This window comes from Phocaeicola faecalis (assembly GCF_021730445.1).
In the GTDB taxonomy this organism is placed as follows: Bacteria; Bacteroidota; Bacteroidia; order Bacteroidales; family Bacteroidaceae; genus Phocaeicola; species Phocaeicola faecalis.
Map to the genome: position 1 here is coordinate 57672 of NZ_JADNRM010000005.1, position 115343 is coordinate 173014.

Annotated in this window: 73 protein-coding genes and 1 pseudogene (2 of these 74 cut by a window edge); 28 read left to right on the forward strand and 46 right to left on the reverse strand. The window is 44.1% G+C overall.

The features are described from left to right. The 5 genes from IR173_RS07630 to IR173_RS07650 all read right to left on the reverse strand — a co-directional run. Positions 1–1437: the 5' portion of an alpha-L-fucosidase gene (locus IR173_RS07630; protein WP_237039061.1), read on the reverse strand. 429 nt of this gene lie to the left of the window's left edge; only the first 1437 of its 1866 coding nucleotides appear in the window; its start codon is at positions 1435–1437; its stop codon lies off the left edge, out of view. 11 nt (positions 1438–1448) lie between these two features. Then, positions 1449–4523, reverse strand: coding sequence for a glycoside hydrolase family 2 TIM barrel-domain containing protein (locus tag IR173_RS07635; protein ID WP_237039062.1), 3075 nt, complete (start codon positions 4521–4523; stop codon positions 1449–1451). Between the two features lie 18 nt (positions 4524–4541). Further along, positions 4542–6851, reverse strand: a complete 2310-nt coding sequence (locus IR173_RS07640) for a beta-N-acetylhexosaminidase (RefSeq protein ID WP_237039137.1) — start codon at positions 6849–6851, stop codon at positions 4542–4544. 9 nt (positions 6852–6860) lie between these two features. Then, the gene (locus tag IR173_RS07645) at positions 6861–8444 is read right to left on the reverse strand and encodes a sulfatase family protein (protein WP_237039063.1); all 1584 of its coding nucleotides are present in this window, start codon (positions 8442–8444) and stop codon (positions 6861–6863) included. 159 nt (positions 8445–8603) lie between these two features. Then, positions 8604–9953 carry a threonine/serine exporter family protein gene (locus IR173_RS07650; RefSeq protein WP_237039064.1) on the reverse strand — a complete coding sequence of 450 codons (1350 nt, stop codon included), beginning with the start codon at positions 9951–9953 and terminating at the stop codon, positions 8604–8606. Positions 9954–10184: 231 nt separating this feature from the next. On the opposite strand from IR173_RS07650, the gene IR173_RS07655 reads away from it, so the two are divergent. From IR173_RS07655 to IR173_RS07680, 6 genes are all read left to right on the forward strand, one after another. Beyond that, the gene (locus IR173_RS07655; protein ID WP_237039065.1) at positions 10185–10826 is read left to right on the forward strand and encodes a PASTA domain-containing protein; all 642 of its coding nucleotides are present in this window, start codon (positions 10185–10187) and stop codon (positions 10824–10826) included. 20 nt (positions 10827–10846) lie between these two features. Continuing rightward, positions 10847–11920 (forward strand): RluA family pseudouridine synthase, encoded by a 1074-nt coding sequence (locus tag IR173_RS07660; RefSeq protein ID WP_237039138.1) that lies wholly within the window; start codon positions 10847–10849, stop codon positions 11918–11920. Beyond that, positions 11917–12891 carry a D-alanine--D-alanine ligase gene (locus tag IR173_RS07665; RefSeq protein ID WP_237039066.1) on the forward strand — a complete coding sequence of 325 codons (975 nt, stop codon included), beginning with the start codon at positions 11917–11919 and terminating at the stop codon, positions 12889–12891. Before IR173_RS07660 ends, IR173_RS07665 begins: the two co-directional genes overlap by 4 nt. A gap of 17 nt (positions 12892–12908) precedes the next feature. Then, entirely contained in the window at positions 12909–14066 is a 1158-nt protein-coding gene (locus IR173_RS07670) for an acyltransferase (RefSeq protein WP_237039067.1), read from the forward strand. Positions 14067–14129: 63 nt separating this feature from the next. Continuing rightward, on the forward strand, positions 14130–14783 hold the full coding sequence (locus tag IR173_RS07675) for a NigD1/NigD2 family lipoprotein (protein WP_237039068.1): 654 nt from the start codon (positions 14130–14132) through the stop codon (positions 14781–14783). A 12-nt stretch (positions 14784–14795) separates the two neighbouring features. After that, positions 14796–15194: a rhodanese-like domain-containing protein gene (locus tag IR173_RS07680; RefSeq protein ID WP_237039069.1), complete on the forward strand. Its 399-nt coding sequence runs from the start codon at positions 14796–14798 to the stop codon at positions 15192–15194. A 243-nt stretch (positions 15195–15437) separates the two neighbouring features. Here IR173_RS07680 and IR173_RS07685 read toward each other — a convergent pair whose 3' ends face one another. The 3 genes and pseudogenes from IR173_RS07685 to proB all read right to left on the reverse strand — a co-directional run. Further along, positions 15438–16406 (reverse strand): Rossmann-fold NAD(P)-binding domain-containing protein, encoded by a 969-nt coding sequence (locus IR173_RS07685; RefSeq protein WP_237039070.1) that lies wholly within the window; start codon positions 16404–16406, stop codon positions 15438–15440. A 40-nt stretch (positions 16407–16446) separates the two neighbouring features. After that, a complete protein-coding gene (locus tag IR173_RS07690) occupies positions 16447–17697 on the reverse strand; it encodes a glutamate-5-semialdehyde dehydrogenase (protein ID WP_237039139.1) in 1251 nt (416 codons plus the stop codon). Positions 17698–17715: 18 nt separating this feature from the next. Then, positions 17716–18795: pseudogene (gene proB / locus IR173_RS07695) on the reverse strand (glutamate 5-kinase); the annotation flags it as partial. 482 nt (positions 18796–19277) lie between these two features. Here proB and IR173_RS07700 point away from each other — a divergent pair. Next, positions 19278–20990 carry a PNGase F N-terminal domain-containing protein gene (locus tag IR173_RS07700; RefSeq protein WP_237039071.1) on the forward strand — a complete coding sequence of 571 codons (1713 nt, stop codon included), beginning with the start codon at positions 19278–19280 and terminating at the stop codon, positions 20988–20990. A gap of 26 nt (positions 20991–21016) precedes the next feature. Next, entirely contained in the window at positions 21017–23209 is a 2193-nt protein-coding gene (locus IR173_RS07705; protein ID WP_237039072.1) for a GH92 family glycosyl hydrolase, read from the forward strand. Between the two features lie 315 nt (positions 23210–23524). Here IR173_RS07705 and IR173_RS07710 read toward each other — a convergent pair whose 3' ends face one another. Continuing rightward, positions 23525–25537, reverse strand: a complete 2013-nt coding sequence (locus tag IR173_RS07710; RefSeq protein WP_237039073.1) for a RagB/SusD family nutrient uptake outer membrane protein — start codon at positions 25535–25537, stop codon at positions 23525–23527. A 15-nt stretch (positions 25538–25552) separates the two neighbouring features. Further along, positions 25553–28777 (reverse strand): SusC/RagA family TonB-linked outer membrane protein, encoded by a 3225-nt coding sequence (locus tag IR173_RS07715; protein ID WP_237039074.1) that lies wholly within the window; start codon positions 28775–28777, stop codon positions 25553–25555. Positions 28778–29355: 578 nt separating this feature from the next. Between IR173_RS07715 and IR173_RS07720 the strand changes: the two genes are divergently transcribed. The 3 genes from IR173_RS07720 (at position 29356) to IR173_RS07730 (ending at position 35923) form a co-directional block, all read left to right on the forward strand. After that, positions 29356–32562 carry a SusC/RagA family TonB-linked outer membrane protein gene (locus tag IR173_RS07720; protein ID WP_237039075.1) on the forward strand — a complete coding sequence of 1069 codons (3207 nt, stop codon included), beginning with the start codon at positions 29356–29358 and terminating at the stop codon, positions 32560–32562. A gap of 14 nt (positions 32563–32576) precedes the next feature. Further along, positions 32577–34337, forward strand: a complete 1761-nt coding sequence (locus IR173_RS07725) for a RagB/SusD family nutrient uptake outer membrane protein (RefSeq protein ID WP_237039076.1) — start codon at positions 32577–32579, stop codon at positions 34335–34337. 194 nt (positions 34338–34531) lie between these two features. Continuing rightward, positions 34532–35923 (forward strand): alpha-L-fucosidase, encoded by a 1392-nt coding sequence (locus IR173_RS07730; RefSeq protein ID WP_237039077.1) that lies wholly within the window; start codon positions 34532–34534, stop codon positions 35921–35923. A gap of 164 nt (positions 35924–36087) precedes the next feature. On the opposite strand, the gene IR173_RS07735 is transcribed toward IR173_RS07730, so the two are convergent. The 8 genes from IR173_RS07735 to nrfH form a co-directional block, all read right to left on the reverse strand. After that, entirely contained in the window at positions 36088–36555 is a 468-nt protein-coding gene (locus IR173_RS07735) for an amidohydrolase family protein (RefSeq protein ID WP_237039078.1), read from the reverse strand. 45 nt (positions 36556–36600) lie between these two features. Then, the gene (locus IR173_RS07740) at positions 36601–38253 is read right to left on the reverse strand and encodes an AMP-binding protein (RefSeq protein ID WP_237039079.1); all 1653 of its coding nucleotides are present in this window, start codon (positions 38251–38253) and stop codon (positions 36601–36603) included. 11 nt (positions 38254–38264) lie between these two features. Further along, positions 38265–38819, reverse strand: a complete 555-nt coding sequence (locus tag IR173_RS07745; protein WP_237039080.1) for a helix-turn-helix domain-containing protein — start codon at positions 38817–38819, stop codon at positions 38265–38267. 834 nt (positions 38820–39653) lie between these two features. Further along, entirely contained in the window at positions 39654–40952 is a 1299-nt protein-coding gene (locus tag IR173_RS07755; RefSeq protein WP_237039081.1) for an alginate export family protein, read from the reverse strand. A 17-nt stretch (positions 40953–40969) separates the two neighbouring features. Beyond that, positions 40970–41761 (reverse strand): cytochrome c biogenesis protein CcsA, encoded by a 792-nt coding sequence (gene ccsA, locus IR173_RS07760; RefSeq protein ID WP_237039082.1) that lies wholly within the window; start codon positions 41759–41761, stop codon positions 40970–40972. Beyond that, positions 41758–43026 (reverse strand): cytochrome c biogenesis protein ResB, encoded by a 1269-nt coding sequence (locus IR173_RS07765; protein WP_237039083.1) that lies wholly within the window; start codon positions 43024–43026, stop codon positions 41758–41760. The genes ccsA and IR173_RS07765 overlap by 4 nt, the downstream gene beginning before the upstream one ends. Before the next feature lie 60 nt (positions 43027–43086). Further along, positions 43087–44568 carry an ammonia-forming cytochrome c nitrite reductase gene (nrfA, locus tag IR173_RS07770; RefSeq protein WP_237039084.1) on the reverse strand — a complete coding sequence of 494 codons (1482 nt, stop codon included), beginning with the start codon at positions 44566–44568 and terminating at the stop codon, positions 43087–43089. Between the two features lie 21 nt (positions 44569–44589). Continuing rightward, positions 44590–45180, reverse strand: a complete 591-nt coding sequence (nrfH, locus tag IR173_RS07775) for a cytochrome c nitrite reductase small subunit (RefSeq protein WP_237039085.1) — start codon at positions 45178–45180, stop codon at positions 44590–44592. Between the two features lie 150 nt (positions 45181–45330). Between nrfH and IR173_RS07780 the strand changes: the two genes are divergently transcribed. Beyond that, positions 45331–46026: a Crp/Fnr family transcriptional regulator gene (locus IR173_RS07780; protein WP_237039086.1), complete on the forward strand. Its 696-nt coding sequence runs from the start codon at positions 45331–45333 to the stop codon at positions 46024–46026. 105 nt (positions 46027–46131) lie between these two features. Further along, positions 46132–48267 (forward strand): tetratricopeptide repeat-containing sensor histidine kinase, encoded by a 2136-nt coding sequence (locus IR173_RS07785; RefSeq protein WP_237039087.1) that lies wholly within the window; start codon positions 46132–46134, stop codon positions 48265–48267. A 36-nt stretch (positions 48268–48303) separates the two neighbouring features. Here IR173_RS07785 and IR173_RS07790 read toward each other — a convergent pair whose 3' ends face one another. After that, positions 48304–49809, reverse strand: coding sequence for a 4Fe-4S binding protein (locus IR173_RS07790; RefSeq protein WP_237039088.1), 1506 nt, complete (start codon positions 49807–49809; stop codon positions 48304–48306). A 16-nt stretch (positions 49810–49825) separates the two neighbouring features. Continuing rightward, positions 49826–51208, reverse strand: coding sequence for an aldo/keto reductase (locus tag IR173_RS07795; protein WP_237039089.1), 1383 nt, complete (start codon positions 51206–51208; stop codon positions 49826–49828). A gap of 153 nt (positions 51209–51361) precedes the next feature. Between IR173_RS07795 and IR173_RS07800 the strand changes: the two genes are divergently transcribed. After that, a complete protein-coding gene (locus tag IR173_RS07800) occupies positions 51362–53218 on the forward strand; it encodes a tetratricopeptide repeat-containing sensor histidine kinase (RefSeq protein ID WP_237039090.1) in 1857 nt (618 codons plus the stop codon). Next, positions 53215–55173 carry an ATP-binding protein gene (locus IR173_RS07805; protein WP_237039091.1) on the forward strand — a complete coding sequence of 653 codons (1959 nt, stop codon included), beginning with the start codon at positions 53215–53217 and terminating at the stop codon, positions 55171–55173. The genes IR173_RS07800 and IR173_RS07805 overlap by 4 nt, the downstream gene beginning before the upstream one ends. A 116-nt stretch (positions 55174–55289) precedes the next feature. Here the strand turns inward: IR173_RS07805 and proC are convergent, their stop codons facing one another. The 9 genes from proC to IR173_RS07850 all read right to left on the reverse strand — a co-directional run bounded on the left by proC (position 55290) and on the right by IR173_RS07850 (position 66814). Next, entirely contained in the window at positions 55290–56069 is a 780-nt protein-coding gene (gene proC / locus IR173_RS07810) for a pyrroline-5-carboxylate reductase (protein ID WP_237039092.1), read from the reverse strand. Positions 56070–56178: 109 nt separating this feature from the next. Beyond that, complete coding sequence (locus IR173_RS07815; protein ID WP_237039093.1) at positions 56179–57300, reverse strand: aspartate aminotransferase family protein; 1122 nt, start codon at positions 57298–57300, stop codon at positions 56179–56181. A gap of 13 nt (positions 57301–57313) precedes the next feature. Then, positions 57314–58282, reverse strand: a complete 969-nt coding sequence (gene argC / locus IR173_RS07820; protein WP_237039094.1) for an N-acetyl-gamma-glutamyl-phosphate reductase — start codon at positions 58280–58282, stop codon at positions 57314–57316. A 2-nt stretch (positions 58283–58284) separates the two neighbouring features. Then, positions 58285–59493, reverse strand: coding sequence for an argininosuccinate synthase (locus IR173_RS07825; protein ID WP_237039095.1), 1209 nt, complete (start codon positions 59491–59493; stop codon positions 58285–58287). A 29-nt stretch (positions 59494–59522) separates the two neighbouring features. Further along, a complete protein-coding gene (locus IR173_RS07830) occupies positions 59523–60080 on the reverse strand; it encodes a GNAT family N-acetyltransferase (protein WP_237039096.1) in 558 nt (185 codons plus the stop codon). A 20-nt stretch (positions 60081–60100) separates the two neighbouring features. Next, positions 60101–60577, reverse strand: coding sequence for an arginine repressor (gene argR, locus IR173_RS07835; protein WP_237039097.1), 477 nt, complete (start codon positions 60575–60577; stop codon positions 60101–60103). Between the two features lie 128 nt (positions 60578–60705). After that, positions 60706–62931 (reverse strand): sensor histidine kinase, encoded by a 2226-nt coding sequence (locus IR173_RS07840; protein ID WP_237039098.1) that lies wholly within the window; start codon positions 62929–62931, stop codon positions 60706–60708. Between the two features lie 13 nt (positions 62932–62944). Continuing rightward, positions 62945–64930 (reverse strand): sensor histidine kinase, encoded by a 1986-nt coding sequence (locus IR173_RS07845; protein ID WP_237039099.1) that lies wholly within the window; start codon positions 64928–64930, stop codon positions 62945–62947. 15 nt (positions 64931–64945) lie between these two features. Continuing rightward, positions 64946–66814: a tetratricopeptide repeat-containing sensor histidine kinase gene (locus IR173_RS07850; RefSeq protein WP_237039100.1), complete on the reverse strand. Its 1869-nt coding sequence runs from the start codon at positions 66812–66814 to the stop codon at positions 64946–64948. A 212-nt stretch (positions 66815–67026) separates the two neighbouring features. Between IR173_RS07850 and rhaB the strand changes: the two genes are divergently transcribed. Beyond that, on the forward strand, positions 67027–68508 hold the full coding sequence (rhaB, locus tag IR173_RS07855; RefSeq protein WP_237039101.1) for a rhamnulokinase: 1482 nt from the start codon (positions 67027–67029) through the stop codon (positions 68506–68508). 49 nt (positions 68509–68557) lie between these two features. Beyond that, positions 68558–69367, forward strand: a complete 810-nt coding sequence (rhaD, locus tag IR173_RS07860; protein WP_237039102.1) for a rhamnulose-1-phosphate aldolase — start codon at positions 68558–68560, stop codon at positions 69365–69367. A gap of 148 nt (positions 69368–69515) precedes the next feature. Here rhaD and IR173_RS07865 read toward each other — a convergent pair whose 3' ends face one another. Beyond that, positions 69516–70190, reverse strand: a complete 675-nt coding sequence (locus IR173_RS07865; RefSeq protein WP_237039103.1) for a hypothetical protein — start codon at positions 70188–70190, stop codon at positions 69516–69518. A gap of 793 nt (positions 70191–70983) precedes the next feature. Here IR173_RS07865 and IR173_RS07870 point away from each other — a divergent pair. Then, the gene (locus IR173_RS07870) at positions 70984–71988 is read left to right on the forward strand and encodes a lytic transglycosylase domain-containing protein (RefSeq protein WP_237039104.1); all 1005 of its coding nucleotides are present in this window, start codon (positions 70984–70986) and stop codon (positions 71986–71988) included. A gap of 8 nt (positions 71989–71996) precedes the next feature. Here the strand turns inward: IR173_RS07870 and IR173_RS07875 are convergent, their stop codons facing one another. Continuing rightward, complete coding sequence (locus tag IR173_RS07875) at positions 71997–72851, reverse strand: ion transporter (protein ID WP_237039105.1); 855 nt, start codon at positions 72849–72851, stop codon at positions 71997–71999. A gap of 117 nt (positions 72852–72968) precedes the next feature. On the opposite strand from IR173_RS07875, the gene IR173_RS07880 reads away from it, so the two are divergent. The 3 genes from IR173_RS07880 to IR173_RS07890 all read left to right on the forward strand — a co-directional run bounded on the left by IR173_RS07880 (position 72969) and on the right by IR173_RS07890 (position 77979). Then, entirely contained in the window at positions 72969–76061 is a 3093-nt protein-coding gene (locus tag IR173_RS07880; protein WP_237039106.1) for a glycoside hydrolase family 2 TIM barrel-domain containing protein, read from the forward strand. Positions 76062–76348: 287 nt separating this feature from the next. Next, positions 76349–76957 (forward strand): hypothetical protein, encoded by a 609-nt coding sequence (locus IR173_RS07885; RefSeq protein WP_237039107.1) that lies wholly within the window; start codon positions 76349–76351, stop codon positions 76955–76957. Then, positions 76954–77979, forward strand: coding sequence for a BF3164 family lipoprotein (locus IR173_RS07890; RefSeq protein WP_237039108.1), 1026 nt, complete (start codon positions 76954–76956; stop codon positions 77977–77979). The genes IR173_RS07885 and IR173_RS07890 overlap by 4 nt, the downstream gene beginning before the upstream one ends. A 22-nt stretch (positions 77980–78001) precedes the next feature. On the opposite strand, the gene IR173_RS07895 is transcribed toward IR173_RS07890, so the two are convergent. The 10 genes from IR173_RS07895 to IR173_RS07940 all read right to left on the reverse strand — a co-directional run bounded on the left by IR173_RS07895 (position 78002) and on the right by IR173_RS07940 (position 94432). Next, complete coding sequence (locus tag IR173_RS07895; protein ID WP_237039109.1) at positions 78002–79246, reverse strand: Gfo/Idh/MocA family protein; 1245 nt, start codon at positions 79244–79246, stop codon at positions 78002–78004. A 48-nt stretch (positions 79247–79294) separates the two neighbouring features. Next, on the reverse strand, positions 79295–80275 hold the full coding sequence (locus tag IR173_RS07900) for a glycoside hydrolase family 130 protein (protein ID WP_237039110.1): 981 nt from the start codon (positions 80273–80275) through the stop codon (positions 79295–79297). Between the two features lie 90 nt (positions 80276–80365). Next, the gene (locus IR173_RS07905; RefSeq protein WP_237039111.1) at positions 80366–81067 is read right to left on the reverse strand and encodes a hypothetical protein; all 702 of its coding nucleotides are present in this window, start codon (positions 81065–81067) and stop codon (positions 80366–80368) included. A gap of 17 nt (positions 81068–81084) precedes the next feature. Next, a complete protein-coding gene (locus IR173_RS07910; protein WP_237039112.1) occupies positions 81085–82818 on the reverse strand; it encodes an ATP-binding protein in 1734 nt (577 codons plus the stop codon). 118 nt (positions 82819–82936) lie between these two features. After that, a complete protein-coding gene (locus IR173_RS07915) occupies positions 82937–83782 on the reverse strand; it encodes an endonuclease/exonuclease/phosphatase family protein (protein WP_237039113.1) in 846 nt (281 codons plus the stop codon). Between the two features lie 187 nt (positions 83783–83969). Further along, on the reverse strand, positions 83970–86507 hold the full coding sequence (locus IR173_RS07920; RefSeq protein ID WP_237039114.1) for a hypothetical protein: 2538 nt from the start codon (positions 86505–86507) through the stop codon (positions 83970–83972). A gap of 44 nt (positions 86508–86551) precedes the next feature. Next, positions 86552–87049 (reverse strand): helix-turn-helix domain-containing protein, encoded by a 498-nt coding sequence (locus IR173_RS07925; RefSeq protein ID WP_237039115.1) that lies wholly within the window; start codon positions 87047–87049, stop codon positions 86552–86554. A 523-nt stretch (positions 87050–87572) separates the two neighbouring features. Further along, positions 87573–89885 carry a GH92 family glycosyl hydrolase gene (locus IR173_RS07930; protein ID WP_237039116.1) on the reverse strand — a complete coding sequence of 771 codons (2313 nt, stop codon included), beginning with the start codon at positions 89883–89885 and terminating at the stop codon, positions 87573–87575. A 16-nt stretch (positions 89886–89901) separates the two neighbouring features. Then, positions 89902–92166: a GH92 family glycosyl hydrolase gene (locus tag IR173_RS07935; protein ID WP_237039117.1), complete on the reverse strand. Its 2265-nt coding sequence runs from the start codon at positions 92164–92166 to the stop codon at positions 89902–89904. Positions 92167–92206: 40 nt separating this feature from the next. After that, positions 92207–94432 carry a GH92 family glycosyl hydrolase gene (locus IR173_RS07940; RefSeq protein ID WP_237039118.1) on the reverse strand — a complete coding sequence of 742 codons (2226 nt, stop codon included), beginning with the start codon at positions 94430–94432 and terminating at the stop codon, positions 92207–92209. Between the two features lie 211 nt (positions 94433–94643). Between IR173_RS07940 and IR173_RS07945 the strand changes: the two genes are divergently transcribed. Next, positions 94644–95330, forward strand: a complete 687-nt coding sequence (locus IR173_RS07945; RefSeq protein WP_237039119.1) for a hypothetical protein — start codon at positions 94644–94646, stop codon at positions 95328–95330. Positions 95331–95582: 252 nt separating this feature from the next. On the opposite strand, the gene IR173_RS07950 is transcribed toward IR173_RS07945, so the two are convergent. From IR173_RS07950 to IR173_RS07970, 5 genes are all read right to left on the reverse strand, one after another. Further along, complete coding sequence (locus IR173_RS07950; protein ID WP_237039140.1) at positions 95583–95708, reverse strand: hypothetical protein; 126 nt, start codon at positions 95706–95708, stop codon at positions 95583–95585. Then, a complete protein-coding gene (locus IR173_RS07955) occupies positions 95650–96894 on the reverse strand; it encodes a DUF2264 domain-containing protein (protein ID WP_449580081.1) in 1245 nt (414 codons plus the stop codon). Before IR173_RS07955 ends, IR173_RS07950 begins: the two co-directional genes overlap by 59 nt. 6 nt (positions 96895–96900) lie before the next feature. Continuing rightward, complete coding sequence (locus tag IR173_RS07960; protein ID WP_237039121.1) at positions 96901–98175, reverse strand: glycoside hydrolase family 88 protein; 1275 nt, start codon at positions 98173–98175, stop codon at positions 96901–96903. A gap of 468 nt (positions 98176–98643) precedes the next feature. Beyond that, positions 98644–100359, reverse strand: a complete 1716-nt coding sequence (locus tag IR173_RS07965; protein ID WP_237039122.1) for a RagB/SusD family nutrient uptake outer membrane protein — start codon at positions 100357–100359, stop codon at positions 98644–98646. Positions 100360–100380: 21 nt separating this feature from the next. After that, positions 100381–103566: a SusC/RagA family TonB-linked outer membrane protein gene (locus IR173_RS07970; RefSeq protein WP_237039123.1), complete on the reverse strand. Its 3186-nt coding sequence runs from the start codon at positions 103564–103566 to the stop codon at positions 100381–100383. Positions 103567–104473: 907 nt separating this feature from the next. Between IR173_RS07970 and IR173_RS07975 the strand changes: the two genes are divergently transcribed. The 6 genes in view from IR173_RS07975 to IR173_RS08005 are tightly spaced (at most 49 nt apart) and all read left to right on the forward strand, a layout consistent with a single transcriptional unit that may run on beyond the window. Further along, positions 104474–106684 (forward strand): glycoside hydrolase family 3 C-terminal domain-containing protein, encoded by a 2211-nt coding sequence (locus IR173_RS07975; RefSeq protein WP_237039124.1) that lies wholly within the window; start codon positions 104474–104476, stop codon positions 106682–106684. Positions 106685–106733: 49 nt separating this feature from the next. Next, positions 106734–108569 carry a heparinase II/III domain-containing protein gene (locus IR173_RS07980; protein ID WP_237039125.1) on the forward strand — a complete coding sequence of 612 codons (1836 nt, stop codon included), beginning with the start codon at positions 106734–106736 and terminating at the stop codon, positions 108567–108569. Between the two features lie 7 nt (positions 108570–108576). Next, on the forward strand, positions 108577–112812 hold the full coding sequence (locus tag IR173_RS18130; protein WP_317207932.1) for a polysaccharide lyase family 8 super-sandwich domain-containing protein: 4236 nt from the start codon (positions 108577–108579) through the stop codon (positions 112810–112812). Between the two features lie 3 nt (positions 112813–112815). Continuing rightward, positions 112816–112971: a hypothetical protein gene (locus IR173_RS07995; RefSeq protein ID WP_237039126.1), complete on the forward strand. Its 156-nt coding sequence runs from the start codon at positions 112816–112818 to the stop codon at positions 112969–112971. 48 nt (positions 112972–113019) lie between these two features. Continuing rightward, the gene (locus tag IR173_RS08000) at positions 113020–115029 is read left to right on the forward strand and encodes a glucosidase family protein (protein ID WP_237039127.1); all 2010 of its coding nucleotides are present in this window, start codon (positions 113020–113022) and stop codon (positions 115027–115029) included. A gap of 38 nt (positions 115030–115067) precedes the next feature. Continuing rightward, positions 115068–115343 carry the beginning of a heparinase II/III domain-containing protein gene (locus tag IR173_RS08005; RefSeq protein WP_237039128.1) on the forward strand. 1632 nt of this gene lie beyond the right edge of the window, so 276 of the gene's 1908 nt are visible here — the first part of the coding sequence; it begins with the start codon at positions 115068–115070; the stop codon falls past the right edge of the window.

The following is a 115343-nucleotide window of genomic DNA, read 5'->3' on the forward strand; positions in this document are numbered from 1 at the left end:
TGTCAAAGGCTGTGCATAATAAAGACCGATGTTGGAAATATTGGCTGTCCCGCGAGCAGCATTTACGGTCACTCTCAACTTTTCCGCTTTGCTGTCGGAGAAGCGTACAAGACGTTTATAGCCAACCGTCGTTCCTTCTGCCACATGACGCCACGCACCATTGGTAAACACCTCAATCGTAAAATCTTCTATACGCTGTCCCTTGGAGATATCTTCCTGAATGAGGAATGTATTGACCAAAGCATCTTTTTTCAGTTTATACACTTTAGACTCACCGGCTTTGGCTGTCCATGCGGCATTACCCTTTTCCACCTGATTGTCGGCAAATATTTTTTTGACATAAGCAGCCAGTTCCTTGATGCGGTTGGCATCATTCTCGTGAATCAAGCCGCGTCTGTCGGGAGGGATATTCAGCAACAGTACAGAGTTATAGCCCACCGACTTGAAATAAATATCAGTCAGATGCGCCAATGATTTTACCTGATTATCCTGCTCGGCATGGTAGAACCATCCCGGACGGATAGACACATCCACTTCCGACGGATACCAATACAAAGTCGGAGCCTTCTCTAATAAAGCACGGCTTCCCAAGTCTTTTCCGGTTCCTTTAATGCCCAACTTGGCATAACTTTCGTCGGCGCCCGCATAAGAATGGGGCATAAGAGCTGTAGCGCTCCACTCGGTTTCACGCCCGATACCGCGTTCGTTGCCCACCCAACGGACGTCATCACCCATAATGGCTGTCACAGCTTTCGGTTGCAGACGGCGGATGGTTTTCAAGATGGCATCCCAATCATAAATCTGCTTCTTGCCGTTAGGACCTTCTCCGTTCGCACCGTCAAACCAAACCTCGTGCACTTCTCCGTAATTGGTCAGAAGCTCGGTGAGCTGTTCGATAAAGAATTTATTGTATGCGGGAGAATCGCCATAACATTCGGCATTACGATCCCACGGAGAGAGGTAAACACCAAACTTAATGCCGTACTTGTCGCAGGCATTGCGCAACTCACGGACGACGTCTCCTTTTCCATTCTTCCACGGAGAATTGGCTACGGAATGTTTAGTTGTCTTGGTAGGCCAAAGACAGAAACCATCATGATGCTTGGCCGTAATAATCGCCATTTTGAAGCCGCCTTCTTTCAGTGAGCGCACCCATTGCTCACAGTCCAGTTCGGTGGGATTGAAGATAGCCGGGTCTTCTTTTCCGCTTCCCCATTCATTGCCGGTAAACGTATTGATACCAAAATGGAGGAAAGCGGTAAACTCCATTTGTTGCCACGCCAACTGTTGCGGAGTGGGCACCAGGCGAGAAGCCATATCTACTTTCTGTTCCAAGGTCGCCCCGGCAGGGAAGGTCACTTGCTTCTCATAATACTCCTGAGCTTGTGCACCTAAAAAGGCACAAACCAAAGCTGCGGTCAGAATTGTTTTTCTCATGTGTCTTGTTTTTATTTTGTTAAAGGGCGAATCATAAATTCAAATGTATGTTTTTGCACCGGGACAAGGTATTGAGGCAGCACACCCGGCCCGCAAGTAGCGGTACCCACTCCCGACTGTTCTGCATCGAGATGAACGGTTACGACACCTGTCCGTTGCAGTTCATTGATGTGGGTTGCTTTGTCCACATTCATGTCCGTGAAAGGAATGACGCTGAACTGAAAATGCTTGTCCGAACGGAAAGCCAATCCGTTACCCGCTTCATCCGTCAGGTTCATCCAACGTACATCCGTGCGATTTCCTGTTGCCTGCGGTTTTACATAATAATGGAACATACGCTCTGCATCTGTATGATAAATACCAATACGTCCCGACTGGTTACGGTCTGCATAAGTTTCGTGCTCACCGCGTCCCAAATATGAAACCTGGTTATAAGTATCCGACATTTCAAAAGCCAGACCGACTCTCGCCAACGAGGTAACAACGGCTGTATCAGGAACAAACGTTGTCTTCACTTCCAGCGTACCGTCCTTTTTCAGCGCATACAGGAAGTCGGCAGTACCCACTTTACGGCCTTCGGCATTCAACAGCTCCACTTTGGCTTTGCCGCCTTTTGCAGACGATTCGACAAAGGTTGCCTTTTGAACCAGATTGTCCAAGCCCGCTTTTTTCCAGGCCCGTGCGCCACCTGTTCTCTCACGGTTGTCATTATCTGTGACAGGACGATAAAGACTCAGCACAACGGGAGATGCCAGCATTTCCTTACCATTATAAATATAAGAGCGCAATGCGCCTGTTTGCCGGTCAATATCCCACTTCACTTCTCCTTCCGGTTTGGGAGCTTGCGCATGGAAACTCTTGTTGGCAGGCAAGACAAACTGGTCATAAGCCACTTCAAAATCTGTACCGATAAATGGTTGGGGCGTATCAGGCGTCCAACTCAGATTAAGATAAGCTTCACGGATATCCGACGGCAGCTCTATACGTCCCAAAGCAAAATCAGCGGTTGCGTGGGGAGCACAGTCTATTTTGTGAGTACCTTCTTTGATAACGGTTCCATTATCACCTACCACCTGCCAATGCAGCGTATATGCATTCAGATTGGTGAAGTCATACCAATTCTTTACCTTCAATGCAAGGTTGCGCCGGTCTGTCAGTGCCGACTTGATATACTGATAGTCTTTCTTCACCTCAATCAGATGAGGATGCGGTTCGCGAACGGCATTCACCAGTCCGTTACAACAGAAATTGCCGAAACTGGGTACCCCTTCGGGACCATAATCGCCTCCATAGCTCCAATACCATTTACCGTTTTCATCTATCTCGCGGAACGACTGGTCTACCCAATCCCAAATACAGCCGCCCTGTACAATAGGTTCAGACTCAAATACATCCATATATTCTTTCAGTCCGCCACCGCTGTTACCCATTGCATGCAGATACTCGGTCATTATAAAGGGACGGTAAACTTTCGGTTCTGTCTGGCGTGCATACGCTCTGAGTACGTCCACACCGCGATACATACGGCAGTAAATGTCCGTATTGTAATTCTGCTCCGCGCGTTCATACTGTATCGGACGAGATTGCTCTATAGACTTCATCCAATCATAAGTACGTTCAAAGTTGATACCGTTTCCGGCTTCATTACCCAATGACCAAATCACAATGGCAGGATGGTTCTTTGAGCGTTCATACATACGCTGTATACGATCCATGTGAGCCGGCAGCCAGGTAGAGTCTTTTGCCAAAGATGCCGCACCGTACCCCATACCGTGAGATTCGATATTCGCCTCATCAATCATATACAGTCCGTAACGGTCGCACAACTGATACCAATAGGGATGAGTGGGATAGTGAGAATTACGGACAGTATTGATATTATGCTGTTTCATCAGTTTGATATCTTCTTCCATCAGTTCTTTGCTCACAGTACGCCCCAATTGGGAATGCTCATGGCGATTGGTTCCCTTTACCAGCACAGGCACACCGTTGATGCAGAACCGTCCGTCCTTTATCTCGGACGTACGGAAACCGACCGCACATCCGGTCAGCTCGGAAATTTTTCCATCGGTGTCCTTCAGCTCCAAAACCAACGTATAAAGATGGGGGTGCTCTGCACTCCAAGGTTTTACATCAGGTATCCGTTGTTCTTCAAAAGCAATGAAGTTGCTAAGGCCTCTCGACTTAATCGGTTGCTCACCCTTCAGTACGGTTTTTCCCGCAGCATCCTCCAAGCGGTAAGACAAGGAAGAGACTGAAGCAGACGGCCCCTCAACAGTCGCTTCCACCCCGAATATACCTTCTTTATAATCTTTCTTATCCAAAGAAGAAATCACTTTATAGTCCGAAATATATTGTTTGGGAGTGCTGTAAAGATATACATCCCGCTCAATGCCGCTCAGCCGCCACATATCCTGACACTCCAGATAAGAACCTGCACTCCAACGGTATACTTCCAACGCAACCGTATTCTCGCCCTCCTGCAACTTGTCCGTAATATCCCATTCTGCAGGAGTCTTCGAACCCTGGTTATAGCCAAGCAGATGACCGTTCACCCAAATATAATAAAAAGAGATTACCCCTTCGCAGCAAATTACCACCCGGCGGTCTTTCCAGTCTGCCGGTATGCTGAATGTGCGACGGTAAGAGCCGACTTCATTTTCCTCATAAGGCACCAATGGAGGATTCTTTTTGAAATGGAACATTTTGTCATCGAACTCATAAGTCTCGTTGACATAAATGGCTGTTCCATAGCCTTGTCGTTCCCAGTTGCCCGGCACACTGATTTCCGCCCAGCCTCCGTCATAGAAAGAAGGCTTATAAAAATCTTTCGGACGGTTGTCGGGGTTCTTCACCCAATGAAATTTCCATTTTCCATTCAGACTCATATAATAAGGAGAATCCTCATAATTTCCGTTCCGCACATCGGCTGCATTTTTATAAGGCCATACATACGAATGTGGAGCCAGTTTATTCAGCCCGACAGCATACTGACTCTGCCATTCGGGTTGTTGCTGTGCCATCATGGGAAGACACCATACGAAAGCCCAAAGGCCCAGTAGGGTTTCTGTTATTCGCTTCTTCATCGTTCTAAGTATTTTTGTTTATTCTATTATCAACTCGTCCACACATACCCGCGCTTCCTGCTCCGGACGCACGTGGGTAAGCGGACAGCCACCTGCACCAAAGAGGATGACACGCACATAGCGACCGGCATCATCCAAGTTGAACGGCAAGTTTTCTATAAATGTACCTTCGCGGAATATCTCCTCCGGCTCAAACTCTTTGGAAGCCACTTTCCAATATTCAATATCTTCATTGGAAAGCCACACCTCAACACGTTTGGGCTTATGCACTCCCATACCATAATTATTGATGCAGCCCAATACCAACTTATTCAGATGCTCTCTTTTTCTCAAATCCAGCGTAAAGGCAATGGAATCATTCCGTGTCCACGACGCCCATTCCGAATCGGTATATTTCAGGCTGCCGCGAACACCATTCACCATCACACGCTCCACCGGGTTACTGCGCAACATCCGTTTAGCCGTCGCCTTGTTCCATTGAATGGGTAAAGTCAAGGTCTGTCCCATCTGTTTACCGTTTTTAAAGGTAGCGCTTTTGATGGTTTGAGGAGTAGTTACTTGCCATTTGCGTTCATAAAGAGAAGACTTGGCTGTGGGCTGACTTCCGTTTGTGGTATAACGTATCTCCACATCGGGGCGGATACATTCCAACTCTACTTGCAGACTGCCGTCCATCGGAGTCACTTTATGCTGGATATTGTACATGGAACGGGCATAAGTAATTCCTTTTACATCAAGATGTCCGGTAAAGTTATCCAGAGCCACCAAGAATCTGTCCCAGTCCTTGTGCACCGGGAAAGTCCACGCGCCTTCGGCTACTGCTGCCAGACGAGGGAAAATCAGGTATTCCACTTCTTCAGGCTTGTTGCAGAATTCAGTCCACATAGACCCCTGTATACCCATCAGTAATGAGCGCATCCCGGCTGTCCAACTTCGTTCCACCGGTTCATAATCATATACATCCTTCAATGTATTATTGCCGAAATAAGTGACCGGCTCAAACCATTGCGGACCTTGATAACGAATGAGGTACAACACGCGTGCCGGAGTCATCACGAAACGATGTCCCTGTTTGGCTGCCTTCAATGCAGCCTGTCCGTATCCTTGCCAGCCAAAGATAACAGCACCATCGGGAATCTTGGTATTTGTCAGTTCATCCCACCCCATGACTTCGCGCCCTTTGCTCTTCACATAACTGCTCATACGTGCCATGAAGTAACCTTGCAAGTCTTCTTCATCCTTCAGTCCTTCTTTTTTCATCCGCGCCTGACACAGCGGACACACCTTCCAATGGGTTTTACGGGCTTCGTCACCACCCAAATGAATGTATTTGGAAGGAAACAATGCAACCACCTCGTCAATTATATTTTGCAGGAAAGTAAAGACACTGTCGTTGCCGGCACAATAAATGATATCCGCATGATTTCCGCCCAACCCGGGAAGCACACCGATAAATTTATCCACCACCGGACAAGCCAACAAAGGATAAGCTGCCAACGCCGCATTGCTGTGTGCCGGCATCTCTATTTCGGGAATCACCTCTATCCGGCGTGCAGCCGCATAAGCAACAATCTCACGAATATCATCTTGAGTATAGAAGCCTTTTTCCACTGTCGGTTCACCTTGACGCTGATTCCGCCGTTCGGGGAAAAGTTTGCCCGGACGCTCCACCCGGCTAGCCCCTATTTCCGTCAGCAACGGATATTTCTTTATCTCGATACGCCAGCCGTTATCATCCACCAGATGCAAATGCAACGTATTCAGTTTCAACATTCCCATACAGTCAATGATACGAAGCAAATTCTCCTTCGGAGTGAAAAAGCGGGCGACATCCACCATCAGTCCGCGATAGCCGAACCGAGGCTCGTCGGTGATAGTCATTGCCGGCACCACCCATTCCACATCATTCACTTTAACCGCACTTTCTATTGCCGCCGGCAATAGCTGGCGGATGCTCTGCAAAGCATAAAAGAAGCCTTTGGCATCAGCCGCCTTGACGGTTATTTTCTTGGGAGTAATCTCCAGACAATAAGCTTCGCTTTTTATGTTCTTGTCTGTCTGGTACACTAAATCTCCCTTTTTACTGTCAACTTTCAGTTTCGGGGTAAAGCCGGCGGCACAGGCAAACTGCTCGGAAAGCAAACGGATAACGGCAGCCTGTTCCTCCGTTTCGACCGCAAAAACTGTTTTGGGAGTAAATTGAAAGTTTCCCGTTCCAAGCACAACACTGGTCGGACGAGGCACTAAAGGTATGGAAGCGGAATTATCCGCCTCCATATCGACTATGGAAAAAAATAAGCCTAAAATTATCAGATAAATGTATCTCATCATCGTATTTTACTCTTTATCCCTGTCGGGAGAAAAACGGACAGGGTCATTATACTGTTCCTGCAACTTCAGTAATTCTTCTTTCAGTTCCTTCACCACAGGCTCATATTCAGCCTGTCCGTAGAGGTTATGCATTTCTGTCGGATCTGCCTGCAAGTCATACAGTTCCCACACATCGATGTCATTATAGAAATGAATCAATTTATAACGGTCGGTACGCACACCATAATGGCGTTTCACCATGTGCTCTGCTGGATACTCATAAAAATGATAATACAATGCATTACGCCAGTTCTGCGGATGCTCGCCTTTCAGTAACGGAAGCAGTGATACCCCATGTATGTCTTCGGGAACAGGAGCACCTGCCAGTTCAAGGAACGTAGGCGCATAGTCTATGTTCTGAACCATTTCGGTGATATCTCCTTTTCTGTCGAATCCTTTCGGCAGACGCATAATCAATGGTGTGCGCATGGACTCTTCATACATAAAACGTTTGTCAAACCAACCATGCTCACCCATATAAAATCCTTGGTCGGAAGTATAGACCACCAATGTATTATCCAACAGATTCTTTTCTTTCAGATAATCAAGCACGCGGCCTACATTGTCATCCAATGTCTTCACCACCTTGGCATAATCACGCATATAACGTTGGAATTTCCAATCGGCGAGCTCTTTTCCTTGTGGATTCTTCTGATAGAACTCCTTGATGATAGGCGCATAGAAATCATCATATTGTTTGCGCTCTTCCGGTGTCAGACGCCCGATAAAGTTCAAATAAGCCGATTTCAAGCGTGAATCCTTATTCATATCCAGCATCTTGGTATCATACATGATATCCATATCTTTAAAGATACTCATCTCCTGCGCAGCGGCAGCCGGACGTCCCTCATAATCATCATAAAAATTATCAGGCATGGTGAAGGTTTTGTCTTCGTATTCGTTCAGATATTTCAACTCGGGCAACCAGTTGCGGTGAATGGCCTTGTGATGAATCAAAAGACAAAATGGCTTATCTTTATCGCGTTGGTTCTCCATCCAGTCTATACTCATATCGGTAATGAGGTTCGTCAGATATCCCTGCTTCTCTATCGTATCGTTTTGCATCGTAATGAAACGGGGATTGTAGTAATCTCCCTGTCCGGGCACAATCTCCCAATAGTTAAAGCCGGTCGGCAAGCTTTCCAAATGCCATTTGCCCACCAAAGCAGTTTGGTAACCTGCTTTTTGCAACAACTTAGGAAAAGTCTGCTGTGAAGAGTCAAATACACACGTCGTATTATCATAAAACTTATTGGCACAACTGTGCTTGCCGGTTATCATACAGGCACGACTGGGGCCACTCAAAGAGTTTGCCACAAAACTGTTGGTAAAGCGTACCCCATCATTAGCAATTCTGTCAAGGTTAGGTGTTTCCATATAACGTTTGTCATAGCAGCTCATCATCTGGGCAGTATGGTCATCCGTCATGATATAGACAATATTAAAAGGTTTCTGCTCCTCTGTTTTCTTCTGAGAAGCACATGAAGACATAGATGCCAAAGCCGTGACACCCGTCAAAGAATAAAGTAGGCCGGAATGTAGGTTATTCATAATATAATATTTTAATAATGCATAGATTTAATGCAAATATACAGATTATGAATCACTATCGGGAACAATAATTACTTTTTTAGCATCAAAAAACTCCGCATGGAGCAAGTTTTTCTAACTTACCGACCATGCGGAGTTCCTTATAGATTAATCAACAGACTACCACTCAATAAATTTACCTCGTGCTTTGCGTTCTTCCAATTCTTTCTGAAGAAACTCCCGACGGTCTTTGGCAATATAACGGCGCGCAAAGATGTTGGGCACAGCAACACCCAATGATATACACAAAATAATAAGTGCAGAATTAATGCCGTTTGAGAAGGCGTTTGTCACCTCACCTATCACACCGTGCATATTAATAAATGCCAACAAGGAACGATACATCAATACACCCGGAACCATCGGAATGACCGAAGGAATTGTCAATACGTGATTCGGCACGTGAAACCAGTGTACGGCCTTCACCGCCAACAGGCTGACAACGAAACTTCCCATAAACGAACCGATGACCGGACCGTATCCCAGTTCAAAGTTCACAAAGTTACGGGTACACACGGCAATTATTCCACCTATAGCCACCACCCACAAAAGGCGGCGTTGAATATTAAAGATAGTGGCAAAGCCCATCGCTGCAATAGCCGCTGCAATAGCATACACCCAATATCCGTCATGCGGAACCATACTCAGTTCACTGAATTTCTGGTCAATCGTCACATCATTCATCACTAAAAGCCTCATCGCAAAGGCAATACCGAATGCCATGCCCCCTACCATCATGACCGTATTGGCGGCACGAGTGATACCCACCAGCAAATGATTATCAATCATGTCATCCACAAAGTTGATTAGCGGGACTCCCGGAACGATATAGAGCGTACATGCCAATAAGGGATGATAAGGTGTTACAGACCATCCTGTAAACGAAAAGGCATACGCCAGACACGTGCAGACAAATGCCGAAATAGCAATACTCATGTACACATTTATCCCGAACTCTATGCAACGGGCACGGGTACGGAATCCGACAAAAGTACAGAGTGCGGTTATCAAGAAAGCAATCCAGTCACCACCAAACAATTTACAGAATCCGCCACAGGCAAATCCGGTACAGATGGCAACAACGTAAGGAGTATAATTACGTTTCTGATGGGCAATCTTCTCCAGTTCCTCCTCATACTTATCCAACGAATAATCCTGTTCGATGGCACGCCATGACAATTTACTGATTTTTGAAATGGCTTCCATGTTAATGCCATGTTTCTCACATTTTTGGAACTTGGAAAAAGAATGTTTCTCGTCACTTACATTAACCATCAACATAGTCCACCGGATATCGATGTGCAACTTATCTTCGGGGATGCCGAGATAGGCAGCGACACGCTTCATATTCCGCTCAATGCGATTAGTATCCGCAGCGCTCTCCATGAGCATTTTTCCTGTACGCAGCAACAGGTCCAGTTTGCGGCGTAATAATAGGACCTCCTGCTCGTTTGTTGTCTCGTTTGTCATCTTTTTAGCTTAAAATGTTAATCCTGAATTTAGAATAGGTTCGTTTTCGGGCCGCAAAGGTACAAAAATATCCATTATAATTATACGAAACAGGAGAAACGCTTTAATATAAATACGCTCTTCAGAAGAAAGAAGAAAAGATATTCGGCTATTTACAGATGATATTCGACTATAAATATAGGAACAATTATGAATTTGTCGTATCTTTGACGCGGAATAATCTAACTAGTTATGGTAACATTCAAAGAATTCTTTTCGTTCAAGAACAACCGCTTCTTTTGGCTCAACCTGGTGGCCATGATTATTGTTGTGATAGCAATAGCTTTAGGAACGCTGCAATGGCTGGACAATTACACCCGCCATGGTGAAGCAGTGGTCGTTCCCAATGTAAAAGGATTGCCTATACGTCAGGCCGAAAACGAAATCTATAAACAAAATCTCAAGGCGGTCGCCATCGACTCCAGTTATGTCAAAGGGATGCCTCCCGGTGCCATACTGGAACAGAATCCTGCCGGAGGTTCAAAAGTAAAAGAAGGAAGAACGGTTTACCTCACCGTCAACATGGACAGTGCGCCCAAAGTGAGTGTTCCCGATATCATGGACAACAGTTCACTGCGCCAAGCCGAAGCCAAGCTGCGCGCTTTAGGCTTCAAGGTGGCCGAACCGGTATACATCAGCGGTGAGAAAGACTGGGTATACAGCGTCACTTACAAAGGCCGCACCCTGAATGCCGGCGACAAAGTTCCTCACGAGGCTTTATTAACCTTGCATGTGGGTAACGGCAATGACGAGTTGACCAATGACTCGACCTTGATAGACTCCACAACCACCGGTGACGATGATACTCCCGTGATAGACAAATCTTGGTTCTAACTATTCCAAATAAAGTGATGATGACAGAAGACTATGCGGATGAAATAGACGATACGCTGGATGATATAGAACGAGTGGTGGAAGACCCTTCGGAGCTATACGAACACTTCCGGGTAGTGGTGGACAAAGGCCAGTCGCAAGTGCGGATAGATAAATACTTGTTCGAACGGTTGGTCAACTCTTCGCGCAACCGAATCCAAAAAGCCGCCGATGCCGGTTTTGTCATGGCAAACGGCAAACCGGTGAAAAGCAGCTATAAAGTGAAGCCCTGTGACGTGCTGACAGTCATGATGGACCGTCCGCGTTACGACAATGATATTATCCCCGAAGACATACCACTGGACATTGTGTATGAGGACAATGACCTGATGGTGATTAACAAACCTGCCGGACTGGTCGTACATCCGGGATGCGGCAATTATCACGGCACATTGGTCAACGCCATCGCCTGGCATTTAAAAGACAATCCCAAATATGATCCGAATGATCCGCAGGTGGGACTTGTCCATCGTATTGACAAAGACACTTCCGGCCTGCTGGTAGTGGCCAAGACTCCCGATGCCAAAACACACCTCGGGCTTCAATTTTACAACAAGACCACCAAACGTAAATATAATGCGTTGGTTTGGGGAATAGTAGAAAATGACGAAGGCACTGTAGAGGGCAATATCGGCAGGAATCCGAAAGACCGTATGCAAATGGCGGTATTAAGCGACCCCACACAAGGAAAGCATGCCGTCACCCATTACCGGGTTCTGGACCGGTTAGGCTATGTCACGCTGGTGGAATGTGTACTCGAAACCGGACGCACCCACCAGATACGTGTACACATGAAACATATCGGACACACCTTGTTCAACGATGAACGCTACGGTGGAAACGAAATTCTAAAAGGAACACATTTCAGTAAATACAAACAATTCGTAAACAACTGTTTCGAGACCTGCCCCCGTCAGGCACTTCACGCCATGACGCTGGGCTTTGTCCATCCCCGCACCGGCGAAGAGATGTTTTTCACCTCTCCGTTACCCGAGGATATGACAAACCTGATAGACAAGTGGAGAAACTATATCAGCAACAGAGAAGAACTATGAAACGTACCATTGCGATAGTAGCCGGAGGAGATTCCAGTGAACTCCCCGTTTCCCTGCGCAGCGCACAGGGAATTTACTCTTTCATTGACAAAGAGCGTTATAACTTATATATAGTAGAAATGGAAGGCCACCGTTGGGAAGTCATCTTGCCCGATGGCACTAAAACTCCTATTGACCGTAACGACTTCGGATTCATGGAGAATGGCGAAAAGAAACTTTTCGATTTCGCTTATATCACCATCCACGGCACCCCGGGTGAGAACGGTATCCTGCAAGGCTACTTTGACTTGCTGGGGATTCCTTATTCCAGTTGCAACGTATTGGTTTCGGCAATAACATTCAATAAGTTCACCTGCAACCAATACCTGAAAGGATTTGGAATACGGGTATCCGAGTCCCTGATTCTCCGCAAAGGTTTTGAAATCACCAACCAAGAAGTAATCAGCAAAATCGGTCTGCCTTGTTTCATCAAACCGAATGCCGGCGGTTCCAGCTTCGGCGTGACGAAAGTCAAAACAGAAGAAGAGATTCAGCCAGCCATCGAAAAAGCCTTCCATGAAAGCGATGAAGTGATGATTGAAGCCTACATGAAAGGCACGGAAGTGACTTGCGGATGTTACAAGACAAAAGATAAAGAAGTGGTGTTCCCCATTACCGAGGTAGTAACCGACAATGAGTTCTTTGATTACGATGCCAAATACAACGGACAGGTACAGGAAATCACTCCCGCACGTCTTCCCGAAGACACGGCAGAACGCGTACGTCTGCTCACTTCCGCCATCTATGATATATTAGGTTGTTCGGGCATTATCCGCATCGATTATATCATTACCGAAGGCGACAAAGTCAACCTGTTGGAAATCAACACCACTCCGGGCATGACCGCTACCAGCTTTATCCCACAGCAAGTGCGTGCCGCCGGACTGGACATCAAAGATGTAATGACCGATATTATCGAAAATAAGTTTTAACTTAAATTAGAAGAGCCATGAACATACCAGCTGAATTTGATAAGATTCGCCCCTACACTCCCGAAGAGTTGCCGAAAATCTATGAAGAGCTAATCGCCGACCCAAGCTTCCGAGCAGTGGTAGAGTCTGTTATGCCGGGCATACCTTTTGAGGCCCTTGCCGAGAAGATGCGCCTATGCCGGACAAACCTGGAGTTCCAAAAAGCATTTTTCTACGGATTATTATGGGATTTGGTAAAGAAATGCGCCAATGGGCTGACATTCGACTGTTCTGCCCTGACGGACAAAACAATGAATTACACCTTCATTTCCAATCACCGTGATATTATCCTCGACTCCGCTTTTCTATGCATTCTGTTGATAGACCAAAAGATGAATACCGTGGAAATCGCCATCGGCGACAATCTGCTGATTTATCCCTGGATAAAGAAACTGGTACGTATCAATAAATCATTCATCGTGCAACGCGGTCTCAGCATGCGTCAGAAACTGGAAGCATCTGCACTGATGTCGCGCTATATGCACTTTGCCATCACCCATAAGCATGAGAACCTGTGGATTGCCCAACGTCAGGGACGCGCAAAAGACTCCAACGACCGCACTCAGGACAGTGTACTCAAAATGATGGCCATGGCGGGAGAAGGAGATGCCATCGCACGATTGAAAGAACTGAATATCGTTCCTCTCTCCATCTCTTACGAATACGACCCATGCGACTTTCTGAAAGCAAAAGAGCTGCAACAGAAACGTGACGATGCCAACTTCCAGAAATCTCCGGAAGATGACCTTATCAATATGCAAACCGGACTTTATGGGTATAAAGGCCGTATCCATTTCCAGACTTCAGCCTGCCTGAACAAAGAACTGGATGAGATAAAGGAACGCAACTTATCCAAAACGGAAGTGTTTACCGCCATCTCCACACTGATAGACAAGCATATTCATCAAAACTATCATCTGTATGCCGGCAATTATGTGGCGTGCGATCTCTTAATGGGAGATAACCGCTTCGCCGAAGAATATACCGAAGAAGAGAAGAACAAGTTTGAAAAGTATCTGGAAGGACAGATAGCCAAGATTGATTTGCCCGACAAGGATATTCCTTTCTTGCGCAACAAGATTTTGACGATGTATGCCAATCCGTTAATCAACTATCTGGAGGCAGCCAAAAGCTAATCTCTCCGAATGACAACCCAACAAAGGTAACAGTACAGTTAATGATAAACAGATGATTTACCAATGAAGAAATTTATTCTTTTATGCCTTCTTGCCCCTTCATTGCTCACCGCTTGTAGCGATGACGATTATGTCTATCCCAATGTCTTGACCGAAATGACAGACTTGGTGACAGACCATACGGGAACGGCGGCTTATCTGAAAAACGACGAGGGGATAATGTGGAGCATACAGCCCCGCGCCGGTCTGGACGGCTTGACACCCGACAGCGTTTACCGTACTGTTACCATGTACGCCCCTGTCAATGATTCTGAATCATCGTCACTGAAAGCTATCCTGTATAACACACAGTCGGCCATCTCTCCCATTCCCAAAGCAAAAGATACATTCAAGGAAATACATACAGATCCGGTTGCCATCCAAAGCATCTGGAGAAGTGGCAGTTACCTGAACCTGATAGCACTGGCAATGGTGAAAGACCGCACACACGAGTATCATTTCATCGACAACGGAATTACCCACAACGAGGACGGCACAAAGACACTGCATCTCACTCTCTACCACGACCGCCACAACGATGTGGAAGGTTTCAGCCGCAAAGTCTACCTTTCTGTTCCTCTTTGGGCTTACGCCGACGTATTGCAAGAGGGAGACGAGATTGTCTTTACACTGAATACCTACAAAGAAGGTATGACCAGCCGTTCATTTACTTATTAATAAAAAAGCGATATGATTAAAACCATTTATTTTGTGTTCTTTATCTGCGCCTTTGCACTCGGATTATGGGCATGCACAGGAAAAGAACAAGAGAAGTTCAAAAGCTTATCAACAGCCCAATTCGAAGAGTTGATAAAAGACAATAAAATCCAGTTGGTGGATGTGCGCACCGTCGCCGAATACTCGGAAGGGCATATCCCCGGCAGCCTGAACATCAATGTAATGGACGAGAACTTTGCCGCCGCCGTTGATGAACTGTTGCAGAAAGACCAACCGGTAGCTGTATACTGTAAAAGCGGAAGAAGAAGCCGCAATGCAGCAAAACTCTTGGTAAAGAAGGGATTTAAAGTCTACAATCTGGATAAAGGTATCCTAAACTGGATAGACGAAGGCATGGACATCGAGAAGTGATAACCGACTTCAATAATGAGGGAATCATGGGGTTGTGCAAAACATGGATAATGCTGTCGTTTAGTTCGTAGGGGCGAGGTTCGCTCGCCCGAAAACAGTTTACTTTGTGTCTTCGGGCAGGCAAACCCTGCCCCTACAGCTGACGATTGGATAGCCCGGTTTAGTTTTGACACACTCCCCTACAGCTGACGATTGGATAGGCTGGTTTAGTTTTGACACCCCCAACCATATTTGACTTGACAACTATGACTCCAACCCTTGCAACAAGCGTTTCAGCACCACTGTTGCAGAAATCTCACGATTGGCAGCTTCGGGAATCACCAACGAAGTAGGCGCTTCAATCACATCATCCGTCACAATCATATTTCTACGGACAGGCAGACAGTGCATAAAGAAAGCATTGTCGGTAACTGCCATGTGAGCTGTGTCTACCGTCCAACCCATATCTTTACTCAGCACCTTACCATAATCCTCCGGACGAGTCACACCCGGACAAGCCCAGTTCTTGGCATAAATAAAATCAGCTCCCTCAAACGCCTTCATCTGATTATACTCCACTTTGGCATTGCGGACAAACTTAGAATCAAGTTCATAACCTTCGGGATGAGTAATAACAAAATCCACATCAGCCTCATTCATCCAGTCGGCAAAAGAATTGGGAACAGCCTGCGGAAGCGCACGCGGATGCGGTGCCCAAGTCAACACTACCTTAGGACGTTCTTTCTTCTTATATTCCTCAATAGTAATCAGGTCGGCAAAAGCCTGCAACGGATGGCCCGTAGCAGCTTCCATCGAAAACACCGGTTTACCCGAATACTTAATAAACTGATTCAGAATCTTTTCCGTATAATCATCTTCACGGTTCTCAAAATGAGCAAAAGAGCGCACACCGATGATATCGCAATAAGAAGCCATCACCGGAATGGCTTCCAGCAAGTGTTCACTCTTATCACCATCCATAATCACACCGCGTTCTGTCTCCAACTTCCATGCACCTTGGTTCACATCGAGCACAATAACGTCCATGCCCAGGTTGCGTGCAGCCTTCTGAGTACTCAAGCGGGTGCGCAGGCTGTTGTTGAAGAATATCAACAGGCAAGTCTTATGCTTTCCCAGGTTTTCATACTTGTAGCGGTCTTTCTTGATTTCAAACGCCTCAGCCAAAGCTGTCTTCAAATCACCCAAATCGTGTACATTTGTAAAGTATCTCATAATTCGTTCTATATATAATGTGTAATTTCTATTTCACCGGTCAGTCTCTTACCTGTCCTTCTCCACGGATTATCCATTTATACGTATTAAGCTCCTCCAATCCCATCGGCCCGCGGGCATGAAGTTTCTGCGTACTGATACCTATCTCCGCGCCAAGCCCGAACTCGCCGCCGTCTGTAAAAGAAGTCGGAACATTGACATAAACACACGCCGCATCCACCGCTTTCATAAAATAGTCGGCAGAACGGCTGTCCTCCGTCACAATACATTCACTATGGCCGGAACCGTATCGGGTAATATGGGCCACCGCTTCTTCAGGGCCGGAAAGCACCTTGACAGCCATTTTATAGTCTAGGAATTCGGTACCATAACTCTCACTTGTGGAAGGGCGGAGCAATTCCGCAGGATAACTTTCCCGCAAAGCCGCAAAAGCTTCCCCATCGGCATATATAGTCACATTGGAGTATTGCAGACCACTGCACAACGCCGGAAGGTCAGTCACACGCTCCCTATGCACCAACACGCAGTCCAAGGCATTGCATACACTGACCCGGCGAGTTTTTGCATTCTTGATAATAGCGGCCCCCTTCGTCACATCACCGCTCCTGTCAAAATAAGCGTGACACACGCCGGCTCCCGTCTCTATCACCGGAACAGTGGCATTCTGACGGACAAAATCAATCAGTCCTTTCCCGCCGCGGGGAATCAGCAAATCTACATAACCTCTCGCATTCAACAGTTCGGCAGCAGATTCATGATTGGGCGGAAGCAGAACAACAAGCTCAGGACTCAATCCCTGCTGTATCAAGACCGAATGAATGACCGATACGATAGCCCGGTTGGAACAATCGGCATCACCTCCCCCTTTCAGCAGGCAAGCGTTTCCCGACTTAAAGCAAAGTGAAAAGACATCCAGCGTAACATTGGGACGCGCTTCGTACACAATACCGATAACGCCGAAAGGCACACTGACCTTCGTCAACGTCATGCCGTTGGGACGAACCGTTTCGCTCAATACCCTCCCTGCGGGAGACGGAAGCCGCGTCACACTGCGAATGCCTTCGGCAATGCCGTGAATACGTTCGGCCGTCAGCTTCAGCCTGTCATACTTCGGATTAGACTCATCCATCCTTGCCAAGTCTTTGGCATTCTCCGACAAAATCTGTCCGGCTTGCGCTTCCGTGGCATCCGCCACGGCACACAAGACCTCATTTATCTTTGCCTCCTCGCAAAAAGCCAGACTCTTGCCGGCTTCCCGCACCTTCTGAAAAGTATCTGTCAGTCTTCCCATTACTGTCAAGTTTGATAAATCCAAATACAGATAATCATAATGTACCACCGGCTTTTGGCCATGTCTGCCCATCAGCTGACGCGCTTCTTCCGAATCGTAACCGGCACGCCCCACTCCTATTTGCTTTCCCCTGTGGTCTATGATTTTCACAATATCATCTTTCTCGAAATCCCCTTCTATGGCAACGATGCCGACCGGCAGCAAACTCACTGCCTTCTTTCCTTTCAACACTTTCACCGCCGGTTCGTTCAAATGTAATTCCCCTTTTGCAAAGCCTTCGCTGTGAGCAATCCATTTCTTTACGCTCGACACCCCATCCGTAGCCGGAATAAAACGAGTGCACACCGTTTCTTCGGGATGCAGCAACACATCGACCAATATATTCTCCCTCTTCCCGTTTGCAATAATGACGGTAATGCCTTCATCCGCCACTTTGCGGGCAATGGTCGTCTTTGTCAGCATCCCTCCCCTCCCGAAGCCGGATTTCTCTGTCCTGATATAGTCTGAAAGGTCTTTTCCCTGCTCCACCTCTCTGATGACCCGAACGCCGGGAGCAGAAGGCGAACCGTTATAGATACCGTCGATATTGCTCAGGATGACCAGTGCCTGCATATCCATCATCGAGGCAACCATGCCCGAAAGCTCGTCATTGTCGGTAAACATCAGTTCCGTCACCGATATGGTATCGTTTTCATTTACAATCGGAATCACTCCGTTCTCCAGCATCACCATCATGCAGTTGCGCTGATTGAGATAATGGCGACGCGTGGCAAAACTTTCTTTTGTAGTGAGCACCTGCCCTACGGCAATGCCATGCTCGCGAAATAATTCATAATAGCGGTTTATCAGTTTGGCTTGCCCCACAGCGGAGAAAAGTTGTCGCTGGTCAACACTGTCCAACTTTTTAGAGGGCTTGATTTCACTTCTTCCCGAAGCAACAGCTCCCGATGAAATCAAAATCACCTCCACTCCCGCCTTGTGCAGTTCCGCTATCTGGTCTACGAGTGCCGACATCCGTGTCACGTCCAGCGTACCATCTTTGCGCGCCAGCACATTACTTCCAATCTTTACTGCTATCCTTGTAAACTGATATGCCATTTCTTTCATTAATTTAGAAACACAAATATAGGTATTTAAATCAATCTGTAAGGTGAAATAAGCTAAAAATTAACCCATAGTTCATTTGTACGCCTTTATTTCCATTCCCGTCATTTGCAGCCACAGTCTCTTTCTTCAGCCTGACTAAGCATTTTCGTCCTTTAGGTTAAGCCCTTTCATACGGTAGACTACTACGGTCTATTGCCGCAGACCGTACAGTCCACTACAACGGACCGTACAGTCCACTGCCTGAGTTCGTACAGTCCACTGCCGCAGTCTGTAGTAATCTGCCGCTTACAGAGGCTTGGATGTCCATAAGAAAAGGCTTGGATGTCCATAAGAAAAAGCTTAAGCATACGAATAAAGACTCTAATCTATAAAATTATTGCTCAAGACACGCTCTAAGATGCAATCTTTTACGGATTTATGATTAACTTTGCCTATTATACAATCATTCCAATTACCAACTATTATCACTTAATATGAGAAGAACCGGAATAAAAACTGTATGGTTACTGATGCTCTGCCTGCTGACCGTTTCGGCAGCCTCTGCACAAAACCTTCAAAGGAAAGTAAAGAATGCCAAAGGGATTGAAGTCATTTACCAATCCAGCTACAAAGGTAAAATCCGCCCCGGAGAGCTAATGATGACCGTATCGGGCAACCAGGTTGCACTGGAAAGTGTATGGCCCGAAAAGGAAAAAGAAACGACGGCCGGAAACGCCCTCGAGGACAAACAACCCGTCATTAAAAGCTATATCGATTACGATAGCCGCGAAGCCTATAAGTGGGCAGAGTTGCCTGACGGAAAAATTATCTCCGCAGCAACCCCTTTTGAGTTCGGCAAAGGATTTACTCCTGTCGGCGAAGGCAAGCATCTGGGACTGAACTGCAAGATAGTGCGCACCTCCATCAATTCAAACACCATAGAAGTATGGTACACCAATGATATTCCTTTCCGCGGAACACCGCAAGCCAATGTCGGTGTGCCCGACGGACTGGTGCTGAAGGTGGTGCGCAACGGCGACATGATACAAGAAGCTTCCACCGTCACCCCTCTCAAGAAGACACAAGAACTATTGCCGGCTTCGTGGGGAGAAAAGATGGATGCGGCCGATTATCAATATACCATCAACCAAAGTGGTGTCATCACCGTTCCTGTATTCGACCAGGAAGCCATTTGTTTCAACAATGCCAAACTGCCGGATACGCTGGAAGACGGAATGACTTACAGCGCAGGAGGCGGAACCATTATCCTGAAAAAAGTGAAACTGCCGGAGTCGGCGAAGAACCGCAGCGTCTTTGTAGAAGTCGCCCAATACTCGGACGGCGACGCATACGACCGTACCGGCTCTGTCTTTGTAATCCCGACCGACAAGAAACAATCTTTTCTGGATGCCATACGGAACCTGAAAGACGTACCGGCTTTCCAAGCCAAAGACGGCAACTATCCGGCCCTCATTTCGACAGAAGATTATGAGGCTCCTGTAGAACTGATGCGTTTCTTTACCGGTTTCGGTGTACGTAAGTTCAACCACAACAAAGTGAAAGGGCAACATTGGGTAGACTCGGTCATCTACAAATCAGAGGTGACTCCTCTCGCCTCACAACTGCAAGGCGAAGTATGGATAGGAGCCTACATCGGCAACTGGGATGCCAAAGGCCATCGCCTCTCCCTGAAACTGAAGTATTATCCCGACGACGAACGCCGCGTAAACAAAGCCATGCCTTTGTTCAACACCGTGAATTATCTGGAACAGGCCGGACAAGCCTACCCCATCTTCTTCCTGAATGACTCTCTGCGTGTGAGCTTCACCCTAGAAGAACCGGTCAAAAACGCACGCCTGTTCTATCTCACCACCGGACATGGCGGTTGGGGAAACGGAGATGAATTCAATCAAAAGCCCAATACCGTTTATCTGGATGGCAAGAAAGTGATTTCGTTCATCCCCTGGCGCGATGACTGCGGAACGTATCGTAACTCCAATCCTTGTTCGGGCAACTTCTCAAACGGTCTGAGTTCTTCGGATTTGAGCCGCTCCAATTGGTGTCCCGGTACGGTAACTATGCCCGAATATATCTACTTGGGCGATTTGGAAGCAGGAGAACACACCCTCTCCGTCCGGATACCGCAAGGAGCTCCCGAAGGAGGAAGCAACAGTTACTGGTGCATCTCAGGCACACTACTTTATTAATCCGTTCATTATTAAATTAAATACCAATGAAGAAAAGTTTCTATTTTCTATGTACATTAGCCCTGACCGGGACATTGTTCAGCTGCAACCCCACTGAGAACGAACCGGCGGAAACAGACTACACAAAGTACGTGAACACCTTTATCGGGGCTGCCGACAACGGGCATACTTTTCCCGGTGCCTGCCGTCCTTTCGGCATGATTCAAACCAGTCCGGTCACCGGTGCGGTGGGCTGGAGGTATTGTTCCGAATATGTCAATAATGACTCCATCATCTGGGGATTCACTCAAACACATCTCAACGGAACCGGATGTATGGATTTGGGCGATGTGCTCGTCATGCCTGTCACCGGAACACGCACCCGCGCCTGGGATGCCTACCGCAGCCGTTTTTCCAAAGAACAGGAAGCCGCCACACCGGGATATTATACGGTAGAGCTAGCCGAACCGAATGTAAAGGCAGAACTGACTGCCACCCCTCATGTAGCCTTGCACCGCTACACCTATCATAATGCCGACTCCGCTTCCGTCCTCATCGACCTGCAACATGGGCCGGTGTGGAATGAAAACCAATATCACTCTCAGGTAAAAGAGTGTGAAGTGAACTGGGAAGATGCCCAAACCCTGACCGGACATGTACGCAACAGCGTTTGGGTCAATCAGGATTATTTCTTCGTGATGAAATTCAACCGCCCCATCACCGATACCATCTACCTGCCTATGAGCGAGACAGAAAAAGGGAAACGCATCGTTGCCTCTTTTGATATGCAGCCCGATGAAGAACTGCTGATGAAAGTCGCTCTTTCCACTACCGGCATAGAGGGTGCCAAGAAGAATATGGAAGCCGAAGTGCCCGCATGGGACTTTGAAGGAGTGAAAAAGACGGCACATGACGATTGGAACAGCTATCTGAGCCGTATTGACGTGACCGGAACAGAAGATGAAAAGACCAACTTCTACACTTGTTTTTATCATGCACTGATTCAGCCTAACCAAATTTCGGATGTAGACGGCCTTTACCGCAACGCTGCCGATTCCATTGTAAAAGCAGGGACAGGAACATTCTATTCCACTTTCTCATTATGGGATACTTATCGTGCCGCGCACCCGTTCTATACACTGATGGTTCCCGAAAAAGTGGACGGCTTTGTCAACTCACTGATAGAACAGAGCGAGGTGCAAGGCTTCCTGCCCATCTGGGGATTGTGGGGCAAGGAAACTTATACCATGGTAGGCAACCACGGCGTATCTGTCGTTGCCGAAGCCTACCGCAAAGGATTCCGCGGATTTGATGCCGAACGCGCTTTCAACGCAATCAAGCAAACCCAGACCGTATCGCACAAACAAAAATCCGATTGGGAAACGTACATGAAATACGGTTACTTCCCCACTGATTTGATTAAGACCGAATCTGTCTCTTCTTCCCTCGAATCGGTATACGACGATTATGCAGCCGCAGACATGGCTAAACGTATGGGTAAGACAGAAGATGCAGCTTACTTCTCCAAACGTGCGGATTTCTACAAGAACCTGTTCGATACGGAAACCCAGTTTATGCGTCCGCGTAATTCGGACGGAACTTGGAAGAGTCCGTTCAACCCCAGTCAGGTGGCGCACGCCGAAAGCACCGGTGGCGACTACACCGAAGGAAATGCGTGGCAATACACTTGGCATGTGCAACATGATGTTCCGGGGCTAATCAGTCTCTTTGGCGGTGAAGAATCTTTCTTGAACAAGCTTGATTCGCTGTTCACACTCAAATTGGAAACGACGCAGGCAGATGTCACCGGCCTCATCGGACAATACGCTCACGGCAATGAGCCTAGCCATCACATTACTTATCTATATGCTTTGGCAGGACGTCCCGAACGTACGCAGGAATTGATTCGCGAGATTTTTGATACCCAGTATCGTCCCGAGCCCGACGGCCTTTGCGGTAACGACGATTGTGGACAAATGTCTGCATGGTACATGTTCTCTGCCATGGGATTCTATCCGGTCGATCCGGTAAGCGGAAACTATGTGTTCGGTGCTCCGCAAATGCCGAAGATTGTGCTTCATCTGGCAGACGGAAAGACATTCACCGTTATTGCAGAGGGTATTTCCAAAGAACATAAATACATCGACAGCATTACACTGAACGGCGAACCCTATACCAAAAACTATATCTCACACGAAGATATATTGAAGGGAGGAACATTGGTGTATAAGATGAAATAATTGTATTTCAAACCTATCTATAAAAAAGAGGGTGTGTCGAAACTCTCATAAACTAAAAATCACCCTCGCCACAGATAGTTGTAGCGAGGGTGATTTCGATAAAAGAGGATGTGTCAAAACTAAACCAGCCTATCCAATCGTCAGCTGTAGGGGCAGGGTTTGCCTGCCCGAAGACACAAAGTAAACTGTTTTCGGGCGAGCGAACCTCGCCCCTACGAACGAAACGACAGCATTATCCACGTTTTGACACAACCCTTTCTTTTTGAGAATCAGAGTGGAATACTCCACTCGGTCAGTTAAATTACTATTCTTTATTTATTCAATAGCAGTACCGTTGATAGTTGTCGGCCAATACGGATTCTGATAGAGAACAGAAGTTTCTACATTTTCATCCGGTGACAACAGTTCTATTTCGCGGATAGGCAACGGTGACAAATAGTTAGCTTTAGCCCAAGTATATCCGTCGTATACCGGGTTGTTATCCTTCATAATAGAATAAGGACGCAAGTATTTGAAAGAAGGATCAGAAATATTAGAGCCCTCAGAACCTGTATACTTATATTCTATTTTAGCACCGTTTTCATCTTTGTCAGCTACTTTGTAAAGTTCGTCCCAGAAATTACATCCTTCCGGAATGAATTTCTGCGCCAACATATTGTCCATAGCACGCCAGCGTATCAAGTCATCGTAGCGCATATCTTCACCAATAAACTCGCAACGGCGTTCGCGTCGGATATTCAACAGTGTAGCATCCACTGTTTCATCGCCTGATTTTTTCGCCCAGTCTGTCTCCTTATTCATATCTGTTGCAGCAATGGTTTTGTTGAAGTCAGGATTCACTCCCGCACGTTCGCGAACTGCTCTCCAATAGCTGGCAGCTTTACCTTCCACTCTTCCGTATTTCAGATAATAAGCCTCCATATAGTTCAGATAAGCTTCTACCCCGCGGAAAATGATACAACCTGTAGTTGACTCTGCTTTACCCCATACATTCTGTGTAAGGTCGAAGCTGGCATATTTACGAAGACGATAACCGGTACGGTCTTGCATTTCTTGACGGTTTGATACAGGGTGCGGCATGAAATATTGCACCGTACCTGCTGTTTGCTGTGAATGAACAGGCAAGAAGTTGCTTTCACTGAACATGAACAATTGCAAACGGTCGTCGCGGTTATCTTTTACATCATCCAACGTCTTATCACCCATATAAGGAGCTGTAGTTGTAGCCGCATACCAGGGCATACCATCTTTCATAAGGAAGCTTTCCACATAAGTTTTCAGCAAACCGTTGTTGCTTCCTGATTGTACCCATGCAGGTGTTCCGTGAGTGATGGAGTAACTTCCTGTTTTAGCATACGATCTCCACATCAATACTTCCGAGTTTTTGCTCAAATCTACTGAAGCAAACATCTCGAAGTAAGGGTTCCATCCTGAAGTAGTGCTGATAGTTTCCGGATCAGCCACTCCTGTATTTTGGGTCAAGGTAACTTTGTCGGCAACCTGTTCGGCTGCTTCCAATGCTTGAGTCAGGAAGAAATCCACTTCTTTATCCACATCCAAAGTGAAATTAGGATGTACTTTCTTTCCCGGCCAATTTGCGTCACCCGGTACACGACCTGTACCCTTATGGTATTTTTCAAAAGTTGCTTCGTACAAGGCAACACGTGATTTTACCAATAAAGCTGTCTCCTTATTAATACGGTTGTTGGCAGCGAATCCCCAACCTTTCAACATACTAATCGCTTTATCCAAGTCTTCCAAAATAAAACGAGCCACCAAATTACGCGGTTGACGTACCGATTTTTCTATCAGTACCGCCTTGTCATCAGGAAGTACTTCGGTAATGATAGGATAATCACCGAATTTACGCAAATAGCTATAGTATATCCATGCACGCATAAAGTGCATTTCACCAATATAATGTTCTATGTCGGCAGCACTACCCGAAACCTGTCCGGCTTCGTATTTAGGGACTGCGTTTTCAAAGAAATAGTTACAATAACGGATATCGTTGAAAGACCATCCTCCACCTGACTGAGGAACTTTCCAAGCTCCTTTTTCATACAATGTTGAATTGTAGCCTCCGGATACAGCATTGTCTGTTCCTCCATCGCCATTACCTATTCCCATACCATATCCTGCATGACTTGAGAACCAGTTGTTATATTTAGCAATAGAATAAGCCTCAAAATGGTCGGTTGTAGTGAAATAAACTTCCGGTGTTACCGATGACAGAGGTTCCCTGTCCAAAAAATCATTGCAAGAAGAAAGAATCAGCGTTCCTCCTGCCAAGGCACAAGCCTGAAATAATATATTTTTAAGTTTCATAGTTCTTATCATTTTTTAGAAGTTGACATTTACGCCCAATGAAATAACTTTTTGCAACGGATAGAGCTTTCCGGGGCCTGTTCCGGCTAAACTTCCGGTAGCCTCAGGGTCAAATATATCCGACAGACTGGTAAAGGTCAGCAGATTGTCGGCTGATACATAGAAACGTACAGATGACATACCGGCATTCTTAATCCATGCTTCCGGCAGAGAGTATCCCAATTGGATATTTTTCATACGCATATAAGCACCATTCTGCATATAACGAGTCTGTACTTTCGTATTACGTCCGCCACCAAAATTTACTTTCGGATAGTAAGCATCCAAGTTAGCTCCCAAGGGGTCTCCTTCAGGACGCCAGAAGTCCCAGTGTTCAACAAAACCGGTAGACTGCCACTCGTTTCCTTGTGCATTGGCTCCCCAGAAGTAACATCCGTCCAACCACAGGTCACGTTTAGCTACCCCTTGGAAGAATACGCGGAAATCCCAGCCTTTCCATGAGGCATCCAGTGTCAAACCAAATTTATAGCGCGGAGTGTTATTACCGATAATACGATAGTCACCTGTATCTCCCAGCTTATTGCTTCCATTGTCTATCTTTCCGTTTCCGTCAAGGTCGGCATACATAATATCACCTGCTCCCCAGTTACTTCCCAATGTAGACTGGTCTACTTTTGCCAAGTGTGCATCCATTTCTGCCTGGCTTTGAGCGATACCGATAGTAGTCAATCCCCAAATATCTCCCAACATTCTACCTTTGTAGTATTGGTTGACATTCATACTTTCATTGGGGTAACGAGTAATCTTCTGCTGGTCATCAGATAAAAGAGCTTTGATGCCATATTTCACACCACCTATTTGATCTCTCCATCCGATTTCAAGTTCAAAACCGTAAGATTTCATATCACAGTTATTGATTTTAGGAACAGTAGTACCCAGTGCAGATGACAATTCGGGGGCCGGGCCAATCATGTCTTTAGTGCGACGAACGAAGTAGTCGAACGAACCGGTCAATCGATTGTTGAATGCTCCCCAGTCCAAACCAATATCCCATGTTTCAATAGTTTCCCATGTCTTCAAGAGGCTGACCATACCCGGGTTGTAAGAATAGTTAGGACGTTCTCCATCAACCAACCATCCGTAATTGCTACCTGTAGGCATAGTCTGATAGAAAGGATACCAAGCATCATTAGTGTTGGTATTTCCCAACTGTCCCCAAGATGCTCTTAACTTCAATGAGTTAATTTTAGTCTTTTCTCCGAATTTCTGGAAGAATTCTTCATTGGCAATATTCCAACCGGCAGAGAATGAAGGGAAGAATCCCCAGCGTTCGTCACCTACGAAGCGTGATGAACCATCATAACGTCCGTTGGCTTCAAACATATAGCGGTCTTTGTAACTCCAGTTGATACGAGCAAAGAAACCGGCTACAGAAGTATGGTTATAACCACCATAAGCCTGCGGGTCGTCCGTTGCTGTATTAATAGTAGGTACCCCCGGGCTAATCAGATTATTCTTAATTGCTTCGATGCTACGGTTTTTGTAGAGCTCGGCATTGAAACCAGCCATTACCTTGAAGTAATGTCCATTGTCAAATTGTTTAAAATAGTCAGAATAAATATTGGTGGTATAATAATTTTCTTTCCACGAATATTCATCTACGCGTGATGCACCGGCAGAATAAGATCCGTATCCCATATCCCATACAGTGTAATAAGGATCTCCGTTAACGTCATAAGCGTGTACGGGCAATACTTCCCAATGTTGATACTGAGTAGTGGTACGCACACTTCCCTCCAAGTTGATTCGCCAATCCTTGATGGGCTCGATTACGACATGCAACTGGTTAGTATAGTAATCTTTTTGACTATTTTGTTTACCACCGTTTTCCATTTGTTCCACTTCACCTTCGTCCATGGGGAATCCATTGGGGTCGTAAGCAGGATGTACCGGCCATTTACGTGCCAAGTTATGGAAAAAGCTGCTGGTCAAGTAAGTAGGTCGTTGGAAATCTTCACGAGTCCATTTGCTGTTTAAAGTCACAGTCAACCAGTCAGTGACGTTTGCCGTAATTTTGCTGTTCAGCGTATAACGTTGGAATTTATCAGTACCATGGCGCAACAAACCTTTCTGATCCAAGAAGCTGCCGCTCAATACATACTGAAGTTTTTCCGTACCTCCGCTAATGCTCAAGTTATGTTCTTGTGAAGGAACCCAATTGTCATAAAATTCGCCGAACCAGTCGGTATTGCCATTGGCGTTGGCCCATTTCTGCCAAATACCCGAACCGTTGTCTACGGTAGTGGCTGTCAATGTACCTTCTTGATAAGCTTTGATACGTTCCATCACCGCCGGGCTGAAGATATCTCCACCACCACGGTTAGACGAAGCACGGTTGAAGTACTGTGCGAAAGTGTAAGAGTCCATCAAATCGGGAATTCCGATAGCATCATTGAAACGTACGTTTGCAGAGTAATTGACATTAGTTTTACCGCTCTTACCGCTTTTTGTTGTTACCAAAATAACACCAAACGAAGCTCTGGCACCATAAATAGAAGCTGATGCAGCATCTTTCAATACAGATACAGATTCAATGTCATTGGGGTTTACAGTATTCAGATTTCCCTCAATACCGTCAATCAAAACCAGCGGAGACGAGCCGGAACCATCACCAATAGTACCTGTACCACGAATGTTGATGTTCATTTGTCCGTCCAGTGAACCACCCGAGTTACCTACCGTCAAGTTCAAACCGGGAATAACACCCTGCAATGCTTGCGACACGTTTTGTACGGGACGGGCAGCGATAACTTTAGAATCCACCATTCCTACAGCACCGGTTATGTTCACTTTCTTCTGTGTACCATAACCCACTACTACTACTTCTTCCAAAGTCTGAGTATCGTCTTTCAGAATTACATCAATAGGTTTTCCATCCCAAACGATTTCTTGGGTGATATAACCTACAAATGAAATAACAATAACATCACCCTTCTTTACATTAGGTATTGAGAAGTCACCGTCGATTCCGGTGATTGTTCCATTAGTAGTACCTTTTACTACTACTGAGGCTCCAATGACGGTCTCACCGGTTCCGTCTTTTACGATACCGGTACAAGCTCCGTTCTGCTGTGTGATTTTCACATCGGTTACGCCAGGATTGCTAACCGCATACGCTGCTCCGGTAGAGGCTCCCATCAGGAACAGCATCATACTGACTGATTTTAGTCGTTTTAACATAGCTGTGATTTTTAAGTGTTTATTGAAACTTATTAATAACCAACTGTACCAAGTTCTTTCAGAACTATGTTAAACTGTAAGCCATTGTATATAAGCACGATAAGAAAACGCATAAAAATGTGCAAATAGTCATTCTAGAGAGTTTGGGCTATGGATTTATGTATATAATTCTACTTCTTTTCTACCTTAACAATACGTTTAACCCCACTGTACAACAGGCCAATAGAATTTATTGACAGCATCTTATATTAGAAAATCATTGTTGATATCAAGAATGCTCTACTACGTTTCTACTTATAAAATTATAAGTTTTTCTCATAAAATCGTATTTTTAAGATTTAGAGAGCTTTTAATCCAGAAATAAACATTATTTTCATTTCTGTAGCACAAGTTTTGGAATTCACCTTTGTTAAAAAACGACCTGAAGACCAAAATATTTTTTATTCGAAAGCTACATTCTTTAAAATTATTATATATTTGCATCGTTAATCTAAATTATATTGAAAAACATAGTTCTGAAAGAACTTTATGATGAAAGCATTTAATTGAGTTTCAATAAACACTTAAAAATCACAGCTATGTTAAAACGACTAAAATCAGTCAGTATGATGCTGTTCCTGATGGGAGCCTCTACCGGAGCAGCGTATGCGGTTAGCAATCCTGGCGTAACCGATGTGAAAATCACACAGCAGAACGGAGCTTGTACCGGTATCGTAAAAGACGGAACCGGCGAGACCGTCATTGGAGCCTCAGTAGTAGTAAAAGGTACTACTAACGGAACAATCACCGGAATCGACGGTGACTTCTCTTTATCTAATGTCAATAAGGGAGACATTCTTCAAATCTCTTTCGTGGGTTACATTACTCAGGAAGTAAAATGGAACGGTACTCCTTTGAACATCATCTTGAAAGATGATACTCAGACTTTGGAGGAAGTAGTGGTGGTAGGCTATGGTACACAGAAAAAGGTAAACCTGACCGGTGCAGTAGCAATGGCAGAAAGCGATGTTTTGGAAGACCGTCCTATCGCTAACTTGGCTCAAGGTTTGCAAGGTGCCATTCCTAACTTGAACATTTCGTTTGCCAATGGTAATCCTAACTCAAGCACAAGTATCAATGTCCGTGGTCTTACATCATTGAATGGCGGTTCTGCATTAATCTTGGTAGATGGTGTGGAAACCAACGATATTTCTTTGCTTAACCCGCAGGATATTGAAAGTATCTCAGTGTTGAAAGATGCTTCTTCTGCAGCCGTATATGGTGCACGTGCAGCATTCGGCGTTGTATTGATTACAACTAAAAAAGGTAAGAAAGGAGAAAAAGTAACTTTCAACTATAACAATAATTTCTCATGGTCAGCTCCTTCACGCATGGCTAAAGGATTACCGGCAGACCAATGGTTACGCGCCATGAATGTGGAATCCAACAATACCAGCGGTACTCAATATTGGAGTGATGAATTGATTGAAGCTGTAGAAGCACGCATGAAAGACCCCAGTCTTCCTACTGCTTGGGAAAACACACAAGGAAACAAATTCACCGCCAACGGAGAATGGGCTTATGCCGGTAATACTGACTGGCTGGATGTACTGTTTAATGATGCAGCCTTCATGCAACAGCACAATGCCAGCGTTCGTGGTGGTTCTGAAAAGACCTCTTACTACGGTTCGGTAGGTTACAAAGGACAAGATGGTTTGCTGGCTTATGGAACAGACCATTTCAAACGTATTAATATGTCATTCAATTTCAACACTCAATTAACTAATTGGTTGGAAATCGGATTGAACGTAAAATACAATCGTAGCGAAGCTAACGAACCTAACTCTAATTTCTATACTTCAGAAGACCCTTATTATGAAGTATATCGCGCCATGCCGTTTGTTCCCGTTTATTTACCGGATGGAGACTTTGCAGGTGTAGCAGGTTCTAACTTCAACTTCAACATTGCGGGTATGTTGGCACAGGCCGGACGTACAAAGAATGTTTATGATGATATCTGGTATACAGGTTCTTTCAAATTAACTCCGTTCAAAGGACTCACTGTAAGAGGTGACTATACCGGAAACCGTTACTTCAGAACCACTCGTTCACACGAAAAGACTATCTATCAGAAGCAACCCGATGGCACTTCAATGTCAAAAGGTGACCCGAACGGTGTTTCACTGAGGAAGTATGACGATACTTATGAAGCATTGAACTTATGGGCAGAATATAAGAAATCTTTCGGCGACCACTCTCTTACCGCAATGGTAGGTTATAACCAGGAATCTAAAGAAACCAGTAATATGTATGGCAAGACAACAGGCTTGTTTGTAAATGATATCCCTGTTATCGACTTAGCCGGAACCAAGCAAAATCTGGAAGAAGAAGCAACTATCTGGGCTGTACAAGGTGCTTTCTTCCGTTTGAACTATGATTATAAAGGTAAATACTTATTGGAAGTGAACGGTCGTTATGACGGTTCTTCAAAATACGGTGAAAATGACCGTTGGGGATTCTTCCCATCAGCTTCTATCGGTTGGAGATTATCTGAAGAAAAATTCTTTGACTCTGCACGCAATATATTCGAAAACGTTAAACTCCGTGCATCTGTTGGTTCATTAGGTAACCAGGTTACTACAGGTAACTTCGACTACTTAAGTTCTATGGGCTTTGCTCAGCTTAACTACTTATTGAACGGTAAATTGGCAACCGGTATCACTCCTGCTTCATTGGCTTATAACAATGTAAGTTGGGAAAAGGTAACTACCGCCAACTTCGGTCTTGACTTGGGTCTGTTGAACAACCGCTTGACTGCTTCATTCGACTACTTTATCCGTTATACCAATGATATGGTCGTATCAAAGACTTATCCTGCAACAATGGGGTCTACCGGCGGTAAGGAAAATCTAGCCAACATGAGAACAAACGGTTGGGAACTTTCTTTGAGCTGGAAAGACCAAATCGCCAACGTAGGCGGCAGCCCATTGGATTACAACATCGGTATCGGCCTTTCGGACAGCTATTCAAAAATTACCAAATATGACAACCCGACCGGTTATCTGGGAGACTACTACGAAGGAATGGAACTGGGTGAAATATGGGGTTATGTCACTGACGGCTTCATTCAGGACAAAGCAGAAGCAGAACAACAGGCTGTTCGCCAAAAAGTAATTGCAACCACTTGGTTGCCGGGTGATATCCGTTACGCTGACTTAGACGGAAACGGTGCTGTTGACTACGGAAAGAATACATTAAGCGACCACGGTGACAAGAAGATTATCGGTAACAATACTCCGCGCTATCGTTTCAACATCAATCTGGGTGCATCATGGAAAGGTTTTGATATCCGCGCTTTGTTTGAAGGTACAATGAAACGCGACTTGTGGCTCGGTACAGGCAGTACCGGTATTTTCTGGGGATACTACGGACAATGGTGGAGTACATTGAATGAAACTCATCTAGACTATTGGACACCCGAAAATCCGAATGCCTACTATCCAACTCCGACCAACACAACTCGCAGCCGTCAAACTCAGACTAAATATTTGCAAGATGCTTCTTACATCCGTCTGAAAGATGTAACTATCGGTTATAACCTGCCACAAGCTTGGATTTCCAAATTCGGCATCGCTCAGTTGAGAGTTTTTGCAAGCGGACAAAACTTATGGGAAGCTACAGGTTTGTATAAATACCTAGACCCGGATGCAACAGGTAACAGAAAGAAAGATGGTGAAATGGAAGATCGTATGACCAAATACCCATTCTGCCGTACTTATTCATTTGGTATCAACGTAACATTCTAAATTCAGGAACGATTATGAAAAAAAATATATTATATATAGGTTTAGTAGCTTTAGCATTGCAAAGCTGCGATTATTTGGATCGCGAACCGCTGGATTCCATCTCTAAAGACAAATTCTTTTCAACAGCCGGTGCTGATGGATTACAGCAATATTGTAACAATCTCTATCCTAAATTGATTAAAGGGCATGGAGACCCACAATCTTACAACTTCGGTATGATGGAAGAAGATTTCAAATCGGACAACATTTACCCATGGGAATACAATACTACCAGCTTCGGTCTGCACGTAGCTCCTACCGGTGCTAAAGATACAGAATGGAACTGGGAATATATCCGTGCTTGTAATGACTTCTTAGCCAATTACGAACAGTCACAGGCTTCAGAAGCAGAAAAACATCGTTTTGCAGGAGAAATCTTATTCCTCAAAACCCTTGACTATTTCAACAAAGTGAAAACTTATGGCGATGTGCCTTGGTATGACAAAGTCGTAAATCCGGGAGACGAAGACTTATATAAAGCACGTGATTCCCGCACTATGGTAGCAGACAATATGCTGAAAGAAATCGATCAAGCTATTGAGTGGTTGCCCATGAAATCGAAAGTGGATGTTACTCGCATTTCAAAAGATGCAGCATTGGCTTTGAAAGCACGTTTCTGCTTGTTTGAAGGTACATGGCGTCGTTATCACAAGATGGAAGGAGATACAAAATTTTTGCAGGAAGCATACAATGCAGCCGGAGAATTAATGAAATCGGAATATGGCTACTCATTATTCCAGGGCAGTTCTCCTTCACAGGCTTATCATGAATTATTCATTCAGTCTGATTACGCAAACAATCCTGAAATCATCTTGTCTAAGGCCTATGACCCCAGCTTGGGTAAAGGTAATAACCTGAGCCGTCAGATTGGTGTAGGCGAAACCCCTCTGGGTGTCAGCAAAGACTGTATTGATGACTATCTGTGCGCAGAAACAGGATTGCCTATCACTCTTTGCAATTGCCCCGGACATAGCACACACACCGGATTATTGGCAGAGTTGAACAACCGCGACCCGCGTTTGCTACAGACAGTATGCTCGCCCGAAGCCGGTGAACACACCTATTATCTGAACGGACATCCTGCCAATATTGCCAACATTGTAAATACCGGTGCAGGCGGTTCATCTTCTACCGGTTATAGCATTGCCAAATTCTATAATGTAGCCGAACATTTGGCTGCTCACCATCAGGGAACATTGGATGCTCCGGTATTCCGTTTCGGTGAAATTCTGTTAATTCGTGCAGAAGCTGCTGCAGAACTGGGCACCATTTCTCAGACTGATTTGGATGCAACAGTCAATAAGCTGCGTGAACGCGTAGGATTCAACCACAAATTGACTATGACTCCGACCGTTGATCCCAAACTGGAAACTGAATATCCGAATGTAAGTGCCAATAACGCAACACTGATTCGTGAAATCCGTCGCGAACGCCGTGTAGAATTATTCGGTGAAGGTTACCGCTTTGACGACTTGCGCCGTTGGGCATGCGGTAAACGCTTGGATGCTTCTGTTGCACCCCGCATGGGTATGATTCCTGATGCAACTCTTTATTCTGCTGAAAATATTGCCACTATGCAGAATGTATTGGGTACAAACAGCCAAGGTGAACTTGACATTTACAGTAAGCGCGTAGACACACAGGCAAGATTTGAAGATCCGAAGAACTACCTGTTTGCTATTCCGACGAATGAAATCTCTATCAACCCGAATCTGACACAGAACCCAGGATGGTAATTGATACATTATAATCTATTAGGAAATGCCCGGGAAGCGAATAATGCTTTCCGGGCATTCTTTTTTTGTTTTCCACCCAATTATTAAATTTCTATCCTCTTTTCTTGCTCGCCAAATAAGAAAACCTTACCTTTATCAACCCTTAAACGGAAATTAAACGCAAACAAAACAATAAACACTAACTCATAACAGTTATGTATAACCTCAAAAAACTAATAGTATGCATGGCTGGAGCAGCGTTCGCCCTGAACCTCCACGCCCAACAAGTACAAGGCTTTGTCCACAAGCAGTCAGAAGCAACCGATTATGTATGGCCTACCGACCAACAAGTGTTGGCCAAACTGGACAAATGGCAAGACCAGAAGTTCGGAGTCCTGTTCCATTGGGGTCTTTACTCCGTTCCGGGCATTGTAGAATCATGGTCGATATGCTCGGAAGACGTCGACTGGATTTCACGCAAGAAGCCTTTACCCTACAATGAATACAAAGAATGGTACTGGGGCTTGAAAGATTCGCTCAATCCGGTCAACTTCAATCCCGAACAATGGGCGGATGTAATGCAGGATGCAGGTATCAAGTATATGATATTCACCACCAAGCATCACGACGGCTTTTGTACTTTCGACTCCAAATACACAGATTTCTCTATTGCACACGGAGCCTTCAAGGATAATCCGCGCAAGAACGTGGCTTACCATGTATTCGATGCTTTCCGTAAGAAGGGCTTCATGATGGGATGCTATTTTTCTAAACCCGACTGGCATTGCGAATGGTTTTGGAATCCTTATTTCGCTACCCCCAACCGTAACATCAATTACAAGAAAGACCGCCATCCTGACTGGTGGAAGAATTATCAGACCTTTACCCGCAATCAGCTGAACGAACTGATGTCTGACTACGGAAGTTTCGATATCCTTTGGCTGGACGGCGGCTGGGTGAAAGGCGACGACATCGGCCTGGACGATATTCTGGCACAGGCACGCCGGAAGCATCCGGGATTGATTTCGGTAGACCGCAGCATCAGGGGAAAGAACGAAAACTACCAGACGCCCGAACGCGGTATCCCCGAAACACAGCTCGACTATCCGTGGGAAAGTTGCATCACACTGAGCAATGATTGGGGATGGGTGCCAAATGCTCCGTTCAAATCGCCGCAGAAGGTAATCAACATATTGAGTGAAATCACTGCCAAAGGCGGCTGCCTGCTATTGGGTGTAGGGCCTACCCCTGACGGTATCATCGAAGAGGAAGTGACCAAGCGTCTGCATGAGGTGGGAGAATGGCTGCGGGCAAATGGCAAGGCTATCTACAACACCCGAATCACTCCCATTTATCAGGACGGACACACATGGTTCACTGCCGACAAAGACGGACAGACACTCTATGCCATCTATGCATTGCCCGAGGGAGAAACACTGCCGGAAACGATAGAATGGACAGGAAATCTTCCAAAAGGCAAGATGAAAATGCTAAAAGGAAACAGGAGCGTGAAATATACTTGCAAGGACGGCAAAGTGAAGGTGTCACTCCCCAAAGGTATCAAGAATGAACCTATTGCATTGCAATTTAAAGTAAAGACTAAATAAGAACTATAGAGGGTGTTTCAATTTATCAGCAATGAGAAAAGCCATATCATCACTCGAGAATCGAGTTGGATATGGCTCTCTTTTATATTTGTCAGTTATAAAAAGCAGCTTTTAGAGTGGACATCTTAGTTTTGGCATACCTTCTAAAGCAAAAAAACTTTTGGTTATTCTTCCATCACAAAGCTTTTCAGGATAGCCTCAGCCTCCGCTTTATGCCCGGCCGAATAAATGATAGAAATATAAAATGCACTTCCCGCCGCCTTGGTCATCAGGCAGGCATAGCAACAATGGTCATTCTCACATTTGCCATCCATTGAAACGCCATAGAATTGCTCCAAGTCAAAGGCTTTGACAGCAGTCTGATTCTCCACGCCATCATCATTGGCATAATCCCGAAGCACCCCTTTCAGGTCGTCCTTCGTGATGCCGTCAGAGTCCAAAGCCTGGACAGTGATATAAAACTTACTATCATTCAACAGGAAAGTTTCCTCCGTATCCTCCTCCACGGCAATATCCTTCGGCACCTTGAAAGTCAGTCCGTAGGCAGTCCATGTTATGGGAGACAATGCCTGTGCGCCTGCCGACAGGCAGGCAGTCAGACACAAAAATGCAAAAAACAAAATTCTTTTCATCTTTTACTTCGTTACGAATAAAACTCCGCCCGACGCACAAGTCGGTTATTTATCTTTATCACGTATCTCCACGCGACGAATCTTACCACTGATAGTCTTCGGAAGCTCTTCTACAAACTCTATCACACGCGGATACTTATAAGGGGCAGTCACACGCTTCACATGGTCTTGCAATTCCTTAATCAGTTCGGGGCTTTCCTGTCCTTTGTAGTTCTTGGAAAGAACGATGGTCGCCTTTACCACTTGTCCGCGCACCTCGTCGGGAACACCCGTAATGGCACATTCCACCACTGCAGGGTGAGTCATCAGTGCACTTTCCACTTCAAACGGGCCTATACGGTAACCGGAACTCTTGATAACATCATCCGCACGTCCCACAAACCAGAAATATCCGTCTTCGTCACGCCAAGCCACATCACCGGTATAATAAATGCCGTCGTGCCAAGCATCTTCTGTCAGCTCGGCCGCCCGATAATACTCTTTGAACAACCCCAGCGGCTTGCCTTTTGACGTATGGATGACAATCTGTCCCTGTTCACCGTCTTCTGCCGAACGACCGTCAGGAGTCAGCAAGTCAATGTCATACTGCGGGTTGGGCACGCCCATGCTGCCCGGTTTTGGGTCCATCCAAGGGAAGGTGCCCAATGTCAACGTCGTTTCCGTCTGTCCGAAGCCTTCCATCAGCCGGATACCGGTTATCTTCTTAAACGTCTCATATACAGAATAGTTCAACGCTTCTCCGGCAGTGGTGCAATATTCCAAAGAAGACAGGTCATACTTACTGATATCTTCCTTTATCAAGAAACGATAGATGGTGGGAGGAGCACACAGTGAAGTGATATGATAGTCCTGAATCTTTCCGAGGATATCGGCAGGAGTAAACTTCTCATGGTCGTAAACAAAGATATTTGCACCCACAATCATCTGTCCGTAGAGTTTTCCCCACACGGCCTTTCCCCAGCCGGTATCAGCAATCGTCAGATGCAGGCTGTCGCGGTGCAGGTTATGCCAGAAACCGGCAGTTACGATATGTCCCAACGGATAAGTAAAGTCATGCGCCACCATCTTCGGCTCGCCGGTAGTTCCCGATGTAAAATACATCAGTGAAGTATCCTCATTGGCATTCGGATGTTCGGGTCTTACGAACGGAGCCGCGTTTTCTATCCCCTGATGAAAATCTTCGAAACCTTCGGGAATTTCGGGACCGACGCTGACCAGCTTCTTTACAGAAGGAGAATCAGGCATCGCTTCTATGATATGTTTGGTGATTACATCCTCGCCTGCCGCAACAATCATCTTAATATCGGCAGCGTTACAACGATACACAATATCTTTCTTGGTCAACAAGTGAGTGGCAGGAATCACCACCGCACCCAATTTGTGCAGGGCGATAATGGAATACCAGAACTCATAACGGCGTTTCAGTATCAACATCACCATATCACCGCGACCGATGCCCAGACTTTGGAAATAAGATGCCGTCATATCGGTATATTTTTTCAGGTCGGCATAGGTGTATTGTCGGGATTCACCTTTATCGTTGGTCCACAACAAGGCTTTCTTGTCGGGTTCCTCAGCAGCCCAAGCATCAACAATATCATAACCGAAATTAAAATTTTCGGGAACCTTGATTTTCAGGTTCTTTATAAAATCCTCTTGTGAGGTAAAAGCGGTTTGTTCTAAGAATCTTTCTACCATACTCTTACAATTTACATAATTACTGCCAGGAACTTCACAGTCTTGCCATCCAGTGCCATCATGCCGTGAGGCTGAGCAGAATCAAAGTAAAGGCTGTCACCCGGGTTCAAAATAAGTTCTTTTCCGTTAATGTTAAGCAACATACGTCCTTCTATCACCAGGTTGAACTCTTGTCCTTCGTGTGAATTGAAATAAATAGGCGTATCTTCGGGCTTCGGTTCTACGGTAACGATGAACGGATCTACTTTGCGTCCGCGGAATCCCGATGCCAATGATTCATATTTATATGCTTTGGTACGCTCCACTGACACCCCTGTGCCCCAACGGGTCAAGAAGTAAGCACTCATTTTAGGTTCTTCACCAAACATCAGCACATCCAGTGCGATGTCATATTTGCGGGCAATCTTCTGCAAAGCACTGACTGATATATCTTTCTCACCGCTTTCCATACCCAAGTATTCTTCCACCGTGAGCTGGCAACTTTCGGCCACCTCTTGGGGAGTCAGTTCCAAAACGTCTCTCAATCCCTGAAGACGTTCGGCTATTTGCTTTATTTGGTCACTCATAATCTTTAGATTTAGGGTTCAAAGATAATGAAGATTTAATTAATCCTAGCAAAATTTCAAGAAGTTTCTAAGAAAACTATCTATTAGACAGTAAAACTGCACAATATCATTCTACATGAGCAAGAATAGGCATTTAAGAAGGTAGCTGCCTTTCGGATAGTTTCAAATGAAAGTATTCGCATCGGATAGCAGGAAATAATGACATGTAACCTACAAAAAATACATTATTGGGCAAAAATGAGAGCAATGCTCTCACCTTTCCAAGCGTCTCTCACCCGCATCTCTCATACCTGAAAGGCTTTATACATCGGACTTTCAACAACACGAGTGAGAGAATGAGAGATAAAATACATTCTAACTGTTTTGCGCAGAGGATTACTGAAGAAGAAATAGTAAGAGTCAATGGCGAAGACTATATTAAACAGACAGATATGTTACATGCCGCAAGGAGAGTGTCCAGTCAAACTTAACCCAATAGTAGCCATCCGCCCAATGATTATTAGGTTATCTCCCTTATTTTCATTTTCTTTGTATCCGAACGAAAGGAAAAATAATAATAAATTATACCAATGAACAGTACTCACCCGACGACAAAACTGTCGGCGCTAAATATGCCGAGAAATCTTTTCACCGGACAGAGATTATCTGTCTGGATATAGAAACGATAAGCGGAAAGGGAAAAACGGTACGTTCTTGATAAAAAAGAAATCCTCTCCTATGCTACATTTCCATTGAAGCAGATGGAGGGGTGCCAAAAGTCCGACAGTCCCCCTCCACTAGTCTCGGATGACATAATGATAGGCTGTTTCAGTTCAGTGAGGGCTCTTCATCAGATTACCATTTGGCAAAGAAGAGTTTCGGATTGATATTCAAAGAAACCCATCCCCAGTCCTGCCAACTGCTATGATTACCGCCTTTCACTGCATCCATGGTCTTGGTTCCCAACATGAATGAATAACCGGCTGACAGTTTCACGTCTTTCATAATGCTCCAATCCACCTGAGTATCTATTTCGGAGCCTAATCCTTTGCTCAGCTTCTCCCCGCCGAGCAACGGCTTCTGTGCCGCACTGAAATAATGATAATTCACCTGCAATGCAACTTTCGGCGATGCCTTGAACGCTAGTCCGATGCGATTGTCCCACAAGCCGGGAGCCGATACACCCTGCACCCATGAAGAAGCATAGAAATAATCCATGGCTCCATAGAACTTATGATGGGTGCCGTAAAGCGGGTCGAAGGCCTTGTTCTTGTCACCTTCTTCCTTGTTGCCACTCAGGTAATCACTACCGACGGTAACCGACCACGCTTTGTCTATCTTATAAGAAGCGACCACACTCCACATATAGGCGGAGACATTCTTTGAATTCATATTCTTATCGGGCTTGCTCTTTCCCGACTGATAATAGAAAGCGCCGTTCAAATTCCAATTGCCCGGATGAAAAGTCAGATAGGTGCCCATGGTCTGCATATAGCGGCTCTTCGCCTTTTGCTCGTCACCGGCTTCCCAACCCAGATTCATAAACAGCAGGGAGGCTTCAAACGGAGTGGCCTTTGCTTTATAGTGATACCATGCTGTCTGCATGCTCTTATAAGGCTGCCCGATAGCATTGTAGTAAGTTCCTGCATATTTCTCATCATTCTGATTGAAGGCCAGAATCAAATGAAGTTGGTTGTGCTCATCCCGATAGCCTAGTTTCAGGGCATCGTGATAACGTCCTGCTACATTCCAATCCAATCCGCCCAAAATGCGTTCGTCATCATAAGAAAGCGTCTGACGTCCCAAGCGAGCAAAGAAGCCGTTCTTTGAAGTTAACTCAGCCCAAGCCTCATTCATGATGAAACGGCCGTTCTTGTCAATCTGAGGATCTTGTCCCCACACTCCCACGTGCTGGGCAGATATTTTCATGCTCAAACCCGTGCGTCTGTATTCCATAGAAAGGCGGGCGCGATTGTTGATGAAGGAGGCAGAAGGCTCCCCTTCCTCACGAGGAAGTAATGCACCGTTACGGTATTCAGCACGCGGACGAATCTGTGCGGACATACTAAACTCATTTTCCTTATTGTCATCCTGCGCATACGTCAGGCCGGGAAGCAAGAGTAAACTTGCCGCCAATAGTCTAAAATGTTTCATCGCTTTATTCTTTTAAATTAGTTCAGATTATATGTGTGTACACTCACTCCTTGCGCCGAGGGCAGGTAATTGATGCCATACCAGCACATTTGGAGCAGCACGAATGCCACAAGTGAGATAATCAATGCTTTCTTATAGTCGGCGGGACATCCCAAGCGGAAATGGATATAGGCCAGATAGCCAAACCAAGTAGCTGCCGCCCAAGTCTCCTTCGGATCCCATGCCCAGTAATGTCCCCATGCTTCTTTGGCCCATACTGCCCCGAAGAGCATTCCCAAAGTCATAAAGGCAAGTCCCACACAGATTAGATTATCACATAAATCGAGTTCTTGCCTTCCAGGTGTTTTCTTCTTGAACCATAGCAGGTAGACCGCCATCACTGCAGCAGCCCCCAGCATGGCGTATGCAAACATATATACAATGACGTGAGGAGCAAACCATGGGCTTTGAAGCGCGGGCATCAACGTCTTATTATGAATTTCAGGTTTAAACAGATTGATGCAGATAAAGACTAATGACAGAATGAAGCTGAAACTCAGAATCCATTTGTACTTCCAACGGAAGTAGGTTATCAGTCCTGCCAAGGGCAGGAAAAAAGAATACCACAAGCGTGTCTCTCCCATTGTGCGCATGGGCGGTCGCTCCAACGATATCCACATCAAGAGGATAAAGGTGAAGAATATCGCCAGTCCTGCCAATGTAAAGCCGTAAACCAATGCCTTGCGTTTTCCTTTCCAAGCGGCAAAAGCGCCGATTGCCCAACAAATCAGAGCAACAATGGCAAAGAAGATGAAATAATCCCAACTCATGAGTGTGCCTCCTTTCTTTCTTCAACCTGTCCGGACTCTCTTCTCCCCAGCTGGGCGGTGGTAAACAAACAGACGGCACCGAGAATCATCATGCCGATACCGATATAGACATAAGGTAGCCAAGGGTCGCGCACTAATTCAAAGACGCTGATGTTACTCCATCGTCCTTTTGTTTCATCGTAACTCAACTGATAGATTTTCCAACCGTCTATTTCGTATGGTTTGTTGACTTCTATCGTGCCCGATTCCTGCTTACCGCTTTCTGTGTACAGGGTCACATCCGAAGCAAAACGTTGCGGTTCGCGTTCGGGCATCACCATACTTATCCGGTCATTCAGTTTCAGGGCTTTGTAGGGAAACATAAAACTACCGCAGCTCACCCACCCCTCTTTGGTTTCATGGGTTTTGCGGTTCTTTGCTTTCAGATAGATAGCATACGTTGCCCCCATCGAACGAAACTCGGTGAAACGAAGGGTATCTTCCGTTGCCACCAAAGCCGCTTCGGGGATGGACTGCGTGATATTCAACTCCCAGTCCAGCAGGTCGCCATGCGACACTCCTTCTTCCAACAGCACATGGGCAGGAGCGTCTTCGGGTAATACCTTACCGGTGGCATTGTCAATCAACATAAGCTTAGGAGGATATTCATCGATGGTAAAGTCGTTGAGTTCGATAGCCAAAGGAAGTTCCACCAAATTTTGATTTTCTTCATCTTGAGCACGCCATTCAGTATTGCCCAAAGAGGTGGTCATACGAAGGCGCTGCATATCGGCATTGCCCAAAGTGGCGGCAACCAATGCTATAAAAAGTCCGACATGGTTAAGCAGAAAGGGAATTTTTTTCCAATGGAAGGGAAAGGTGGAACGAAGAATGGTCATCCCCAACGACAGACTCATCCATATATATAGGAGTACGAAAGACCAAGAAGAGAGCATTTGGGTAAAAAGCCCCTCCACCGCATCAATGGCATGATGCGAAGGAACCTGCTTCACCAATCCCATCAGGACAGTGGCTACCACTACCCAAAGCAAAGAAGAAACGGCAGCCGTATAATGACTCAGCCAACCAAATACATAGACCTTCTTCCGCAGGGCATTCATTACTCCCAACAGAATCAGAAAAGCTGCCAATACGATTACATTCACCGGAAAGGCAATCCAGTCCCATTCTATTTTACCGACAGTTGCCTGTAACAGAATTCCTGTTACAAGCAGACCGGCACCAATCATGATACCTTCTCTCAACTTCCAAGGTTTATTCCACATAGTTCATTCCTTATCATTCACAGGAACGAATCTTAAGTATCCGTTCCTGTGCTAATCAATTTATAATTTCGCAATGCGTCCGTTAGCCTTTGCTTTTTCCAACCAGCCTGGAACAGCTTCTTTCAAGAACTTGTCTTTTGCCGCTTTCTCGGCAGGAATATCCAAACCGATATATTGCTGAGCTTTTTCTTTTGTCGAAATGTCCGGCATCGGAACGTCATCGGTATAACCGTGAACGGCCAACACCTTAGAAATAGCCAGTCGCGCCTGCATTGCCTTATCCAATCCGTGTCCCAAGATACGTTGGATTTCTTGCGGAGCATGGAAAGCACCACCATGAGAAGCCACACCGAAGTCCCATCTCCACTGTGCCTGACGGATTAGTTTCAGTGCTTCTCTCATCTGGTCTTCCGTAGCTCCCTTATCCCATGCAAACTTCGCTTCAATATGTGCCTTAGCCAATTCTTGTTCCAAACGGGTACGCGCTTCATTTGCTTTGCGCTGACGGTCGTACACATTATTACGAAGCGTCTCCTCACTCTCACGATGGCAAGTCTGGCAAGTGCGGTCAATCATAGCCAACGGACTCTGAATGTGGTGATCGCTGAACTTCACGCCGCCTTCACTCTTGTAAGGCATATGACAATCGGCACACGACACACCGCGCTGAGCATGAATGCCCATCTGAGAGATTTCATAATCAGGATGCTGGGCTTTCAGGATTCGTGCACGACTCAACTTGTGGGTGTAATCGGCAAAATCGGTCTCATCATAATATTCTTCCATCGCCTCAACAGTAAAACCTTTGTCCCATGGGAATGTCAGATACTTACCGTCGCCCTTGAAATAATATTCCACATGGCATTGCGCACAAACCAATGAACGCATTTCCTGCGGAGTGGCTTTGGTAATGTCCTTTCCCTGACGGCGGAATGCTTCTATCAAAGCCGGACGGCTGATATGAAGATTCATATTTTCAGGTTCATGACAATCAGCACAACCGATAGGATTTACTATTTCACTACCGAATGCCGCCCATTTGTTATTATAAAAAGAGTCCACACCGATAGCCTCCATCATACGGGGTACATCCGGACTCTTGCAAGTCCAACAAGTAGAGGGTTGAGGCCCTTCGGTTGCACTCATCGGCGCACCGGTACGCAAGCTTGCTGTGATATCTTCAATGGCATGCATATGTCCGCGCGGCGTCGAGTAATCCTTCGAGAAGGCATAACCAGCCCACAAAACTACCATTTCCGGGCGTTTTTCCAAAACATCTACCGCAACATTTCCATTAAACTCACTCTCAAAGTCTGTCTTTGCCGTTTCAGTCCATGTTTGATATTCACGCGGATAATTCTCACCGAAAATCGGATTGCGGGCTTCGATGCCCGTTATCTCTACCTTTTTATTATTAAAGACGCTTGCCAGTTCTGCCCGCCGCTCCATCAATGATGAAACCGTCAGTCCCAACACAAACACGACAGCCATCGAACCACCGAACAACAGCCATCCTTGCCAAGATTTTAATTTCTTTTCCATCGTATGTTTTTCCTTTGATTATTATTTCTTTTTTATTCTCTGTAACCATTCAGGTACGGGCGATGCCGGATAGGGTACCAACGCGGCAGGAGTAGAGGACAGAGTATTCGTTCCTCCGTGGGGCACATCCCTGTGACAATCCCAACATGCCTTTCCGTGTCCAACCTGTGCCATCATGTAGTCAATCTTTCCCGCATTGACAAACTCGTTATTCAACTGCGTATGACAACGGATGCAATTATTCATAATCACATTAGCGCTTTCGTCATTCGCCTTTATCACCTGCGACTCGCTATGGGTGAGGAAAGCAGCCACATGCCGCATGCCATCCATTCCCTTGAATGTCCATTTCTTCACGGCATTTTCATGGGGCACATGGCAATCGTTACACGTAGCATTACGGCTGTGAGAACTGTGAAACCATGTAGCATAATAAGGAGCCATAATATGGCAATTGACACAAGCCGACGAATCGTCGCCCAAATAAGTATGCGCCCGCAGCAAATAGAGGAACAACCCTCCGCCACCTGCCACAACGCCACACACAATCACGGCCAGTACCTTCCACTTGCGAGAAGGGAGCAGTGTATTGATAAGTGTCGATATTTTCATAACATCTTCTTTTTTTTGCAAAAATAGAAAGTCAAGACTAATAAAAGTGTAATCATGATTACACCCAGCAGATATTTACTAAATATTCCTTGGTAAGTTAAACGAATGTTTTTTTTATTTCCTATCTTTGTCGCATCACTATCTCACACCATGGAAAAGATACTGTGTACGAAAGAACATAAGGAGTCATTGTTTCAAATCCCTCTGTTCAGAGATTTGCCTCAAAATGTAAAGTCTACCTTGCTCGAAAGGTTGGATTATCAATTGTACCATGTCAACAAGAAAGACGAAGTGGCACGGCAAGGAACTTCCTGTAAATGCTTATACGTATTATTATCGGGAAAACTAAGAGCCGACATTATCGACGGCTCCGGTAATGAAGTAATGATAGAATATATCATAGCACCACGTGCATTTGCCACTCCCCATTTGTTTAACACGGTAGACAACCGTTTGCCTGTCACTTTCACCGCATTGGAAGACAGCGTTCTGTTTACCGCCTCCCGCGAATCCACTTTCAAATTAATCAGCGAAGAGCCCAACATTCTGCGCAGTTTCCTGTGCATCACCGGCAACTGCAATCAATGTACAGTGGCACGCCTCAATGTACTTTCATACAAAAATGTACGCGACCGCTTCGTCGCTTACCTGTTTGAGCATAAGCATTCGAATTCCTCTAAAATACAAATACTCCACAACCAAGTGCAACTGGCGGAATATCTCAACGTCACCCGTCCTGCGCTATCCAAAGAGATAAACAAAATGATAAAAGAGGGACTTATTATCCTTGATGGGAAAAATGTAGAACTGTTAAAAGGAAGCCATCCCGGTAATTATTTATTGTAAGCACCTTGCCTGCCTTCTCTTTCTACTTAATCATTTAAAAGAAAAACGCTTTTATAGTATTAATTATAAAAGAATTGCTACTTTTGTAAAACACACACGTAGGATATGAAGAAGGTTATTGAACGTACAATCAGAATTTTATTGGCTGAAATATTTCTTTTCTGCCCGATAATGATGAGTCAAAACAATCCTTATAAAATAAACGACCAACTCTTTTCTTATTATCAGAAATGTACTCGCTCCATCAAACAGCCCAAAGTATTGCTCATGGCCGACACACTTTTCCACCTAGCCGAACAAAAGGGAGACGTGAAAGCACAATGCCTTGCCAAAAACCTGAAATCCGACCATTACTATTACACCGACAACATCACCGCACTCCTGAAAGAGAAGGAAAAAGTGGCAGACTTTGCACGCAAGACCCCTTATAAACAATACATATTCGGCGCATGGAACCGGATTATTACTTACTACCTACGCAACTGGGAATATGATGCCGCCCTCAGCGAACTGAAAAAATACCAAAACGAAGCCTTACGCCTCAACAATTCTTACGGTATCGGGCAAAGCTATATACAAATGGGAGATGTTTACTTTCAGCAGAAAATGCCGCAAATTGCCGTTCAGCAATACCAACAGGCAGTGGATTATTACAAATCGGTGGGGAAAGACAATGAATTATATTATCCCTATTATACCTTGGCAGCCAGCTATATCAATCTAAACGATTATAAAAAAGCAGAGGAATACACATTAAAATCTATCGAATTATCTCCTAATGACAAAGCCAAAGCCAGCGCACATATCAATTTATTACGCATCTATACTAGAACCAAAGAGTTCGAAAAGGCAAAAGAAATTATACCTATTTTAAAATCTTATAAAAAGAATGATGTCTTGCAGACAGGTACTCTACAAAACTATTACATCATCATGGCTACATATCTTATGCACACCGAAAAATATGAAGATGCCATGACCTATAGCGATTCTATCAGAAACCTACAAATTCAATGGGAGCTGAAAAGCCGGATTTATGAAAAGATGAAAGACTTTGAAACCGCCTATACTTACCAACTGAACAGTGCATTGATGCGCGATTCTTTGTCTCAAGCACGCAATAATGAACTTTTAGCTGACTACAACGCCCGTTTCAACAATCAAAAACTGGAATTGGAAAAGAACCGGCTGACGCTTCAAAATACGGAAATGCGCCTCAGCCAACTGCAAGACCGGGAAAAGATGATGATGCTGGAAAAGGAACAGACACGCATCGAGCTGGAGAACCGCAACTTGCAGTTGAAGCAACAACAAACAGCCATCGAACTGCAAAAAGCCGAAACACAAAAACAACGTCTGGAAGTCATACATAAACAAGAACAGTTGCAACGCATCAAGATGGAGCAAGAAGCCAATGAGCACAAAGCCTGGGTTATATTCTCCATTTTGATATTGATTTCCGGCTTCTCCTTCATATATGCACTCACACGCAGACAGCATGCCAAGCATTTAAAGGTAGAGAAAGAAGCTGCAGAGAAAGCACGGCGGCAGGCAGAAAAAGCAGACAAGCTGAAATCGGCTTTCCTGCAGAATCTCAGTCATGAAATCCGTACGCCTCTCAATGCCATCATCGGTTTTAATGATTTGCTGAACGATGCCGATGCGGAATTCAGCGAAGAAGAACGGAGCGAACTGCTCGGCCATCTGCACACCAATACCAATTTATTGCTTACATTGGTAAATGACGTGCTCGACCTAAGCAAACTGGAAAGCGGTAACTATAATATCTCTTTAACTAATGTCGTTTTGCCCGAACTGTGCCAATCTACTTTGGCAGGTGTGGCACACAGAGTGGCCGAAGGCGTCAGACTGGAACTGAAGCAACCCGATACGGAAATCATCCTGAATACAGACGCACAACGCCTGCAGCAGATTTTGACCAACCTGCTGGTCAATGCCTGTAAATACACTTCCCAAGGTAGCATCACCCTGGCTTATGAGATAGCAGGTCACTCTATCATTTTCTCTGTTACCGATACTGGCAGCGGCATTGATAAAGAAAAAGATGAATTGATTTTCCAACGTTTCGAAAAGCTGGACAGCATGAATCCGGGCTTCGGACTCGGCCTGAGTATTTGCCGGAGCCTCGCTACCCTGTTGGGAGGTAAAATCTATCTGGATACACAATACACCGGAGGTGCAAGATTTGTTGTGGAACTCCCCTTACAGCCTCCGGCATAACGACTCCCTATTCTTTTCTATAAATTTTAGTTCTGATTAAATGACCCGATGCGCTTCGTGCCCTTCCACATAAATGGCACTGAAAGGACGTGCCGGACAAAGATTTTCACACGCACCACAACCGATGCAACGTTCTGTGTTTACTACAGGTATTTGTAAAGAAGAGGCATCTTCGGCATCTTGAGGAACCATCTGAATAGCTCCTGTCGGACAATGCCGTGCACAGTTGCCACAACTCACTCCGTCGGTTTTGACCACACAGTTCTGCGCAATCCACACTGCATGTCCAATCTGAATACTTGACTTATCCACTGTAGTAATGGGACGAATGGCTCCTGCCGGACAGACCTCGGCACACTTCACGCACTCGGGGCGGCAGTAGCCGCGCTCATAAGACATTTCGGGCTGCATCAGATGTTTTAAATCAGACGAAGGACGAAGCACTTGATTAGGACAAGCCGACACACACAATTGACACGCCGTACAGTGTTGTGCGAAATGCCCGATACCCGACGCTCCTGCAGGAACAAGCCGTGTGGCACGGTCGGGCACCTTCTTGTCTATTATTGCAGCCAGCCCGCCATCTACCTTCTTCTCTTGTGCCTTCAGTAAAGCACCGGCGGTAAGCAAAGCCGAAACAGTGAGAAAACCGCGACGAGACTGATCCACTTTTTCCGCTTCCGAAGCGGTAGCATGCGCCACCGCCGGCTGTTTCTTTTGAAGCATTCGTCCGGGCAAATAACGGATGGCTCCCTGACGGCATTTGTCTATACAATCCATACACGCCACACAGCGGCTATAGTCTATTTCATGAGCCTTGGGATTGATACAGGAAGACTTGCAATTACGTGCGCACAGCCCGCAACCATTACATTTGGAAGTATCGATAACCAACTTAAAATATGAATATCGGGAAAGAAAACCGAGCACCGTACCTACCGGACAAACCGTGTTGCAATAAGTGCGGCCGCCTCGCCATGCCAGCACAAAAAGAACCGCAAAGGTAACGGCAGCCACCGCAAAGGTAGAGATTCCTTTCATCCATATATCCACCGAATAAAAAGCATAACTGTCCATCCGTTCGGCAAAGTATGCCAACAAGTTGTTCCCCCACTGATAAAAAGGAGCAAAAAGATGGGCGACGATTCTACCGTATGAGCTGTAAGGAGCCAGCAAAGCAGCCAACGGCACCACACCTGCCACCAATACAGCCACAAACAACACCAACAGGGAATAACGCAGCCACGACACTGCGGGAGAGTAACGGAAACGGTTCTTTTTCACCTTTCCCGAAAAACAGGAAATAATATCCTGAAAGACACCCAACGGACAAATGACCGAACAATAAATGCGCCCGAACACCAAAGTGAGAATCACCAGCACCGCCACAATTCCTACATTCAAGGCCAACACCGCAGGCAAAAACTGAATCTTTGCCATCCAGCCGAACCAACCGTGTAAAGTGCCTGTAAAATCAAGAAACAGCAAGGTAATCAGGGAGAAAAACAGCACAGCAGCCGTCAGTCTTATTTTACGTAACATAAGCATTCGTTTTTTATTATAAGGTTTCTTGTTTCAACTGCTCCACAAAGTCGTCTATGCGGCGGAGCTGTTTCGGAATATCTATACTCTGAGGGCAATGCGGGTTGCACTGATTACAGCCGATGCAATGATTGGCCTGCCTAAGTTTAGGTACAGCACGGTCATAGCCCACCAAAAACGCACGACGCGCTTTTCGGTAGTTCTCGTCCTGACGGCTCTTGGGTACATTTCCTTCATTCACACAACGGTTGTAGTGCAACAGTATAGCGGGAATATCCAGTCCATAAGGACAAGGCATACAATATTTACAGTCATTGCAGGGAATGGTAGGATACTTCAGCATCATCTGTGCCGTGTCCTCCAAAAAATCTTTTTCTTCATCGGTCAGCAGCTCCAACGGCGAATAAGTACGAAGATTATCCTGCAAATGTTCCAGATAAGTCATTCCGCTCAATACACACAGTACATCGGGATAAGTCCCAGCAAAACGGAACGCCCACGATGCCACACTATTCTCGGGACGACGCTGCTTGAGGCGTGCTATCAGATGATCATTCAGTTTGGCAAGACGACCGCCCAACAAAGGTTCCATGATAATAGCCGGAATGCCCCGTTTCTCCAATTCGCCATAAAGATATTCGGCATTCACATTATTGCCCGTGGCATGGCGCCAGTCGGCATAATTCATCTGTATCTGTACAAAGTCCCATTTCACATCCAACGACAACAGGTAATCAAATACCTCCACCGAACCGTGAAACGACCAACCCAAATTGCGGATACGTCCTGCATCACGCTCTTTCAACAAGAAATCAAGAACTCCGTTATCAATGTAACGGTCATGGAAAGTCTGTATTCCGGCTCCTCCTCCCACAGAATGAAGCAGATAGTAATCCAAATAATCCGTCTGCAACTCTTTGAATGACTGCCGATACATCTCAATGGAATTTTCACGCGTATAGTTCTGAAAATTCGACAGCTTGGTAGCTATGAAAAGTTTCTCGCGGGGATGGCGTTTCAATGCAATACCGGTAGCCTTCTCAGACAATCCCTGGCAATAGACCGGCGACGTATCAAAATAATTCACTCCATGCTCTATGGCATAATCCACCAACCTGTTCACCGCTTCCTGATCCACAATTTCCCCTTTGCCATCAGGATTTTGTTTCATTGGCCACCTCATACACCCATACCCCAGCAGTGATATACGCTCTCCTTTGGGTGAAGTGCGGTAAGTCATTTTATCTGTAGGAATTTCTCCACGTGCCGCCGCTTCCGATGCCTGCGGCTTTTTATCGGACGAGCAACCATATAATGCGGTAGCCGATGCCACGGCGCCAGCTCCCATTATCTTCAGGAATTTTCTTCTGTCAATCCCTTTTTCATTTTTCTCTTTCATACCTGGTTATTCTACTTTGACCTTCAACAACTACAAAGTTATCAGAAAAAAATAGAAAGGCTCAACATTAGGTCGTTTTTTCATAACAAACTTCTTACATATATAATATATATTACCTATATTTGCAAAGTTCTGACCATATTAATAAATAAAATGGGAAAACACATTTGCTATATTATACTTTTAACCATATTATTTATCCTTCCCCTTCAGGCTGCGGACAGAGAGAGCCAACATCTGTCCACATTGGAATATCTAATGGATAATTATCTTGCCTTTGATACCAACACCCCCATTGACAGCGTTATCTACTGGGGAGAACAAATCACACCGACATTGGAAAAAGAAGGAAAAACAGATTTATTCTTTCGTATCAAACAGCAGCTGGTCCAACTCTATTCGTATCGTGGAGATATTGGTCAGGCCATAGATGAAGCACGACTAATGTATGAAAAAGCCAAAACCATGAATTATCAGCAAGGAATGGCACTCGCAAGCAGAGCCATCGGAGACGCCTACCATTGCTCCAACATGGCACAGGAAGCCATTGACTCTTATAAGGAAGCCATCCAATATCATATTACTTCTCCCGACCATAATTTGTTTAAAGAAGCAACCACCCTGAAACTTATCTCACTACTGATGATGACAGACCAGACAGACGAAGCTGGACAATATATCCATCAATTGGAAGCCTCAGAATACAAATATGCCGGCACCACTTTACATTTTTTTGATTACATCCTCCATTCAGCCTTCTATATCAAGAAAGAAAATATTCAAAAAGCAGCGGAATACCTCCAAAAAGCAGAACACTTTTACACATCAAACCCGCAGCCTTATTTCTATCCTTTTCTCAACTTTGCATGCGGGCAATACAACGAAACCATCGGTGCATACGAACAAGCATTGCAAAATTATGATGAGTTTCTAGAAAATATCCATCAGAAAAACAAGTCGGTCAACTATTTGCATGTGTCATACACCAAGGCCAACCTTTTAATAAAAATGGGAAAGAAACTGGAAGCTGCCCGACTGTATGAGCGAATCAGCGAAGTAAGTGACTCAGTCGTATCTCCCAGTTACTCACACCGAATCAATAACCTTCGCGCCCGATTTGAAGAAAACCGTATGCAAATTGAAAATAAGGAAGAGCTCAACCATCTACTATTGGTGGGACTCGTATCGGGAGTTATCATATTGGGAATTATCACCTATCTGGCCATCAGTATTCTGAAACAGAATAAAAAATTGGAGCAGTCCAAAATCAAGTTGGAACAATCACGACTGAATGCAGAAAACGCCATGCATACCAAAAGTCTTTTCTTATCCAACATGAGCCACGAAATCCGCACTCCTCTCAGTGCCATATCCGGTTTCTCGGAACTGCTGACAGACAAACAATTGGATGAAGAGACACGTCGCCAATGCAGTGAGGTCATACAAAGAAACTCAGACCTGCTGATAAAGTTAATCAATGACGTTATTGACTTGTCCAATCTCGGAACAGGGAATATTCATTTTCACTTTAACTACCATGATGCTATCAGTATTTGTCGGGACGTAATCAATACTGTCAACAACGTAAAAAAGACCGAAGCCGAAGTTCTATTCAAATCCGGACTGGAGTCGTTGCAACTATACACAGATGATTCCCGTCTGCAGCAGTTACTTATCAACCTGCTCATCAATGCCACCAAGTTTACTCCCAAAGGCAGCATTACATTGGAAGTGGAACAATATTCGAAAGACAGTGTCCTGTTCACCATAACCGACACAGGCTGTGGTATTCCGCCAGAAAAGCAGAATAAAATATTCAACCGATTCGAAAAACTAAACGAAACGGCACAGGGAAGCGGACTCGGACTTTCCATTTGCCAGCTCATTATAGAACATATAGGTGGAAATATCTGGCTGGATTCGAGTTATACCGGCGGATGCAGATTTTGTTTTACCCATCCTATTAACCCAATAGATAAGAAAAAAGAAACAGAAGGGGAAAAACCATGAAACGAATACTGATACTGCTCATCATACTGATTTATAGCGGAGGAGCAAAATTGCTTTCTAACAGTAGCACTTCCGCCAAAGACAGTTTACTAAAAGTATTAGAGACATTGCCGGCCGATACCACCCGACTAGAAATGTTCATCACACTGGTGCATCTGGACCCTATGTCGCCTTCCTCCCTCACATTTTTAGATCAAATGTTAGAGGAAGCTATCCAACAAGGTAATAAGTATTACGAATGTTATGCCGTTTATTCCCACTTAGTCTACTACTTCAACCATCAAGATGAAGAAAATGTAAACCTATGGATGGAAAAACTGGAGAAATTGGCCTTGGAGAATAAATTTCATGACTTTTATTTTCTAGGGAAAAGAGTCCATATCACCATGCGGATTATTGCACACAAAATAGAATATAGCATAACGGAAGCCGAAGAGATGTATGAACTAGCCCAAAAATTAAACCATCCCTTGGGTATGTCTAGAGCCAAGCTATGTATGATGACCGCTTATTTAATGACCATGCGCAACAAAGAGGGCATCGAAGCTGGCAAAGAGGCTTATCGGCTATTACCGCCTGATGCACCTTTCAGTACACGCAAAGACGTTCTGCAGGAATTAGTTTTAGGCTGCTCGTCCACGAAAGACAAAGACCTTATGAAGGTTTTAGACGAATATAGAAGTTTTCTCGATAATATGTACTCAAACCATTATCCGGTATTGTCCAAAAAAAATGCCTACCTATTATTGGAATCCTTGTATGCCGATTATTATATCTACCACGGTCGTACAGAAGAAGCAGTCCCCTATCTGAAAGAGATGGATAAAAATTTTTTCAGCGAATGTTATATCCCATGCCGCGGATTATATTATGATGTTTATTCACGTTACTATAAAGCGATTCATGAATATGACAAGGCTCTAGTCTGTGCCGACAGTACCATCAGCCTGCTCTCCAGCATCGCGGACAATGACGGACTGAACATTGGAATAAACCGGGCAAGCATTTTAGTCGATGCCGGAAGACTGGACGAGGCTATCCCCCTCTTTCAAAAATTACTGGCCCAGAAAGATACTTTCCACAGGAACTTATCAACATCTCAAATAAATGAAATCTATGAGATGTATAACATCAACAATCTTATTCTTGAGAAAGAACAGCATAAAACCATGAAGCGCTATATCATCATTGCAGTGATTGCCATTGCTTTGCTTATTTTAATTCCTTCTACCATACGCATCTACTCGGTGCGAAAAAGACTGAAGAAAGAAGAAGAAGAATGTCGTGCCATGAGTATGATAGCGGAAGAGGCCAATGAAGTGAAAAGCCGTTTCCTTGCCAATATGAGTTACAATATCCGCATTCCTCTGAATAACGTATTAGGATTCTCCCAATTAATGACTACCGATGTAGAGAATATCGATGCCACTCAGTGGAAAGCTTACACTGAAATTATTCAGGCTAATTCAGCCGAACTTATCCAACTGGTAAACGACGTACTCGATTTATCAAGGCTAGAAGCCGGAAAAACGAAATGGCAATTGGATGAGTGTGAAATTATTCAATTGTGCTCGGATATCACCAGCATGGTACACATGAAGTGCGGAGATAAAATATATATTAATTTTTATTCTGATATTGACGTCCAAATGATAACAGCCGACAATAATCGCCTCACACAGGTAATATTAAGCACATTGATTTATGCCGACCCATGCGAGAAAAGCAGAAATGTATCTTTCTATCTGAGCCGCGATAATGAAAGAAAAATGTTAGTATTCCGCATTGTCAACAGTCCATTGGCAGATGCCCAACTGCAAACGCAAAAAACAGAAATACGCCATAATATTAACCGAATGACCATTGAATACTTCGGTGGCACTTATACTATTGAGCCGAATGCAGCAACAGGAGCAACGATAAGTTTTACTTATCCTTATGGAAACCAAACATGACTATCCTAGAAACGAATTTCAGAAGCAACAGAAGACAGGAAGTTATTGTAATACACTTGTTATCACTGATATATGTGTATATGAAACATGTTTCCCTTTCACTTGGTATCTAAATCCTATTTTACATTACTTACTTTCATTGCCTTGATAACGGCCGAAGTAAATCCGGCATGGTCCAATTCATTGATACCCTTAATAGTTATTCCACCGGGAGTCGTTACCTTATCAATCTCCACAGAAGGATGTGTATCATTATTCAGAATGAGTTCGGCAGCACCCTTTACCGATTGCGCCACCATTTTCTGTGCATCTTTCGGATAAATGCCCATCTCAATGCCTGCCTGCATAGCCGCCTGTATATACTTCAACACATAGGCTATACCGCAAGAAGTCAATGCAGTGGTAGCTCCCATCTGACTTTCGGGTATCAGCATAGCCAGTCCAAGCTCATTGAAAATATCCAGCATCAGTTGTTCCTGTTCCTTACTGGCATTGCGACTGGCTATTAAAGTCATACTTTGGCGTTCGGAAATGGCTGTGTTCGGAATCACACGGAAAATAGTCATCTGCGGGCTTACCCATTCGGAAAAACGATCGAACGACAGGCCTCCCGCAACAGAGACAAGTACTTGGCGTTCAATATCCAATTTAGTAAAACTCAGCACTTGTTCTACCATCCACGGCTTCACTGCCAGAATGACGATATCGGCCTCTTTCACCACTTCATCATTGTCATTTGTCACATTGATTTCAGGAAACTCCGCCTTCAACGCATCCAGTTTCCCATTGCTGGGGTTGGCTACGAATATTTCACTTGCTTTTACTATAGTTCCTTGGGCTAAGCCGCGTGCAATGGCACCTCCCATGTTTCCTGCACCGATAATTGCTACTTTCATTTTATTATTCTTTTAAATCGACCGGCCCAAAGATAAACGGAAAAAGTGAAAATACCGGCCCATAGGACATGTATTTTCACTTTCTTATATTATTGCAAACTTCTTTCAATCAAAAGAGTTTCTTAAAGCGGGCCAAGAATTCGTCAGCCTCAGCTATAGTCAGGCAAAGAGGCGGTAACAAGCGGATAACATTTGTGCCACTGACACCGGTGAATACTTTTTGTTCAAATAACAAGCGTTGACGTAATTCCTTAATCGGCTCATCAAACTCTATACCAATCATCAGACCTTTGCCACGCACTTCCTTTATTTGCGGGAATTTCTTTAATTCAGTCAATAAGTGAGCACCGACTGTCGCAGCATTTTCCACCAAATTTTCCTGTTCCATCACATCTAATACGGCAATAGCTGCCGAACAAGCCAAATGGTTTCCGCCGAAAGTGGTACCAAGTTGTCCATACACCGGCTTGAATTTCGGACTAATCAGAACACCTGCCATAGGGAAGCCGTTACCGATTCCCTTTGCCACGGTAATCATATCCGGACGGATACCTGCATGCTGATGAGCAAAGAATTTACCGCTTCGTCCGTATCCTGATTGAATTTCATCCAGTACAAGCACTGCATCTGCCGCTTCACACTCCTTGCTCAACTCTTGCAAGAATTTAGCATCAGGGACTTGAATGCCACCCACACCCTGAATACCTTCAATAATCACAGCACATACATCGCCTTTTGCCAACTTAGCTTTAGCTGCCTCAATGTCATTCAAGGGCAGATACGTCACATGACCGTTATCATTAATCGGAGCAATAATCTTTGGATTATTGGTTACTTCCACCGCCAATGAAGTACGTCCGTGAAATGCCTTGCTAAAAGAAAGCACCCGCTTACGTCCATTATAAAAAGAAGCAAGCTTCAACGCATTTTCGTTTGCTTCGGCACCACTGTTAATCAGAAACAATTGGTAATCGTCGTAACCCGAAATCTTGCCCAATCGGTCTGCCACTTCCTGCTGCAACTTGTTAATCACCGAGTTGGAATAAAAGCCCAACTGTGCCACCTGATTGCTTACCATCGCTACATAATGCGGATGTGCATGACCGATGGAGATGACCGCGTGACCACCATACAGATCAAGGTACTGCGTATCTTTATCATCCCATACATGGCAGCCTTTTCCCTTTACGATATTAATATCGAACAGAGGATATACATCGAATAATTTCATAACTCTTCTTTTTTTAGAAAGCAGCCGGTTTCAACTTCAAGCCTACCGTCTCTTCCAGATTGAACATAAGGTTCATGTTATGGACAGCCTGGCCGCTGGCACCTTTCAACAAGTTGTCGATGCAAGAGATAACCAGCAGTTTGTCGCCATGTTTTTCCAAATGAATCAAGCACTTGTTGGTGTTCACCACCTGCTTCAAGTCAATGTTTTTATCTACAATATGAACAAAGGAATCTTCGGCATAGTAGTCTGTGTACATCTTCACCAGTTCTTCCAGTTCTACCTTGCATTTCACAACCAATGTGGCAAAGATACCACGCGGGAAGTCGCCACGGTAAGGGATGAAATCTATTTCAGAATCAAAACTGTTCTGCAACTGCTTCAATGACTGTTTAATTTCGGGCACATGCTGGTGAGAAAACGGTTTATAGATGCTCATATTATTATTACGCCAGCTAAAATGGCTTGTCGCACCCGGTTTGACACCGGCACCGGTACTTCCTGTAATGGCATTCACCATCACATCTTCGTTCAGCAATAAATGTTTTGCCAGAGGCAATAATCCCAACTGGATACAAGTAGCAAAACACCCTGGGTTTGCTACGTGCTTGCTGTGGCAAATGGCACGACGGTTCAGTTCGGGCAAACCATAGATAAAGTCATGGTCGTCACTCTTGATACGATAGTCCATACTGAGGTCAATGATTTTCAGATCTTCGGGTACATTATGACTATCCATAAACTTCTTCGTATCACCATGGGCGGTACAGAAGAACAATACATCTATCTCATCCAAAGGAAGCTGGTCAGTAAATACCAAATCGGTCTCACCATAGAGTCCTTCATGTACGTCAGTTATCTTATTGCCAGCGTTACTGCTACTATTTACAAACTTTATTTCCACTTCGGGATGATTAATCAGCAGACGAATCAATTCGCCTGCCGTATAACCGGCCCCGCCAATAATTCCTACTTTAATCATAATTAAATCTCTTCGTCCTTGTGGTTATTATAATAAACACGCAATGGTGTAGAAGTTACTTTGATAAAGCCTTTCGCATCTTCCGCCGTCCAGCCTTTCTGCATTTCACCATATTCACCGAACTTGGTTTTCACCAAATCGTCTTTCGATTCAACGCCTACTGTAGAGAACGAAAGCGGACGGAGTTCAAGGATAGCCGTACCGTTGACGTTGCGCTGCGATTCCTGAAGCATAGCTTCGATATCACGCATCACCGGTTCCAAATACTGACTTTCATGCAAGAACATTCCATACCAATTGGCAACCTGATCTTTCCAATATTGCTGCCATTTGCTCAAGGTGTATTTTTCAAGGAAACGATGTGCACCGATAATCAGCATGGGAGCAGCAGCCTCGAAACCTACACGGCCTTTGATACCGATAATGGTATCTCCCACATGCATATCACGACCGATGCCGTAAGCGGCACCGATTTCTTCCACCTTCTGGATAGCCTTGATAGGATCATCAAACTTTTCATCATTCACAGCTTTCAGCTCCCCTTTCTCGAAAGTAAGGCGAAGTTGTTCGCTACCCTCCTTTGTCACCTGTTTCAAATACGCACTTTCAGGCAATCCCTGTGCAGAATCCAGAATCTCACCACCACAGATTGAAGTTCCCCAAAGACCTACGTTATATGAATATTTCAACTTTGTGAAATCTGCTGCAAAACCATGCTCATTCAAGTAGTCTATTTCCTGTTGACGGCTCAACGCCATATCACGGGTAAGGGTAATAATTTCCACTCCCGGAGCCAATACCAGGAAAGTCATATCAAAACGAATTTGATCGTTACCCGCACCAGTTGAACCATGAGCGATAGCGTCAGCACCGATTTCGTTGGCATAGCGGGCAATGGCCAATCCCTGGAAGATACGTTCCGAACTTACAGAAATAGGATAAGTTCCGTTACGAAGGACATTACCGAATACCATGTATTTCAAACTCTTCTCATAATATTCCTGAGTGACGTCCAAAGTCACGTATTTCACAGCCCCCAACTTATAAGCATTTTCTTCGTTCTGCTTCAGTTGTTCTTCGCTGAAACCACCGGTGTTTGCGCAAGCTGCATACACTTCATATCCTTTTTCCTTAGCCAGATACATTACAGTAAACGAGGTATCAAGACCACCACTGAATGCAACTACTACTTTTTTCTTCTTTTTTTCCATAATGGTATATGTTTTTTATTATTCCTTCTTTAAATCGTATCCTCCTCATGCAAAGCCGGATCATAAAGCATCGCAGTACAGATACAGAACTTACGGTTCTTTGCCACCAATATATCGTGATTGGTACATCCTTCACAGCCTTTCCAAAACGCTTCATCATCCGTCAATTCATTGAATGTAACGGGAACATAGCCCAGTTCAGTATTCATTTTCATTACAGCTGCACCGCTGGTCAGACTGAAAATCTTAGCCTTCGGCCATCGTAAACGCGCCAAGCGGAAAGACGCCGCTTTAATGCGTTTTGCCAAGCCCAAGCCACGATAATCAGGATGAACAATCAATCCCGACGTGGCTACATACTGCTTGTTTCCCCACGATTCAATATAGGTAAAACCTGCAAACTCCTCACCACATAAAGCGATAATCGCTTTTCCTTCTCTCATTTTAGTCGCCACATATTCATGTGTGCGTTCTGCGATGCCCGTTCCGCGTACCTTAGCTGCTTCCCTGATGGTATCTAAAATCTTATCAACGTAAACTTCATGTGAGGCATCAGCCACCATCACATCAACTTGTTTAGCATCCATTTCTTATTCTATATTATTTTTTATTGTATATTCGGTATAATGAGTGAGAGCGCATTCTTCACTCCTGTCTTTGTGCAGCCTTCGCGTATCACAAGTATAATAGTATCATCTCCGGCAATAGTACCCAAAATCTCATCAAACTCTTTATTGTCAATGTCATAAGCCAAACTGCTGGCATAACCGGGACGAGTTTTGATTACAGCCAGATTTGCCGAAAATTCAATGGAGATAAACCCATTATGCATCAATAATTCGCTGGCCGAATGTTGTTCGGTCATACGCTTGTACATTGTATTGTTAGGTAATACATATACATAATTTCCATTCATACTGGCAGCCTTAGCAACTTTCAATTGTTTCAAGTCACGTGACAACGTAGCCTGTGTCAAGCGGAAACCCTCTTTTGCCAATTCTTGCAACAACTCTTCCTGACTTCCTATTTCCTTGCTGGAAACTATAATTTTGATGGCATCAAGTCTACTATTCTTGCTCTTCATACTGCATAATTATTCTAATTCGGCTGCAAAATTACGCATTATCTGGGAATATAGATACAAAAACCGGAATATTTTTGCGCGAATATGCAAAAAAAGTAGTGCTGAAGTTGCATTTTAACCGGAAAGAGTCACACCTGACAAGGAAGTACGATAGAAAAACAGCTACCTTTGCCTACTTCCGACCATAACTCAATCTTTCCGTGAAGCTTCTCAATGATGGCTTTACAGATAGAAAGCCCTAATCCTGTACCCTGTGCAAACTCATCTTGTTTATAAAAACGACTAAAAATTATGTTCCGTTCTTCGGCAGGAATACCTTTTCCGGTATCTTCTACATAAATATACACTTCTGAAGTTGCTTTTGCATATTCCCATCCCAACTTGATATATCCTTGCTGTGTAAACTTGCAAGCGTTATTCAAGAAATTGGTGAGCACCTGCATCACTCGTCCTCTGTCCACATAAATCCGGGGAGAAACTCCCGAAGGAATCTCTTTCAAGAATTGCAAGCAAGAAGGGATTAACACGCTATGTGTCTGATAAACATCATTCACCAACTCACTGACATCACACATAGTATAATCGAAAGACATTTGTCCCGAATCAAGACGGGAGATTTCAAGAATATCATTTATCAGTTTCAGCAACTGCTCCGTATTCACATTAATGATATTAACATATTCCTGCTTTTCCTCTTTTGATAAATCCTCCTCAGCGTTAATCACATTGGCAAACCCGACAATGGCATTCAAGGGAGTGCGTATCTCATGACTCATGTTAGTAAGAAAAGACTCTTTCAATTCTGCTTTTTCTGCCAATCTTCGTGCTTCCTCCAGTTCATGTTCCTTATTCTTTATATTCTGCACATTGAGCAACAATCCGGCAGTCCGGTACTCTCCGGTAGCCAACCGAGTAGTAGTATAACGGAATTCCCACCATTGATACCCTTTATCATTGAAATCACAACGCACCTGCACTATTTTCTTTTTGGCATACAAATGTTCTTTCCAATCATTATAAATAATTTCCTTGTCATTCGGGTGAGTCACTTCAACCAAATCTTCTATCGTCAATTTCCCATCCGGCATATTCTGTGATTTCCAAAATGCAGTTTCAAACACAAGAGATTCATTCTGTAGTTTCCATGCAAACGTATTACTTCCCTCAATAGCCAGTTCCAATGTCTCATTCTTATCTGCAAGGTCCAGAAGTACACGTTTTTTCCTTCTCTGCTCACGAAGATAGAGAAACAATAGCCACGAAATGATTAAGCCAACCCAGATTGTTATCGAAATAACCAAGAATAACCACAACACCGGATATTCGTCCTTAAAGGGAATATTTATAATTTTACAATAACCGGGGATTCTGTCTTTCCCCCAACCCAGCTGAGCCATAACATTCCAATCCACCACATAATCCTTGCGGCTTTCCCTAATGGGCAACTTAGAAATATTTTCACCATTCAGCAACCTGACAGCCGTCTCTACCTCCTCTTCCACTTGCGTATCAAGCATAGTCAAATAACCTCCCAATAACTTTTCTTTTTGTCCAAACCCATCATTTATCATCGTCAAAGTAAGTCCCTGAGCCAGATTACTGACATTGACAGTCGTAAAGTCACGCTTACACTGCAAATAGCAACTATTATGTTGATATTTACTCATATTCCAAGCTAAATAACCATTCGTAGAATTGCGCATGGGAATATAATGAAAAGTCAGTTTATGAGTCCGTTCCAATTTCAACTCCGCCGTTTTCCGGTCCATAATCCACAAGATATTTTCATCTTTCAACTGCCTATGCATATCTGCCTCTATTTTTTTATCAAAGAAAGTAGAATCCATAACGGCAAAGAAGTGCACTTCATCTCCCAATAGCGCTTTGGCAAAATCTATATTTTTCTTGATTTCCATCTTGTCATGAAAGCCTGTAACATTCGGATATTGCCTTATCAATGGCCAGTTGGGATAATTCACTCCTCCAAACACAATAGGAATCTTCTTCAAATAAGGATGCCCGCACTTCAATAAAGAATATGTGGCCTGGTCTTCATTTACTAAAATCAGTTCAGGATGCCAAGACCGGACTGAATCTATCATATAATACATTCTTTCCAACTCCGCCTGTGCTAAATAAGACTCACAATCCAAATAGAATACACGTAAGTCCACCTCCATATTCCTTTTAGCAAAAGCATCTGCTATTTTCCGGTTAAAATCCGGATATGCGGCATAACTCTCTTCGTATGAATGTATCACCAGCACACGTCTGGCTACTCCTCCCCATCCCGACAATGTACAGGCTAACAATGCCCATGTCAATAACATCAACTGTCTTCCAATCCTGCTCATAAATTTCCTGCGGCTATTTATCATCATACGGATAAGTAAAAGTTACCGAAGGGCCTTGTTTTGCCTGCTCGTCTACTTTATAATACCCTCCAAAATAATGAATGAAGTGAGCATTTATCTCATTACGAATCATAGCTGTTTTATTCTCAAAACGCTCCTTTGCCAATGGTGTATTGACAACCGTCACCAGTAAAAGGGATTTTTCATCTATACGCTTTACAGTTATATCCGAATGATAAAATTCCGTATCGACAGTAGAGACAGTCAAACTCTCTAATAAAGAAAGTAAACGCGCCCGGTCTGTTCTGACCGTCTGTGTCTCCAAATCAGTACGTAGCTCTGCATGCACACAGTTCTGCGCATTTTTATTAGCTTCCTCTATCACTGCACGAAACAGACTGACAAAGTCACAACGCTCTTCCACATACTTTATTTTCCCCGACTCAAGACGAGACAACTCAAGAATATTATTCACATAGTCCAACAACTGCGTGGCATTCTCCTGAACAATCTTATTATAAGTGAATTTAGTCTCTTCATCCAAACAATCCGCATCAGCCAGAATCTCGGCAAAACCGACCACTGCATTCAAAGGAGTCCGTATATCATGACTGATTTCAAGTTTTAACCGTTCCTTGGCCAAATTGTCGGCATGAGAAAGTTCGGCAGCCCTTATCGCCTCCTTCTCCGCCACAGCTATTTTCTTGGATAAATAGCCGGTATAAAGATAAAACAGGAGCATCAGAACCAGCAGTACACTCAGAATCGTTATCGCCCGAAGATAATTCATATTGGCAATCTTCTGCTTTTCCATCAGCAGTTCATTGATTTGAAACTTCTCTTTTACCTGTTCCAACTGGCTGGTGGTAGTAGCTATATTCAACGAATCCTGTTTATGCAGCAAAAGCTTCAAAGTATTGATACCTCCGTTCCAATCCCCCTTGTCGCGCAGTATTAAAGACTTATAAAAAATAAGAGTTTCGAATACATCTATATGGCCTTTTTCCACAAACGGAGCAACCTGATCAATCAATGCAAGCCCTTGGTCATATTTTTGTGTCCGCGCATAATATTGCATTTCCATCAATTGGATATTCAGCCAATACACCGAATCCACTTCCGGAGTAAGCAACGCTTTAGACTTTTCAAGGGCTTCAATAGTTTTGGGATAATTCTTTTTATTCATGTAATAGTTGACGTACTTAATCTGGCAATCCACCATTACATCCCTCCAATTATTAAGCGTTTTCGGTTCCTTTTCCACAACTCCACCCAATAAATCATCCATTTTCTTCAAATAAAACAAAACCGAATCCCGCTTCCAGGTACTCGAATCCCGCTTCGCTCTATAAGCATATTGCCTTGACAAACGAGAAAGAATATCAATGTGCAAACCCAATTTAGTATATCTTCTGCATGCCCGATAGCCTTTTAAGAGAGCAGCAAGCGCCTCATCCGGGCGGTTGGAAGTAGCATAGGTACATCCCAAACTGTTATATGCAGCCACTATTCCATTATTACAGTGACGCTCTTCCGATTCTTTCAATACTTCCCGAGCTACAAAAACCGCCTTTTCATTCATCTTTTTAGAAGCCAGTACGCGACTGACGGCAGCCTTTTGTTCTAGATAATAATCATACTTGCCTATCTTGGAAGCAAGTTCCTGCAGTTTGTCCACCCAAAACGTAATACTATCCAAATCATGTTTTTTATCATAGCAGACAGCCAGATAATAAGCGCCCAAATTCTCATAATATATATTCTGCTGTTTACGTGCTTCTTCATAAAGGTGTCTGGCAAAAAACACATTATAAGGAGGATTCTGATGCAAGTATGCCGCATCCAGCAAGACAAACAAACGGGAAGTGTCTGCTGGCAAATGTTCCACTTTCCTCATCAGACTGTCACGAAAAGCAATCGTATCATCTCCCTTCCAGCCCCGAGAGAAGAGGCATGAAAAAGAAATCAGACAAGATATCAGTGTTATAATTTTTTTCATGTTATGATACTCTGCTTATAATAACATCGATTTATACTTTAACGGATGAGTGAAACAAAAACGTGCCCCTCGGGTATAGTCTCCGTCAATCCATATCCTACCACCTACAAATTTCACAATCAACTGACAAATGGAAAGCCCCAAACCGCTACCCTGCACAAATTCATTCAACTTTTCAAAACGCTCGAAAATAAGTTTCTGCTTCTCCTTCGGGATGCCGCAACCGGTATCCGACACCGAAAAAAAAGCCGTCCCATCATTTGCCATTTCAAGTTTGAGCACGATAGAACCTTCTTTAGTAAACTTAACAGCATTCACCAGCAAATTTATTAACACCTGTCTCAGCCTCGAATCATCCGTTTCGAGCTCCAACGAAGCCAAATCAGTCTCAAACTCCAGCTTCACATTCAGTTTATAAGAGGCGCGTATAGTTTCTATTACTTCGTAACATATCTTTACCGCATCATACTCCTTTATATTGAACTGAATATTATCCTCTTCAAAATCCGACAAGTCAAGTATATCATTTATCAGTTTCAGCAGTTGGTGCGAGTTGACACGAATAATCTCACAAGCTTGCTTACGGGAGTCATCATCCATGCCCATGTCCTCCTCCGACGCCAACAAAGTAGAGAAACCCACAATAGCATTTAACGGCGTACGCACTTCATGGCTCATATTAGAAAGGAACATATTCTTTTTGCGAATAGCATTCTCCGCCTTCCGCCTCATCTCCTCCTGCTTTCTTTTCGATTCTCGCAGTTTAAATATCTTCTTCCAACTCAGAAAGATAAGATAAAACAGTACCAAGACACAAACAGCAATTCCGGTCACATAATAACGGTTGGACAAAGTACGCCGATGTTCATTCATAAACTTCAACCGGTCCGCCTGAAACCGGGTACAAAGTTGGTCTATCTCTTTAGGATAAGTTTCCGTAAATACAGATTTTGTATAAGTATAAACAGACACAAACTGCTTAAAAGCCTCTTGCTCCTCGCCCATCATCACATACAGTTCTGCCTTATTGCGCATCGCATCAATATACAATCCGCGATTCCTTTGCGATGTCTTCCCATTAAAGAAACGGTCATAAGAGCCCAGCGCCTTTTCATATTCCCCCTTACTCTCATAATAAGCAGCCTCAGTTATCAACAGATGCTGGATAACCCCCACCGGCAACATCGGTTCCAGTTTCCATGCTTCCTTCAAGGACTTGTCGGCTTCGTCCGGCACACCCGCTTGAATACAATAATAAGCATTATAATTATGAAAAAGTGCCTGTTCCACCGGAGATAAGTCCGCCGGCGGATACCCATTTATGCGTTCGATATACAGTTTAGCCTTCTCAACCTTTTTCAGGTGAAGAAGATTATCCACCAATTGCGTCAGTAGTATTTTCGTCAGAATCTGATTATCCGAAGGATCATTTAACTGCCTGAAAGCCTCTTCGAGTGATGTTTCCGCTTCCTCCAACCGGTTCATGTAACTATACACCTCACCAATTGCATTGAGCGACATCGCCATACCGAATTTGTGGTTCATAGCCTGAGCCTTGGAGTACATCATATCACTTTGGGCAATGGCAATACGACTCTCCCCTCTAAGGATATGCGAACGGATTACAATCCTTCTCAATTCAAAATACTCATCATACTTGCCTATGGAATCCAACACGGTCGCCAGACTGTCACCCAAAAGAGCGATACTGTCATTCCTCTCTGTATGGATAAAACCGGCATTTTGTCTGAATGAATGGATATAACTTTTTTGCAATTCATCAGGTTGAGCCTGCTGTCGATCAGCATCCCATGCTCTTGCCAGACCAATATTTGTCAAGCATAATAAAGAGAGAACAATAAGATGTCCGACTATTCTTTTCATTCTTAATAAAACCTTCATATATTTTTCACTTAGCGAAGGTATTGATATTCTGCCATTTCACCAAAGAAGTTACAAGAAAAGTAAGAATAATATGTTTTAGGGCATTTACCACACAATCGAACTGTTATTCTATCAAAAAAAAGAAGAGCAGTTTAAAAGAATGAACTATTTTTGCAGTATCATTAATTCCTTAAATTATCAATTGCAGAAACATGGAACACACTTATTTCTTTGCGGTAGACCTGGGTGCCACCAGCGGACGAACCATTTTGGGCTGTCTGGGAGACGGCAAATTAGAGCTGAAAGAGGTTACCCGCTTTCCGAATCATATAATAGAGACCTGCGGGCATTGTTACTGGGACATCTATGCCCTTTACCGCGAAATCATCAACGGACTCAAAGTAATAGCCAAGGACAACATTCCCATCCGCTCCATCGGCATTGACACATGGGGAGTGGATTTCGTACTAATCGGTAAAGACGGTGAACTGCTCCGCAATCCCTATTGCTATCGCGATCCGCACACGGTAGGAGCTCCCGAAGAGTATTTCACGCATATTCCGCGCGAAAGAGTATATGATATTACCGGCATTCAGATAATGAACTTCAATTCATTGTTCCAGTTATCGACACTTCACCGCCATCACTGCACAGCATTGGAAGCAGCAGACAAGATTCTCTTTATGCCCGACGCATTGGGCTATATGCTCACCGGCAAAATGGTCACGGAATATACGATTGCCTCTACTTCACAAATTCTGAATCCGCGTACCAAACGCTTTGAAAAAGAACTGTTGGACGTAGTGGGAGTTAAAGAAGAACAATTCGGCCGGTTTGTCTTCCCCGGAGAACAAATCGGAGTACTGACGGAAGAGGTACAGCAACTGACCGGCTTGGGGGCTGTTCCCGTCATTGCGATAGCCGGACACGATACAGCCTCGGCCGTGGCAGCAGTACCGGCTCAAAATGAGAAGTTTGCTTATCTAAGCTCAGGCACATGGAGTTTGATGGGTATTGAAGTAAAAGATGCCATTATCAACAAGGAAAGCTACGAACAGAACTTCACCAACGAAGGGGGAGTGGAAGGCACTACCCGGTTTCTGAAAAATATCTGCGGCATGTGGTTGCTCGAACGATGCCGTAAGGAATGGGAAGCAGCCAATAACAATTATTCTTATGCCGAATTGATTGATGCAGCTTTGGCAGCACCCGCTTTCCGCAGTCTTATCAATCCGGATGCACCGTGTTTTCAAAACCCGGCATCCATGATTAAAGCTATCGCCGAATATTGCAGACAGACCAATCAGCCTGTCCCCGAAACGTATGGAGAAATAACCCGTTGCATCTTCGATAGTTTATCCATGCGCTACAAACAGATATTCAGTGTGCTGCAAAAGATTGCGCCATTCCCTATCGAAAAATTACACATAATCGGCGGAGGCTCGCGAAACAATTTGCTCAACCAATTCACCTGCAATGCAGTAGGTGTTCCTGTCATGGCAGGACCGAGTGAAGGAACCGCTATCGGCAATATCATGCTGCAGGCAAAAGCAAATGGATTGGTAAACGACATTGCTGCCATGCGTCGCCTTATCAGCACCTCTGTCGAAACTGCTTCCTTTGAGCCGCAGAATGCAACACAGTGGGAAGAAGCTTATAATAAATATCTTGCCTGCTACAGAGAAGATATTTAATATTTGCTATATTTGTAAATTACAGAACAATCAAATTAAAACAAGAAATATGAAATCAATTTTAGACAATCGCCCCGAACTGGCACATGAAGTAAATAAAGTAGCGGAAGTTGCCGGTTATTTATGGCAAAAAGGATGGGCTGAGCGTAACGGAGGTAATATCACCGTTAACATCACAGAATACGTAGACGACGAAATCCGCAATATGCCCGCCATCAGTGAAGTAAAACAAATCGGCGTAACACTGCCCCATCTGAAAGGATGCTATTTCTACTGCAAAGGAACCAATATGCGTATGCGTGATTTGGCCCGCCGCCCCATGGACAACGGCTCTGTAATCCGCATTCTGGACGACTGCGCAAGCTACGTTATTATAGCTGACAAACCGGTCCAGCCCACTTCTGAAGTTCCTTCCCACCTGAGCGTGCATAATTTCCTCATAGGTAAAGGCTCTCCCTATAAGGCATCCGTACATACACACCCCATCGAACTGATTGCCTTGTCACACAACAAGAAATTCATGGAGAAAGATGTAGCCACCAATCTTCTGTGGAGTATGATTCCCGAAACAAAAGCATTCTGTCCGCGCGGCTTAGGCATGATTCCTTATGCCCTTCCCAGCTCAGTAGAACTGGCAGAAGCCACTATCAAGGAACTGGCAGACTATGATGTCGTCATGTGGGAAAAACATGGCATCTTTGCAGTGGACTGCGATGTAATGGCAGCTTTCGACCAAATTGATGTGTTGAATAAATCAGCATTGATTTATATCGCGGCAAAGAACATGGGCTTTGAGCCCGACGGCATGAGCCAAGAGCAAATGAAAGAAATGTCCGTAGCCTTCAATTTACCTAAATAATAGAATAAGTAAGAAGGTGTCGAAACTCTGATAACCTAAAAATCACCCTCGCCACAAGTAGTCGTAGCGAGGGTGATTTCGATAATAAGGGAGTTTTGGCATCCCCACTTTTATTATCTTTCCTAAATGTCCTTTCTCTTTAATGCCATCAAGCCTGAGGTTCCCTACTGTCCAGCTTCTCAAACATTCTGTCGAACTCCGCTTCATCGTAATTCAATTCACTGAAATCAAAATCACCATAAGGCACCTCTGCGGCATCCACTTCTCCGTCAGTCACCCCTTCTATACTATAAGTAAAATCAGTACCGATTGCCTCCATTATAATCGGTATATAGAGGTCGGCTTCCTCGTCTGTATCGGCACGCAAGTAATGCTTACCGTTTCTGCCGAATTCAGTAAACGGTATCTCCTCTTTCTTTTCATCCAGAATATATTTCGTGATATCGAAAGAATCTTCAGAATCTATTCCCACCGCTTCGGCAAAATCAACAGCCCCATACACCAACTTGTGGGCATCAGCATACTCCGCTTTTTCCAAATCCTCATCCATATCAATACGTCTCACCATCATTTCATAATCGTCATAATCCAGATTAAAGAAATACTCAGAATGAAGCAGACCTTTACAATAGATATCCACCAAATAAACCCCCATCGTAAAGTGTCCTTGCGGATGTTGGCGCGTGACAATAATTGTCTTTTCCCCCATATGATCCCATTTTGTTCCTATATAGCACTCTACTATCGGCAACTGTCTTGCTTTCTCCTTTATATATGCTTCCGGGGATAGCGGTTTTTGTTTTTGAACTTTATTCTTTATCATAATTATAGATATTGATTTCGTACTATGGCTGAGTATCCATTTCTGAAAAGTCAAAAACCTGCTACCCTATTCTTCACATGTATTAGACTTTTTAGAGACTCCAGTCCTTTAATGGCAGTAAAGATAGGAAAATATATTCCATAAATAAGACATATCCGAAGAATATTTACTACAATAAAAACAAGCAGGATAAAAATGAGAGCATATCAATACCCTTTATTCCGTTGCAACCTCTTATTTAATATGAAAATGAACGGAGTTTCATTACCGTATGTTTTATCACAATAAGCAGTATAACTCCTGTAATGCCCCAAAGCAGGAAAGAAAAGAGAGATAAAAATCGGTTGGAAGGGATAGAGGCTCTGTTTGAAATCTTGGGAATTCAAACTCTGCATACGCTTAGAACCCCCTAAGTCGTTTCATTAGGCGGACTAAGCGTTTTCGTCCTTTCGATTACGCCTGTCTGTCAGTCGGATTACTACAGTCTTCGGCAGTGGACTGTATAGTCCATTACAGTGGACCGTACAGTCCGTTACGGTGGACTATACAGTCTGCCGCAGCAGACTGTAATAATCTTCCGTTTAAAAAGGCTTGGCTGACCCTAAGAAACGGCTTAGTCTTCCCTTTGTTGGTGAATATGATATATTAAATCTCCAAGAATAATGCCTGGTCCACATCAAACGATAAATTACACCTTTGCAAAATAAATATAGGTATTATAAGGCAAAAAAACTATCTTTGCCATAACAAAGAATAATCAGACCGGTGTAACCGTCAAAAGAAAATAGAAAAAATGAAGATATATACACTAAACATGGCCGCAGCAATGCTCTTTACTTTGGTCACAATCTCACCTGCCCTTGTGGGCAACAGTTGCGTTGCTCCGAAAGGAGAACAGGAAGACACAACAAGTACAGCCATAAAAGAAAATCCGGGTATCACCGCATTGAGATACAGCAGTCCCGAAGTGCCGGCCAGTATTGTTTTCTGCGGAAAAGCGATAGACCTCAGCCGATATGACCGCCATGAACGTATGGACCGCGAACTATTGGCATTTACCTATATGCACAGCACCTCCCTGCAAATGATAAAGAAAGCCAACCGCTATTTCCCTATCGTAGAACCCATACTGAAGGAAAACGGAATCCCTGACGACTTTAAATATCTGATGGTAATAGAAAGTAACCTCAATCCCATCGCACGCTCCTCTGCCGGAGCCGCCGGACTGTGGCAGTTCATGCAAGGAACCGGACGAGACTATGGATTGGAAGTCAATTCCAACATCGACGAACGCTATCACGTGGAAAAAGCAACCCGCGCCGCCTGCCGTTATCTGAACGATGCTTATGCCAAATATAAAGACTGGGTAGCTGTAGCCGCCTCTTACAATGCCGGACAAGCAAGAATTGCCAGCCAACTGACAAAACAGGATGTCGACGATTCACTGGACTTGCAACTGGTAGAGGAAACCGCACGCTATGTATATCGTATCCTCGCTGCTAAAATCATGTTCTCCAACCCGACTGCTTTCGGTTTCCGGCTGAGAGCATCTGATTTATACCCTGCCATCCCTTATACCGAAATAACTGTGACAGAAGGAATAGCAGACCTTGCCCGCTTTGCACGCAGCAAAGGAATCACATTGGCTATTCTGAAGAATATGAACCCCTGGTTGAGGGAAACCAGCCTGGCCAATCACAGCAAAAGGACTTACAAGCTGAAAATACCCACCAAAGAGGGGATGTATTACAATCCCAAAACGATTGTTCCGTATGATAAAAGATGGGTAGTGGAATAATTTCTCTTTCATTCCAGCTTTCCTCCACAATGTTTGCAAAAGACAGCCTCCTCTTCATGTCCGCCTCTCCCACAGTGCGGACATTTCAGGGCTTGTCTGCGTCTATGTTCTTTCATCATCGACGCAGATACAATGCCTGTGGGAACAGCAATGATAGTATACCCCATCAGCATCACCACAGCCGAAAGAAAACGCCCCAAAGGAGTTTCGGGAGTAATATCGCCATATCCCACAGTAGTCATGGTGACTATCGCCCAATAAATGCTGTTCGGAATATTATTGAAAGCTGTGCCGGGACGCTGTCCTTCAATCATATACATCAACGTTCCGATAGAAATAACCAATATCAGCACAAAGAGAAAAAAAACGATAATCTTGCGACTGCTATAGGTCAGTGAGCGCAACAGCAGATTGCCTTCATCCAGGAAGTTGAACAACTTGAATATGCGGAACACCCTAATCAGGCGAAAGGTGCGGATTACCAGCAGGTAGCGTGCCGTTCCAAAGAACCATCCTATATATAAAGGCAAAGTAGCCAACAAATCAATGATACCGAAAAAGCTTAAAGCATACTTGCGCGGTTGAGGAGAGCAATAAAGCCTTAACAGATATTCTACCGTAAAGAAAAAGGTAAAGACATATTCCGAGAATCGTAAGTAAGGCCCGATAACCGCCGCCCAACCTTGAATACTTTCAGCCACCACTACCAAAATACTAAGCACGATAAACCCGATAAGTGCCACATCAAACCATTTCCCTGCCGACGTGTCACTCTCAAAGATAATCACATAGATTTTATGCTTCCATTTATCATCATGCAGCAAATGCCGCCATTTTTCCCATATACCTTTCAAAAATGCCATTACTTTTAAGAATAAGTTGCAAATTAACCACAATTATAACAAATATTGCCCGATTTATACCCATAAGAACTATAGTTTTTCACTATATTTGCACAAAACCTTTATAAATATTATAGCATGAAAAGACAACTTCTTACCGGACTATTCACCGTGTTTGCACTCGCGGCAAGCGCACAGTCCAATGAGTGGCGCAACCCGCAAGTTAATGCGGTAAACCGCGCACCGATGCACACTAACTACTTTGCTTACGAAAATGCCGATGCTGCTAAAACAGGACTGAAAGAATCATCAGCCAATTATATGACGCTAAACGGCACATGGAAGTTCAATTGGGTGAAAGATGCAGATGCACGCCCCATGGACTTCTGGAAAACAACCTTCAATGACAAAGGTTGGGACGATATTCAGGTTCCCGGCGTTTGGGAATTAAACGGTTACGGTGGCCCCATTTATGTCAATGTAGGCTATGCATGGCGCAATCAGTTTAAGAACAACCCTCCCGAAGTCCCGACCGAAAACAACCACGTCGGTTCTTACCGCCGCGAAATTGCAATTCCCGCTTCATGGAGTGGAAAAGACATTATCGCTCATTTCGGTTCCGTCACTTCCAATATGTATATATGGGTAAACGGCCGTTATGTGGGATATAGCGAAGACAGCAAACTGGAAGCCGAATTCGACCTGACCCCTTATCTGAAACCGGGACAAAAGAACTTAATCGCTTTTCAAGTATTCCGCTGGTGTGACGGTACCTATCTGGAAGATCAGGACTTCTTCCGTTTCAGCGGTGTAGGACGTGACTGTTATCTATATGCACGCAACAAGAAACGCATTCAGGATATCCGCGTCACTCCCGACTTGGATACAGAATATAAAAACGGCTCACTGGCCGTGAAACTCGACCTGAAAGGAAGCGGAACCGTCGATTTGGAATTGATCGATGCCACCGGCAAACAAGTAGCCACGGCTACCGCCAAAGGAAGCGGCACGGTGACCATGAACGTAGAGAATCCGAATAAGTGGAGTGCCGAGACTCCTTATTTATATACTTTGCGTGCCAGCATGCAGGGAAGCAATGAAGTTATCCCCGTAAAAGTCGGTTTCCGCAAAATCGAACTGAAAGGAGGTCAAATCCTGGTCAACGGAAAAGCTGTTCTTTTCAAAGGAGCCGACCGTCATGAACTCGACCCGGACGGAGGTTATGTAGTGTCGCCCGAACGTATGCTTCAGGATATTCAAATCATGAAACAATATAATCTGAACGCTGTGCGTACTTGCCACTACCCGGACAACAACCTGTGGTACGACCTTTGTGACAAATACGGTATTTATGTAGTAGCTGAAGCAAATGTGGAATCTCACGGAATGGGCTACGGTGAAGCTACTCTGGCAAAGAACCCGTCATTCAAACAAGCACACCTGGAACGCAACCAGCGTAATGTTCAACGTGGCTTCAACCACCCCAGCATCATCTTCTGGTCATTGGGTAATGAAGCCGGAGACGGCCCCAACTTCGAAGCATGTTACAAATGGATAAAGGCAGAAGACCCCAGCCGTGCCTGCCAATACGAACAAGCCGGTCTGGAAGACCATACCGACATCTTCTGCCCGATGTATTACGGCTATGAAGGCATGGAAAAATACGGTCAGCGTACCGATGCCACCAAACCGCTTATCCAATGTGAATATGCCCACGCCATGGGTAACTCTCAAGGCGGATTCAAAGAATACTGGGACCTCATCCGCAAATATCCGAACCTGCAAGGTGGCTTCATCTGGGACTTCGTCGACCAGTCCGTTCGCTGGAAAGGCAAGAACGGAGTTGAAATCTATGCTTACGGTGGCGACTTCAACCGCTTTGATGCATCCGACAACAACTTCTGCGACAATGGTTTAATCAGTCCCGACCGCAACCCTAATCCACACATGCACGAAGTAGGCTATTTCTATCAGAACATCTGGACTACTCCTGCCGACCTGAGCAAAGGGGAAGTTAACGTCTACAATGAAAACTTCTTCCGCGACCTTTCTGCTTACTATATGGAATGGGAAGTGCTGAAAGGCGGAAAAGTAATCCGTTCGGGACGTGTGGACAATCTCAATGTCGCTCCGCAACAGACCGCCAAAATTAAACTTGACTTAGGCAAGACTTGCCAGTGCACAGAATGGCTGTTGAACGTATCCTACAAACTGAAGAACCGCGAAGGCTTATTGGCTGCCGGTCATACAGTTGCCAAAGACCAACTTACTCTGAATCCCTACAAGGCTCCGGCCATGGACTTGAAGAATGTAGCAACAACCAATGTGGCTATCGTTACTCCTCAAATCATCGACAACCAGCAGAACTACCTGATAGTAAAAGGTGAAAACTTCACCATCGAGTTCAATAAAAGAAACGGTTACTTGAGCAAATACGATGTCAACGGTCTGGAAATGATTAAAGAAGGCGCTGCGCTGACTCCCAACTTCTGGCGTGCTCCTACCGACAATGATTTCGGTGCCGGCCTGCAACACCGCTTTGGAGCATGGAAGAATCCGGGGTTGAAACTTGTCCGTCTGGCTTCCACTACTGTAGACAATCAAGTACAGGTAACAGCCGAATACGACATGAAAGCCGTTTCTGCCAAACTCTATCTGGATTATGTCATCAACAACCAAGGTGCCATTAAAATCACCCAAAAGATGACAGCCGACAAGAATGCCAAGGTATCTCCGATGTTCCGCTTCGGTATGCAGATGCAAATGCCGAAGAACTTCAATACCATTGAGTTCTACGGACGCGGCCCGGTTGAAAACTACAGCGACCGTAACCATAGCACAGATTTAGGTATCTATCGCCAGAGTGTAGACGAACAATTCTACTCCTACATCCGTCCGCAGGAAACCGGTAACAAGACCGACATCCGTTGGTGGAAACAGTTGAATGCCGGCGGTAATGGCGTGAAGATTGTAGCCGAAGCTCCTTTCTCTGCCTCTGCATTGCATTACACCATCGAATCATTGGATGACGGCGCACAGAAAGACCAGCGTCACTCACCCGAAGTGAAGAAGGCCAACCTCACCAACTTGTGCATCGACAAGGCACAAATGGGATTGGGTTGCGTCAACAGTTGGGGAACGATTGCGTTGCCTAAATATCAATTGCCTTACGGAGACTATGAATTTACGTTCATCCTCTCTCCTGTAAAGCATAGTGTGGGCATGGAATAAAAAGATAACTCAAAGCATTGAATAAGGACAGCCGGATTTATCTTTCGGCTGTTCTTATTTAATCTTATCCACTTGCTTCGCTCTATCTTTTTCTTTATAATTGCAAAATACTTAAGCTATCATTATGAAAGAACACAGTCATATCTTCTTTTTACATCCTTAGTATAAGCTAATATAGAAGCATTGGCTATTGGTGAGCGGACTCCGTTACACCGTTTCTGCCACCGCAGCTTATAGACCAGAACATGGCTGGCATTAAAATATTAATTATCATATCATAGACACTCATGAACAAGCAATCTGCTATCTTCTACTCCTTACTGTTCCTGTTATGTTGCTCCTTCACCAAGCAACACGATAAGGAATGGAAAGAAATTAGCAATAAGTTCTACTCCATCACCTTGCCTTGCCATTGGAGCACAAAGAATGAAAAAGGCAACGGCATCATACCGGAAGAGCGAGACGCCCGGTCCATCGGTTGCCATCTCTATTATCTGATATGGGAAACTCCATTGATTAATTTCCGGGAAGACTTACCGAATCATGTATTGTGTTTCATTGAAAGCTATCAGAAAACAGATAAGGCATCCCCTATTACTTTAAAAGAAGTAGAAGAATTGGAAATGAAAAAGATTTCCGGTCCTATCCGGCTCTGCAGCAAAACGAAAATCAAATCCGATAAGAATCAAGAAAGGTTTGTCATTGTGCAAGAGAGCCAAGAATATGATAAGACATGGAATACATATCGTGTTTACTATTTATTACAGCAAGATGACGATATAGTACATTGTGTAACCATAAGGCTGAGAGAGAATTATGCCAAAAAGAATCCGGCGAAAATCGAAGAGATAAAACGGATTCTTGACTCTTTTACCATAAAAACAAAGCAAATATGAAGAACCGCCACATTATATTAATCGTTCTACTGTCAGTGCTACAACTTCTTCCAGCATGTACCAAGAAAGGGGAAACCATTATCACAAGTTTCCCTCAACAGAAAACCTTGCAGGCAAAAATTAAACATGTTCCCTCCCCTTTCCTAGTTCCTCGCTATATAGGTATTACAGGAGATTACCTCTTCATCTATAAAGAACGAGAAGAGTTTTTATTTTCCTTTTTCCGGCTACCTGATGCTGACTTTATAGCAGATTCAGGCAACCGAGGACAAGGGCCGGATGATTTTAACCTATTGGACACGCGCAGCTTCTATCCTACTCAAGACGGATTCAATGTAGTAGAAGCCGGAACCAATTTCCTAAAGACCGTCAGCTACGATGGAAAAAACTTAAAGACTATTCATTCTAAAAATATATTAGAACAAGGAATAAGCAACAACGGACTTTATCCTCTGACAGATAGCACCTTCCTTACTTTAGGATGGCTGGATGAAGACAACGAATATCGCATATTAAACTCCAAAAGCGGGCAGACAACTACAACATACCCTTATCCGAAATGGATAGATAAACACCTTAAGCCCAGTGATCCGCCCTTGTTTGTAACTTTTCTAAAATCATGTGTTGTACATCCTGATGGAAAGAAAGTAGCAGCATTCTATTCACGCTTCAAACGTATAAGAATATACGATAACACCATGAATATACTGCATGACATTGAAGTTCAAATCCCCCCCTATAACACCTCTTTTGATAATCCTATAGAGAAACAACCTGTCTATTATATAGGTCAACCCTATGCTACTAAAAATTATATCTATGCATTATGCGCCAACAATCAGCCTGCCCAAGTTTCCTCCAGGGATTATGAATTACAAGTATGGGATTGGAATGGAAAGGCAATTGCCTGTTATAAACTCGACAGAAAACTTACACTAATGACAATCAGTGAAGAGCACCGTAAAATATATGCACTAGACAATGCAGTAGCAGATGAAATATATATTTATGATTTGCCGTGAAACACTCCCTCTGTCAAGAACATCACTTGTCTCCTTCCCAATTTCCCCGTGTAAAATCCGGTATCTCTACCGGAACACTGCCTTGCCGCACCGAAAGTTCGCTCAGTTCCGTGATGCACGACCATTCGGCTGCATCATACACATCCTGATCTAAAGGCAGACCATTGCGCAAGCAATGCACCAGACGATAATCCATGATATAATTCATCTCGTTCGGCATCTCTTTCCGCTTTGCCTCCTCACCGATGGTAGCAGTGAACGGATGCTTATAACGTTCCATTACTTTCTCAAATTCCTCTCCTGCCAAGGGCTCCTTACCATACTCGTCCAGCAGGATGCAAGGCATGGGATATTTCTGCATGAAGCCTTTTGTGCCGCACACAGTCTGATGCCGGCTGTATGGGCGCGGAGTCGTCACATCATATTGCAATACGATAGTACGCCCTTTGACCGTCCGAATCAATGTCGTATTCACATCTCCCATCAAATAAGGTTGTGTAGCCTCGGCGGAATGCATACCAAACTGCCTGCGGGCATAAGCCGACAGCCCCGCTTCACGCGATGACATGGATACAAGATACTCCATGCGGTCCCCCCGATGAATGTCCATCCATTGGCAGATAGGGCCCAGCCCGTGAGTGGGATACGGATTGCCGGTATGCTGCTGGCTATAAAGTTTTATCCAGTTATTGTGGTAGCCCCCTTCCGTTTCATCGGCAAAATAATGACAGCGGAGGTCATGGATATACGCTCCTTCGGCATGGGTTATCTCGCCCAATGCACCTTGCCGCACCATGTTCAGAGTTGTCAAGGCAAAAGCATCATAACAACAGTTCTCCAGCATCATGCAATGCCGGCGTGTCTGCTCGGCGGTATCCACCAAACGCCAGCAGTCCGCCACACTCATGGCGGCAGGCACCTCAAGGGCGGCATGGCGTCCCTGCTGCATGGCATATACCGCAATATCGGTATGTGTCAGCCAATCCGTACAAATATAAACCAAGTCAATATCCGCGCGTCCGCACAATTGCCTCCATCCGCCTTCTTCGCCATAGGCAACAGCCGCAGGGCGGTTAAAACGACTGAGCAACGCAGCGGCACGCTCTATATTCTGAGGGCGTAAATCGCATATCGCCTTTACTTCCACACCCTCCAGATGCATATATCGTTCAATAGCCAAAATCCCCCTATTACCCAGCCCCACAAAGCCAATGCGGAGGACAGGTATAGGAGGACATGTCAAATGAAGTACGTTCCGGTTCATCATAATGAAATCTTTGCTTGTTTCTTTATGCCGCAAAGATAATCATTTGAGTTAAATGATGGAAGTACGTTTCGTAAATTCTATAATTTCAGGCACATAACCGAAGGCAAGTCCCGTCACGGTATCGGCACAGCCATAATAAATGGCGATGCGTCCTGTCTCTTCGTCGTGCAGTGCAGCACAAGGGAAGCACACATTGGGCACGTCGCCCATACATTCGTAAGGAGTACGCGGCGAAAGCAGATAGGCTCCCGAACGGTATTTCACTTTCCACGGTTCGTCCAAATCGAGTAATGCCGAGCCGAAAGCATATACATAACCGTTGCACGAGCGAAGCACTCCGTGATAAATCAGCAGCCAGCCTTCCGGTGTTTCGATAGGAATAGGCCCTGCACCAATTTTCAGGCACTGCCATGCACTCACTTCAAAAGGAGCCGGACTCATCACCAGCCGATGCCGTCCCCAGAACTCCATGTCGGGTGATTCACTGTAATAAATATCTCCAAACGGAGTATGTCCGTTATCGCTCGGGCGGCTCAACATGGCATAACGGCCGTTTATCTTGCGCGGAAACATCACTCCGTTGCGATTGAATGGCAGGAAAGCATTCTCCAGCTGATGGAACGTCTTGAAGTCCTTTGTCCACGCCACACCGATAGTAGGCTGACCTTTGTAACCGTTGCACCAGGTGACATAATAACGGTCTTCTATAAAACAAACACGCGGGTCGTAACCGTACACCCATTCGCCCACTTCCGCATTGTCGCACTCAAACTTCAAAGGTTCGGGATTGATATCCCAATGAACGGCATCTTTGCTGAAGCCCACATGCAGACGCATGCGCCGATTCGTGTCATCGCAACGAAACACTCCGGCATAACTGTCACCGAAAGGCACCACAGCACTGTTGAATATACTATTGGAAGTAGGAAGCAAATCGCGCGGAATGATAGGATTGGCAGAGTAGCGCCACACCACTTCTTTCGAACCGACCGGACGATCTTCCCAAGGCATGTTAGATAAGTTGCTCATAAACGTATTTTTTGATTTGGTTTTTAATGAATACAAAAATACACATTATAACAACAGGAACAACGTTTTGAGGGAAAACACTTCACCCTTCTACTTTACTTTTCTCACATTCAGATAGTAAAGAAGCGATTCTTTCACTCTCTCGTCCGAAGTCACAACCAGGAATTCTCTTCCTCTACCATATAAGAAACAATAATCCTTATAAAGGGCTATGCCTGCCAGCTCCTCCCAAGCAATCTCTTTCTTCTGCTCCGCCCTGTCATATACCAGTCCTTCAGGAGTCATTTCAACCCAAGTATGCCCGGCAACGGATTTCCTGTAAATCTTGTTCAGCCGTATGGGAAGCATAATCAATACATAAAAGAGACACAGGAACAAAATCAGTAGAGGAGTAAACAAACTTTGCCCTTCAGGAGCAATATAGTATCCCGTACACAATGCAATGCACAGATAGATGACAAACAATAAGGAAAAACTAAAATGACGAATATCCCATAATTTATAAAGTGCATATTTCTTCAGGCTAATATCGTAATCACAAACGACAACACCGGGAGAACGTGTCAGTCTACTCTTCGGAATCCGAAAGATACGCAACAACTGAATTCCCCGTTTCACTCCGTAAGCAAACAGCAAACTCATCACACCAAGATTTATCAACAGCCACCACCATAACCGTTCATTTGCCAACTCCGGTTGCCCCGTCAGCACCATTACGACCCATGTGATGCCCATTATACACAACAGGAGACCACACATCACAGTTAAAATCCAGCCTTTTGTCTTCATCATAGCTCCTTATTTTAAGTTTACGATAAGAAAACCTCCTCACATACAGCCATCTCTGCCCCCCGGAACACTATCTTCAGCAAATGCAATTGTGTATCCGCGCAAAGACGGCGCACCATCTTATCACCGCTGTATTTCTCCAATTGAGCATCAGCTTCATCGCTTTTGGCAGTTACTTCGGCATCCGTAGCAGTTGGTTTCACATACTTCAGTTCCAAAATATAACTGTGAGCTATTTCAGGATAACGTACCTTGTCCGGCAACAGCAGAAAGTCACTGTATCCGTAGCTTAATTCTATTTCAGGTTCCACCAGGTAAAGATTACTCAACGCAAGATAAGCCTTGAAGAAGCCCTGCAAGTTATGCTCGCCCAATATGCTGTCGCGTACAGAAGAATTCTCCTGATAGGCAGCGGCAATCTGCTTGATAAGTGACTGCCAGTTACCGTCGCGTGCCATCAGCCGAAAACCTTCACGAAGCGCCGAGAAGTCCACCTCAGCACTCTGGCGGTAATAGTCACGCATGAAAGCCCAATATTGCTCACGGATACAGTTGTTCGGAATCACCATCTTCAATTCGCCGAAGTCACTGCTTTTCATTGTCAACAAGCCATAATAATACAGCAAACTGCGGAAATTATCATCGTCCGTCACATATTCGGCAGGAAAGGAAGTCTTCAGCTTCATACGGATAAAGCCCATAGCGGCTATCTCCTCTATCACACTCATACGGTTCTCACGACGATTGCCACGGTCTATATCCGCCAGCATTTTCAGTTTCTTGTAATCCGTACGAATGTTTTTGTCCACCATTTCTCTGGGAGAGCGGTGATAGAGAATCTGATGACGAAGATAATAATAGGTCATATCACAATTGAACATACGGGGAGCCTCCATGCAATCCTCTGCAAAACAGTAGTTATTGTACCACGGCTTCATCTCTTCCAACATAGCATCAATGTCACCGGACAACTTCCCATTGTCTTTATAATATTGAAACATGGCACGCACATCAGTCTCCGAAAAGCCCAGCATATCATTGAAACGAGGGTCTTGAGAAATACTCCAGTCTATGTTGTAACCACTGGAAAGGTCATCCAGGGTAACAGGTGACACACCTATCAGGAACACACGGCTGAACATCGCCTTGAACGTTTTAAAGTACTCCCGATAAAAACCGCTGGCATGCGTCAGGTCATGAAACATCTGCTTGCCGCTTTCACTCAGAATGACATTGGTGAAATTATCATACTCATCCACAATAAGGTAAAGCGGATAACCTAAACGATGCGCTTCAGCATTAATAATATCCAGCTTAACAGCAGCATCAATTGTTTCTTTTGTTCGCTGATAAATTTCGTCACCGTAATATGACTTGTATTTTTCAATAAAGGAATCAAGTACAATGGCACAATAACTGTTAAAGTTTTGCTGCAAATCGCCCAGTCCTTTATTTGCCAATGAAAAATCAAAGTAGATTACCTGAAACGAATTCTTCAACGGAGTGGGATGCCGCTGAATCCAAAGTCCGTCAAACAGTGTATTGAAACGGTCTGCCTTGGCAATGTCATAATAGGCTTCCATCATGCTGACGAACATACTCTTACCAAAACGACGAGGACGAATCAGAAACAAGTACTTACTCGTATCTTCCAACAACGGCAGATACATTGTCTTGTCCACATAATAAAAATTTTCGTTCCTCACCTCCTCAAACCGAGCCACACCGTAAGGCAATCCTTTTACTTTTTCCATGATACATCTTTTTAGGCATCCTTTATCACACAAAGATAGAAACTCTTCCTCAAGTTTCCTAATTCCTTCTGTTAGAATTATCCAATCGTATCCGGGACAAAGATTATATGGAGTACAGCTAAAATTCCAAATCAGCCACTTGAGGATTGTGGTCGGACAACAGAGCATCCGGGACTTCCGCCGGAATATCGCATCCCTTCACTCTTATCTGCGGAGTGACAAATATAAAATCAATCTTCTCACAATCCTTTGCCGGAATACGGGCAAAGTCATGGAACGTATAATCCACACCGGTCACACGGTCGGCTATCTTATAAGCATCCTTCATGGCAAACTCATTCGTGGTAATGGTTGCATAAGCATTGCTTGCATCCGTCACATTGAAATCACCTGTCACGACAGCCGGACGCCCGCCTACTATTTCCTTAATCTTTCTGATAATGAGCAACGCACTTTGACGACGCGCTTCTTCACCGATATGGTCAAAATGGGTATTTACTGCCATAAATATCTTTCCGGTGGATTTCTCTCTGAATTTAGCCCATGTAGCAATACGCACACAAACAGCATCCCACCCCATCATACCTACACTGTCCGGATTCTCAGCCAGCCAAAAAGTATTTGAATCCAACACCTCGTATTTATCTTTCCGATAGAATAAAGGAGCATACTCTCCCGCAGTCCTGCCATCATCACGGCCGACACCGATACCGTCGTACTCAGGCAGTCCGGCACGCAAATCGAGGAACTGGTTGTGTAATACTTCCTGCATACCGAGGATATCTATTTTCTGTTCTTGAATGAATTTGCATACGTGTGCTTTACGATACTGCCAGTTGTTCAAGCTATCCTGCGGATTATCATAGCGAACATTGAATGTGGCCCAACGAATGTCTGTCGTTTTTTCTTTCATACAGCCCGCCAACGACAAAAGGGCTATTGCAAGAAATAAAATGTGTTTCATACTGCCTCTATCTAAAGTTTCATTTAAAGGGTTTGCAAAAATAGTAATAGTTTTGATAATATGTTTGCTTTTGAAAAGGTTATTTAAATACCTGCCTGCTTTATAGCAAAAGAGTGTGTCTGCACAAGGCGGACACACTCTTCAATGATTCATCTATCTTAAGTAAACAGTATACTTAGGATAATGATTAGGGCTTATTAATAGTCATAGGCAATGTAACGGTAGTCTTAATACCATTCAATGCTGTAACTGTCATTTCAAGAGTTGCTGAATAGTTAGGAGCATAAGTCATACCTGTCAAATCGATACCGGCATCAGATAATTTAGCTGTCGCACCGGTAGGAACACCTTCACCCTTAACTACGAATGTGAACTTATCATTTGTTGCACCAAACAATGTCATTGTATTGTAAACTGCCACCTTTGCACTGCTGGCAACTAATTGCAAACCTGTTTCTTTTCCTGTCTCACCTGCAAATTTAGCAATAGTACCTTTACCATCTGATGTAATTGCAACATTCAAATCTGCCACTTTACCGGCTTTGTAGAAGTTAAGCACAGCATCATTGAATGGAGACATAAAGTTTACTGCAAATGCAGGAACTTCAACTTTCAAGCCTGCTTTACCGTTAATCGAATATGTACCTTCTACTGTTACATTGCCTCTTACTGCACCGTCTTTCAGCAAATCATCAGTCATTGCCAAAGTATTTGCAGGCGTTCCGTATGTAGCAACAGCAGTCGGAGCTCCGTCAATACTCATTTCTTTCGGAGTCAGAGTTAAGTTATCCCAATCCGCACCTGAATTTTCTACAGCCTTGAATGCGTTAGTCATTACATATTGTTTAGCAACTGTTGCATCAGCAGAGCCAACCAACAAAGCATTCAATACAGTCTTATCTGCATTCCATACAGAAGTAACCTTAGAGAACAAGTCAGTGAATGTAGGAACAGAGATGGTTACAGGAGCAACGACTTTCTTCAATTCATTACCACTAGCATCAGCAAATTTCATGTTCAATACATAAGCACCCGGAGCTGCAGTTGCTTGATAATCAGCATTTGCAAATACAGCATACTTAACCTTCTTAAGATTATCGGCATTATTGATAGGAGTAACTTCTGTTTTCGGTGTACCATCAGCATTCAAGTCTGAGTAGTATTTTACCTGAGCCATTGTAAATGCAAACTTACCGTTAGCGGTAGATTGGTCTGTTGTAGCTACCGCTTTACCGTCAATAGAAACCACATTCCAATCCTGAGTAATAGCCTCAGCCAACGCTTTAGCAGTCTGAGCACTCAAACTTGTAAATGTAGTACCTAAATCAATAATGATAGGTTTAACACCTTCTGTTGCTGTATATTTCACTTCAGCTACAGGAGCTTCAGGATCAACAGTTGCCCCTTCGAAGTTTACTGTTACCTCAAAAGGAGTACCGGTTGCTCCCTTAAAGTTTACGAAATTCACCATAAACTTAACCGTCTTTCCGGCAGCCTTTTCTGTAGAAGTGAATGACATCGTCTTACCATCAATAGTAATACCTGCCAATTCTAATGCACTAGCCGATTTCGGAGTCAAGTAAGCATCGTATGCTTTAGTTCCGTCAAATTCAAGAGTGACTGTTTTACCGAACGGTACTTTAACTGAGCTAAGGGCTTCAGCATTGTATGTAACATCAGTAGCTGTCAAAGATGTAGCAGAAGCAGAAGCCGCTTTATCTGTAGGAGCAACTTCAGAAGCATATCCGGTCAGGATATTGCCATTGATTTGCAATGCATAAGCATAGTTGTTAGTTTCAACCTTAAATGCATCTGCAATAGTCTTATCTGTTACCGTTTCATCCGGCTCGATATTCAGATTCCACAGACCATTGGCAGAAGCAGCCTTGGTGATAACACCTTCAAACGGAGTAGCCGTTACCTTAACCGGAGCAACTGTGCCATCACTACCCACCAACTTAATATCTGCATTAGACAAGTCTGCAGAAGAAGGATATACTTGCAAAATAAGAGGTTCGATAGTACCTACCAATAGCTGATCTTTAGCAATCGCACCTTTAGGACCATCCCATTTTGCATTGGCTGCTGTTGCTATACCATAGTTCAATTTGTATTCAGGATTAGCTTCAACAGCTCCATTAGTTACATTTATAAATTGTACACTAGTGATCGCAGCCGAAGTAGTAGGCAACTGAACTGTCTGCATCTTACCGTCAGCGTCGGGTATATTCAATGTACAGATACCGTTAGCCACTACTGCATAAGCATTACCGGCAGCTTTGTATTCCGACTTAACAAACTCTTTGGCTGTCTTGTCATAAAGATACCAGTATCCGTCTTCTACATACGGAGTCATATCCACTGCTTCTTCACCTTCACCGGTAGTGGCAAACCAGCCTGTAGCCTTGTCATCAATGCTGATTTCACCGGTCTTGTCGTCAATCACGACCTTGCTACCGGCAGCAGCGCTGGCAACAGTCAGATTATAAGAAGTACCGTCACTTACCGATACTTTGAAACCGCCGTCCACCGATTCAATCTTGGTAACGTAAGCGCCACCAGCATTTACTTTGGTTTCAAGGTCTGAAAGCTTAGATTTCAGATCTGTCAGTTCCTTGTTGATTTCGTCGATTTCATCGTCGTAATCTTTACAAGACACGAATGTTCCTGTTGACGAAACCATCAAGGCTCCGAACAGGATTGCACTTAAAAACTTTTTGTTCATAATAGAAAAACTTTAAATTTATAAATTTAAAAAACTAAAATTGGTTATACATATTCTATCGGTTCTGAGGACACAGCCCTCTGTTCTTGTTTCATATATTTTTTTGGAGAGGCGCCCGTCATCTTCTTAAAGGAAGTGTAAAATGTACTTCGCGACAGAAACCCGCATCGTTGGGGCAGTTCCTCCAACGGACACTTGCCTGAACGGAGCAGCTCCTTGGCATATTCCACCCGATAACCGTTCACCAAATCTTTCAGGTGACAGCCAAAGTAGCGGTTCACCACGTTCGACAGATAAGTCTGGTTCGTTTCAATCATATCGCTCAGCTTATTCAGTGAGAGCTTCGGGTCAAGGAACACCTGGCGCACTTCCAAATAGTACAATACATATTTATATAGCTCACAATCGACTTTCCTTGCCTGCTCCACGTTACGGCCTGCAAACTGCTGCTCCCAATAAAGATGGGCAGCCCGGAAGAGCAGATTCTTCTGCCTTTCGGAAGTAAAGGTGCGCTTGTCGCGATGTAGGAACAGGTAGTCCATTGTACTCTCTTTTTATCGTCTCTATTTCAGATAATTACACATTTCCCAAACCCTTAAAAAAGGGTTGCGTTCGGTGCATCTCTTAGTAAGAGATACACCGAACGCACATAACCACTTTACTATTAATAGTTTAAGTCGATAAAAAAGTGTCCTATAACTTAAGACTAAAGATATTTTTGCACTTGCTTTGTGATTTTTCTTCTCAAAAAGTTTTAATTATCAAAACTTTGTGTAAATTTGCATCGAAAAGTGTATCTCTTACTAAGAGATACACTTTTTTTCTTCTTTCTCCCAAAACCTTATTCATCACGTTCCCAACAGATTAAGCATCATCAAGTGTTTGTTTTACTTCTGTTCCGTAAATCTTAACGGATGTCAACGTATCATAATGGAGAAATCTTGAGATTAAAAAAAAAGACCAAGGTCTTTCTGAAAGGAACTTAAGTGTTTTTCAATAAGACCAAGGCCCTTTTTAAAGTAGCCGGAAAAGTTTTAAAACGATTGACAGGAAGTGAAACAATGCCTAATGCACAGCATCCCTTGAGAAGGAATAGGGCAAATCAGACTCTTGTGTTCCTCGCAGCAAGTTAGGATAGGCGGACATACGAAACTCTATCTTGCCACCTTCCAACATTTCGCCGTGCTTCAGGAAATTGGCCGTATAAGATTGGCCGTTGACCTCCATTTGGTCAATATAACGGTTTCCTTCACTATTCTCGGGGGCAGAGAGTACCAAGTCGTTTCCATTTTCAAAGTGAAGGGTTGCCTTGCGGAACAGCGGTGCACCAAGAATATATTCATCCGTTCCGGGACATACCGGATAAAAGCCCAATGCAGAAAATACATACCAGGCCGAAGTCTGACCGTTGTCCTCATCTCCACAATATCCGTCGGGGGCCGAAGTATACATACGGTTCATCACCTCACGCAACCAATATTGCGCTTTCCAAGGTTGTCCGGCATAGTCGTAAAGGTAAATCATGTGTTGGATAGGCTGGTTGCCATGTGCATAGTTCCCCATGTTCATTACAGTCATCTCACGTATTTCGTGAATCACCTGTCCGTAATAGCTGTCATCGAAAACAGGAGGAACGGCAAATACCGAGTCGAGCATCGTGACAAACATTTCCTTACCTCCCATCAGGTCTATTAATCCCTGAGGGTCATGAAATACCGACCAGGAATAATGCCAGCTGTTTCCTTCGGTAAAGGCATCACCCCATTTCAGTGGAGAAAACGGCTTCTGAAACTTTCCGTCCTTGTTCTTGCCACGCATCAACTTGCTTTCACTATCAAACAGGTTCTTATAATTCAAGGCACGTTTCGCGAAAAGACTGATTTCTTTCTGCGGACGCTTCAATTCCTTAGCCAAACGGTAAATACACCAGTCATCATAGGCGTACTCCAACGTGCGGGCAGCATTCTCGTTGATGTTTACATCATAAGGGATATACCCCAAACGGTTGTAATATTCATATCCCAAACGCCCGGTGGAAGAAACTTGGGAATGCACATTTTCAGTGCCGTGCAATAACCCCTTGTACATACTTTCCACATCTTCCACACGCACACCTTTCATATAGGCATCCACCAAAACGGAGGCCGAGTTATTCCCCACCATACAACCGCGATGTCCCGGACTCGCCCATTCAGGAAAGAAGCCGCTTTCTTTATATGTATTTATCAGACCTTCCTGAATTTCTCTGTTGACCGACGGATACATCAAGTTAAGCAATGGAAACAGACAACGGAATGTATCCCAAAAGCCGGTATCGGTATATAGATAGCCCGGCAATACTTTTCCATTATAAGGACTGTAATGTATCGGTCGTCCCTCCGCATCCATTTCATAAAACTTACGCGGGAAAAGCAACGAACGGTAAAGGCAGGAATAGAATGTACGATATTGTTCGTCTGTTCCGCCTTCCACCTCTATCTTGCCCAGCACCCGGTTCCAAGCATCCTTACCTTTTTGTACCAACACATCAAAAGTATCAGTACCCAATTCGCGAAGATTTGCTTCCGCCTGTCCGAAGCTGATAAACGAAGAGGCTACCCGGGCATGTACCACTTCACCTTTACCGGTTTTGAAACCGATTACGGCTCCTGCATGAAAAGCAGTCTGCTCCATGACGTCCCTTTTTAAAGAAAGGGAAACCTTATCCTTTTTTCTTTTAGGTTCTACATCATTGGAAAAAGTAGCCCGATAGACAAAAGGTTTGTCGAACTCAATGACAAAATAGTTCTTGAAGTTGTCGGGAACACCTCCGCTGTTACGTGTGGTGTAGCCTATAATCTTATTCTCTTCGGGAATAATCCTGATAAAGGAACCGCGGTCGAAAGCATCAACCACCACATAAGAATCATTATCGGGAAAGGTGAACCGAAACATAACCGCACGTTCGGTCGGTGTAAGTTCGGTCACGACATCGTGTTCCGCTAAATATACCTTATAATAATAAGGATGCGATACCTCCCCCTTATGGGAAAACCAACTGGCACGCTTGTCTTCATCAAACTCCGGTTTTCCGGTGACAGGCATCAGAGAAAATTGACCGTAATCGTTTATCCACGGACTGGGCTGATGAGTTTGCTTAAAACCGCGAATCTTGTTGGCGGTATAAACATACTGCCATCCGTCACCCATCTTCCCGGTTTGGGGCGTCCAAAAATTCATACCCCACGGACGGGCAGTCGCAGGATAAGTGTTGCCGGTGGAAAGTTCGAAGGAGGACTGAGTCCCCACCAACGGACTCACATAGCCGACATAGTCTTTTGCCTGCACCCATAAAGTGAGGCAAAGAGCTATAGCTGAAAGGAAAAATTTCTTTATCATCGTGTGCCGGATTAGTTTATGGTTTTAACGGTTCAGCCCCCATACTGATTTCCATCACCCCTCCCGCCGTCAGGTCGCTGTGCGTAAAGAAAGGCTGTTCCAACGGTTTTCCATTTAACACAATGGACTGAACATATTTATTTTCTTTTGAGTTATTCTTCGTTCGAATGACAAACTCCTTTTGACCGAGCAAGTGAATAGTCACCTCTTCAAACAAGGGACGGCCAATAGAGTAAACCGGCTTACCGGGGCATACCTGATAAAAGCCCATCGCATTCAGAATATACCAAGCTGACATCTGACCGCAATCTTCGTTGCCCGAAAGCCCATCGGGAGCATTGCGGTACTGACTATGCAGCACACTATCGACCAACTCCTGCGTCCGCCACGGACGATTGACATAGTTATACAGATGAATAATGTGATGACTCGGTTCATTGCCATGAGCATATTGTCCGATAAGACCGGAGATATCTGCCGAAGCTGTCTCTCCCTCAAGTTCGGAAGAAACAGCGAACAGGGAATCCAGCTTGCCGACAAAAGCATCTTCTCCTCCCATCAGTCCGACCAGACCGGGTACATCATGAGGCACAAACCAAGTCCACTGCCAAGCCGTACCTTCGCAATAATCGTCATTACGGTGAGTAGACGAACGAGGATTGAACGGAGTACGCCATTTTCCTTTACTGTCCAATCCACGCATAAAACGAGTTTCGGAATCGAAATAAGACTTGTATGCACCGGCAAAATGAGCATATTTATCTCTTGTTTCCATATCTCCCAAGCTATCTGCCAAAACAGAAATGCACCAATCGTCATAAGCATATTCCAAAGCCTTTGCCACCGACTCGTTTTCGAAGTCGCAAGGAATATACCCCATTGTATTTTTATAATAACGCGCGCGAGGCATCACAAAAGGAACCAGCCATTTCGGACCGATAATACCGGTTGTGTCATATTCGGCAACACGCAGACAGGCTTTGTAGGCTTCTTGAACATCAAAATCACGATACCCTTTCACGTATGCATCAGTGATGATAGAGGCGGCATGATAGCCAATCATCGTTCCCGTATAATTGGCAGCACAGTCCCATTTTGGGAAAACACCTCCCTCACGCTGTTTCTTCAGCAACGAACGGATATAGCTTTCGTTGGTCTGAGGATCTATAATGGTAAGTAAAGGATGCAATGCACGGAATGTGTCCCAAATAGAGAAAGTAGTATACACAGGATCTTCCTTATCGGTGGTATGCACTTTCAAGTCCATACCCAAATAACGTCCGTCTACATCGGTAAACAAGTTCGGGCTTAAAAATGCATGATACATAGAGGTATAGAAGATGGCACGTTGGTCGGGATCTTCCGTTTTCACATCTATCTTCGACAGACAATCATTCCAGATGCTACGGGCATCGGCACGTACCTTGTCAAAATTCCAATCGGGCAACTCAGCCAAAAGATTCTGCCTGGCTCCTTCACTGTCGACAGATGAAATAGAGAAACGAACCATTACTTGCTCATCTTTAGCCGTATCAAAATGGAGCAGCATTTTGCAAACGGGAATCTGCTGTCCGCCCTCTACAACAGTATCAGTATAGAGAGTATGGGTAAAAGGCTTTGAGAAAACTGCATAGAAATAAAGGTCCTGTTGCCAAGCCCAATAAGCACTGCGCTTGTATCCGCGGAGCACAGTATCATTGACAGCCTCCACAGCCATAGCCTGATTAATTTGCTGCTGGATGTTATAGTCCATGTCCAGAATGAAGCCCGATTCATTGCTTTCTGGAAAAGTATAACGATGCATGGCAGCACGCCCGGTGGCCGTCAACTCGGCTTTCACACCGTAAGTATCCAAGAAAACCGAATAATATCCCGGTTCGGCATACTCATTGCTGTGTGAAAAGGCAGAAGCGAAAGGACGTTTCTGGCTCTCTTTACCAAGATATTCCACCTTTTGCTCACCCACGGTAGGCATCAGAAGAAAGTCCCCGAAATCGGCACACCCCGTGCCGCTGAGACGCGTATGAGCAAAACCATTGATGGTGGAGTCTTCGTAATAATAACCCGAACAGGAGTCCCAGCCATCGATACGCGTATCGGGGCCCGGTTGAATCATTCCATGAGGCAGCATTGCACCCGGATGCGTATGCCCGTGCCCTCCCGTTCCGATGAAAGGGTTAACATAACCAGTGTATTCTTTCAATTCCGTCGTTTGGGGAGAACACGCACTCAAGCATAATAATCCTGCCAGACAACCGCTTACAAGTATATTGAGTTTCATTGCTTTATAATTGATGTTATTTCATTTCCAACAAAATATATTACCGATACCAAACCTTTCCCGGCTCCGGCCCCATCTCAAATTCTACGGTAGCCCCATCCATAATCTGTTGATGGGTGATATAACTCTTGTCGTATGGTTTTCCGTTCAGTTTGACCGACTGAACATAGATATTCTCACGGTTGACAGCCGGTGCCAGCACCGTAAACGTTTTTCCGTTATCAAGATGCATACGCATTTCGGGGAATAACGGAGTCCCTATTTCATACTCACCACTTACAGGATTAACCGGATAAAAGCCCATAGCACTGAATACGTACCAGGCAGACATCTGCCCGCAGTCTTCGTTTCCACACAGTCCGGCCGGTGCATTAAAATAAAGATTATGCATCACTTGTGCCACATACTTCTGAGTCTTCCACGGCTGACGTGCTTTATTATACAAATAAATGACATGATGACTCGGTTCATTGCCGTGAGCATACTGTCCAATCATGCCGGTACTGAAAATAGGCAAATCCTCCTTTCCGGCAGGAATATAAGTAAACATACTGTCGAGCTTTTCGGCAAAGCGATTTTTTCCACCGACCAAAGTAATCAGTCCGCGAATATCCTGAGGCACAGACCATAAATATTGCCAACCATTGCTTTCACAAATATGAGCAGTATAGTCATCGGGAGAGAAAGGTCGGATAAAAATACCTTTGTCATCAATGGGTTGCATAAATCCCGTAGCGGGGTTGAACACATTCCTGTAGTTTTGAGAACGTTTATAAAACTCCTCTGCCAGTTCTGTCTTCCCCATCTTACGAGCCATCTCCGCAATGCAATAATCATCAAAAGCATACTCCAGTGTTTTGGAAAGTGACCAGTTTTCGGAATTATACTCATCTTTTATATTATAAGGAATATAGCCGAGCTTTTTATAAAGCCCGATTCCCCGATAGTTATCCAAGTTGGCTGTGGCAACACAGGCCTTCAATGCTTTTCCGGCATCAAAATCACCTATTCCTTTCAAATAAGCATCCACAATAACAGGAACAGCATGATAACCAATCATCATATCAGTCTCACTGCCCCAAAAGTTCCAAACCGGAAGGCGGCCGTTCTGGTCATAAAAGGCCAGGAAAGACTTTATCATATCATTGGTGCGAACAGGCTCGGTATAAGTAAGAAGCGGATGAGCGGCACGATAAGTATCCCATAAAGAAAAAGTACCATAATTCACCCAACCATCCGCCTTATGTATTTTCCGGTCAGGACCATAATACGAACCATCCACATCACTAAAGACAGTGGGCGCTATCATGGTACGATACAAAGCGGTATAGAAATTCACTTTATCATCCAGACTACAGATACCTCCGACCTCTATCTTCCCAAGCTCACGGTTCCAGCTTTCTTTAGTCTCTGCCACATACCTGTCAAAATCATTGTGCGGAGCCTCAACCGCCAAGTTCTTGGCCGCACCTTCCATGCTTACTCCCGAAAGTGCCGTACACAACACCACTTCTTCCCCATCTGCCGTATCAAAATTGAAACGGGCTACATAAGCAGTTCCTATAGATTTGCCATCCTGCACAACGGCAGTAGTATCTATTTCGGAAGACTTGAAGGGTTTGGAAAAACGAGTACGGAAAAAGACACGCTGTCCACGCGCCCAACCGTCGGAGAAACGATACCCCTGTATGGTGCATGAATCCACAATTTCAATATAAGAATCTTGTGTGAAATCCCAATTCATCGCTTTCTTCAAATTCAGGAATACGGCAGCCTGTGCTTTAGGAAAAGTATAACGTTGAATGCCGCAACGCTCTGTCGCAGTCAACTCCACATTAATGTTGTAGTCCTTTAGCAATACACGGTAATATCCTGCGGAAGCCTCTTCATCCGAATGTAAGAATTTAGAATGAATGCCCAAAGGGGCTTCGGCTTCATGATAAGGCAGAGTGACAGGCATATAAGAGATATCATACAAATCACCGGCCCCTGTTCCTGAAAGATGCGTATGGCTGAAACCGGCAATGGTACTGTCGGGATAATAATAACCGGAGATGCGGTCCCAACCGGGCAAGCCATTGTCCGGGCTTAGCTGAACCATGCCAAATGGTGCTTGAGCACCGGGATAAGTATTCCCGGTAAAATCAGTTCCGATAAACGGATTCACCAACAAACTATAATCAATCACCGGTGCCGGCTGCCTATCGGATATACATGCTCCCAATATCACTAGAAAAAATAAAAACGAAAGAAGCGGTGTCTTCATATTCTATAAAAGATTTCATTATTACTCTATCACAAAAATACACATTATAATCACAAGAACAACCTTTCCCGCCAAACACTTCATCCTTTTTCCAATTATTTTTCTCATGCCAATCATAAAAAGCAATAAAATAAAGAAAGTTTTTTGATAGGAAATCTGAAGTTTTTTCGTATGTTTGTCACATCTATTACTAAAAAGCACTACTTAATCAATGAAAAAGAGCGATTTTATCTTTCTTTTGGTGGCTATTGCCATCTTTCTCCCCTTCTTTGTGAGTGACGCCGTTTATGAATGGTATAAATCATTCAACACCGCCCACGGCATGACAATGAGTTTCCTGAAGTTTGCCATCCTTTCTACCATGGGCGAAATGATTGGCCTGCGCATCAGTACCGGAGTTTACATCAACCGCACTTTCGGAGTCATTCCCCGAATGGCAGTATGGGGACTGCTGGGTATGGGTATCAATATGGCCATGATTATCTTTTCAAAAGGAGTGCCGATGTTTATGGAATATATGGGCATGGCAAATGCTTCCGATACTATCAACGGAGAAATGTGCCTCGAAAAAATAATGATAGCATTAGCCATCTCTGTTGCCATGAACAGTATCTTCGCCCCTGTCTTTATGACCCTTCACAAAATAACCGATACACACATAAGCAATTGCGCCGGTTCGGTAAAGGCATTGGTTACTCCCATCCCCATGAAACAGATTATCACAGAACTGAACTGGGCGGTGCTTTGGGGATTCGTATTCAAGAAAACCATTCCTCTGTTCTGGTATCCGGCACACACCATCACTTTCCTGCTCCCACCAACTATGAGAGTATTATTTGCTGCCGTATTAGGCATCGTATTGGGAGTGTTACTGGCCGTCGCAGCCAAAAAGAAATAAACATTCTAAGTTCATAGGACTCCATATATAAAGTAAAGGGAGTGTGTCAAAACTAAACCAGCCTATCCAATCGTCAGTTGTAGGGGCAGGGTTTGCCTGCCCGAAGACACAAAGTAAACTGTTTTCGGGCGAGCGAACCTCGCCCCTACGAACGAAACGACAGCATTATCCACGTTTTGACACAACCCCTTCATCTATTCTCAAACAAGTCATTTACTATGTTAAAACTCTATTTCTTCTTTTAGTTCCATATTAATATTCCACCTTATAATCTCTATGCAGGTGTTCTCCTTTCCATGCCTTTTTGGTAGTCCAGTCTTCATAAGGTTCTGTCCAAAAAGCATTGTCGGCAGGGAGTCCTAACGGCAAGAAACTCAAAGTCGCCATATAAAGGCTTCCGGNACGGCAAGAAACTCAAAGTCGCCATATAAAGGCTTCCGGTAGAAGTATAACCGTCGGCAGCTTCGGGTTGATGTCCATTAAACCCTAAAACCAGCCAACCGTTCTTGTCAAAGTTCTGATTACCTTCATATAAATTGCGATGTACGGCAGTCAAAGCACAACGCACCTGGGCAGGTTTCAAATGAGCCGGCAATTTCTCACGCAAAGCTACATCCGCCAATGACTGGAAAGCCGCCGAACGGTAAGTCACCGAACGTCCCAAAGCCGGATAAGTACCGTCGGGCCCGATAATACGTTCACAAAATTCGGCATGGCGTATCATACGTGCCATAGCTTCATCCACTTCTTTCTGACCAGCTCTTTTTTTGGATGCCAATGTTTCAAGCATAGCCACATACATCGGATTCAATACATAAGAATTATAATAGTCCATACTGAATTTGGGACCATCGCAATACCAGCCGTCACCTGCATACCATTCTCTCACTTTATTCTTGGCAATCTTCAGGCGGAATGGATCACACTCGCCCCCTGCCCAATTGATGAAAGACTCATTCAGTCCCGTAAAAATCAACCAGTTATTGTAAGCACCGGTACGATTGCGCAAAGCCTTCAACGATTCAATATAGCGTTGCTTGGTCACATCGTCCAACGGTTCCCAAAGTGCTTTGGGAGCGCGCAAGAAAGCATGTACCAGATAAGCGGCATCCACGATAGGCTGTGGCTGTTTCGTAAAATTCAGTTTGTCCGGTGAATTCGGGTCAACGGCATTTTTCAATCCTTTCAACACTTCTTCACGCATCTGCTTGCGAAGTTTTCCCTCTTCGGTATCGTCATCGGGCAGCGACAACCAGGGAGCTACGCCTGCCAATGTACGACCGACAGCTTCCAAATGGGTGATTTCATCATAGCCTTTCGGATTTCCGCTCGGAGATTCTATCGGCATATTCTGACGCAATGTGTTCTCTGCCAGATTATGAATCACAGGATAGGCGATTTTCCACATAAGCTCCACCCAAACGGCACGGTCTTGTGCACCGGTAGTCGTTTGTTGTTCTTTCGCAGCTTTATCTTTCTTATTTTTAGCTTGCAAAGAAGATACAGGCATTGCCATTAGAAAAACCAACAACAAAGCAAAGTAATTTAATCGTTTCATAGTCATTATTTATTAGAAGAGAGATTCATTATTCAATAATTTATTATAGCGATGCAGAGCTTCTATAAAATAGTAATCTGCATACGTCAAAGGCACATCGATTTCACCACCATGCGGAATGGCACCGGTGCTGTGCATCAGAATGAAGTCGGCGTTCTCACCCAGTTTGGCACGATAAGCAGGGCTGCCCAACGAATGAAGAATCTGCTTGGCACCCTCCAAATATTTTTTGCTCTTGGCACCCTTCACATAAGTACTCAGCTCCATCAAAGCCGAAGCTGTGCAAGCAGCGGCTGAAGCATCACGATACAGAATAGGCGTAATGCTGGCTTTGGAACGTACACCGGGAACATAACCTTCTTCCCAAGCATTGAAGTCCCACCACGCCACCTTATCGCTAGGCAGATTAGGATGATCCAGATAATAATCAGCCATGCCTTGAGCTGTTTTCAGGAAACGCTTATCACCGGTTTCGCGATAGCACAAAGTAAACCCGTAAATACCCCAAGACTGGCCTCTCGACCAACAAGAATTATCGGAATAACCCTGAGAGGTTTCTCCCTTGATAGGAGCTCCGGTCTCTTTATCATAATAGATAATGTGATAGTGACTGTAGTCCTTACGGATTTGATTCTTCATCACCTTTTCGGCATGCGAAACAGCTACTTTCTTATAAGTGTCATCACCTGTCACCTTGCTGGCATGAAACAACAACTCCAAATTCATCATATTATCAATGATAACAGGAAAGTCATAGACTTTATCACCGTGCCAAGAACGGAAACCGTTCCATGACTGAATCACACCGGCTTTAGGACGGAAACGCGTACAGAGTGATTTAGCCGATTCAGTCAAAATGTCCTCGTATTCGGCTTTCGGTGCAAAACGATTCGCATTGCCGTAGCTGCAATACATCATGAAACCGATGTCATGATTGTCTGTAAAAGTCTTACAAGGCTCCATCTTCTGCGTATAAACCAAGGCAGAATCCTGCAAAGCCTTATCACCTAAGAAGTCGGAGATATACCATAAACTGCCCGGAAAGAAACCGGCTGTCCATAAGTAAATACTTCCTTTGGATACCGTTCCGTCTTTACGCATACTGTGGGGCATCACGCCACTGCCATTTTTTCCCTGACTCGGAGTCTTCAGCATCAGATTATACTGCTTGGCTGCAAATTCCATATTTTCTTGAATAAATTCCTTTTCGGAATTTTGAGCTTGCACATTACCTGTCACACACGAAAACAAAAGAGCCGTGAACAAGCCGAAGGTTTTTTTTATCATATTCATGTTTTTAATGGTGTTAATTTCAAATAGGTTTACTGCAAAGATATAGGCATTGAATGTAAAAAGAAGGAACATCAATCTTATAAAGGAGAGAAAACGTACATTCCTGCATTTTTAACGAAGAAAGTGGGAAATAGGGCATTATATGCATAAAAAGCGCCCTCTGAATTGGACAAAACATACCCCATTTGGACAATTTCTCCCTCTACATTTATTCTCCATTCTATTACAGACCGCCTGAAAGACATCCATTACTATAATTACAGGTGAGACTGTATGTATAGTCCAAGTCTTTTCAAAAAAAGGCCGTAGTTCTTTCTGAATAAAACCAAGCTCTTTTTGAGAGAGGATGAAATGACAGCCTCAAACTGTTGAACGGACAGGAAAATCCCGCCTACACACCAGAAGACTACTGATTAGTAGGCGGAATCTATTTCCCAACCTTTTTACCTTAATGATTTCAAATTACCAACCCGGATTCTGTTGTTCCGCTAATGCCGGGTTGCGCAGAATTTCCTCTTTAGGAATAGGGAATTTGTAATCACGCGCTATAAACTTACGAGTAAAAAGTTTTTGCCCCACAATATCATCATACTCATAGTTTAGTTTCTCTTCACAAAGTTTCCAACGTTTCAAGTCACCAAAGCGATGACCTTCACATGCCAATTCTACAGCACGCTCATGAACGATACGCTGAAATACTTCCTCTTTCGTTGTCGCCTTCATCCAAGGATCACCATTATTAATAGCCGGCATATTAGTAGAAGGACGCTGACGCACCTTATTAATCATTTCTACTGCTGCTCCCTGATTCCCATTCTCATTATAACATTCAGCCAACATTAGCAAAACATCTGCATAGCGGATAAGAGGAAAATCCACAGGTGAATGAGAACGATCAAGCAATGTACCATCCATATCACCTTCGGGTACAAACTTACGCCAATAGTAATTGAAATGACTAGGCTTATTCTCACGTAAGAATCCATTAGCTTCATTTGTGTTATTGGATACCACATATTCTACCATTTTAGGAACAATACCATTACATCCATAATAGTAAGAGTAAGGAGTGATTAAGGTTTGTTCCAAGCGCGGATCACGGTTTTCGTAAGCTTGACGAATTTTGTCTTTCTGAGCAGGATATTCAGCTACTGTTTTATAATCACTAGACAATTTTGCCCAAAATATATCATGCTGCATTTGACGATCTGTAGTAAAACCGGGGAAATAATCTTCCCAACTAAATTTAGAGCCATCACGATTTTCGTACATATCAGCTAAAAAATCAGTTGCTACATTATTATTCCATCCGCCTCCATAGGTACAGCGAGTACCCAAACGAAGAGGATAAGCCATACCGTATTCTGAATTAGCACCATTGACTGCCATAATACTGAAAATGATTTCTTTACATTGGTCTGCCTTCGTAGTAAACAAATCAGGATAACTGTCATTCAAGCCATAGCCATACTGAGTCCCTTTCACAATTTCCTCGAAATCGGCCTGAGCCCCTTGATAATCTTTGGCAAAAAGTTTCACCTTGCCACGTAACGCATAAGCAGCCCCTTTAGTTGCACGTCCATATTCAGCACCTTCCCACTTCAAAGGCAAATTAGCACTAGCAAAGTCCAAATCATCCAAAATGAATTTACGTGTTTCATCCTCCGAAGAACGAGGTTTCAACATATCCATCACTTCATTGGCCACAATGGTCGTTTCGTCATACAATGGTACTCCACCATAGAAATCGAGCAAATGAAAATAGTACATAGCACGTAAAAAACGAGCTTCAGCCTTGTATACGATTTTATCGTCTTCACTAATATCTACATTATCAACATTTTGCAACATAAGATTAGCTTTAAAAATACCATCGTAAGCACTTTGCCATTTGCTTTTTACATGGCCGTTACCGTAGTCATAAGTACCCATGATAATACCAGGCATCTGCCAGTTATTATAGTCGGCAGCCAATTCGCTTAATGCATCAATATTATAGTAGGCACCAAACACATTTTCATTTCTCAGTGAAGCATACATAGCCACCATTCCCTGATGAGCATGACTTTCGGTTTTCCAAAAGGTTCCCGAGCTCAGCTGATCGTGAGGATATTGATCCAAATCATAGCAGCTACTCATCAATCCTGCTACCGTCAAAAGTAATATATATTTTTTCATATAGATAAAATCATTGAATTATTAGAATGAAACATTGACACCAAAGGAAGCCTGACGCATTGTGGGGTAATTAATGCCACTTGTTTCGGGGTCAAGACCTTTGTAATCGGTGAAAGTGAAGAAGTTTTCCAAGCTGCAGAAAATACGTGCGCGACTCAATAAAACAGGCTTCAACCATCTCTGCGGCAGAGAGTAACCTAATTGAATATTGCGAATCTTAAAGAAACGCTTGTTACTTTCCCACAAATCGCTAGCACGAGTGTTACGACCATCATTAATCAAAACTCTAGGATATTTAGCCGGTGTTTCACGACCTTCATACCAACGACCGTCTGCAATTTCTTTACCAATTTGATAACCCGAAACAGCCAAGTTAGTACTATGCATATTTTGATATTGTACATAATAGTTTCCTGTACCCGACATCAACATAGAAAAGTCGAAACCTTTGTAATCGAATCCCAGATTGATATCATAGAAGAAACGAGGAGCTGTACCATGGCCTCTTTTTATACGGTCACCATCATCCAATGTACCATCACCATTCATATCTTTATAGAGTACATCACCTAATTCAGGGCGTTTATAGGTTTGGAAATAATCCTTCTTTCCTGTCACATTGCCATTTTCATCTGTAATTTCCTTGTATTTTTTAGACAATTCTTCTACATAATCCAAGTCCTCTTGTGTTTGGATAATTCGGTCTACTTTCAGTACATAACCTTGATTAATAGGAGAACCTTCTTGAATAAAATAGCTACCGTAATCTGCCATTTCACCATCTTTATAGTTGGTCACCTTGTTATCCACAAAAGTTACATTAGCACCAATGCTATAGTGAAAATCATCATTGATTTTATCTTGCCAATTCAAAGTCAGTTCAAAACCCTGATTACGTACCTGTGCACTATTTTGCTTAGGAATACCAGCATTACCATGTACTAGCGGAGCAGGCAAGCTAATCAAAATATCTTTCGTGTTTTTATAAAAGTACTCCAATGTACCGGTCAATCGGTTTTGTAACGTACCAAAATCTACTGCTACATTGGTAATAGCTGTACTTTCCCAAGTCAGCCCACCATTGGCCAAATTAGAAATAGTCATACCTAATTGAGCTTGCTGTCCCAATCCATACATTACATCATTGTAAGTAGAAACAGCATCGTAATTACCTACACTGTTATTACCTAATTCACCATAAGAAGCACGAAGTTTAAAAGAGTCCAACCATCCACGAGTACTTTCCATAAAGTTTTCCTGATCAACACGCCATGCTGCAGATACAGAAGGGAAATATCCCCAACGGTTTTCTTTCAGAAAGCGAGAGGATGCGTCAGCACGGAGGTTTACTTCCACCAGATACTTATCATCCCAACCCAAATTGATACGTCCAAAGTAAGATCTCATCGCCCATTCACCACGGCTACCAGAAGCTTCTGCGTCACCGGTAAAACCATTAATAACATCCATTGACTCATCTGCCCAGTCATATTTCTTGGCAGTCATGTTATACGAACGGAATAACTCTTGACTGGCACCCGCTAATATACTGAAGGACAACCTATTGTTAAGTACCTTATTTTCGTAGCGTACTGTGGCATCCATAAACATACGTTCTTGTTTACCATTAAAATTACTAATCCAAGTACGACCGCTATTATGTTTCACAACTTGATCGTGAAGAAAATCCCACTGGTCATGATAGACAGGCTTTTCCCAGTTATCATCATCAGTCAATTCATAAGTATAAGATCCTGTTATAGTAAGCCCCTCTAAAGGAGTAATAGCTCCGTTAAAAGTTGAACGGAAATTGCGGCGCTTATAATTACCATCGCGACTGTTTAAATAAACTAAAGGATTATCCAACTGAATATCTTCACCCAAAGCTTGCGCACCACCATAACGTCCATCAGGAGCACGATAAACAATACCCGGAGTACCAGCGCTACCATAAGTAAATACATTAGAAATTTGACCTGAACCTATTTCACGGTTAGAAAGATAACCACCCAATTTCATTCCTAAAGTCAGCCATTTGAAAGGCTTAGCCTCAACATTAGAACGGAAACTATAGCGTTGATAACCGGAGTTTTCCATAACACCAGGGTTGTCATTATAGCCAAACGAAGTATAGAATGTAACCTTCTCCGACCCACCACTCAATGAAAGGTTATGATTAGTAGCCAAAGCGGATTTAAATACCTCGTCCACCCAATCGGTATTTGGATAAAGTAAAGGGTTACGACCATTATCCGCCCTCCAATCTTCAATCATTTGCGGATCATACTGCCCTGCTCTATTCGAGTTTTTGGCTGCTTCATTTTTTAATGACATATAATCAGCGTAGTTAGTTACTGCATCAATAGTATGACCAATAGACTGAATGGCAGCATAACCTGTATAATCGACGTTTATCTTACCACTTTTACCTTTTTTAGTAGTAATCAAAATAACACCATTAGCAGCACGGCTACCATAGATAGATGCAGATGCAGCATCTTTCAATACAGTCATGCTTTCTACATCCTGAGGAGCAACAGTGTTAATATTAGATTCCACACCATCAATAATCACCAATGGAGAAGAACTATTCAAGGTACCTTGACCGCGTATCATAATGCTTGTATTGTCTTCACCCGGCTTATTGCTGGACGATGTTACCGAAACACCTGCTGCCATACCTGCCAAACCGGAAGAAAGATTGGTGATAGGACGTTTCTCTGCGATATCATCCATATTGACGGAAGAAACAGAACCGGACAAGTTTACTTTCTTTTGTGAAGCATAGCCCACTACCACTACTTCATCTATAAGTTCGCTACTTTCCTTTAACTTAATAGTCAGTGTACTTTGAGTGCCGACCTTCACAGTCAGGTCTTCATACCCTACAAAACTGACAACCAAGACAGCACCATTAGGTACATTGTCTAATGAGAACCGGCCATCCACATCCGTAATAGAACCGTTAGTCGTTCCTTTTACAACCACATTGGCACCAATAACAGTTTCACCGGTTTCATCGATTACCGTACCTGTAATAGTACGGCCATTCTGCTGTACGATAAGAGAAGAATTTGTGGAACTGATATCGGAAGGATTACCTCCGGCTGCATAAGCCGGACTTACCGCCAACACCAAAGCTCCTCCCACAAAAAGTTTGAATAGCTTGGTATGTAAAACACACCACTGTTTTTTCTGTTGATACATAGTCCTATATAATTTTAAGGTTTTGCTGCAAATTTATACGAATAGTACATAGGAGCAGGGGTACATTTGTGTTTTTGAGAGGAGTATACTTGTACCCTTATATTTTTAACGTTTGCAGCACAGGGTACATATTTGTACAACAAGATACATTTCCGTACAAAGAATAAAAGTTAAAGGAACAAATTTCATCCTTTTTCCAATAGCCTGACGGAGCCCGACACAATGACATATATACGTGCAGGCTTATGCGTACGTCCGTGTAGCCCGATGCGTATATACGTGTGGGCTTATGCCACCGTACGTATAGGCTTATGCCACCGTACGTGTTGTGAATGTTGCAAAAAGACCTTTGTGTTTTTAAAAAAGCTCGTTATGTTTTCAAAAAACTTCAGCACCTTTTTAAAAAAGCTCGGTGTGTTTTTAATGTAAGGGCGGCTTGCCTCCCCTCACAAAGTTGTTCATTCCTCCTTGTCCCTTCATCCTTACACTTTAAATTTAACACACTGACGAACAACCGGTTAAAGATGACAGCACATCCCCTCATCCTCCCTTCAGCCGCGCCTTCCAAGTCCCTTCACAATCTGCCTTCAGCAATTTCCTTTTTAACGAATGAAGGGAGGCTGAAAGGACGACAACAAGATGCCCATTCACCACCGGAACCCCTATCAGCAGGGCGTTTCAACGGCTAATGAAAGGAAGAAGGAAGAAACGATTCGGCTGATACGGAGACTTTGTAACCAAAAGATTTCAGCCATTTTTATGGCTATCTCTAATATAATTTAAATTTTTATTCATTGAACGGAAAGCACCCGTCAAGTAGATGATATTTCCCCCTACATTCTATTTTATATTCCTATTTTTGTGCAATAAACAATGAAAGTCTTAAATCATACTGAATAAAACAACCATGAGAAAATTAGCGAAAAGTCTATTTGTAGGAGCAGCCATGTTAGCAACAATGGTTTCTGCACAAACTCCCCTACCTTACAAAAACAGTCAGTTACCCATCGACGTAAGGGTAAATGATTTGGTGTCACGCATGACACTGAAAGAAAAGGTATCCTTAATGATGTACAATGCCCCTCAAATAGACAGACTGGAAATTCCCGCCTACAATTGGTGGAACGAATGTCTGCACGGCATTGCCCGTTCGGAGGAAAAGACAACCGTATTTCCACAACCCATAGGACTAGCAGCGACGTTTAACCCCAAAGAACTGCAAAAATCAGCAGAAATGATTTCCGATGAAGGACGTGCAGTCTATAATTTGTCTGTAAAAAAAGGGAATACAGCCAAGCGGTATACAGGACTGACTTTCTGGACCCCCAATATCAATATCTTCCGAGACCCACGTTGGGGAAGAGGGCATGAAACGTATGGCGAAGACCCGTTGCTGACCGCAGAAATGGGTATTGCCATGACCAAGGGTTTACAAGGGAATGACCCCAATTACCTGAAACTATCTGCATGTGCCAAACATTTTGCCGTGCACAGCGGTCCGGAGCCTCTTCGACATGAATTCAATGCCACTGCAGATGAACACGATTTATACGACACTTACCTGCCTGCGTTTTATCGTCTGATAAAAGAAGCAAATGTTTCGGGAGTGATGTGTGCCTACAATAGCTTCAAAGGACAGCCTTGCTGTGGAAGCAATCTGTTTTTAAGAAAAATATTATTGCATGACTGGAAATTCAATGGCTACATCACTTCTGACTGTTGGGCAATATCAGACTTTATATATGGACATAAAACCCATAAAGACTCCATATCCGCCTCATCGGATGCCGTCTTGCACGGTACTGACTTGGAATGTGGTAATGTTTACCGTTCACTGACCGAAGCAGTCGAAGCCGGTATGATTACCGAAGACCAGATAGACATCTCACTCAAAAAACTTCTAAAGATACAGTTCCGCTTGGGAATGTTTGACCCACAGGACAAAGTTCCCTATTCAAAAATCGGTGCCGAAGTGCTGGAGTCCAAGCCTCATCAGCAACAAGCCTTGAAAATGGCACGCCAGTCAATGGTTTTACTGAAAAATGAAAAACAGTTACTGCCTTTGTCTTCTAAGATTAAGAAAATAGCCTTACTTGGTCCCAATGCCAATAATGGTACCACTCAATTAGGGAATTATAACGGTATTCCAAGTAAAAACACCACATTGCTGGATGCACTTCGCGCAGAAAAAGGCATTGAAGTTGTATACGATTCCATATCAGATTTCATCACCCTACACCCCGGTATTGATTTGCAGCATTATGCAGAGAAGTATAAAGATGTGGATTTAATTATTTATGCCGGCGGTATTTCAGCTCTTCTGGAAGGAGAAGAAGGTGATACCGGAAATGTGGAAGGATTTTATGGAGGAGATAGAACCACCATCAATTTGCCTGCTGTACAAACACAAGTCATGCAAATGTTGCAAAAGTCGGGTAAACCCATGATTTTTATATGTATGTCCGGCAGTGCAATCGCATTTAACTGGGAATCCCAACACATCCCTGCCATTATTCAAGCATGGTATGGAGGACAAGCGGCCGGCACAGCATTGGCTGATATTCTTTTCGGACGTTATAATCCTTCAGGCAAGTTGCCTATTACTTTTTATCGGTCTGACAGTGACTTACCGGCAATAGAAGATTATTCCATGAAAAACCGTACATACCGATATTTCAATGGCGATGTACTTTATCCATTCGGATACGGCCTGAGTTTCACCAAGTTTAAATTCAAGAAACTCAATGTTCCCCAAGAAGTTCAGATAGGGGATACTATCAGCATCAGTACAGAGGTTGTAAATACGGGGAAATCTGCCGGAGAAGAGGTGGTACAGTTATACTTGTCACACAAAGATATCGCCCCCGAAGCTCCCAACAGCCAACTTGTCGGTTTCCAAAAGGTAATGCTTCAACCGGGCGAACGCAAGATTGTGCATTTTAAGCTATCCCCCCGAAATCTGGCTTATGTAGACGAAACCGGCGGAGTCAATACCATGCCCGGTAAAATAAAAGTGTACATAGGCAACGTATGTCCCAATGCACCGGAAAGATTTACATCGGGAGTTCTATCCACAACAATGGAACTGAAAGGCAAACCTTTGTATTTTATGTATTAAACAAGAATAGAACAAATTAAATAAGCAACGCCCTAACCAATCATTTATTATGAAGAACGTTATCATTTCAACGAACCGCATAGGAAAAAGCATCATGCTTTTGGCCATGCTACTTTTAACTTGCAGTGCATGGGGACAACAAAATTGGCTGCCAAACCATCCCCGTCTATTATTTACCGGAGCCGAAACCTCGGAAGTGAAAGAATTGATAAAGAGCGAACCATTGGCCGGTGAATTGGCGTTGTATTTGAAAGCACAAGCCGATTCCATAGCAGAGGCACCACAATTGCCATACGAAATGGATAAATACGGTAATATGTTGTGGACTTCACGTGCTTATGTCTATCGGTTGGGTACTTTATCATTAGCCTACCGCATCTATGGTGAAGATAAATATTTAAACGCAGCCAATGATGCCATCTTGTGGGTGTGTAACTTCCCTGATTGGGACCCAAAGCACTACCTTGATACAGCCGAAATGACTGCAGCAGTAGCCATTGCCTACGACTGGCTTTTTGCCGAACTTCCACACGCTACAAAACAGCTAGTCAAAGCGAGTATCTACAAGAATGCGATTCATCGGGTGTTGCGCGAATACGAAAAAGGAGGACCGGGCAGTTGGGCAAAGCGTGAAACCAACTGGAACGTGGTATGTAACACCGGTATGGTATTGGGCGCATTGGCTGTAGCCGAAGACTATCCCCAAGAAACCGGTGTCATCTTAGAAAATGCCGCCAAATACATGCCCAACTGCCTGAAACTTTTTGCTCCCGACGGTGTATGTTACGAAGGGCCCGCCTATTGGGGATACACCAACCGCTACCTTTCCATGTACTTGAAAGCGGTAACAGACAATGGCGGCGATAAGGGAGGCATTGCCCAATTGCCGGGTATCAACCGTACAGCACTTTACCAGATACGCACACTCACCCCATCAGGACATCCGTTCTATTTCGGCAATGCAGGTATCGGACATGAGTCTTTTGGCGGTCCCGCCTATTTTCTGTATGGCAAAATGTTCCATCAGCCCGAAGTATCCGCCTGGAATAGAAACGAAGTGGCTAAAGCACTGCATGGTGCCAGAATGTTCGACCAACTCTTCTTTCTCTCCCTACCTTGGTTTGACAACACTCCTACCGGTAAAACAAGCACTGTGCCTGCCATGGAAGTGTATCACAACAAGATTAATGACATTGTGGTGTTCAACGGTGACCGCAACAAAAAGGGTTCTGTCTATTTAGTAGCCAAAGGCGGTCTACCCAATCAGGCACATCAGCAAATGGATTGCGGCACATTCATTGTAGAAAGTGACGGTGTGCTTTGGACAGAAGACCTCGGTGCCGATGACTACGACTTGCCCGGTTTCTGGGACGGGAAGCCCGGTGGCCAGCGTTGGAAATACTTCCGCAACAACAATTTCTCGCACAATGTCATCAACATAGACCATAGCCTGCAATATGCCAATGGCCATGCTTTTGTCTGCGAGGAGCATCCCGAAGCCAAGCAGCCTTCCGTCAAACTGAACTTATGTGAAGTGTACAAGGAAAAAGCAAAAAGTGCTTATCGCAAGTTCACAATGCTCAACAGTCATACTATGGAAATAGAAGATGAAGTGAAGTTGCTTGATGCCAGTTCAAAGGTGTCATGGGTAGCCGGCACCAAAGCCAATGTAGAAGTGAACGGAAACAAAGCTCACTTTATGCGTAATGGCAAGCATTTTTATATGCAGATAACTGCTCCTGCCGGTGCAGTGTTCAAGACTTATCCGGCCAAGAATACTTATAAGGGAGAAAAACCTATCGAGGGTATCACAATGCTTGAAGCAGAATGTCCGTTCAAAGGAACAGACGGTAAGGTGACGGTACGGATGAGCAGCAAAAAATAAAACAAGCATGAAAAACTATTTAAGAAAACTTCTTTTCATTTGCCTTGGGCTATTAATGGCGGGGCAATGTATAACTGCCAAATCAGTTAAAGTAAAAAATAAAATTGACTGGCCATCATTTATGCAATGTCAGGACATGATATGGGAAACATTACCGGAGTACTGGTATGAATCTGCTTTCATGGGAAACGGTATGCTGGGATTGATGATATATAAAGAACCGGACGAGAATTATATTCGTCTGGAAACGGGACGTTGTGATGTAGAAGATCATCGTCCGGGACGTGGTTGTCTCCATACTCCCCGTTTACTCACCGGACATTTCGCTCTCCGTCCACAAGGTAAAATTCTGAACGGCACTATGCGTCTAGATCTTTGGAATGCCGAAACTACCGCTCGTATCAATACTACCCAAGGAACTATCGAACTGCAGGCTCTGGTTCATGCTGACCAGATGGTTATGCTGGTAGATGTACGGACCAGTGAAGGTGAACAGGATTTCCGTTGGGAATGGATACCTGCCGATGCACAAAGTCCCCGTTATCTTTTCTCAAAGACTAAAGAAAGCTGGTTCAGAGTTGACAATTATCAACTTAATCCTGAGCCTCTAGTTGAGCCGGGGCTTTCCATACAAAAGCTCAATGCCGGAGGCGAGACAGCGGTTGCTTGGAGAGAGAAAGCGGGAAAGACCTCGCATACTTATTATATTACCCTTACACATAGTTTTCCTCAATCAACTGCGATGCAAGAAGCAGAACAGAATCTTGCCGTAGCCATGAAGACCGGTTTCAAGAATTTGCAAAAACAACACCGGGCATGGTGGCATGCCTTCTATCCAAAAAGTTTTCTGACTTTGCCCGATGTACAAAAGGAAAATTTTTATTGGGCACAAATGTATAAGTTGGGCAGTGCTACCCGTGGCGACCGTGCCTTGATTGATAATTGCGGTCCGTGGCTTGCTGTTACTCCTTGGCCCAATGCCTGGTGGAACTTGAATGTGCAACTTACTTATTGGGCATTGAACGCATCCAATCATCTGGATTTGGCTGCTTCATTGGAAAATGCACTTTACAATCATACAGATAATTTAAAAAAGAATCTACCCGCTGCTTATCAGGAAGATGCACTTGGCATTGCTTGTACCTCTAATTTGAACTGCCTTTCAGAAGAAGTCTCTGATCCGGGTAAGGATAAAGGTGCACAGATAGGTTTGCTAAATTGGGCTTGTCATAATCTGTGGCTTATCTATCGTCATAAAATGGACGATACCTTGCTGCGTAATAAACTTTTTCCATTATTGAAACAGGCTACCAATCATTATCGCCACTTCCTCTATCGCGGCAAAGACGGAAAGTTACATCTTCCTTCCACCTATTCACCTGAATATGGCAATGCTGAGGACTGTAATTTCAATCTTGCTTTAATTAATTGGGGATGTAAAACCTTGCTTGAGATTACCGAACGATTGAAAATAGAGGATGAACTAATTCCTGTTTGGAAAGAGATATTACGAGACCTTACTCCGTACCCTGTAAAAGAAGGAGAAGGACTCATGATAGGACATGGAGTACCTTATGTCAACTCGCACCGCCACTATTCCCATCTGCTGGCAGCCTATCCACTCTATCTTATCAACAGGGAAAATCCTGAAGAATACAAATTAATAGACGAATCATTGAAATATTGGCAAAGCAAACCTGCTGCACATCGTGGTTACTCTTATACAGGAGGGGCGTCTATTGCAGCTGCTTTAGGAAAGGGTAATGATGCATTAGATTATTTAAATAAACTGTTTGACAATTTTGGTGAGATGAACTTCATGTCCGTGAATACACTTTACCGTGAATCCGGTCCTGTCATCGAGACCCCCTTGTCAGGAGTGCAGTCTATTCATGACATGCTACTGCAAAGTTGGGGAGGCAAGTTACGCATCTTCCCCGCCGTGCCCGATGCTTGGGGCGACGTGGCATTCCGTGACTTGCGTACCGAAGGGGCTTTCTTGGTGACGGCTTCGCGCAAGGAGGGCAAGACGGAGTTTGCCCTCCTCAAGAGCCGTGCCGGAGAGCCGTGCGTGGTGGTGATTGATATGCCCAATCCTCAGTTTGAGGGGAAACGAGATTACGAAGTCACCGCTTTGGGAAACAATGCTTTCAAGATAGACTTGAAGAAAGGGGAAACCGTGGTTATCTCACCGAAAGGAGCGAAAACGGATTTCACGATAGAGGCTATCCATCATGCTGATGGGAACTGTTTCGGAAAGAAGAAAGAGGCAACAGTGCAGGCTTCAAACAGCCGCTTTATCCAAAATATTAAGAGGAACTACATTTCCACTATCATAGGCTTGGAAGATGGAAAGGAACAACTTGTTACAGAGCTTGCTGCCATAGAACCAGAAAAAGAAGTGTCAGACCAAAACATAGTGGAGTTGCAACAGATGTACCCTGCTTCGCAGGATGAAGTAGAACGATACATCAAAGAACAACAACCTGACGGCTCTTGGAAGGACATCAATTATCAAGACCGCAAGCACTCCGGATGGAATGCACAGGTACATGCCAACCGCATCTTGTTGCTGTCTAAATATTATTCTTCCAAGAAAGCGGAACTTACTGCCGGGCAAAAGCAAGATTTAAGTAACGCCATCCATGGAGCAATGAACTTCTGGTTTGCAAAAAAGCCGGTATGCTTGAATTGGTGGTACAACGAAATCGGCATTCCCCGCACCTTGGGGGCAACCTTTTTGCTGATGGAAGATGAAATGAGCGAGGCGGAAAAGCAGTCGGCAATAGAAGTAATGCTGAAGGCCCGGATAGGAAGAACCGGGCAAAACAAGGTATGGCTTGCCGGTAACGTGTTGATAAGGGCTTTGCTGCAAAATGATTGGGAATTGGTGAAAGAGGCAAGAAACGCCATTGCCGGTGAAATAGTAACCGGAAAGAAAGAGGGCATAAAAGACGACTGGAGCTTTCACCAGCATGGTGCTCAACAACAATTTGGCAATTACGGGCTGGCGTTTCTCAGTAGCATGGGGCTTTACTCCGCGGTGTTTGCACATACGCCGTTGGCTTTCTCGCCCCAACAGCAAGAAACACTTACGTCCTTGTTATTGGAAGGGTATCGGTGGATTACGTGGCGGGGATATTGGGATGTAAACGCTTTGAACCGCCAGCTATTCCGCAATGCCGACATAGACAAGACATTTTGGCTGAGGTTCACGGCATTGTCGTTAATAAAAGGAAGCGATGCAGAAATTGCCAGAAAAATCAAACAGATGGTGACGGAAACATCGTTACAGAATAGTGGGAAAGGCGGGTTCGCGGGGCATAAGCATTTCGGTGATTCGGATTATACACTGCATCGGACCGACAAGTGGATGGCATCGCTACGTATGGCTTCCACGAGGGTCATAGGCACGGAACTGATAAACGAAGATAACCTGAAAGGATATTATATGGCAGATGGTGCCCTCTATACTTATATTAATGGCGACGAGTATCATAACATCTTCCCATTATGGAACTGGAGGTTGATTCCCGGCATTACCACTTATCTGAACGATGCCCCCATACCAAACCCCTATAAGGTGGATGGCAGCAACCACAGCTACGAAGTGGGTGGAATCAGTCACAACGGAAACGGAATAAGTGCTATGAAGCTGGATAGGAACAAGCTGCGGGCTTATAAAAGTTGGGTGTTTACCCAAGACTTCATACTTTGTATGGGAAGCGGCATACAAGCTGACAGCACTGCCACGTTGGTGACTACCATAGACCAACGCCGCTATGCAAGCAATGAATGGGCACAAGGGCAAAAGCATTTCCACGGCAATACGGGATATATCGTGTTGCAGGCGGACACTTGCAAAAGTAGCGTGGAAGAGGTGGAGGGTGATTGGAGCAGTTTTATGGGTTCGTATGCGCCTCGTCGGGAAAAAGGCAAAGTATATAGTCTCTACCTGACCCACGATACCCATACCCCCGCTTCTTATGTCTATGTGGTATTGCCGGGAGCCACCCGCGGACAAACAGAACAGTTTCATATCGAAGACATACAAGTTTTGCAAAATACCCCGGAAGCGCAAGTGGTGGTAGTAAAAGGCATCTGTTACATCAGTGCTTATCAAGCCACGGTCATCCGATTACCCAATAAGAAGGAAATCGAAATACCGCAAGCCGGCACTTACATGGCCGATGCCTCGAAAGGGGAAGTATTAAAAGGTGATTGCTTTAAAATGGGCGATTGATAATTGACAATCTACAATTCATTATTCAAGACTTATCCGGTCAAGAATACTTATAAGGGAGAAAAACCTATCGAGGGTATCACAATGCTTGAAGCAGAATGTTCGTTCAAAGGAACAGACGGTAAGGTGACGGTACGGATGAGCAGCAAAAGACTTTGATAATAATTAATACAATATCAATAAGTGGAATAAAAAACAAAAAACGCAATGAAAGACTATATAAGAAAATATATATTATTACAATTTGCTTTACTATGCTTAGGAATCACCCATGCACAGCAATATTGGGGAATAGATAATGATAAAAAAAGCATTACCTGGCATATAAAAAAAGGAGAAGTACATCACGACCATATCGAAATGGCCGGCAAGCAAGTTGCAGTAGTGCTAAGATATGGTATGAATAAAGACGGTAAATTCGAGTTAAATAAAAGTATGGTTTGGCCTATGCTCCGAGTTCTTCCCAATGACACTCATGCTAGTTTAATGCGTCGTTTAAACTGGAATCCATTGAACATGGTGACTATTAACAGACGTAATATAACAGAAGAAATAAAAGCAATCACTTTAAACGGGACTTTAGAGGTACAAAGTGAAATCCTACTAGGGCAAGAAGACTCTCTATTATTAAAACGTGTTTATTTCCCATCTACGGAACAACCTCTTTTGTGTGAAATCTACGAATTTACTAATGTAGGGAAAAAAAATGTTCATATTGAAATGACGAATGGTCAAAATTCAATAACAACAGCTCCCGAACAAGGAGTGGATGGAAGTTATTATATCTATCTAACAACATCCGGAGAAAAATCTGTTACGCTGGCTCCCGGTAATACTTTCACTTATTCGGCAACGATTGCAGGATACAAGTCTCCCATGAATGATTTACCAACTTCTAATTTACAAGAAGAATTAAAGAAACGCAAAAATTTAGTGGCCGAACTAATGGGTAATCTTGTACTGGAAACTCCAGATCTTATCATCAATGAAATGTTTGCCTTTTCCAAGATTCGCGCTTGCGAAAGTATTTATGAAACTAAAGGCGGCCCTATGCACGGACCCGGAGGAGAATCTTTTTACGCTGCTATTTGGGCAAATGATCAGGCAGAGTATATCAATCCCTACTTCCCTTTTGTAGGCTATCAATATGGAAAAGCATCCGCTATGAATTCATTCAAGCATTTTGCTCGATATATGAATGACAAATGGGACCCCATCCCTAGTTCCATTATCGCTGAAGGTGATGATTATTGGAATGGAGCGGGCGATCGGGGAGATGCAGCAATGATAGCCTATGGTGCTGCACGTTATGCATTAGCAAATGGCAACAAAGACGAAGCCGAACAGTTATGGCCACTAATAGAGTGGTGCCTGGAATACTGCCACAGAAAGATAAATACAGAGGGAGTCGTCACCTCCGACTCTGATGAACTAGAAGGGCGTTTTCCTTCGGGAAATGCCAATTTGTGCACTTCATCATTATATTACGATGCATTACTTTCAGCAGCATATCTAGCAGAAGATTTAAGAAAAGGAAACGCTATAGCCAACGGATATCGACAACAAGCTATAGAATTGGAAAAAAACATCAATACTTATTTCGCAGCTACAGTTGAGGGCTTTGATACATATGCTTATTATAAAGGAAATAATATATTACGCGCATGGATTTGTATTCCGTTAACAGTAGGTATCAATAGACGTGCCAAGGGAACAATAGACGCACTCTTTTCTCCACGTCTATGGACGGATAATGGGCTATTGACACAAGCCGGCAGTAAAACTTTTTGGGATCGCTCCACATTGTATGCCTTACGTGGAGCCTTTATGACAGGCGAGACAGAGAAAACTCTGAAATTTTTAAAACATTATTCCGCTACCCGATTATTAGGAGAACATGTTCCTTATGCAGTAGAAGCCTGGCCGGAAGGAGGACAACGCCATCTTTCTGCAGAAAGTGGCTTGTATGGACGCATCATAACAGAAGGTATATTTGGTATCCGCCCAACAGGACTTCATTCTTTTACCATGACACCAAGATTGCCCAAAGAATGGAATAAGATGGCTCTCCGTAAAATTCGCTCTTTTAGTACTAATTTTGACATAGAAATAGAACGAATCGAAAATCAGACTATCAGAGTAATTCTAAAAAAAGAAGGAAAAATTATCATGAATAAAAAGACAAAAAATGGTACCATATTGAATTGCAACTTATAAATACAGTCCTTCGTCGAAGGACTATAAAAAAGATACAAATGAAAAAGATACTCTTAATATTTTTCGCGTTTTTATGCGTTACCACCACATCAGCATACACGGAACGCAATCTGCTCCAAAAACAGGCAGATATCAACCAACTAAAAGAAACCTTGATATTAAATCAAGAATGGGTAACTTATCCTGACTATACAGACCGCTCCGGTTGGGACACTTTTTTGGGAATCTTTAAAGACGAATACATTCGTCAAGGAGAAAAACTATTGGATTATCAATGGCCGATAATAAAAGCTACTGATTACTTAGCTTATGAA

What these genes read in the sequence shown, in the direction of transcription:
- IR173_RS07805 (WP_237039091.1), top strand. Translation starts at nt 53,215, where the DNA reads ATGAAACGAATACTGATACTGCTCATCATACTGATTTATAGCGGAGGA.
- IR173_RS07640 (WP_237039137.1), bottom strand. Translation starts at nt 6,851, where the DNA reads ATGAGATACATTTATCTGATAATTTTAGGCTTATTTTTTTCCATAGTC.
- IR173_RS07975 (WP_237039124.1), top strand. Translation starts at nt 104,474, where the DNA reads ATGAGAAAATTAGCGAAAAGTCTATTTGTAGGAGCAGCCATGTTAGCA.
- IR173_RS07650 (WP_237039064.1), bottom strand. Translation starts at nt 9,953, where the DNA reads ATGACAAACGAGACAACAAACGAGCAGGAGGTCCTATTATTACGCCGC.
- IR173_RS07660 (WP_237039138.1), top strand. Translation starts at nt 10,847, where the DNA reads ATGACAGAAGACTATGCGGATGAAATAGACGATACGCTGGATGATATA.
- IR173_RS07875 (WP_237039105.1), bottom strand. Translation starts at nt 72,851, where the DNA reads ATGGCATTTTTGAAAGGTATATGGGAAAAATGGCGGCATTTGCTGCAT.
- IR173_RS07930 (WP_237039116.1), bottom strand. Translation starts at nt 89,885, where the DNA reads ATGATAAAGAAATTTTTCCTTTCAGCTATAGCTCTTTGCCTCACTTTA.
- IR173_RS07635 (WP_237039062.1), bottom strand. Translation starts at nt 4,523, where the DNA reads ATGAAGAAGCGAATAACAGAAACCCTACTGGGCCTTTGGGCTTTCGTA.
- IR173_RS07680 (WP_237039069.1), top strand. Translation starts at nt 14,796, where the DNA reads ATGATTAAAACCATTTATTTTGTGTTCTTTATCTGCGCCTTTGCACTC.
- IR173_RS07980 (WP_237039125.1), top strand. Translation starts at nt 106,734, where the DNA reads ATGAAGAACGTTATCATTTCAACGAACCGCATAGGAAAAAGCATCATG.
- IR173_RS07675 (WP_237039068.1), top strand. Translation starts at nt 14,130, where the DNA reads ATGAAGAAATTTATTCTTTTATGCCTTCTTGCCCCTTCATTGCTCACC.
- proC (WP_237039092.1), bottom strand. Translation starts at nt 56,069, where the DNA reads ATGAAAGTAGCAATTATCGGTGCAGGAAACATGGGAGGTGCCATTGCA.
- IR173_RS07685 (WP_237039070.1), bottom strand. Translation starts at nt 16,406, where the DNA reads ATGAGATACTTTACAAATGTACACGATTTGGGTGATTTGAAGACAGCT.
- IR173_RS18130 (WP_317207932.1), top strand. Translation starts at nt 108,577, where the DNA reads ATGAAAAACTATTTAAGAAAACTTCTTTTCATTTGCCTTGGGCTATTA.
- argC (WP_237039094.1), bottom strand. Translation starts at nt 58,282, where the DNA reads ATGATTAAAGTAGGAATTATTGGCGGGGCCGGTTATACGGCAGGCGAA.
- IR173_RS07940 (WP_237039118.1), bottom strand. Translation starts at nt 94,432, where the DNA reads ATGAAGACACCGCTTCTTTCGTTTTTATTTTTTCTAGTGATATTGGGA.
- IR173_RS07890 (WP_237039108.1), top strand. Translation starts at nt 76,954, where the DNA reads ATGAAGAACCGCCACATTATATTAATCGTTCTACTGTCAGTGCTACAA.
- IR173_RS07720 (WP_237039075.1), top strand. Translation starts at nt 29,356, where the DNA reads ATGTTAAAACGACTAAAATCAGTCAGTATGATGCTGTTCCTGATGGGA.
- IR173_RS07780 (WP_237039086.1), top strand. Translation starts at nt 45,331, where the DNA reads ATGGAAAAGATACTGTGTACGAAAGAACATAAGGAGTCATTGTTTCAA.
- IR173_RS07920 (WP_237039114.1), bottom strand. Translation starts at nt 86,507, where the DNA reads ATGAACAAAAAGTTTTTAAGTGCAATCCTGTTCGGAGCCTTGATGGTT.
- IR173_RS07665 (WP_237039066.1), top strand. Translation starts at nt 11,917, where the DNA reads ATGAAACGTACCATTGCGATAGTAGCCGGAGGAGATTCCAGTGAACTC.
- IR173_RS07715 (WP_237039074.1), bottom strand. Translation starts at nt 28,777, where the DNA reads ATGTTAAAACGACTAAAATCAGTCAGTATGATGCTGTTCCTGATGGGA.
- IR173_RS07960 (WP_237039121.1), bottom strand. Translation starts at nt 98,175, where the DNA reads ATGATAAAAAAAACCTTCGGCTTGTTCACGGCTCTTTTGTTTTCGTGT.
- IR173_RS07915 (WP_237039113.1), bottom strand. Translation starts at nt 83,782, where the DNA reads ATGAAACACATTTTATTTCTTGCAATAGCCCTTTTGTCGTTGGCGGGC.
- IR173_RS07935 (WP_237039117.1), bottom strand. Translation starts at nt 92,166, where the DNA reads ATGAAACTCAATATACTTGTAAGCGGTTGTCTGGCAGGATTATTATGC.
- IR173_RS07800 (WP_237039090.1), top strand. Translation starts at nt 51,362, where the DNA reads ATGGGAAAACACATTTGCTATATTATACTTTTAACCATATTATTTATC.
- IR173_RS07795 (WP_237039089.1), bottom strand. Translation starts at nt 51,208, where the DNA reads ATGAAAGAGAAAAATGAAAAAGGGATTGACAGAAGAAAATTCCTGAAG.
- IR173_RS07690 (WP_237039139.1), bottom strand. Translation starts at nt 17,697, where the DNA reads ATGGGAAGACTGACAGATACTTTTCAGAAGGTGCGGGAAGCCGGCAAG.
- IR173_RS07900 (WP_237039110.1), bottom strand. Translation starts at nt 80,275, where the DNA reads ATGAGCAACTTATCTAACATGCCTTGGGAAGATCGTCCGGTCGGTTCG.
- IR173_RS07865 (WP_237039103.1), bottom strand. Translation starts at nt 70,190, where the DNA reads ATGATAAAGAATAAAGTTCAAAAACAAAAACCGCTATCCCCGGAAGCA.
- ccsA (WP_237039082.1), bottom strand. Translation starts at nt 41,761, where the DNA reads ATGAGTTGGGATTATTTCATCTTCTTTGCCATTGTTGCTCTGATTTGT.
- IR173_RS07910 (WP_237039112.1), bottom strand. Translation starts at nt 82,818, where the DNA reads ATGGAAAAAGTAAAAGGATTGCCTTACGGTGTGGCTCGGTTTGAGGAG.
- IR173_RS07745 (WP_237039080.1), bottom strand. Translation starts at nt 38,819, where the DNA reads ATGAGTGACCAAATAAAGCAAATAGCCGAACGTCTTCAGGGATTGAGA.
- IR173_RS07785 (WP_237039087.1), top strand. Translation starts at nt 46,132, where the DNA reads ATGAAGAAGGTTATTGAACGTACAATCAGAATTTTATTGGCTGAAATA.
- IR173_RS07825 (WP_237039095.1), bottom strand. Translation starts at nt 59,493, where the DNA reads ATGGAAAAAAAGAAGAAAAAAGTAGTAGTTGCATTCAGTGGTGGTCTT.
- IR173_RS07815 (WP_237039093.1), bottom strand. Translation starts at nt 57,300, where the DNA reads ATGAAATTATTCGATGTATATCCTCTGTTCGATATTAATATCGTAAAG.
- IR173_RS07710 (WP_237039073.1), bottom strand. Translation starts at nt 25,537, where the DNA reads ATGAAACTTAAAAATATATTATTTCAGGCTTGTGCCTTGGCAGGAGGA.
- IR173_RS07850 (WP_237039100.1), bottom strand. Translation starts at nt 66,814, where the DNA reads ATGAAAAGAATAGTCGGACATCTTATTGTTCTCTCTTTATTATGCTTG.
- IR173_RS07840 (WP_237039098.1), bottom strand. Translation starts at nt 62,931, where the DNA reads ATGAGCAGGATTGGAAGACAGTTGATGTTATTGACATGGGCATTGTTA.
- IR173_RS07845 (WP_237039099.1), bottom strand. Translation starts at nt 64,930, where the DNA reads ATGAAAAAAATTATAACACTGATATCTTGTCTGATTTCTTTTTCATGC.
- IR173_RS07725 (WP_237039076.1), top strand. Translation starts at nt 32,577, where the DNA reads ATGAAAAAAAATATATTATATATAGGTTTAGTAGCTTTAGCATTGCAA.
- IR173_RS07700 (WP_237039071.1), top strand. Translation starts at nt 19,278, where the DNA reads ATGAGAAGAACCGGAATAAAAACTGTATGGTTACTGATGCTCTGCCTG.
- IR173_RS07885 (WP_237039107.1), top strand. Translation starts at nt 76,349, where the DNA reads ATGAACAAGCAATCTGCTATCTTCTACTCCTTACTGTTCCTGTTATGT.
- IR173_RS07830 (WP_237039096.1), bottom strand. Translation starts at nt 60,080, where the DNA reads ATGGATGCTAAACAAGTTGATGTGATGGTGGCTGATGCCTCACATGAA.
- IR173_RS07705 (WP_237039072.1), top strand. Translation starts at nt 21,017, where the DNA reads ATGAAGAAAAGTTTCTATTTTCTATGTACATTAGCCCTGACCGGGACA.
- IR173_RS08000 (WP_237039127.1), top strand. Translation starts at nt 113,020, where the DNA reads ATGAAAGACTATATAAGAAAATATATATTATTACAATTTGCTTTACTA.
- IR173_RS07880 (WP_237039106.1), top strand. Translation starts at nt 72,969, where the DNA reads ATGAAAAGACAACTTCTTACCGGACTATTCACCGTGTTTGCACTCGCG.
- rhaB (WP_237039101.1), top strand. Translation starts at nt 67,027, where the DNA reads ATGGAACACACTTATTTCTTTGCGGTAGACCTGGGTGCCACCAGCGGA.
- IR173_RS07965 (WP_237039122.1), bottom strand. Translation starts at nt 100,359, where the DNA reads ATGAAAAAATATATATTACTTTTGACGGTAGCAGGATTGATGAGTAGC.
- IR173_RS07905 (WP_237039111.1), bottom strand. Translation starts at nt 81,067, where the DNA reads ATGATGAAGACAAAAGGCTGGATTTTAACTGTGATGTGTGGTCTCCTG.
- IR173_RS07670 (WP_237039067.1), top strand. Translation starts at nt 12,909, where the DNA reads ATGAACATACCAGCTGAATTTGATAAGATTCGCCCCTACACTCCCGAA.
- IR173_RS07895 (WP_237039109.1), bottom strand. Translation starts at nt 79,246, where the DNA reads ATGATGAACCGGAACGTACTTCATTTGACATGTCCTCCTATACCTGTC.
- nrfH (WP_237039085.1), bottom strand. Translation starts at nt 45,180, where the DNA reads ATGAAAATATCGACACTTATCAATACACTGCTCCCTTCTCGCAAGTGG.
- IR173_RS07870 (WP_237039104.1), top strand. Translation starts at nt 70,984, where the DNA reads ATGAAGATATATACACTAAACATGGCCGCAGCAATGCTCTTTACTTTG.
- IR173_RS07765 (WP_237039083.1), bottom strand. Translation starts at nt 43,026, where the DNA reads ATGTGGAATAAACCTTGGAAGTTGAGAGAAGGTATCATGATTGGTGCC.
- IR173_RS07740 (WP_237039079.1), bottom strand. Translation starts at nt 38,253, where the DNA reads ATGGTAGAAAGATTCTTAGAACAAACCGCTTTTACCTCACAAGAGGAT.
- IR173_RS07755 (WP_237039081.1), bottom strand. Translation starts at nt 40,952, where the DNA reads ATGAAACATTTTAGACTATTGGCGGCAAGTTTACTCTTGCTTCCCGGC.
- rhaD (WP_237039102.1), top strand. Translation starts at nt 68,558, where the DNA reads ATGAAATCAATTTTAGACAATCGCCCCGAACTGGCACATGAAGTAAAT.
- nrfA (WP_237039084.1), bottom strand. Translation starts at nt 44,568, where the DNA reads ATGGAAAAGAAATTAAAATCTTGGCAAGGATGGCTGTTGTTCGGTGGT.
- IR173_RS07735 (WP_237039078.1), bottom strand. Translation starts at nt 36,555, where the DNA reads ATGAAAAGAATTTTGTTTTTTGCATTTTTGTGTCTGACTGCCTGCCTG.
- IR173_RS07655 (WP_237039065.1), top strand. Translation starts at nt 10,185, where the DNA reads ATGGTAACATTCAAAGAATTCTTTTCGTTCAAGAACAACCGCTTCTTT.
- IR173_RS07945 (WP_237039119.1), top strand. Translation starts at nt 94,644, where the DNA reads ATGAAAAAGAGCGATTTTATCTTTCTTTTGGTGGCTATTGCCATCTTT.
- IR173_RS07790 (WP_237039088.1), bottom strand. Translation starts at nt 49,809, where the DNA reads ATGTTACGTAAAATAAGACTGACGGCTGCTGTGCTGTTTTTCTCCCTG.
- IR173_RS07730 (WP_237039077.1), top strand. Translation starts at nt 34,532, where the DNA reads ATGTATAACCTCAAAAAACTAATAGTATGCATGGCTGGAGCAGCGTTC.
- argR (WP_237039097.1), bottom strand. Translation starts at nt 60,577, where the DNA reads ATGAAGAGCAAGAATAGTAGACTTGATGCCATCAAAATTATAGTTTCC.
- IR173_RS07970 (WP_237039123.1), bottom strand. Translation starts at nt 103,566, where the DNA reads ATGTATCAACAGAAAAAACAGTGGTGTGTTTTACATACCAAGCTATTC.
- IR173_RS07645 (WP_237039063.1), bottom strand. Translation starts at nt 8,444, where the DNA reads ATGAATAACCTACATTCCGGCCTACTTTATTCTTTGACGGGTGTCACG.
- IR173_RS07925 (WP_237039115.1), bottom strand. Translation starts at nt 87,049, where the DNA reads ATGGACTACCTGTTCCTACATCGCGACAAGCGCACCTTTACTTCCGAA.